Here is a 115343-nt window from a genome sequence, read left to right as displayed (position 1 = left end):
TCATGGCTGTCGTCTCCCTTTTCGGGTTCATAAACATAACCGCAGGAGCGACACTCATACCTATCTAACACTGGAGTTTCAATAGCTTGTTCAGCTTGTTCGCTCATGGCTAAAGCCTCTCAGATGGAAATCTTAAAGATACGTTAAAAATTATGACATAATTGTTAGACTTTTCTATCACTCTCAAAACTGAATCAAATACAAGCAGCACGTCTGTTTCCCAGATTTCAGAAAACCCTAAAAGATATAATGTAAAAGAAACTCACAGCTTTATTTCCACCATCAGCGGTAGATATCCATTGTGTTTGTCCTCAACGGTTACGAATATCTTCTAGGCTTCTTCCTCCTTTGTAGCCTAGTACCAGCCCTGGCGCTTTCCGCGTCCAAACTCCTCAGACCTAGTAGCTTCAGCCCAGAACGGCGCACAACTTATGAATCCGGCATGGAACCCATTGGTGGTGCCTGGATTCAATTCAACATTCGCTACTATATGTTCGCTTTAGTCTTTGTCGTCTTTGACGTTGAGACTGTTTTCTTATACCCGTGGGCGGTAGCTTTCCACCGATTGGGTTTATTGGCGTTTATTGAAGCGTTAATTTTCATTGCGATTCTCGTAGTCGCTTTAGTTTACGCATGGCGTAAAGGAGCATTGGAATGGTCTTGAATTCTAATATAACCACCCAGGACAAAGAGCGAATCATCAACCCGATTGAGCGTCCTACAGTTACTCAAGAACTGTCAGAGAACGTGATTTTAACTACCGTTGATGACCTCTACAACTGGGCGCGGCTTTCTAGCTTGTGGCCGTTGCTATTTGGTACAGCTTGCTGCTTCATTGAATTTGCAGCTTTAATTGGTTCTCGTTTTGACTTTGACCGTTTTGGATTAATTCCTCGTTCTAGCCCCCGTCAAGCTGATTTAATTATCACCGCTGGTACAATTACCATGAAGATGGCTCCTCAATTGGTGCGTCTTTATGAACAAATGCCCGAACCCAAGTATGTAATTGCTATGGGTGCTTGTACAATTACAGGCGGGATGTTCAGTGTTGACTCACCTACAGCTGTGCGCGGAGTTGATAAACTAATTCCGGTGGATGTGTATTTACCTGGTTGCCCTCCCCGTCCAGAAGCGATTATTGATGCAATTATTAAGTTGCGGAAAAAAATTGCTAACGATTCAATGCAAGAACGGGGTCAAATCAAGCAAACCCACCGCTATTACAGTACAACTCACAGCATGAAGCCAGTACCAGAGATTTTAACTGGTAAGTATATGCAGTCAGGAACTCGCTTCAATCCGCCCAAGGAATTGACCGAAGCAATTGGTATGCCTGTACCCCCGGCGTTGCTGACATCCAAGACAAAGGAGGAAGAAAAGCGTGGCTGATGAAGAATCTAAAATAGTTCCAGCGGCTGAAGAGTCTATAGTTCCAGCGGGTCAGGTTTCCCAATGGTTGACAGAAAATGGCTTTGACCATGAATCTTTAGCCCCTGATGCTAATGGGGTAGAGATTATTAAGGTAGACGCAGATTTTTTGCTTCCTACTGCTACAGCTTTGTACGCTTACGGGTTTAATTATCTCCAATTTCAGGGAGGTATTGACTTGGGTCCTGGACAGGAATTGGTCAGTGTCTATCACTTGGTGAAGGTAAGTGATAATGCTGATAAGCCAGAAGAAGTCCGGGTAAAGGTGTTCTTACCTAGAGAAAATCCCACTGTGCCTTCAGTGTACTGGATTTGGAAGACTGCGGACTGGCAAGAGCGTGAGTCTTACGATATGCTCGGTATTATCTATGAAGGTCATCCCAATTTGAAGCGGATTTTGATGCCGGAAGATTGGGTAGGTTGGCCTTTACGCAAGGATTACATCTCGCCTGATTTCTATGAGTTGCAAGATGCTTATTAGGTAGTGCTGATTTTGAATCTGTGATTTACCCCTTTCCGATGGCGGAGAGGGGTATTGTTTTTTCATGATTGTATAATAACAGTATGAGTTGTGTTATGCCTACGGCACGCTGCGCGAACGCGCAAAGATGCGAAGTTTTTGAGATATATTTTGGATTAGATGAGAAAATTTAAACTCTAGGAAAATTATGATGAAGTCTCGTAGCTTTACAGTGATTGTTCATAAAGAAGATGATATGTATATAGCTGAATGCCCAGAAGTTGGGACAGTTGATCAAGGAGAAACGATTGAAGAAGCGATCGCAGGTTTGAAGGAAGCAACACGGCTTTATTTAGAAGAATTTCCTTTACCTGAAACTTCTCCTAGATATGTAACCAGTATTGAGGTTAGTCATGCCTAGATTACCGCGAATCTCAAGTAGAGAAGCGATTCGTGCGCTGGAACGTTTAGGATTTGAGGAAGTTCGACAAACTGGAAGTCATGTTGTTATGAAAAGGGAAACAGCAGATGGTGAAATTGGTTGTGTTGTTCCTCTACATCGTGAGTTGAAGGTTGGTACTTTAAGTGGGATTCTCAAGCAAGCACGAGTCACTGCTGAAGAGTTTATTGGTAATCTATGATAGTCCTGCCAAATATTGCAGGATAAGAAGTAATTTAATCAATCTTTGTTAATTTAGTAGTATGAAAACTTATCAAGAATTAAAAATACAAACACAAAAAATGAGTGATACCGAATTTATTGATGTTATTAAAAATTTCACTCAAAAGGGCAATGATTGGACTTATCTCCAACAAGAATCAGAAGAACATATAAATGAGAGGAGTACGCCTTCATTTATTCTATTTTTAGAAGATGGATATCACCTACCTACATTTCTTATAACTAAAAGAAAGATTGTGAATAAAAATAATCAAAAAGATGATAAATCTTATTATTATATAGGAAATATATTTAACTCTCAACATGGTAATATATAGGCATCCGGTTTGATTCCTGAATTTTCCTATGTAGGAAGGCAAGAGGCAAAAGGCAAGAGGCAAGAGGATTTGAGAATATAAAGGTGTACCGAGTTTTGTATGGCTACGCCACGCAAGCTATCAAAAATCAAATAGGATTCCTATAGAATTGATGTTGGATTAAAAATTTTGGAAGAGCCATAAAAAATTTTATCTGTGCTAAATATTAAGAATCTTTTTCAAAAATATAAATGGTGCGCCAACCTGTCGCTAACGCACCCTACAAATTAAACTTTACATCTTTCCTTTTGCCATGACTTGTTGCAGATGTTGACGAATTTCGTGCGCTTCGTCAATTTCTGACTGACGCAATTTTTGAAATAGTTCTACACAAGGTTGGGAATTTGCTTCTTGTGCATCTTTAATGTAACGTTCATAAGCTTGCACTGCTGCGGCTTTGTTGTGCAGAACGGTGATAAAATCGTACTCTAAATTACTAATTGGCTCTTGAGTTTTTGTTTTGGTAGTGGTCATTATTTTTTTGCTCCTTTAACTGTTTATTTAATTTATACTGATTCTCAAAGTTTGATTCATCTACCTGCTAGTTGACAAAAATATTACCCTCAGACAGAAGTCTACAAGATAGATCCCCAATTTCTTTGAGAAGTCGGGGATCTGGGTATGATTTTTATTTCTACCCATTGGCTTATTGACTATGACATAGGCTGCTTTTGCTCACATTCATCTAAATACTGAAATTCCAACTCATTTTGTCGGTCTCTCCGTTCTTGATGCGCGATAGGACAGTATTTTGTGTTTGCACTCATACAGTATATTAATGCTTTCCGCCTCAGCGTGGTTTGTTATTTAGATTGTTATTTAACTTTTGTGTTTGTATTAACAATTTTTCGGCATTTATCGCCCATTGGGAATTTCCCTGATTTTTATATAAATTTCTAGCATATTCAAATACTTTCATTGCTTCTGTATATTGTTTTAATTGTATAAAGACTAATCCTGCCCCATAATAAGCATCGGCATAGTTAGAATTTGCATCGGCTGATTTCCTAAATGCTGCTAATGCTTCGTTAAATTTGCCCTGATTAAACCAAATTGACCCCAGGTTATAATGAGCCTCTGCATATCTGGGATTTATGGCTATTGCTTTGATAAAGGCTTGTTTTGCTGGTTCTATTTGTCCTTGTTGCAGATAGGAAATGCCTAAATGATAGGCTGGTTCTGGGGAATTAGGACTATATGTTATGGCTTGTTGAAAATATGCGATCGCACTATTCCCATCTTTTTGGATTTCTCTAATCAATCCTAAGTTATAATAAGCAAAACCCAGCTTTGGATCTAGTTGTAACGCTCGTTGTAAATAATCAGTTGCTAACTGTAAATTATTCCCTTCTAATAACGCCCCACCTAAATTTGCAAAGGCTGGTGCAAACTGGGTATCTGCTTGCGTTGCTTGATAAAATGCGTCTGCTGCTGGTTGCAATTGTCCAGCTTGTCGCAGTGCTAGACCCAAATTATAATAGGCTGCGGCTAATGTCGGGTCTAATTGTGCTGCTTGACGAAAAGCGGCGATCGCATCTTGTACCCTACCCTCCTGAATCGCTTGTAAGCCTTTATTTAACCAGTCTAAAGCAATTTGACGGGGAGTCTGGGCTATTAGGGGAAGATGGGGAGATGGGGAGGTAGGGAGATGGGGAGAAGTGGAGAATACTGGTTTAATATTTACACTTATTGCTAGAAAAGTTGAAATTCCAATTATAGAAGATTTTTGTAATGATAAGGTCATAAATTTTCTAGATAAAAACATCTTGAGTTACTTTTTCTAGTTAAAAAATGTGGTTGCAATCTTATTTATTGATAAAAATTCTATATTTAGAATATAACTTAGCATTGCTTAATATTACTTAAACTAAATCTTACGATAAACTACGATTTTTTTAAACTCAGATTAAACGATGGATAATAAAAAATTAAAGAACGCAGGAATAATTCTCCTGTCCGATCAATGAATTACTCCTGAGAATATACATGATGCGGTTGAGGGAATCACCGTAAAGGAGGGTTTATGAACGAAAAAGTAAAATCCGGTTCACGGAATGTGGCAATTGTTGGACCCTATTTGAGTGGAAAAACCACATTACTAGAAAGTTTGTTATTTGTCACCGGAGCGATTTCTCGCAAAGGTAACGTTAAAGATGGTAACACAGTTGGAGATAGTGCCAACGAAGCACGCGATCGCCGCATGAGTGTGGAGATATCCGCAGCTTGTACCGAATATGAAAATACACGCTTCACATTTATAGATTGTCCCGGTTCAGTAGAATTTGCCCAAGAAACATACAATAGTTTAATCGGAGTTGATGCGGCGATTGTTGTTTGCGAACCGATCAAAGATAGAGTTTTAACATTAGCACCATTATTCAAATTTCTCGATGATTGGGAAATTCCTCACATCGTTTTTGTGAATAAAATGGACAGGGCAAATATTCATGTTTTAGAAACATTAAATGCCCTAAAAGCAGTTTCCAGCCGTCCTTTAGTGCTTCACCAATACCCCATTATGCAGGGGGAACAACTGACAGGATTTATTGATATGGTAAGCGAACAAGCTTATCAATATCATGCTGGCGCACCTGCTGATCCTATACCATTTCCTGAAGAATTAAAAGCGGAAGAACATCAAGCCAGAGCAGAAATGTTAGAAGCTTTGGCAAATTTTGATGATCATTTACTTGAAGAACTTTTAGAAGATATTGAACCACCCCAAGAAGAAATTATCAAAGATTTAAAACTAGAATTAGGTGCAGACTTAGTTGTACCAGTTTTCTTTGGTGTGGCAGAACAAGATTTTGGTGTTAGACCTTTATTAGAAGCACTACTGCGGGAAGCACCAGAACCAGAAACGACAATGGAACGGCGTTTACAGACAATCAGTGATACTCCTTTAGCGCAAGTCCTCAAAACTTTCTACACTCCCCAAGGTGGTAAAATTTCCCTGGTGCGAGTATGGCAAGGAACATTAACTGATGGGATTGTTTTAAATGGCGTTCGTGCTGGTGGTCTTTACCGCTTAATGGGACAACAACAACAGCAAGTTAATCAAGCCGTGGCTGGGGAAATTATCGCTGTGAGTAGGTTGGAAGGAATCAAAACTGGGGATACAATTTCTACAAATTCCCATTTAAAAGAATTACCAAAAGCGGAAAATTTAGAACCTGTTTTTGCTTTAGCAATTACACCAGAAAAACGTAATGATGAGGTAAAACTGAGTGCGGCTATTAGCAAATTATTAGAAGAAGATAGTTCCTTAGCTTGGGAACAACACGGTGATACTCATGAAGTGATACTTTGGGGACAAGGGGAAATACATTTGCAAGTTGCGTTAGATAGATTGCGACGCAAATATAATTTACCAATGTCTACTCATCTTCCCCAGGTTCCTTATAAAGAAACTATCCGCAAACCTGTAAATTCTGTTCATGGACGTTATAAACATCAAAGCGGTGGACATGGACAATTTGGGGATGTATTCTTAGATATTCAACCTTTACCCAGAGGGGAAGGTTTCAATTTTAATGAAAAAATTGTTGGTGGTGTTGTTCCCAGACAATATATTCCTGGTGTAGAAATGGGTGTGCGGGAATTTCTCACACATGGGCCTTTAGGATACCCAATGGTGGATGTTGCGGTGACATTAACCAATGGTTCTTATCATACCGTTGATAGTTCGGAACAAGCTTTTAAACAAGCTGCACGTCTAGCAATGCAAACGGGGATACCTCAAGCACAACCAACGCTGTTAGAACCGATTTTAAAGGTAGATGTGAATACTCCCAGTGAGTTTACTTCTAAAGTTTTGCAGCTTTTGAGTGGTAGACGGGGACAGATTTTAGGTTATGAAGGTAGACATGATTGGCCGGGTTGGGATAATGTGGCTGCATATTTACCCCAAGCGGAAATGCAGAATTTTATTGTAGAATTGCGATCGCTCACTTTAGGCGTTGGTTCTTTCCATTGGGAACAAGATCATCTACAAGAAGTACCGGAAAAGCTTGCTGAACGCATTTTAGTTACTAATAGTGGTAACAGCAAGTAGTTTCATCTCATTCTCGTTCCCAGTCTCTGACTGGGAATGCTATCAGGAAGGTTCTACCTTCTGTTTTTGCTCTTACGCAGAAGTTCAGAGAAAGAAACGTCAACTTTATTCTGGTAAATAATCTTGATTTAAAATTTCATCTGTAGTCAAAGGACAGCTTACAGGAAAAGTATCAAGTGATAAGTCTGTTTCTAAGGATGCTAGTTTTCTCGCATCTTGATAACACTCGCTAAATACCTCAGAGAAATATTTTTTTAAACTGGGACTTTCAGTTAATTCTTCTTTCAATCTGCGTCTATGTTCAAACATGGTAGACAACCAACTATTACTGCGTTTTTCAGGTTGATATTTATATTTGAGAAGGTGCATTAATAACACTAATAAATTACTTTTTAATGCTCTTTTTTCACTTCTCCCCATACTTTCGATTTCTTCAATTAAATTAGCTAAATCAATTTCTACAAAGTTACCATTTCTTAATTGTTTTGCTGTAGTTTCTATCCATAGATAAAAGTCTTCATGATAAAGATTTGAATTAGTAAGGTTTGTGGGTTGAGTTGCTGTCATTTTATTTCAACCTCCTCAAAGAAATTGTGAAATTTTTGAGCAGTATCTTTAGGTACAACTAGAATAGTTAATCAATATAATCATTATACTTGAATCCCTCACTTTAGGCGTTGGTTCTTTCCATTGGAAGATCATCTCCAAGAAGTACCAGAAAAACTTGCTGAACGCATTCTCACTACTAATGGTAGTAACGGTAAATAGTTCCATATCGTTCCCAGTCTCTGACTGGGAATGCTATCAGGAAGGTTCTACCTTCCGTTTTTTGTTTCAAATTACCCAAATAAACGAACCACAGAGACACAGAGGAATGAGAGTTTCAGGACTTACGCAAATGGCATATTAGTAGGGTGCGTCAGACTTCATAAATCCTGTAAATAAACAGATATTTGATACCTGATGCACCATAAAATAGATGTTTGGTGTGACATTTGCGTAAGTCCTAAGTTTGAGAGATTCTTTTATTTGGAAGTTCCTTAATAATCATTGTCAGCCACACAAATACCTTTACATTTAATACCATTCGTAGCAGTACGCTGACAGTGAGAACATAGAACTTTTTCGCTTTCAGTTTCTTGATTATTGAACCACCACTGCATGAAAACAGCACGACATTGTAAACAATGAAGATGGTTAAATAAATCATTAACACCAGTGCTATTGATTGGATAAACTGCACCAATATATTCTGGATTAATTTCTATATTAGGTTCTATTTCCGCTACACAACCATAAAGTTTCTGATTCGAGAAAGAACTATTCACTAACCACCCTTGAGTATTCAAAGCTGAAATTTTAGTAATATGATTTTCACTAATTCCCATCTCCCGCAACAGAATAGCTGGAACTGCAACTTCTGGAGATTTGTCATTAGGGACACGACCACCAGGAAAGTCCAAAGTGAAATCCCCTACTCCTGGTCGATAGCTAGGTGGTGGCAAAATTACATAATTATTCTGAATAGGCAAAATTACAACTGAATCAGCTTTTTCAACACGCCAATATTCTAATAGTTGACCTTCATGATCTTGCAGATTTTCACCAATGACTGTTAGCCACTTTGAACGCAATTCCAAAAACCGATTCTGAACTTGCCACTGCTGGGATTGTTTCATAAAGTTTCCTCAAAATTTAGTATTTTCTTAGCCACTGCTAACGATACAGGCATCACAGATAAACGATTTCCTGGTCTGACTAAAAGTAACTCATCAGAACTAAATTTTTCTTTGAGTATTGATAGCAATATTGGGTTAGAGAAAGTTTCAACAAATTCAACTCCTACTGTTTGCCACCGGGGAGATTCAAGACTTGATTTAGGGTCATAATATTTACTTGTTGGCTCAAATTGTGTCGGGTCAGCAATACCAGTTTTTATTATACGCATTAACCCCACAATACCAGGAGAATTAGTATTAGAATGGTAGAAAAAAGCCAAGTCACCTAACTGCATTTGACGTAAAAAATTACGAGCTTGATAATTACGCACACCGTCCCAAATAGTTTCACGCTGTTGTTGCAAGTCAGTAATACTATAAACTTCCGGTTCTGATTTCATCAACCAATAATTTGCAGAATTCATTGAGAATATAAACAATAAGGTAAATATTTATGTCAAAGCGATACCGAGCGAAATTGACAGCCAGATACGGCAAATGAACCTAATACTGTAATAATCTAACATGATTAGGGATAATGGGCATCAAGGACTTAGTTTCTTGCTTTCTTCGTTCCCAATCTCTGACTAGAAATGCTATCAAGAAGCTTCTACCTTGCATTTTTTGTCTCACCCAGAGAGAGGAAAGATAAGAAAAAAATTAAGATTGTTCTGGTAAATTATCTTGGTTTAAACTCTCGTCTGTCGCAAATGGAGAATCTACATGAATTGGTATTTAGATTTACATAAATATATAAGTAATATACTAATGAAATAATACTATTAATATCTGCTGTATAAGAGGCATCTAAGATATTTTGGGATAATTTAGATTGAAAATAAATCATATCATTATTTAGTTTAGCATAACCATCTATTCCTCCATCACTTCCAGGTTTTCCTGGTGTTAATCCCAGATAAGCAGCAAAACGTCTACCTAAATCTTGTTTTGCTGCTTCGTTAGAATAAATAATGCCGTTTACTAATGCATCAATTTCTAAGAAATCCATTTTTATTTTTCCTGATTAACAGTTTTAAATTCTCCAACTAATTGTTTATAAAGTAAATTGATGCCAACAAACAAACAAACATTCGTTGATTCTATCTTTCATGTCCAACTGTTCTATTTTGTTTGATGTTTCAGGCGATAACCTAATTTTCCCTGAAAATCTATCACGGTCTTTTTTAGACATATTCTCTATTGGACTAATTTGTTTTAATTCGGCTTGATAATTTTCTGATTCTTCATCAATTATCTTTTGGATACTTTCTTTATGTTCAGAGAAAAGAAAATGTACATAACTAATTGCTGATTCTAGAAATAGTTCTTTTCCTAATCTTAGGATTGAAGTTAGTTTCCGTATTTTTTCTAACTCAGAGTTAGTATATATTAATTCTATATCTAAATCTAAATTTAAGTTTTGGATTTCTTGTTTTTCTCCCTCTACTTTTTTTATGCGATTTTGAATGGCATTATCGACCAAAAAATCTTTACTGTGAGTAGTTACTTTATCTTCTCTAGACATAATTAATCTCCCCAGATTATCCATCTAATAAATCAACAAAGTAATCGTATAAATGTTCTGAACCTTCATAGTCCCAAATATATTTTCTATCGTGATAAATAGCATTTTGCATTTCCTCTTGACAATCATACATTTGATCCGCATACATTACTATACTATTTTCGTATTTTTCCCAATCTTTTGATTTTTCTGGATTTCGATCAATGTAAAACTGCCAAAAATCTGCCTGATCATCACAATCAACTAGAAGTGTACTATATTGTCTATTAAGAAGAACACCAGCAATATGGACAGCAAGGGTAGTTTTGCCTACACCACCGTCATTATGAGTACATAAAACAATCAATGGAAACAGTCTCCTGAAAATCTGAAATAGGTATTAAGGTATCCAAATAGGATTTGCAGCAATAGCATAAAATAACGATTCATGACCAAACCTTAAAGCCATGATTATACTTGTATGTTAAGTATATACAACATCTTAACAATACAGGAAAATCATAATGGGCTTTATATTCTCCCTCCTCACCAGTCTCATAGCTAGTCTCATATATCTTCAAAGCAGCAAAATTACCAGTGTCAAGACTCAACTTGCAGTCCGTGGAATTACCATATTAATTGGTAGTATTGCCTTACTAGCTTCAATTTCCAGACTGTTGGTGATAGTCCCACCAGGAAATGTGGGTGTTATCAATTTATTCGGTAATGTTTCCGAAAATACCCTTGATTCTGGTGTCCACTTAGTTAACCCCTTTGCTAAGGTGTTGAACTTTTCCACTCGTCTTAAAGATATTAAGGAAAATATTGACACAACTTCTCAAGAAGGTTTGAGTTTAAATCTTGATGTTAGTCTTCAATATAGACTTGATCCCCAGAAAGCAGCGATAGTATATAAAACCATTGGAATTAATGAAAAAGAATTGATTATTTCCAGATTTCGTTCTACAGTCCGTGCTATTACAGCAAACTATCCAGCTAGTGCAATTTACTCTACAAAACGTCAGGAAATAGTCCAAAAAATTGACCAACAATTAACTCAAGAAATACCAACATTAGGCTTCATTATTGATCAGGCACTTTTGAGAAATGTAAAAATGCCGGATACTTTGCAAGCAGCTATTCAGCAAAAGCTCAAAGCAGAACAAGAAAATGAACAGATGAAATTTGTGTTAGAGAAAGAGCGTCAAGAAGCTGAGAGAAAGACAATTGAAGCGAAAGGTATAGCTGATGCTCAAAAAATTATCTCTGGTGGACTTACTAACCAAATTCTGCAATTACGCGCAATTGAAGCTACAGAAAAACTTGCTCAATCTAATAATTCTAAAGTTGTCGTTATCGGTTCGGAAAAGGGGGGAACACCTATTTTAATTCAGTCAGATACAGGAACATCAAAACCTTAAATCTTGTATTCATTATAGGTTGGTTAGAGCTATAGCGATCGCATCTGCTTCCCTGTTTGGCTCAATGTGCAACTTAAGTGTTTAATAGCTGATGAGCGATCGCATTAGGAGTCTTGTATCTTTTTTTCATCATCAATACCAAAAGATACGCAAGGACTATCAACTTCTACCGCTGGAGTGAATGAATTACAAAAAATCACAGTTGCACAATTAACCCCCAACTCATCGGGGTGAGTACATTCTAATTTGACATAAAATGCACAGTCTTCACAGATAATCTTGCATGACACTGGTTGCGATTCGATAGAATCTGACATAATTCAAAATTTTGAAGAGAATATAAAACCCACTACATTGTGTGTGGTGTAGTGGGTGATAGCAGTAACAAACAATGTCTTTCTTATCATCTGTTATTTATGTAACTATTTTAATTCTTTTATGTAATAACTGTATCATTATCTTGCATTTATAGCAATTCATCCACATCAAGAAACTTGAGTCTACTGGAAACCACGCTCTTTTAACAACTCATTCACCCAAATAATATCTGTTTCTTGAATTGGTGGCACAGGTTCACGATTATAATCTATAGCTAAATCAAAACCAGCACGATCAAATAAATCTTGAATCACATTTTGTAAATCTACTAAAGGTTCTATATCTCCTTTCTTCAGAGGTAATAAAAAAGCGGGAATCGGTTCTTGTAAATTAAAAGGATATAATTCTGCTCTAGGACGTAATTGACTACGACTCACTAAAATGCGATAATCTGATTTAATTTTATCATCTAATATTGGCATGGATTCACCACCACGCAATAAATCTATTTCAACTAAATGTGTAGAACTTCCTAATATTTGTTGACGCTTATTTTGATATGCATTTCTCCCTTCTCCCGGACGTTTATTTTTAGGTGAAAGTAGTTCAATTACTGTGACAACTTCTCCTGTCGCAACTTCTCTGACTTCTAAATAACTTTCTCTAATTTCTTCAGGAATGGGAATATTTACTGTTACTGGTTCAACAGGTGGAGAAGCTACAGCAATATGAGAAGATTCTGGATTTGTGGGTTTTGAAGAACGTGCTATAGTGACATCAGGAATACCAATTAAAACAGAATTTCCATCTGTCATTTGATAGACTCTTTTTTCTACAGCTACTCTATATTTGGGTCGTAAATGAGGGAAAATTGCATCTGCGATCGCAATGATTAATCTACTGTGAACTTCTGGCCACAGTTCAGGATGTTCTAAATAGGGATTCATCCCTGGAAATGGTGAAGGCATAGGTAAATTTACACTTCTAAATCCAAGATCAGTTAAAATTAAAACTTTTTAATAATCATCAGTTGGCACTTTTTAATCCTAGCAAATTCATATTTGATTATGGCAAAAACACAAACCTGGTATATTGTCAAGTATAAATCAGAAAAATGTGAAATAGTCCCCAGCGAGAAAGTTGAGGAAAATAACCCAGACATCATTGCAAAATGGGGAACCTTTAATTCACAAGGAGAAGCTATTGCCAGTCGAGTAGGATTAATCAGGGCTGGAAAATGCCAACCCCAATAAATTCAAAATAGTGCTTCCAGCAGATTGCGCCAACACAATTTGTTTAATTCTTGTTTGTAGTCGTACTATTTTTAGCAGCTTGTTTACCCAAAATTTCCACAGCTTTAGCAAATTGTGGATCTTCTAAAGTAGCCAGTTTATCCCGTTCCTTTAACCACAAATCTTGTCTTTGGGCATCAGTCAAATCCACTTTTACATCAGGGTCAATACCATGCTTATTAATATCTTTACCGCTAGGAGTATGATATTTAGCAATAGTCACTGCTAACCCTGAACCATCTTCCAAAGGTCGTACAGATTGCACCAAACCCTTACCAAAGGTTTGAGTACCCACTATGGTTGCACGTTTATTATCCTGCAAAGCACCGGAAAGAATTTCACTAGCACTAGCTGAACCCTTATCCACCAACACCACCAAAGGTTTAGTAGTTAAAGCACGTCCTCTAGCAACTTCCCTTTCCTGTTCACCTTGACGGTCAATAGTAGAGACAATAGTTCCTTTATCTAACCACATTCGGGCAATATCCACACTGGAGAATAATAGCCCACCAGGATTACCCCGCAGATCCAAAATATAACCGGATACGTTTTTAGTTTCTAATTTACTAATTGCATCTTTCATTTCCTTGGCAGCATTAGCACTGAACTGATTCAGCCGAATGTAACCAAGATTACCCGCTGGAGTTTGTTTTTCAGAATACTTAACTGGATGGATTTCAATTCTAGCCCTTGTGATATCAAATTGTTTTTTCTGACCATTCCGCAAAATTTTCAATCTGACCTTAGTTCCCGCTTCACCGCGAATCAAAGATACAGCCTGGTTAGTATCCATGCCTTGGGTGCTTTTGCCATCAATTTCCAGGATCACATCCTTAGCCAGAACTCCCATTTTAAAAGCGGGTGTATCCTCAATCGGGGCAATCACAACTAATTGCTTAGTTTTTTCATCCTGACTGATGGTGATACCAATCCCTGTGAGTTCTCCAGAGGTATCAACCTGCATATTCTTGAATTCCTCTGGGTTCATAAACCGAGTGTAAGGATCTTCAAGCTTTTTAAGCATTTCTCGTATGGACTTATAAGCTTCCTCCTGGTTGGTGTAGGACTTGCTTAAATATTCTTTACGAACAGCTTGCCAATCTACCTGATTAAACGTCCCGTCTACATATTGACGGTAAACAATTTGCCAAACTTCGTCTATCAATTCCTTGGGACTTGCTTTAAATAAAGCCTGACCACGGGAGTGAATGCCAAGACTAGTAACAGCAATTGTAGAAAGCGTCACTGCCGTAGCACCTAGAACAAGTCTACTTTTTGTAATCACCATAATGACAGCTGTGTCAGAGGGAAAATTTATAGTCAGTATGCCCAATCTAACACAGGGTAAACAATTCAAGGTTCAAAATTCAAAATTCAAAATAAAGAAAATTCAGATTAGGCTAGGGGCAATGTGAGGGTGACAGTTGCACTATGAACTGGTTCACCAACGATGTTCAAAAGCCAACTACGTAAATCCACACATTTTTTAACAACGAGTTGAGGCAAAAATCAACAAGAAGTTGTGCGATCGCTTTTCTCGATTGTTTCGTACAGGTTTTTAAGGTCTAAATTCAAACAAATAGTGCGATTGTGTAGCGTACCATTAGACTAAAAACATATCCCGTCAAATCTCTAGACCTCTTGCAAAAGTCCTAATTTTCACATTCAGCAAGAGGTCTACTTGGGTAAGGCTTGGGATTTTACACCTTAAGGGTCTACCCAGCGTCCATCAGCCTTAATCAAATTTATCAACTCTTCTACACCTTGATCCTCTGGAACTTTTTTAATTTCCTCCCGACCCCGATACAAGGAGATAAAACCAGGATTTTTGCCGACATAACCATAGTCAGCATCAGCCATTTCTCCGGGTCCATTAACAATGCAACCCATAACAGCAATATCTAACCCAGTCAAGTGTTTGGTAGCTTCCCGGACTGTGTGCAGCACTTCTTCCAAGTTAAACAAAGTTCTTCCACAGGAAGGACAAGCCACATACTCAACCATAGTTTTCCGCAAACCTAAAGCTTGCAGAATGCTGTAACACACAGGAATTTCCTTTTCTGGTGCTTCTGTCAAAGACACGCGAATTGTATCACCAATGCCATCAGCTAATAATGTGGCGATTCCCGCAGTAGATTTGATTCTGCCATATTCCCCATCACCGGCTTCTGTCACACCCAGATGTAAAGGATAGTCCATTCCTAAATCATCCATGCGCTTGGCCATTAACCGATAAGCAGCCACCATCACAGGAACTCGTGAGGCTTTCATGGAAATAACGATGTTGTAAAAATCCAAAGATTCACAAATGCGGATGAATTCTAAGGCAGATTCTACCATCCCTTCTGGGGTGTCACCGTAGGTAAAGAGCATTCTTTCCGCTAAAGAACCATGATTGACACCTATCCGCATGGCCTTACCTTGGTCACGCAGAGAAATTACCAAGGGTGCTAAGGTTTCCCGGATTTTTTCGCCAATTTCGTCAAATTCCGCTTTTGTATATTCCGTGCGGCTGGTATTTGGTTTTTCAAATACATACAACCCCGGATTAATCCGCACTTTTTCAATATGTTTAGCGACTTCCAGGGCAATTTTCATGCCATTGTGATGGACATCGGCAACAATGGGGACATCGCGGTAAGTTTTGATTAATTTCTGCTTAATTTCCGCCAAAGCTTTAGCGTGTCCTAGACTGGGAACTGTGACGCGGACAATTTCGCAGCCTATTTCATGGAGACGACGAATACCTGCTACAGAACCGTCAATATCTAGAGTATCTTCATTAATCATTGACTGTACCACTACGGGGTAGCCTCCCCCAATGGTGACATCTCCCACCTTTACAGCACGGGTTTTGCGCCGTTTGATGGTGGTGTCAAATACAGGTTGACTAGTGGTGTTGGTGGTTTCAAGGGGTGGTAGGGTTTGCATAACCTCAATAGGTAGATTTTCTGTAGCTAAAATATCAGATTGCAAGGGGTTCTGCTTCTCAGATTGCCACAGTTGAGGCGTTTTTGGGGGATGATGTGGGGAAAAGTTAAGAAATCAGCGATACCTAGTGGTGACAAAATGACACCTTAGTGTTAAAATGAAATTTCATACATATTCAAAATCAGCTATGTCTTCCACCTCTTCTGTCAATGATGCCAGGGTGACAGCAAGGATTTCCTCTCAGGTTAAGGAAACTTTGGAACAAGCCGCTGCTTTATCTGGAGCTACTTTAAATCAATTTTTAGTTCACGCAGCCCTGAAAGAAGCTAACAAGATTCTAGAAGCAGAAAGGGTAATTAATTTATCCCAACAAGATGCTGATATAGTGTTTAGCCTAATTGAAAATCCTCCTGAACCTAATTCAGCCTTAAAAGCTGCTGCTGTTAAACATCAAGAATTTTTCCGTGAAAATCATTGAACTTCTGAATAAGTCTCATAACAGAGAAAACTTTAATTGTGGGAATGAAATACTAAATCAATTTCTGACTCGCACTGCGCGTCAGCATATTCAAAAAGGAATTTCTCGCACTTTTGTTTTGGTAGATACAGAACAACCTCAAACTATTATCGGTTTCTTCACTTTATCAATTTGTGAAGTGAAAGCCGAAAAGTTACCACCACAGCTTGCTAAAAAATACCCTACAACAGTTCCTGGTGTTAAACTTGCGCGGTTGGCTGTAACCCAAGACTGGCAAGGTCAAAGAATAGGCGAAATTCTCATGATTGAAGCAATGAAAAGAGCTTTGGTAATTGCTGAGAATGCAGGAGTAATTGGTCTATTTGTTGATGCTAAAGATGAAAAAGCTCAAATTTATTATCAACGTTATAGTTTTTTTAGTCTTGTAGATGTTCCTTTAGAAATGTTCTTACCTCTGGAAACTATCAAAAAATTATTCTAAAGGTTAAAAACAGTGTTGATTAAAATAAAAATTTAATTCCTTTCAGCTATAAAAACAAAGATTAATATTACATTATGAATACTAACAACTCAAGCCAACTCCCCATTCCCCCGCACTTCAAATCCAATAAAGTCAGTGAAGTATACCGCGTACCTTACCAACAACTTGCATCTGACGCAGAAGCATGGACAAAAAAACATAACATCCCACCAGCATCTACAGATAAAACCCGCATTTGTTTATTATTAATAGATGTCCAAAACACCTTTTGTATTCCCGATTTTGAATTATATGTAGGTGGACAAACCGGAACAGGTGCAGTTGATGATAATCAAAGATTGTGTGAATTCATTTATCGTAATTTGGGAGTAATTACCAAAATTATCCCTACCTTAGATACTCACACAGCCATGCAAATCTTCCATCCTATTTTTTGGATAAATGCAAATGGAGAACACCCGACACCAGCCGCAACCAACATTACACCCGCAGATATAGAAGCAGGTATTTGGCAAGTTAACCCAACAGTTGCTAATAGTGTGACAAATGATGATTATGAATTATTAAAAAAACAAGCTTTTCATTACGTCAAACAACTCAGCCAAGATGGAAAATACCCGCTAACAGTTTGGCCTTATCATTCCATGTTAGGGGGAATTGGTCATGCTTTAGTTTCAGCAGTAGAAGAAGCAATCTTTTTTCATAGTATAGCCCGTCAAAGTCAAACCCAATTTGAATTAAAAGGGGAAAATGCTTTAACCGAAAATTATTCTATTTTACGTCCAGAAGTATTATTAGGATTTGATAATAAGCCAATTGGACAAAAAAACACAAATTTAATTCAACAACTTTTAGAATTTGATGCAGTGATTATTGGCGGACAAGCTAAAAGCCATTGTGTTGCTTGGACAATTGACGATTTATTAACAGAAATTCAACAGGTAGATAGCACCCTCACAAATAAAATCTATCTACTGGAAGATTGCACCTCACCTGTTGTCGTTCCAGGAGTAGTTGACTATACAGAACAAGCTAACGCCACATTTGCCAGATTTGCAGCAGCAGGAATGCACATCATTAAATCAACGGAACATTTGGTGATTGGTGATTGGTGTTGAAATAATTATTCACTGTCACCTGTCACCTGTCACCTGTCACCTAGTTAAATACTCTTTTGGATCTTTTGCAGTCCAACCAAGGGCTTCATTAGCACGAATTTCAAAATGTAGGTGTGGTTCTTTGGAAGTTGGTTGGCCTGTAGCACCGACAGTTCCTAATATTTCACCTTGTTTTACTGCTTGTCCCAGGGTAACTTGAATTGTTTCCAGTTGGGCGTAACGAGTTTGCAGTCCACCTGCGTGGTTAATAATGACTAATTTGCCATAACTAGCCTGGTCTTTAGCAAATACTACAATACCTGGTGCGATCGCTTCCACGGTCGTACCCACTGGTGCTACCAAATCTACACCACTATGAAAAAAAACTTTACCTGATGTTGGTTCAATTTGCCACCCATAAGGTAAGGCTACGGTTGTACTATTTGGTAAAGGATATCCAAATCCAAATATGGTTGCAGATGGTGCGGTTTGTTCAAGGGATGCAGTAATGATGCGATTAGGTGTTCTGGTTACTTCAGGAACAACAGGAACAAAAACAACTCTGGGATTTTGTTGACAACCATTAATTTCAAACAAAGTATCTGGACGTACTTTGTACTTTGTAGCTATTTGTCGCCAATTTTGACCACTAGGTACTGTTACTACAATTCCATCGAAGGGGGGTATTTGCAATTGTGTACCAGCTGCGAGCATTCTGTTATTAACAAATGGATTCATACCAGCAATTGTGGTGGGCTGGAGATTGTAACGCTGGGCTATACTCTCTAAAGTTTCACCACGAACTACTTGATAGCGTTGAATACGGGATAAAGCAGGAGTTGGACAACTTGGTACAGCAGCATTAGCATTTTGGATTGGTGACAATGTGGCTATTAGCCCCAAAACACTCATTAAGCTATATAAAAACAGTGGGCTATAGGAAAAAGTCATGATAAAAAGTTCCCAACTCGCTAATTCTAGATTTTATATGCGGAATCTTAAAGATGGGGTAATTTTTTTGCTTGATTGGATGTGATTCCATGAATAGTAATACTAGTAACTTTGTCAAAAAAGAAAGTGATGAATAGGGTTGGGGAATTTGCCTCTTTCTCTCTTAACCGACAAGTATTGTCATCAATTGTATTCAATTTCTGTAAATTAATCTGTTCACTTATGATTTAGTTGACTACACTTAGAAATTAGTAACTGTCTTTCTGTGAGCGCAATTATTCTTAATTAATTAATATGAAGTTATTTGTGAAGCAACTAGTCGTTTACTTGTTTTTAGTAGCTGTTGGTGGTGGTGCAGGTGTATTTATCAGTCGCTATTTTTTGCCCCAGCATCATTCGTTTCGAGAGTTAAAAAATGTCACAGTGGCTTCACCTCCAGAAGTAGTTATCCCTTATGCTGTTGACGGAGCAAGCAATTCTACTAAGAGTGATAATGTCAATTTTATTGCTACTGCTGTCCAAAAAGTAGGCCCGGCAGTTGTGCGAATTAATGCTACTCGTAAAGTAGCAAATCCAATTTTTGGCGCATTTGATCATCCTATGTTAAAGCGTTTTTTTGGGGAAGATGAAGAACCAATTCCTTCAGAACGAATTGAGCGTGGTACAGGATCAGGGTTTATTTTAAGCGCCGACGGACAATTACTTACAAATGCTCATGTAGTAGATAATACCGAAAATGTGCAGGTTACGCTCAAAGACGGGCGAACTTTTGATGGTAAGGTGGTAGGAATTGATACTATAACCGATGTAGCAGTTGTCAAAATTGCCGCTGACAAATTACCGACGGTGAAATTAGGGAATTCGCAAAACTTAATTCCTGGACAGTGGGCGATCGCAATTGGCAATCCTTTAGGTTTAGATAATACTGTTACTATCGGTATAATCAGCGCCACCGACCGCACTAGCGCCCAAGTTGGTGTTCCTGATAAGCGGGTGAGTTTTATCCAAACCGATGCAGCAATAAATCCAGGTAACTCTGGTGGACCCCTCTTAAACGCCCAAGGAGAAGTTATTGGCGTTAATACTGCCATCCGCACCGACGCTCAAGGACTTGGTTTTGCTATTCCCATTGAAACTGCTGCCCGCATAGCTAATGAGTTATTTACCAAAGGAAAAGCAGAACACCCATTTTCAGGAATTGAAATGGCAGACCTTTCACCCGCCAAAAAACAAGAACTGAATCAAAACAAACAACTCAACATTCAGGTTGATGTCGGTGTTGCCATTAAAGGGATTGTGGCAAATTCCCCAGCACAAAAAGGTGGTTTACTCATAGGCGATGTGATTCAAAAAATCAATGGCAAACCAATTAAAAGTTTAGCCCAAGCACAGAAAATTATTGAGTCTAGTACAGTCGGTGACATTCTGACAATTGAAGTCAACCGCAACGACAAAACTCAAATCTTCAAAATACGCTCAGGAACTTACCCTCACAAATAGTTAAAAGTACAGGCGGGGCTGTTGACGTTTGTACTCCTGACTATTGATTAGATAAATGCTCTAATTGCATCCTTTGTTCCATCTGGCGCAGAAAGTACCCGGTCATCATTGCTGATGCTAACAGCCCAGCTAAGTTATCCCGATCTGTTGTAATTTGGACGTTAAAACTTTCTGCTGGTAGCATTCCCACTAGTCCTTGGACATTCTGGGAAATGATTTGCTTAATTTCTGGGGTGACAGACTGAGCTACACGGGCTAGAACTTCGGGAGACTGGTGCTGTAAATATTTAAGTAGTTGATTCGGGTTTTCCCCAAAGTGTTCGTTCAGAAGCTGATTAGTGTGTTCCTCAGAGTTGTCGTTCAAAAAGTTAGGATCAAACACCATTGGCAATTTTTTTTAGCTTAGTTGCTAATTCTACTCTAAACCATAGTACAAGCCTAGCGCATTTTCCACAGGGATTGGAGAATAGGCAGGGGGCAGGGGAGCAGGGGGGCAGGGGAGCAGGGAGCAGGGGAGCAGGGAGCAGGGGAGCAGGGGAGCAGGGGAGCAGGGGAGCAGGGAGCAGGGGAGCAGGGGAGTAGGGAAATACGGAGTTTTAATTTTTAATTTTTAATTTTCAATTTTTAATTGCTGTGTCACCTCTAAATCTAGTTCTAGCTGTTGTTCTTTTTCATCTGTGGGAAATACTTGAGGGAGTTGATCGATTTGAAAATATTGGTGAAATTTCGGTGTCACTTGTAATGAATATGAACGGGAATCGCTGTCTCGGCGTTTGCGAACAAAACCCAATTCCACCAGTTCGGGAACGTGCTGGTATACTCCTGAACCACGTAAATTAATCAAGTCGCTTTGGAGTATGGGATTATGGAGAGCGATCGCTGCTAATGTCCGCAAAGCTCCTACACCTAATTCCACAGGTATCAAAGTTTGTACCAAGTCATGAAAATCTGACCGTACTTGCAAACTATAACCATTTTCGGTTTCTACGACTTCGAGGGCGCTATCTCGACGGGCATAATTATCCATCAGTTCAATTATGCCTTCTTCCGCTGCCGGGCGATCGCACCCAGCATACTCGGCAATTTCATTCAAAGACAAGGGTTTACCCTTTAAATACAGAATTGCTTCTATTTTGATTGCTACAGCTATATTTTTTTTGGACATATTGAGAAGGCAGGAGGCAGAAGGCAAAAGGCAGGAAGATCATGAAGTAATTTACTGTTCCCTGTTCCCTGTTCCCTGTTCCCTGTGACTAAGAATAAATTCAGCGATCGCTAAATCTTGAGGAGTGGTAACTTTCAAATTAGTTTCCTCTCCCATAACTATACGTACTTCAATCCCGCATCGTTCAAACAAGGCAGCATCATCAGTCACTTCCCAACCTTGACGCACACCTTCAGCATGGCATTGTTTTAACAACTTAACATCAAACCCTTGGGGAGTTTGCGCCGCCCAAAGTTGTTCTCGGTCGGGTGTACTTTGAATTATGCCACTTGCATCCACAACTTTGATGGTATCTTTCACAGGAACAGCAGCAATTAATCCAGGACAATGAAGAATCGCTTCTGCACAAGCATTAAATAAATCAGGCGTAGCTAGACAACGTGCGCCATCATGAATTAATACCTGATTCGCATTAGCTGGTAATGCTTGTAAACCATTATAAACTGACTCTTGCCGGGTAGAACCACCCGAAATAAATTCAATGGGCTTTGATATTTTTAAATTAGCTATAATACCTTTAAAATCTTCCCAGTCATGAGGTTGAGAAATAATCCCAATCCAACTAATAGAACTCGCAGCTTCCGCAGCTAACAAAGTCCAAGCAATCAGGGATTTTGAGTGTACTTGTAATAAAAGTTTATTCCGATCAGCACCCATTCTTTTGCCACTACCCGCGGCAGGAATTAATAAATACACAACATTTCTCCGAAAGTGGGAATTGTGGGATTAGTATTTTATACTTTACTGCTTTTTTTGGCGTTGCATAGTTCTAAAAGGGAAGAGGGAAAGGGCAATAGGGAATAGGGAGATCCCCATAATTAAAATTAGGGTATTTTTTGTATAAGGACGTAATTGTGTAGTCGCGTACCCTACGCAGGCTACATTCTTGACGTTGCGTAAAGCCCTGCGGGTATAGCTGCGCTTACCGCGGTAGAGTGCTGGAGGCATCAGCAATATTATATCCGCCATTGTTTTTTAAACATACACACTAGAATATCTAATCAATAAAACAATATGCAAACATTAATTATTGATAACTATGATTCTTATACCTTCAATTTGTATCAAATGATTGCTGAGGCAAATGGTAATTATCCCTTAGTAATTCGTAATAATGAAGTCACCTGGAATGAATTAAAAAAAATTGCCTTTGACAATATTGTGATTTCTCCCGGTCCAGGTCGCCCAGAAAAGTTGGAAGATTTTGGGGTTTGTCGGCAAATTATTGAAAATAATGTAGATATTCCTTTATTGGGAGTATGTTTGGGACATCAAGGGATGGGCTATTTACATGGTGCTAAAGTCATTCATGCGCCGGAAGTTAGGCATGGGAGACTAAGTCAAATTTATCATCATGAATCTGAATTATTCCAAGGTATTCCTAGTCCATTTTCTGTGGTGCGATACCACTCTTTGTTAGTTGCAGATGAATTACCTGAGTGTTTAGAAAAAATTGCTTGGACTGAAGATGGATTAGTGATGGGATTACGCCATCGGTATCTACCCTTTTGGGGTGTACAGTTTCATCCTGAGTCTATTTGTACAGAATATGGAGCAACATTATTAAATAATTTTAGAGATATTACGCTGCAATTTTCAAAGAAATTATCAATAAGTTCAGAACAAAAATATTATCCAAATTATCCAGGATATCAATCTCTTTATTCATCTGTTGAGGACATCTGCCAGCAGAAAGAAAAGTTTGCACTTTATACCAGAAAATTAGATATTTGCCCAAATACAGAACAAATATTTGTCCACTTATTTGAGGAAGCACCAAATAGCTTTTGGTTAGATAGTAGTCGAGTAGAACCGGGTCTGTCTCGCTTCTCATTTATGGGTGATGGTAACGGGAAAAACAGTTTATTGGTGCGTTATCATACTCAAACTCAAGAACTGATCATCACACAATCAGATAGAGTCACTCGTCGCACCGAAAGTATTTTTGAATTTCTCAAACGAGAAATTGGACTCCGAAGTTGTCAAAGTGATGAGTTACCTTTTGATTTTAACTGCGGATTTGTGGGTTATTTTGGTTATGAACTTAAAGCAGAATGTGGTGGAAAATTGGTACATTCTTCGCAATTACCAGATGCAATTTTTTTATTGGCAGATCGCATGATTGCGATAGATCACCAAGAACAGTGTCTTTATTTGCTGCAATTAGTCAAAACAGGACAAACAGAACAGTTAGAAACTTGGTTTGATCAGACCCAACAACAATTAGAACGTTTGAATCCTCTTCCTCCCCTGGTCGCACAGGGAAATGGTCAACCAATAAAGTTATATTTAAGTCGTTCTTACCAAAATTATATTCATGATATTCACCATTGTTTAGAGGAAATTCATGAAGGAGAAACTTATCAAGTTTGTTTAACTAATCAACTTTACACTGATATCAGACCTGAACCATTGACATTTTACCGCCGATTACGTCAGATTAATCCTGCGCCATACTCTGCGTTTTTGCGGTTTGGAGAGATGGCGATCGCCTGTTCTTCTCCAGAACGATTTATGCAAATTGATCGCCAGGGATGGGTGGAAACCAAGCCCATTAAAGGAACGCTACGACGAGGAGAAACCCCCGAAGAAGATTTTATTTTGCAGGAACGACTGCGAAACAGCGAAAAAGACCGGGCTGAAAATCTGATGATTGTCGATTTGTTACGTAATGATTTAGGACGAGTCTGTGAAGTAGGTAGCGTTCATGTACCAAAATTAATGGATGTAGAAACCTACGCCACAGTGCATCAATTGGTGACAACTATCCGTGGACATTTGCCATCAAACCTCCAAGCCGTAGATTGTATTCATGCAGCATTTCCAGGAGGATCGATGACAGGAGCGCCCAAGATTAGAACTATGCAAATTATAGATCGGCTCGAACAAGAAGCACGGGGAGTATATTCAGGAGCGATCGGCTTTTTGGGATTGAATGGTGCAAGCGATTTGAATATAGTTATTCGCACTGCTATTTTCACTCCTGATGGAACTTCTATTGGTATTGGTGGTGGTATTGTGGCGCTTTCTGACCCAGAAATGGAATTTCAAGAAACACTACTAAAAGCTCAAGCCTTAATCCAGACTATGGTGATGACAATACACGGTAAGTTTGAAGAAGACCTATATAGTGTCTTGGGAGTAGAATCAAAAATTTCAGATAATTCAGATAATTATGAAAAATTAATTGTGTAAATATGGTTTGCTGATAGCGTGGCGTAAGCCATAAAAGTCTTTCCGTTAGGGCTAGGAGTCAGGAGTCAGGAGTCAGAAGGAAGAAGAAAGAAGAAAAAAGAAGGAATTAATCTTTCCCCCTGCTCCCCTGCTCCCCTGCTCCCCCTCTCCCCTTCTCCCTGTTCCCTGTTCCCTTGCTTCTTCTTCAAGAACAGCCTTGTTTGATGTAGCCATTTGAAAGTCAAACGATATTACCTATATTCCCCTAAAATAAGGAGCAATAAGCGTCAATAGATATATTATTTATGCGAGTAGTAGCTTTTGTACCTGGTTCAATTAGTGACCAAATTCTCTTTTTTCCCACTTTGGATGATCTGAAGCGTTATTATCCTGACGCACAGATAGATGTCATTGTGGAACCCCGGTCAAAGGCTGCCTACCGAGTGAGCAAGTCAGTTCATGAGGTATTGACCTTTGATTACAAAGATCGCAACAGTCTAGCAGATTGGGGTAACTTAGTTGGCACGATTCGCGATCGCGAATATGATGTCGCTATAACCGCTGGAGAAAGTTGGTTTATTGGTCTATTTCTCTGGTTGACTGGAATTCCCACACGCATTGGTTACAAAGGCAAAGGAGCAGGTTTTCTCACCAACACCATCACGCCAAATACATCCCAATATGTAGCAGCGATGTATCATGATCTCTTAAAACCCTTGGGTATTAAAACACCTTGTCCAGAGTTAACAGCTAATGTCCCTAAACCTGATATTCAATGGGCGCAACAAGAACAAAAACGTTTAGGTATCCATGAAACAGGTTACATCCTCATCTGTGGTGGTTCTAGCCAGTCGTCCCAAGTTGATAATGCAGATACAAGCTATCCTGTAGCCAGTTGGCAGCAAATTATCCAAGATTGTCAACACAAACAACCGGAGTTACCGATAGTGCTGATTAAAGAAGCTGATGATGAGAATTTTGTGCGATCTCTTCTGGAATCTTGTTCAAACCTCAAAATCACCTCTCCTGATGATCTTGGCAAATTAACCGCCATAATTGGTGGTGCTAGTTTAATGTTGTCTATCGAGAATGCGCCACTACAACTGGCAATAGCTGTACAAACATATACTATCGCTCTACTGGGTTCTACAGATCCAGGCAAGTTATTACCAACAAGTGATAAATTTCTAGCGATTAAATCTCATAGCGGAAAAACAGCAGATATTCCACCTGCAACGGTTTTAGAAAAAATCTGGGGTGGTTGACCACCGCTTTACTTCAATTCAAAATTATGACATGAGTCCTTGGGCATTCGACAGAGGAGAAAATCAATAATTACCAAAAAACTGGGTTTAAAGCCCTGTCCTTCATTGGGTTAGATGATGTTAGACTGGCTAGTCCAGTAATTACTGTTTGACCCCATAATCCCCATCCTTCTAGGATAGGGAGTATGTCAAGAATTACTTTTTTCAATCATTTCAAAGAAAGCATCTTCTAATTCATAACCCAGTATTTGTGCGAGAGACTTGAGCCGAAATTGGGTAGGGATACTTTGCTGTTTTAGCCAATCACTCAAAATAAAAATTTTGTGCATTAAAAAGATTTCTAAGGCTTCAGGGTTGTACTGTATACCTTCTTTAGAACTAAACTGATGAGGTACTAACATGGCAGAGTAACGGGCTAATTCTCCAGCTTTCCAGTCTAGTAAAAATGGCAACCATGGATACTTGGCATCTAAACGCACAAACCACAACCTTACCTCTGGAATTTCTGAAAGCTCCCGTGGATCATTCGCTTCCCGTGCGTAGCTAATTTCAAAGCACAATTGCTGTTCATAGGATGTAATGGATTCCTCATGCAGCAGTGGTTCAATGACCGTTAGTGCAGGTGACAAATCCAGATTGTTGATAGAGTCGTTTTTGAGGTTGATTGTGATTGTCATTGACTGTTGGCTGCTTTCTTGATGGCTCAAAAATAGGATTGACAATACACAGTAGCAGTTTTTAGGACTTGACGCTACTGTCTATTTACTGATGGTGCTGCTCCCTGGATTTTCGATTCATATCCTACACATTTATCTTTGGTGTTAAATTTTTTTGTATTTTGAGACTTTTTACTGACAAAAAAATACACCTGTCCTATCCTGGACATTTGCAGCCTTTTTAAGCTAAAGTTGTAATGACTTTGTTTTAGAATACAACTGTTAATCAACAGCCAAACTTGCTTAAGCCAGTGGTTAATAAGACATCTAAGGACAAATACACAGGCATAAGCACAACAGTTGTATATAACATCGGGGCATAGGCAAAACAACAATCGTCATTGAAGGGGAAAAATAGCCCCATACTTAAAACTGAAATATGCAAAAGCCAGCTATTTCTACAAAAGCAATTCGTTCCTTAGAAGATGCTCTAGATCGGTGTCAAATGCTGGGTATGCGCGTCAGCCGCCAGCGCCGCTTTATTTTAGAATTACTTTGGCAAGCGAATGAACATCTTTCTGCCAGAGAGATATATGATCGCTTAAACCAACAAGGTAAAGAGATTGGTCATACCTCTGTTTATCAAAATTTAGAAGCCTTATCCAGTCAAGGTATTATTGAGTGTATTGAACATTGCGACGGGCGTTTATACGGCAATATTAATGATGCTCACAGCCACGTTAACTGTGTGGATACAAATCAAATCCTGGACGTACATATAGAACTACCAGCAGAGTTAATTCAGCAGGTTGAAGCACAAACAGGAGTAAAGATTACTGGGTACACTATTAATTTTTTTGGACACCGGAATTCATAGAGAACAAGGGTGATAGCTGACTAAATTGTGGGGAGATGAGGGTTAAGAAGCTATTCAACATTCTTTTTTGGATCGGAATGTATTGCGTTCTGCCTTTTGCCTTTTTTCACTAACAACAGATGCTTAAAAAGTCTATATGTATTTGACTTGACTATGAGCGATCGCCCTTTACCCTTAAGATTATTGTTACTCGACCCAGATCCCATCTTTCGTCTAGGATTAAGGGTAGCTCTAGAAACAATCCCCCATCTACAAGTTGTCGCCGATGTACCTACAGATACCGCAGCTTTACAGGTGTTAGCGGAAATTGCAGCTTCAGACATTAACCAAATAAATTTAATAGTTTTAGAGTTAGGGAATGGAAGTTCTACAGACTCTCAACAGTTGGGTTTGCAATTTTGTAGACAACTTAAAGCTTTATATTCTCATATTCCTATTTTGCTGCTGAGTTCTGTTTCTACACCAGAAATGCTGTTAGCGGCACAGAATACAGGTGTAAATGGCTATTGTCCCAAAGGTATATCCATTTCTGAATTAGTTCCCATCATGCAAGAACTAGTAAATGGTGGATATTATTGGTTGGGAACAACAGGAATAGCAAATTCTTCATCATCTCATTTACCTTTTGCCAAACTACGGTATCAGGTTCGTTTATCAGGAATTAACCACATTAATCATACCCTCACCGCAGTCACCGCCCAATTAAAAATACCTGGACTGCCTCTATTAGATAAAGCTATTCTCGCAGGACATCGCCGAGAATTGTTAGCGGCACGATGGTTGGTTAATCACTTATTAGCTGCACCCGAAGAAAGACAACCAACACAAACATCTCAGCCACTACCATTATCTATTCCTCAACCTAACCTAATTGCCAAACCAGAATCACAACAGATACAAACTTTTGTACCGCCATTACTAACTCCCAAAGCACTACAATCTACCCTATTTACATCCTGTATTAATAAACTCCAATTTCCTTTACCAAATCTTACAGATATACCTTTAGAAATTGATATATTACGGGAAGACAAAAAAAGGGAATTACTTTATATCATCTTACAACAAGTATCTCAACAGCTAGATGAACTGCGTAACTCCCAAGTGAAACATCAGCAATTATCTGATTTAAAAAATCAAATATTAAATAATTTATGGCAATCAGCAATTAAAGATTTTTATATTAAATTATCGCACATCAACATAGAAGAAATAAATATAGACATAGCCAATTTTTTATTAAATAATGCAGCAGGTGTAGAAACTGAAATTCTGCATAAAATTCCTTTAGTTGAAGAACTATTTTCTTACTTACTTTGGCAAACAGATTTGTATATTGATAACACATCCTATTCAGCAGGTAGTGAACCAGCAAATTCCCAAGCATCAATGATTTTAGAGAACTTGTTAATTCAGGTTGCAAATGGAGTATTACAACCATTATTAAACTTTTTGGCAGATGTAGAAACTATCAAACAGAATTTGTATGACCGGCACTTAATTTCCACCAGAGAAATTGAACGATTTAGAAATAACTTATCGTGGAAATACCGATTAAATAACTATGTTAACGAACCCCAAGCAATTTTTGAAAGTCGCTACGAACTATTTGTATTTGCCCCTCGTGGCATTGCTAAAATATCCATTTACTCACCTCGTAACCAGGAATTAGCAAAGCTTTCCGGTGTGCCACTAATGGTGACATTACTGCTAGAATTCCGGGATGCGATCGCACCTCGTTTACAATCTCTATTATCTTTTGCAGGAAATGGAATTGTTTTCATCTTAACACAAATAATTGGTAGGGGCTTAGGCTTAATTGGACGTGGCATTCTTCAAGGTATTGGTAGCGTTTCTTTAACAGAAAAAAACCAAAATCGTCAGAAAAAACAAACTAAATAACTCCAAAAAAAACTCTGCGTTCCTCCGCGCTTCCTCCTCATTCCTCTGCGTTCTATATATTCCAATCACGACGAAAATGAAAGAAACTTTGTAAAAATTCTTGCAACCAGTGGTTTTTAGAGAATTTTATTTGACTCCATTCTCGTGCTGCTTGTGCTAATATTTCTGAGAAACTGGGATAAACAGCAGCTAAATCTTCTAGATGGTCAATTTGAAGATTTTGCGACATTACCAAAGCAATTAAATTAATTAACTCTCCTGCGGCTGTACCCAAAATCGAACATCCCAAAATTTGACCATTTTCCAAAACAATTAATTTACATACACCTGTAATATTGTCTTGAATTTGCGCTGCTGCTAATGTTTTAAAATATTGTCTTAAAACAAAAACTTCATGTTTACCATATTGGCGTTTAGCTTGCGGTTCTGTTAACCCCACTTGGGCTACCCTTGGTTGAGAAGATATTAGCCAAGGAATATAATTATAATTAACTGCCAATTTCGGAAAAAATAGAGCATTTTTGATAGCGATTTTAGCTTCATAATTAGCGATATTCGCAATATCATAACCACCTATAACATCACCACAAGCATAAATGCGTTGATTTGTAGTTTGTAGTTTTTCATTAACAACTAAACCGCGTGGATGACATTTTACTCCTACTGCTGTTAAATTCAAATTTTCTATATTTGGTTTTTGTCCAGTTGCAACTAAAATTTCATCAGTTTCAATCGCTTTATCTCCGGCTTGAACCCATTTTTTATCTTCAATTTGTCGCACTTGAGTGACTATTGTTTGATTCAAGACACACACACCATCAGCTTCTAATTGTGCTATCAATAATTGAGCTATTTCAGGGTCAAGATGAGAAAAAACGCTGGGATGATTAAATATCAGAGTGATATTGCAACCTAAACGGGCTAAAGTTTGGGCAATTTCCATACTTTGGGGTAAACCACCCAGAATTACCCAATTTTTTGGCGGGTTTGGCTTTTCTAATGATTGCCAAATATTAGTAAGAGTTAGATAACCAGTGGTTTCCAAACCTGCTATGTCGGGAATTTTGGGAAGCGAACCGCAAGCAAGTAAATAGGTACGGGCGTTTAAAATTCGGTTATTAACTGCAAAACTAAGTTGGGGAGAAGATGAAAATTCACCGTTACCAATGATGACATCAACTCCTTGGGTAGCTAAATTAGCGAGAGAGTTAACTTGGTTGAGATTTGTGGCGATCGCATCAGCATACATGATCGCTTGTTTCCAAGGGTGAATGTAGCTGGCTTGATCTATTAATATTTCTGATTTTTTTGGTAAAATTCCCAGATTTGCCATATCAAGACATTGCTGCGTCAGTTTACCAATTTCACTGAGTGCGTAATGATAATTAAATTCATAGTTGACTTGAGGCTGTACCAAGGCAACTTTGGCGTGTAGTTGGGTTGCAGTTAACGCAGCTTGGTATCCGGCAATACTACCGCCAATAATTAAAATATCGTAATCAATTTTCATTAGTCATAGGAAATAGGGAATTAGGTGACAGGTGACAGGTGACAGGTGACAGAAAGAAGGCAAGAGGCAGAAAGTTATTTATTCTCCCCCTCTCCCCCTCTCCCCTGCTCCCCTGCTTCTTCTTCCTGTCACCTGATAACCGATTTAAGGGCTGTTAGCAAGCGTTGGTTATCAGATTCGGAACGGACAGCAATGCGGAAAAAGCGATCGCCCAATTCTTTAAAGCTAAGACAATCACGAATAAAAATTTGGTGCTGTTGAAGTAATTTTGTTTGTAACTCAGAGGTAGACTGTTGAGACTCTACCAATAGGTAATTAACAGCGCCTTTTAGGGGTCGTAATCCCGGAAGTTCGACTAAACCTTGAAAAAGTTGATTGCGTGCCTCTGGTAGCCATTTCCAGGTGAGTTGTTGAAATTCTGTATCTTGAAGTGCGGCGATCGCTGCGGCTGCGGCTAAGATATTCACTGGCCAAGGATCTCGCCATGATTGCCATTTAGCTAAACGGTCAGGGTGAGCGATCGCATATCCTAGTCTTAATCCTGGTAAACTGTAAAATTTTGTGAGCGATCGTAATATCACCAAATTCTCATATTCCTGCACCAACCCAATCAAGCTTTGTTCCTCATCAGGAGGCAGAAAATCCATAAACGCCTCATCCACCACCACCAAAGCAAAATCTTCCAGGTAGGGCAAAATATCATCTCGTAAAAATAACTTCCCCGTCGGGTTGTGCGGGTTATTTAGCAATAAACCGTATTCTTGACGTGGGGAGCAGGGGAGCAGGGGAGCAGGGGAGCAGGGGAGCAGAGGAGAGGGGGAGATGGGGAGAGGGGGAGATGGGGAGAATAAATAACCTTCTGCCTTCTGCCTTCTGCCTTCTGCCTTCTGCCTTTTGCCTTTTGCCTCCTGCCCTTTGCCTCCTGCCTCCAAATCAACAGGAAACTCCAGCACTTTAGCGTTGTAAGCCGCTAGGGTGCGGTAATAGTCGCCAAAGGCTGGAGTCAGTAAAATTGTTGCTGCTAATTGCGCTAATTCTCTACCGATTAAAGTGAGTAATTCCGCTGAACCATTGCCCGGTAGAATCCACTCACAAGGTAGTTGATGAAAGCGACCCAGAGCTAGTTTTAGTTCACTATAATCTGGGTCTGGATAGTGCTTAAGATTACCAAATTGGGACGCGATCGCAGCAATAACGCTGTTTGGCGGTCCCAACGGGCTGATGCTGGCAGAAAAATCGACAATAGCATCAGGGGGACAGCCAGCTAACGCCGCTGCCCAAACTAAATTTCCCCCGTGTGCTTTTTGCCGCATCAAAAATAGATTTCCTAGAACAGAACCTACTCTTTTGGGGGTGCTACCCTTTCTCTAAATAGTTTCCCAGCAGAGAAGGCAGGCACCTTAGTTGCTGGTATTTCCATTTTCTCGTTTGTTTTTGGGTTGCGACCTTCACGAGCTTTGCGTTCCCGTGATTCAAAAGAACCAAATCCCACCAAAGTGACTTTATCACCAGAGGCAACAGCCTCAATAATAGTTTCTATGGCGGCACTTAAGACGGCATCTGCTTGTTTTTTAGTTACACTAGCCTTTTCAGCCACTGCATCAACTAATTCGCCCTTGTTCATAATCAAACTCCTTGAGGTTTACTTGAGATTTTTTCAAGATGTCATCTGTTACATCTTTACGTAAATCCCTGTTGGCAGAATCACAAAAATCGTCCCTTAAGAGTATTTACACTCAAATCCGCTGTAAATCTGATTGGCTCGACTTTTCAATGAATCATTCTAAGGTGTTGTAGCCAGAAGTGAACAGATGAAAGCATTAATTTATATAGATTTCAGGATTTATTGTGTTTTTTGCTTCATTGTTGCCCTGGAAACACACCATTTTTAGGAATAAATACTTACCGGGTATTGGGGTGGTGGGGTGATAGAAGACTAGTTTTTGTGAGGTTTAATTACCCACGAGGAGGAATTGTTGATCAGATAGCGGCATCAAAAGCCATTTTATAAACTTCTAAATCTCTATGACTTTTAATCCCACCATTACCCATCTGTGTAAGCTGTTGCTCCTATAATTTGCACTTTGTGACTTTTAAACAAAATGCAATAAACTTCCTCCCCATCTCCCCAAACAATCTACCGATTATTAGGAACCTTTAACCCCCGACGCTCAAGGATTTGCCGCACTTGTGGACTAGGATTGTAGTTATAACCATAAGCAGAACGCTCCGAGTCATCCATTACCTGCGGTGTGAGCAACACAATCACCTCTCTACGTTCATTCTGTCTGTTTGTTTTTCTAAACAGTGACCCAAGCAGAGGAATATCACCCAAAATAGGCAGCTTGGAAACAGTTGTTCTGTCTTGGTCTTGAATAATACCACTGAGAATTAATGTTTGACCATCTCGCAAACGCAGTGTACCGGATTGAAGACTTCTAGCTGCTAACAGGGCAATATTGCCATCAGGAGTTGAGGCGCTATTAGCAAATGCAGATACAGTGGGTGCAACAGATAAGGATACAAAACCATTATCATCAATTCTGTCTACTTTAACTGCTAGAGTTAACCCTGCTTCCTTGATGATTGGTTCTCTCAGTGTGTCAGTAATTCTAATACCGCCATATACTTCTGAAGTTAACTTAACGACAGCATCCTGTCCTTCTTGGACAATGAGGGTTGGATCAGTCAAAATCTTGGCATTGCCACTTTGTACCTGAGCCTGCAAACTTGCTAGGAATCGTTTCGGGAATTTGTACAAGGAAGGTAAAGCTGATGTTGCTCTACCAGTAGTACCTTGCACTACGCTTGTAGTCCCATCTGCATTGATAGTGACGATATTATCAGTTGATCGAGTAATCTCTGTAAACCCTGGTTTTAATGGGTCTGAAGATGCTGGTGAAATTGGTAAAAATGTTGTTGCATCAGAGTTTCCTGTGCTGACAATACCCCCTGGAGGCACGGAAACCCCGTTTATAACTCTTGTTGTTGCAGATTGGTTAATGATGACAGTAGCTGGTCCAGCCCCCTTGAGTATAGTAGAATCAGTAGCACTTAAGAATGGCTCTCCTGTAATTGGATTTGTAATTACAGGTGTATCAGTGACACTATTTGCAACCTCAGTGCTTGTAGCAGGTCTTGAACCGCCAAAGTTAAAAGTTGCCGCACCGCCATCACTAGAGAAGTAGTTATCACCAATTCCAAAGGAAAAGCTAGAGTTATAGTCTTGAATACCTAAAAGGTTGACATCAATAATTTTGACGTTAACTACCACTTGACGACGACGGACATCAAGCTGAGTGAGTTGAGATATTGCCATCTCAACTATCTTAGGACTACCAACTAAGGTGACAGAATTTGTCCGTTCGTCTCCTGATGCTTGTAAACCTCTAAGTAAGGGTGTTGAGTCCAGATAGGTAATTCGTTGCGTCTCAATTTTTGTTTCTGTAGTCGTCTGAGTTTGGGTAATTGCGGCATTAGCAGCACCACCTACAGGTACAGCATTAACGCTAGTAACCAGTCTTTCACGGCTAACGGCGCTTTCTGCACCCAAGGCAACTAAAAAGTTTAAAGCAACACCCACTGTTACCTGATTCAGCCGCAAACTCCGCATGACATTATCACGGGTGGAGTTAGGCAATTTAGCCCCGACAAAAATTGTCCTACCACTGCGATTCGCTTCTAAACCACTCAAACGCAAAACGTAGTTAAATACATCTTGCACAGGTTCGTTTTCAATATCCAGAGAAATCGTCTGGCTGCTAGTAGCACCTGGTTGTCCTCCAGGTGGTGCTGTAGGTGCTGCTCCTTCACTACCGATATAAGCTACGTTCATACCAGCGGCACGAGCTAGTAGTGATAAAACTTCTCTAACTGGTGCATCTCGCAATACCAAACGTGGCACTCTTTCCTGAGTTCCTAAATCAATACTGGTAGGAGAAGTATCAATGTTAGATACTGTAATATCTCCTACTGGGGGAGCAACTGCTCTGGGCAAGAAGGGAGGTGCTAGGTTGTAAGGTTGATTGGGACCTGCTGGTTGTGCAGGTTTACCATCAATTGTTACTTCTGGGTTAGGAACTAGCACGTCTATCTTTTTGCCTGGTTCGGCTGGAGTAGCGGCAGGGGTTGTAGGTACTGCTGCTGTAGTATCTGTATTTGGCGCTTTTGATGCTGCGGCTGTGGCATCTGTGCTAGAAGTAAAGCCCAAAGTCAGACTGTTATCTTGACGCATGACGGGTTTACTATTAGGCGCGGTATCATTACCAGTGACTGTTACCCGCACACTATTAGCATTTAATTGATTTACTTCTACTGATGCTATTCCGGGGGCGGGATTTTCTTGGCGGAAATTGTTACCTTGCTGTAAACGCAGTTGGGTATTAATAATATCTGCAACTAAGGCGTTACCGCGCTTGGTAGTAAATACTTGGGGTTTCTCACCAGCAGAGGTCTTTAAAATAACACTAATTCCTCCCTCAGCAGGACTTAGTTGTACTTCAGTAATTTGGGTGGTTTGTGCCAAAGCTGGCTGGGCTGCTAAGAGTACACAAGCAGTTGCACTTGAGATTAAAACATTACTATGAACTTGTTTCACAGTTCATTCCTCACCTTATATAAAAACCAGTATGTATGTTTAGTGTAAGCATTCAGCTATCAGCGGTCAGTATTCAGCTTTTTAACAGTTATGATGCCAAAAATCACTAATTGATAATCTACCGATTGATCAAATATTCTGAATCCTGATTCCTGACTCCTGAATTCTTACTGTTTAGTTGTTAACCAATTAACCAAAAATCAAAAATTAACCGAGTGTGGATTGAATTTACATTTAAGTTACAAGTCAACACTCAGGAATTTTGAGGGTTACTACTTGGCTGGGGGGGCAGCTTTTGCTGCTAATTCTGCGGCTTCTTCTGCTGTCAATGGCATTAATGCTACCAGGTCAAAAGACGTTGACAGTTTCCCTATTCCAGTCCGTACCGCTTTCTTTTTCTCATCTGCTTTGTCTACCTCTGGTGGTACCAATTTTGAATCATAGTTCTGAACAAGTAATAAAGGCTGTAAACGCTCAATATTACGCATTATTGACTGAGTTTGTTCAAAATTGCCTTCTATTTCTACTTTAACAATTCTGCGTTTGAGCTTATTGTTAACTTTTTCGCCTAGACTGTTATCAACAATTATTTCTGCTTTATCTGCTACTGGCACAAACCGTTTGAGTTTGGCTCTGATGGCATTATTAGCACTGATTTGAGCATTGCTAGAATCGACTAAGCGACTGGTATCCATCAATAAGGTATCCAAACTTTTTTCGTTGGCGAATAAGCCTAGAACTTGGATTTGCTGCTTCTTGGCATCAGCTAATTCTGTTTTTACTTTGTCAGCTTGTTTGGCTTGGAGTCTCTTTTGGTCAACTTGCCCTTGCAGTTCGGTGCTTTTTGCTTGCAACTGTTGAAAGTTATCCCAAGCTGGCATGACCATATTCATGATCATGTAAGCAGTTGCCACAACTCCTATCACGCCAACGGCTATACCAATAATCTGTGGTGTGAAAGTGATACCGAAAGCAGATGGATAGGATGGTGCGGCATCATCAAAGTTGGTATTTTGTTGAGAAAAATTTAAATCATCACTCAGTGTCATTTAGCGATCGCTCCTGTTTCTTGGAGGCTACGAATCCTCTTTACTAATCCGACTGTGCCTTTTTGTTCTAATTCACGAATTAATTCCGATGCTGGTACATTACTGAGACTAGCTTTAATAGTGTACTTAACCACTTGTGGTGGTTTGATTTTCACCCCAGATGTATCTTGAGATTTATTTTCAGGTGGAACGGCACCAGTGATAGGTGGTGCATCAATTAACTCTGCTGTACTAATTCCGCTTTCTGCCGCATTCAACAATTTAGATTGTCCCATACTTAATAGAAAGTCGTTCACATCACTAAAAGAGCGTGCGTAACCATTAATTTCTAATAGCCCCGCAGGATTGCTCGGTTTTGGATCTGGAGCAGTTCCAGCGGCAGCCGGTGGTGGAATTACAGGTGGTATTTGCCTGATATTTTCAACTTGTACACTTGCGGGAATGCGATCGCGCAAATCTTGTAACATCGCTGACCAGGGACGGATCTGATCAAACACTGTCACCAAAGCTTGTGTTTGGTCTTGCACACCTGCTGTTTCATCTTTTATTTTCTTAATGTCGGCTATTTTACCGTCTAACTCCTTACCTTCCTGCTCTAGTTGGGCTATTTTTTTGCTCAAACCATCATTTTGGGCGTTTAAAAACCACAACCCGCCTAAAGTCAAAACAGGAAACAATAAACCTACACCCACTCCTATAAAAACTGGCGTTAAATCTCCCAGATTAATTGGTTGTCTGACAGGTTTATTTTCATTGAACTCAATAGGCGCTCTGTCTTTAAGAAAGTTAATATCCAGACTATACATCTTGTTATGCCTCCCGCATTCCTAAACCCAGTATTACCCCCAACCCAGGACGTTGCACGGGGGGATATTTTTCGGCTTCTACTTGCAAAGACAAATCCCTAATTGGATCTATTTGAGTAGTAGGAAAACCTAATCTTTGAGTAAAGAACTCATCTAGCTGTTGGAGTCCTCCTCCAGTGCCGGCTAGTAGAATCTGCGCCACTTCTAAACCTTCACTCTGATTAATGTAAAAGTCTATAGAACGACGTAGTTCATCTGATAATTCTCCTAGTATTTTTAACATAGGTCCCATACCAGGATTAACACCAGTAGTCCCAGTTCTACCTACATCCATAGAAGTTGCAGGAATAGTCATACCCATCAACATATCCAGATCTCGTGATGTGGGTAAATTCATTGCCCTTGATAGAGCTGCTTGCAGTTGATATGTACCTATAGGCACTGTACGGGAAAATTGTGGTACTCCATTGATAATAATGGCAATTTCAGTGCTGTCAAACTCGATATCAACTAATACAGCAGCTTCCTGAGGTCCGAATAGTCTCAACTGGTCTCGAATAGTCCGAATCAGGGCAAAACTGTTAATTTCTAAAACATCAACTTTTAATCCTGCTTCAGCAAAAGTATTAATATAGGTATCTGTTATTTCCTTACGAGTGGCAACCAAAAGCACTTGTACTTTTTCAATACCATCCTCATCCACAAAATACCCCAATTTCTGATAATCTACATCAGCTTCTTCTCGTGGATAGGGTAGATATAGTGCAGCCTCATGGTTAAGCACCATCTCGCGCAACTCTTTATTATCCAACTCGGCTGGAACCGGAATCACACGCACGATCGCATCTCGTCCGGGGATACAAGTGGCAACACGGGAAGCTTTGATTTTACTTTCAGCCATTCCCTGTTGGATAATTTCTGCCATCCGGGGAGGATCGTTAATTTGACCATCAACGACTATCCCCTCTGGAACTGGTATGGTTGTCAATGATTCCAGCTTTATGCCTTGGCGTTGCTTACGTAGCTGAACTATGTTCATTCTTTCTGGTGCAAGCTCAATGCCAACGCCTTTATTAGATTTCCCAAGGAGATTACTGAGATTACCAAGATTGAGATTACTTAAGACGTTTACCACAGTTTTACCTGCTAGATTGCTAAATGGAAAATTTTAAAAATAAGGAGTTCAAGGAGTCAGGAGTTACAGGAGTATGGCTAACGCCACGCTATGCCTACGGCACACTACGTGAACGCTATCAGGAGTCAGGAGTTACAGAAGTCAGTAGGAAGATACTGTTCCCTATTCCCTCTTAACTGTCACCTGTCACTGATTTTCTTACTAAGTAATCTATATAGCCTATAATCTCGACATTTCTGCATAAGTTTTTCACCCCTTTTAATCGTAAAAATATTACCACGATGATTCGATCGCACAAATTCAAAAATCTAACTGTTTGGGTGCTAATTGGTTTACTAGCTAGTTGGGTGGTAAGTTGCAGCACAGGTAATGTGGGAACAACAACAAAACCAGGTGCTTCAGAAACCGCAAACATTGAGTTTTGGACAATGCAACTCCAACCTCAATTTACCAACTACTTCCAAAGCCTGATTACAAGCTTTGAATCCCAAAACCCCAGTATCAAAGTCAGATGGGTGGATGTACCTTGGTCAGCAATGGAGAACAAGATTTTAACAGCTGTCTCCGCAAAAACGCCACCAGATGTTGTTAACCTTAATCCAGATTTTGCTTCCCAACTAGCAGGACGAAATGCCTGGTTAGATTTGGATGCAAAAATCCCAAATGAAGTTCGTTCCTCCTATTTGCCTAATATTTGGCAAGCTAGTACCTTGAATGGCAAGAGTTTTGGTATTCCCTGGTATCTCACCACAAGGTTAACTATTTATAACACTGATTTGTTAAAACAAGCTGGTATCACAAAACCTCCTGCAACTTATACAGAATTAGCGCAAGCGGCACAACAAATTAAAGATAAAACAGATAAATACGCCTTTTTTGCCACTTTTGTACCCCAAGATTCTGGTGAGGTGTTGGAATCATTTGTACAAATGGGTGTCACTTTAGTAAATGCTGAGGGTAAAGCGGCTTTTAATTCACCACAAGGAAAAGCAGCTTTTCAATATTGGGTAGATTTGTATAAGAAAGGATTACTACCTAAAGAATCATTGACACAAGGACACCGCCATGCAATTGATTTATATCAATCAGGTGAAACTGCGTTTTTAGCTTCTGGACCTGAGTTTCTGAAGACCATATCTAATAATGCACCCAAAATTGCTCAAGCTTCTGCGATCGCACCACAAATTACAGGCGATACAGGGAAGAAAAATGTCGCTGTCATGAACATAGTTATTCCCCGTGCCAGCAAACACCCTGATGCAGCAGTGAAATTTGCCTTATTTGTGACTAATGATGAAAATCAATTAGCTTTTGCTAAAGCTGCTAATGTTTTACCTTCAACTGTTAAAGCACTTGCTGATAATTATTTTAAAGAAGTTCCTGCTACTGCTACCACTGCGGAAAAGGGACGTATTATCAGCGCCCAACAAATGCAAACAGCAGAAGTTTTAACTCCGAAAATGAAGGATTTTAAATTGTTACAAAAGGCAATTTATGAAAATCTCCAAGCTGCAATGTTAGGACAAAAAACGGTAGATAAAGCTGTAGAAGATGCAGCGCAACAGTGGGATAATAGGTGATTGAAGGCAGGAGGCAGGAGGCAGGAGGCAGGAGTCAGAAGTTTTGGAATTTTAAATATATCTATTTCCTGTTGCCTTCTTGCCCAATACCTAAATTACTATTCCCTAAAAAATGTCCAATTAAATAAAGAGAACCACATAAAACAACTAGATTATCTGTGGAAGTGAAAGCAGCATCTAAAGCCGAAAATACATCTGGATAGGTGCTGCAAAAACCTAAGTCTGGGCAAGTTTCATTGGCTAATTTTGATAAGTGTTCAAGATCGGCTGAATTATTATCAGGGACTGGTACTAAATATAATTTATCGCCTGTTTTCAATAATGCTTGAAAAATATCAGCATGATCTTTAGTCGCTAACATTCCCATTACCCAGGTTATATTTTGGGTGATGTTTTGAGTATTTAAACTATCTACATAATTTCTTAAAACTTCTGCTGAGGCTGGGTTATGTGCGCCATCAATTAATAGTTGATAATCTTTATTATTATGTTTCCAGATGAACCATTGCATTCTTCCTGGCCATTTGGTTTTTCCCATACCATTAATGATGGCCTGTTCCGAAATTTGCCAACCTTGTTTTTGCAATATTTCTAAAGTTGCTAAAGCCAAAGCAGAATTATGTAATTGAATTTGTCCTTGTAATGGTAGCGGATATTTAATTGTAGATTTGCAATTTTCTATTTTCTCCCCTGCTCCCCATCTTTTATACTCTGCCCATCCTGTATTAATTTCTACAGCAGGTTGAGGGGCAATGATAGGGCATTGTGATTCTAAACTACGGGATATTACAACTTTTTGAGCATCTGCTGGTAATTGTCCCATGACTACAGGACATCCAGCTTTAATAATACCTGCTTTTTCTCCAGCAATATCAGCCACTGTCGGTCCTAATTGTTGCCAATGTTCTCGACTGATGGAAGTAATTACTGTTACTAGAGGCTGAGAACAAACATTAGTAGCATCTAAACGCCCTCCTAATCCCACTTCCACTACTGCCACATCAACTTTTTGATGTGCAAAATATAACCAAGCCGCTGCGGTAATTACCTCAAACTGGGTTGGTGATTCTTCATTTGGGTCAATAGCAGCTTGAACTTGTAGTATTAATTGGGACAAACTTTCTGGATTGATTGGCTGTTCATTTATACAGATACGTTCTGTCCAATCTACCAAATGTGGGGAAGTGTACCGTCCTGTACGATAACCAGCTTCGGTGAGTACGGAGGAAAGATAAGCGCACACAGAACCCTTGCCATTAGTTCCAGCAACATGAATTACAGGAACTTGTTCATGGGGATTGTCAAGATTTGCTAATAATTTGACTATGCGAGATAGTCCCAGATTAACACCAAAGTGTTGAAAGGGTTGGAGTAAGGAGTCGATGTTCACGACCATAGGTGACAGGTGACAGGTGACAGGTGACAGTTAAAAAAGCAGGGGGCAGGGTGTCAGGGGAGAATATTAACTTTTGCCTTTTGCCTTTTGCCTCTTGCCTTCTGTTCCCTGTTCCCTGTTCCCTTAATTAAGCTTCTTTGTTCAAAAAGTTTTGTACTTGTCTAATAGCAGCAGCGCCGATGTTAAAAGCAGCCCAACCGGCAGCGATCGCTAGTGGTGCTAAAACGATGATTACACGGGTATCAATGTCCATATTTAGAAGCCCTCTGTTATGTAGAAATTAAAGTTTTGTCAACAGTTATCAATTTTTATTTTTATCTGAAGTGGGGTATTTTTCCAAGGGGAAGTGTAAAGAATGATGAAGTTGGGCAGGGGTCAGGAGTTCAGGAGTTCAGGAGTTCAGGAGTTCAGGAGTTCAGGAGGAAGAAGAAAAAAGAAGGAATTAATCTTTCCCCCCTGCTCCTCTGCTCCTCTGCTCCTCTGCTCCTCTGCTCCCCTGCTCCCCTGCTCCCCTGCTCCCCTGCTCCCCTGCTCCCCTACTCCCCATCTTCTTCCCTGTCACCTGTCACCTGATGAAAACCAATATCTGTCCCCTTACCGGCGTGAACTAGGGCTAATTTGTGGTATTTTTCGGCGTGTTCTATGAGTTCTGCCGCTTCAGTGTCTGTGAGTTGACGGACGATTTTAGCGGGGATGCCGACTACTAGGGAAAATGGAGGTATGTCTTTGGTTACTACTGCACCTGCGCCAATGATGCTACTATGACCAATTCTGACTCCATTTAAAATGATTGCGCCAATGCCTATTAAACTTCCACGTTCAATATGGGCAGAATGTACCACAGCACGATGCCCTATAGTTACATGATCTTCTAATATTGTTGGCAGACCAGGATCACCATGCAAAATGGCCCCATCCTGAATGTTTGTGCATTCGCCAATTTCAATGCGTTCTACATCTCCTCTAATTACTGCGCCATACCATAAGCTCGCACCTGCTGCGATGTTGACTGAACCGACAACAACGGCGTTGGGTGCGATAAAGGCGGCTTGAGAAAAATCGGGAGATGTCCAGTAGGAAACAGTAGACACGATAGAATATTGATATGGTACCCAGGAACACTGGAAAAACTCCAACCTTCGAGGCTGATTGCACAACCAGGATATCACAGCCGTTTGCCCTGTACGCTAAGGAAGGTGCTACTGAGTATTGCTGTTGCTGCAACTTATTATTTTGCGGTGGTGAGCAACTAACTCAAGGTGGTGGAGCCAAAGTGTTAAATCCAACCTATTGGTGCTGGTAAAGACAAAATTATGCTTGTACGCACTTCATGATGAATCCAGGCTTGCAGTACCCAATATTTGGCCCTGAAATACAGTGTCCTCACTGTCGCCAAACTATTCCCGCGCTAACGCTGACAGATACTTATCTGTGTACTCGTCATGGCGCGTTTGAAGCGAATCCGAAAACTGGGGAGTTGGTACATCTCCAGTCGGGTCGTCATTGGCGCAGGTGGAATAATGAATGGTATCGACAACATACTCATCCTGACGGGATTCGCTTTGAAATTCACGAGGCGTTAGATAAGCTTTATACTCAAGGATATAGAGCTACAAGGGTGATTATTGCCCGACGCTATCAGGAGTTGATGAGTGGGTATTTGGAACGCAGTAGTCCTTGGCGTTCTGGACATCCGGAAGCTACAGCTGCTCGTTTGTACGGTTTACCAGTTGAATTTAGTCCCGAACCTGCTGAGGATTCATGCTGGGATGTGATTAATTTTGATTTAGATAAGGAGCCTGGTGTGCCGGTGCGTTACCCTTATTTCCGCTTGTTTGAATAGATATGGCTATTTTAGATTTTAGGTTGTAGATTTATCCTCAATCTGAAATCTGAAATTTAAAATCCAAAATTCTATGCACCATGCTTCTATTCGGACTGCTAATATTCACCGTGCGATCGCTTTCTATGAACAGTTAGGATTTACTGTTGGCGATCGCTTCACTACAGGTTATACTCTAGCTTGCTGGATGGAAGGTTTGGATAGCCGCATTGAATTGATCCAAATTCCCCAGCCAAAACCAGCCCCTGATGCCTTTGCAGATGAGCATTATGTGGGCTATTATCATCTTTCCTTTGATTTAACTGAAATTACACCAGATCTACACAACTGGTTATCAGATTTAAAGGCGCAAATAGCTGCAATCAGTGATTTGCAACCCCTCACAGTCCTTTTAGAACCAACTCAGCAGCAAATAGGCGATCGCATCCTCGAAGTCGCTTTCATCGCCGACGCTGATGGCTTGCCTTTAGAGTTTATCCGGTTTTTGGACAAGTTAGGGAACAGGTGACAGGTGACAGGTGACAGGTGACAGGTGACAGTAAGAAGGGAGCAGGGGAGGATGAGGGAGATGGGGAGAATAAATAACCTCCTGACTCCTGACTCCTGACTCCTGACTCCTGACTCCTGAACTCCTGACTCCTGCCTCCTGAACTCCTTCTAAAAATTTTCCAGAAAATTTAAACTTCGACTGTATAGGTAAAAAAGATGTAGTCTTATTTACTTATATTCAAAAAATATATGTTTGTTATTTCTGTCTTCCATAGATATCGTGTTCCTCTACTACTATTTATTTTTTCCTTAATTGCAGCGGTTTCGTTAAGGCATACTTCTGCTGTGAGCCAAAATTTAAAGATCGCCAAATGGGAACATTCTCAGCAAATTTTCGTAAACAAAAAAACAAATAATCTTACATTGACAAAAAATGTCCAGAAGACCGTACTGGAAAATGGTTTAACAGTCTTGACAAAAGAGGTACATAATACACCAGTTGTCACGGTGCAGGTATGGTACAAAGTTGGCTCAGGTTATGAAGCATCGGGAGTCAATGGTGTTGCTCACCAGTTGGAACATCTGATGTTTAAAGGTACAAAAAACCGTCCTGTTCAATTTGGACAGTTATTTAGTGCTTTGGGTAGTGACTCCAATGCTTTCACTAGTTATGAGCAAACGGCATATTACAATACTGCTGAAAGTGATAAACTCAAAGCACTGCTGGAATTGGAAGCAGACAGGATGGAAAATTCGCTCATTGATCCTCAGCAATTAGCGAGTGAAAAGCAGGTGGTTATTTCTGAGTTAGAGGGTTATGAAAATAGTCCCAAATACCGCCTTAAGCGTGCTGTATTGAAGTCTATATTTCCCAATCATGCTTATGGTTTACCTACAGGTGGAACTAAAGCGGATGTGGAAAAATTGACTGTTGAGCAGGTGCGGGATTATTATCAAAAATTCTACACTCCTGACAATGCTGTATTGGTAATTGTGGGAGATTTTCAAACTCCACAAACTCTGGAAACAGTTAAAGAGATTTTTGGTAAAATTCCCCAAGGTCAAAAATCTCTCTCGAAACCTACTCCCCCTATTCCTCAATTTCCTTCTTCTCCTATCGTTTTACGAGAACCAGGTGCGGGGAAGCTGTTACAGGTGATTTATCCTCTTCCTGATGTCAATCACCCAGATGTACCGATTTTGGGAGTGATGGATTATATTTTGACGGGAGGAAAGAATTCTTATTTATATCAGGCTTTGGTGAATTCGGGTTTGGCTAATGATGTTTCGGCTCATGTTGCTAGTTTGGGGGCGATCGGTTGGTATGATTTATCGGTGAATGCTTCACCAAATCAAGATTTACGAAAAATTCAGGATTCTATTAAGACTGCAATTACGCAACTTGTTAAAACAGGGGTGACATCTGAACAAGTTGAACGTGCTAAAACTCAATTAGCCGCATCTGTGATTTTAAATAGGCGTGATGTCGCTGGTCAAGGAATGCAATTTGCGAATGATCAACTAATTGCTGGTGACGATCGCTATACAGAACGTTATTTGGAAAACGTCCGTCAGGTAAAATCTGAGGATGTGATAGCTGTAATTAAGAAGTATCTCCAGCCAGAAGCGCAATTAGTGGGGTTTTTTGAACCTGAAGACAATGCTGATGATCGTCGTTTATCAGGGTCTGGGGAGACTGAAGAAAATCTGACTTCTGGTGTGACAGCAACTCCATCTGAGGTAATCAAGTATTTACCAAATTTGGATGATGCTAACAATAAATTAAATCATCCCATACCAGAGAAACTAAGATTAGCTAATGGTTTGCGGGTGTTACTATTACCAGACAAGAGTAGTCCGACTGTGACTTTAAGTGGCTATATTAAAGCGGGTAAGGAATTTGACGACAATGAAAAAGCGGGTTTAGCGTCTTTGGTGGTAGATAATTTGATGAGTGGGACTAAAACTAAGGATGCCTTGACTATTGCGAAAATTCTGGAAGATCGTGGTGCAAGTTTAGATTTTACTGCACAGCGGGAAGGTGTACGTATTCAGGGTAAGTGTTTAAGGGAAGATTTTTCTGTTTTGTTGGACACGATGGCAGATGTTGTAAGAAATTCTACATTTCCCGCGAAGGAATTAAAACTGACTCGTCAACAAGCTTTAAATGCTCTGAATGTTGAATTAGATGATCCTTATGAGGTAGCAAACCGCCAATTTATTCAATCTTTGTATCCGCAAAATCACCCTTCTCATACCTTTGCGACCAAGGAAAGTATACAGAGAATTAAACAAAGGGATGCGATCGCATTTAAACAAAAACATTATCGTCCAGATACTATGGTATTGGCATTGGTGGGTGATTTTGATGTGGAGAAAGTGCGATCGCAAATCGAAAATCAATTTGGTGATTGGTTAGTCAGTGGCAAAGCACCAATGGTAGAATATCCCACTGTGGTGATGACAGATAAGGGAGTGCGGATTAATTCTGTTTTACCCGGTAAATCCCAAGCTGTTACCTACATGGGTTACACAGGTATTAAACGCCAAGACCCCAGATTTTATCAAGCTTTGGTGTTAAATCAAATTTTGGGAGGGGATACTTTATCTAGTAGACTGGGTGCAGAAGTGCGCGATCGCTTGGGTTTAACCTACGAAATTTATAGCAACTTCCAAGGTGGAAAGAATATTGGCACTTTTTTGATTGAAATGCAAACCAGTCCAGAAGATACGAATAAAGCGATCGCCACCACCCGTAAACTATTAAAACAACTACATCAGCAAGGTGTGACAGAACTAGAAGTTGAAACCGCTAAACGCACTTTGATTAGCAACTATAATATTTCTCTGTCCAAACCTGAGCAATTAACAGCCAGAATTCTGATGAATGAGGTTTATGAATTAGACCCAATGGAATTACGCGCTTTTGCTGAAAAACTTCAGAAAGTTACCAAAAAAGAAGTTAATCAAGTTGCCCGTCAGTTACTAGATCCTGATAAATTGGTAGTGGTGACGGCTGGGCCTGCAATCATGGCTGAAGCGATTAACTAGTTCAGCTTCTTCGGTCTATTGGGTAAATCAAGTCGATACTGATAGCATCCGTTTTTACTTCCTTTGCGCTTGCTGTTTTGGTCAGGTTGAACAAATTGGTCATCAACAACCCCGCAATCAGACTATTTTCTTGGCCTAATGCGCGGATGGGTGGGTGTAAAAAATCCCGGTGAGAAAAAAATGGCTGAAGTTCAATCTAGACAAGGTTTTCACGGCTTTTGAGTAGTTCACCCATCCGCGCACCTTACACAGCAAGGGTTTCAGCCATTTTCACTCTTGACACAATTCCTGGAATGGACTATCATAAGACCATCCGCGCAACCGAACCTTGAAAACTACATATATATAGCCTTTCAGCCTCCCGCTGTTGAAATTTCAAATAATCCCTATTAGGGATTGAAACTACTAATATCTAGTTTGTACTTTTTGGTTGTACCCTCCCCCGGTTGAAATTTCAAATAATCCCTATTAGGGATTGAAACGCTGCCGTAAGTACAGAAGATAAACCTTCTGTTTGGGTTGGTTGAAATTTCAAATAATCCCTATTAGGGATTGAAACAAGTTTTATCAGGTCATCTGGGCTGTTTACCCAGGTTGAAATTTCAAATAATCCCTATTAGGGATTGAAACTTGTTCTGCTAATCCTTCAAATCTTGTTTGCGGTGCTTCCGGTTGAAATTTCAAATAATCCCTATTAGGGATTGAAACATCAATATCAATCTCAACGGTTATGCTTTCCATGTTTTTCGGTTGAAATTTCAAATAATCCCTATTAGGGATTGAAACACAGCTACACAACCAACGGAAACAACAATCACACAATTGTTTTATGGTGGTTGAAATTTCAAATAATCCCTATTAGGGATTGAAACAAGAATGTCGCTTAGAGCCTGTAAAACGGACTCCATGTTGAAATTTCAAATAATCCCTATTAGGGATTGAAACAAAAATCCAACTAGCGACGTGGTAGGTTCACCTGTCGTTGAAATTTCAAATAATCCCTATTAGGGATTGAAACCAAGCTTGTATCCCAGGAAGTCAGCATTTGCTAGGTTGAAATTTCAAATAATCCCTATTAGGGATTGAAACAGTAAGTTGAGCGATCGCAACTATAGAACCAAAAGGGTTGAAATTTCAAATAATCCCTATTAGGGATTGAAACGTAAATATTTTTCTGCTTCAGATTCGGAGTCTGCTTCCCCAGTTGAAATTTCAAATAATCCCTATTAGGGATTGAAACCTCAATATTGAACGCTCCAACGCCACCACAGCAGCGAAGGAGGTTGAAATTTCAAATAATCCCTATTAGGGATTGAAACAAAATTCTGGCTTTGGATTCGATATTGTGGTTGATATTTGCCAAAATCATGAAGCGAGAGTATTGACAGCAGCCTCAAAACCTGATATTATAAATCTTGATAAGGAAGAATTATCGTAAAATAAATACGGTAATTCACAAAGAGTTTTAAGAGACTTCTATTTATTCTCCATCTTGTTAACGCTAATTAAGAATATTTATATCGAAATCTAATTATAGTAACCCCTTTGGATTTTACATAAAAATATCAAAAAAAAGTTAATACGTCAATATCAATCGCTGAAAAAACGGAAACTCGTAAAGTTATTGATAATATTCTCAATAATATTGAGAATATGACCAAATTATTGCAAACAGTGAGAATCTGTACAATTTTTCCAAAATAGAGATTAAAAAAACTTATTTGTAGAAACCTATCCTGTGCTGTTTCCTGTTCTGTATTTCCCTTGTTTCTTTAGCAGTGCAAAATAAGTTAACGTATATATAGATATTTTTCTCAATAAATCTCAACAACCTAACACCTAAGCCTTAAAGCGCCGGTAATTACTAAATTTCATGATGAACATTTTTAGCAGCTTGCTTTCTCAACCAGTGCAGCCAAAACCAGCACCAAAACAACGCCGGGGCATTGAAATTAAATCTCCCCGCGAAATTGAAATTATGCGACAATCGGCAAAGATTGTGGCAACTGTTCTCAAAGAAATTTCTGAGCTAGTCAAGCCAGGAATGACGACCGCTGATTTGGATGCTTATGCAGAAAAACGCATCCGGGAAATGGGTGCAACTCCCAGTTTTAAAGGATATCACGGTTTTCCCGCTTCCATTTGTTCTAGTATTAATAATGAAGTTGTACATGGTATTCCCAGTCCGAAAAAGGTGATTCGGGCAGGAGATGTATTAAAAGTTGATACAGGCGCTTATTATCAAGGATTTCACGGTGATTCTTGTATTACAATTGCTGTAGAAAACGTTACTCCCGAAGCTGCTAAATTGATTCGTGTGGCTGAAGAGGCTTTATTTAAAGGGATTGAACAAGTAAAAGCTGGTGTTCATCTTGTAGAAATTGCTGGTGCCATTGAAGACCATGTGAAAGCAAATAATTTTGCTGTGGTTGAACAATTTACAGGTCATGGTGTGGGGAGAAATTTACACGAAGAACCAGCGGTGTTTAACTACCGGACTCGTGATATTCCCAATGTAAAATTGCGTGCTGGTATGACTTTGGCAATTGAACCAATTTTGAATGCTGGTTCTAAAAATACCCGGATTTTAGCTGATAGATGGACGGCTGTCACTGTTGATAATGCTTTGTCTGCTCAGTTTGAGCATACTGTATTAGTTACAGATAGCGGTTATGAGATTTTAACTGATAGATCGGAAGTTTAACCCAAATTAATAGAAATTTGGCGCAGATTCCCGACTTTTTCGATAAGTTGGGGGTCTTTTTTTTTAATCTATTCAAATTTGAATTTTTGTAAAATTAACCACAAAAACATAGCTTGAAAGTTATCTTGTTCTGTTAATAAATTTACCCATTAACAGGGGATAAAAATTTTCATGCTGTGCCAAAAAACTATTAGATTACTGTTAGGTTTACTTACTGCTAGTTTTGGCTTCATATCTACTTCTGTACAACCTGCCCATGCTGGTAGTCTGTTAGGTGAATGGTATTACACCGTTGATTCTTTTAATGATGGTTTGTCACTAGGTGTTGGTAGTAATAATTCTCCTTACGAAATTTATGGAATGGCAATGAAAGAAACTGCTAATGAGATCACTTTTGCCATTAATACCAATTTACCTGCTGAAGGAATTAGCAATATTTATGCTCAGGATTTTCATGTGGCTTGGGGCGATTTATTGCTAAATTTCACGGGAAAATCTCTAGATGTTGCCAATGCTGCTAGTCAATTATTCGGTGTACATTGGGCTGTAAATGCATCAGGTGTACCAGAATTAGGTGTTTATCAAAATGTCACAGCTAAAGCTGTTGCCCAAGAGAATGGTTTGCTATTACAAGATGCAAGCTTACGGGGTTATAACAACAGGGTAATTAGTAAGGGAGGAAACCCATCTCATGGTGATTTAGGGGTAATTAATGATTATTTTAATGAAAATCATTACGTTCAAAATGTGATTGCTGCTGGGACAAAAATTGGTGCTGTGAATGTGTTAAGTGATCTTAGCAATCTGGGTCTAGATTTTGCTCATTTTGGGGCTACAGGTAGTCAAACCTTGGCGTTTAGTTTTGCCAGGAATTTATTACCTGATGGTAATTTCATAGCTCACTTGTCACCAGAATGTGATAATGATTTGATTGCTATGGTAGGCAAGCTGAAAACTAATGAACAGCCTCCCCGATCTGTACCTGAATCTTCTACACTTTTACCCCTTGGTATGATTGCTATGCTGTTTGCGGCATCTCGTCAGCAACGTCGGAGGTAATTTGGGTTGAGAATTGCGATCGCACAGATCAAGATGCTGATAGGGTAAATTGGTATAAACTAGAGGCTATCACACTCATTCACCAGGCGATCGCATTTTGATTTATATTTTTGGAGGATACAAATTTGGATCAAAGCCAGGAGTTGCAGCAAGTTTGTTTCTCTAGACATAGGCATCTGAAAATGATAGCTTGCTAAAAAGTAGAAACAAGATGAAAACGCTGGGTTAATAATTGTGAAATATTGAAAATATATAACTCCCGATAGATGTATGAAAATTATAGTTGCAGAAAACAATAATGAATGAAATTGATTTAGCTTTTACGCCAGCATTAGAGTTAGCGCGATTAGTCCGTTGTCGGGAAGTTTCTCCCCTAGATTTAGTAGAAGTATATTTAGAACGGATTTCTCGCTTAAATCCCCAACTGGGAAGTTATTTTACAGTTACGGCAGATTTGGCTGTTGCTGATGCTAAAGCCAAGACAGAATTACTCACAACCACCTCAGAACTACCACCATTTTTTGGTGTCCCGATTTCTATTAAAGATTTAAATGCGGTAGCAGGAGTTACTTGCACTTACGGAAATCCGGCATTAGTCAATAATATCGCTAACTATGATGATGGCGTAGTTATCAAAATTAAACAAGCCGGTTTTACGATTCTTGGCAAAACTGCCACTTCTGAATTAGGTTCTTATCCTTACAGCGAACCTACGGGATTTCCACCAGCCAGAAACCCGTGGAATTTAGAATATACTCCCGGTGGTTCTAGTGGTGGTGCAGCCTCATCGGTAGCTGCGGGATTGAGTGCGATCGCACAAGGTTCAGACGGTGGTGGTTCAATTCGGGGTCCAGCGGCTTGTTGTGGTGTGGTAGGAATCAAACCAGCCAGAGGAAGAGTCACAAAAGCACCAGTAGGCGATCGTTTGGGAGGAATAGCTGTTAATGGACCCATCGCTAGAACTGTAGCAGATGCAGCAGCAATGTTAGATGTTATATCTGGCTATTTCACTGGTGATCCTTATTGGTTAAGCGATCCACAACCTTCCTTTTTTGCCGCAAGTCAAGTAAAAACCCCTAGTTTAAAAATAGCTTTTAGTACCAATATTCCTCCCTTGGGAGCAGCCGACGAGAATTGTCAACAAGGAGTTTTACAAACAGTTCAACTTCTAGAACAATTGGGACACCAAATAGCAGAAAAATGTCCAGATTTCAGCGGTTTAGTAGAACCATTTCAAATTGTCTGGCAATCTGGAGTAGCTGCGGCAGGAATTCCCCCAGAAGCATTGCAGCCATTGAATAGGTGGTTATTAGCTAGAACTGGTTCTGTAGCTGAATATTTACAAGCATTGGCACAATTGCAAATCGTTTCTCGGTCAATTGTTGCATTTTTTGATACTGTAGATGTGCTGGTTTTACCGGTTTATTTACATTCCCCAATTCGTGTAGGTGAGTGGGAAAATCTCAGTCCAGAAGAAACATTTCAAAATATTATTAACTGGGTCGCCCCTTGCCCTGTAGCAAATGCTACCGGATTACCTGCGATCGCCATTCCCGTCGGTTTTGATAGCAACGGCTTACCCATAAGTGTGCAGTTAGTCGGTAAACCTGCCGCTGAGTCCACCATTATCAGCCTTGCAGCGCAATTGGAAGCAGCTAACCCTTGGATTCAACATCGTCCCGCATTTGCCCTATAATGCAGCTTAACGGGTGACAAGGTGGCTAAACAGCTTGTTTCATAAGGGATAGAGCCTGAAAGCCACGTTGAAAAAAGAGGCGTTTATGAGGCTTGAGATCGATTAAGTTCAGAGCTAAATCAGCCCATAAATCCATGCCATAAATCCAAAGTTGTCCGTAGAGAGAAAAGCTAAAATTACTCTGGCGTGGGTACTTGTCCTGATGTTGTTGAATACGTCCGGCATAAGTTTCTATACCTAGTTTTTTCATCCGTTGACCGTGCATAGTAGCCAAACTATAAGCAATGATAATCAATAATACTAAAGCTAAAAAACGTGTTTCATTGACTTTGGTATCCTCTAGATTATAACCACCAGTTTTACAATCCTTGAAGAATTGCTCAATTCCCCATCGGCATCTATAGAGGCATAAAGTTTGTTTCAAAGTTGGCAAATTCGTTAAAATATACCAAGGTTCTTTTGGTCCTTTATTTCGATATTTTCTCTTCCAATAAACAGCGATATTAAATAAACCTAATTCATCCCCTTTCCCACATTTGACTTTCTCATAAAACTTCGACATTCCTGGCTTAAACCCTTGGTTTTTAAGAACTTGATATTCTTGTTCAGGTTTTTCTTGGAAATGAAGGTCTTTTTTCTGACGTAGAGCAAAATATATTCCTTGCTCATCAAGCCATTTAGCCAGTTTTGGACTATGAAATTCTCTATCTGCTAACACCACAATTCGACATTTTTTTAACAACTTTATTGCCGTCTTTATCAATCGTTTTTGGGTTTGTAAATTACTATTTCCGACATGATTTAATGTTTCCCAATACAGTGGTAAGGCATGAGTACCCCATACCAATGTCACCATAAATATATTTCGTCCTTTCCACTGTGTTCTATCCAGTGCTACCATCCAATAACCATATTTTTGATATTGTTTTTTCTGAAAATAACGACGCTGTTCTCGATTCAGTTGCTTTGGTTTTAACGATTGTCTAATCCAATATTTTATCAACGGAAACCATAATAATTTTACGCAGAGTTTCCCTATTGCTAAAAATCTTTGTAGATTGCGTTTCCTGCTTTCATATTGAATTGGTTGGGGAAATAAACTTGCCAATTTTGACAGTTTTACTTGGCGATGAGCTTGTATCAATAACAACAATATCTCCAATGTCAAATACTGCTGTTCACTCAAATGCTTTCTGAAAATTGTTTGATATGATTGTGGTAACATTTTTTTGTTTTGGGGGCTTCCTTGCCCCTATTTTTTTCCCCCCTTATTTTCTCAAATTATTGCCACATCTCATCTTCAACCCCCTTGTCACCCGTTAAGATAATGCAGGCATCCTTAACACAAATTACCCAGATTAAAGTGTTTGCAGATTTAGAAACCACAGATAAACTAAATCTGCAACCTTATACCGTCGTAAAACATTATGGAAAAGGAGAGATAATTTTTCATGAAAGTGATACCTTACCCGCTAAATTATATGCTGTTGCCAGTGGAGTAATTAAAGTTAGTAAAACAGCAACCACAGGTAAAGAAACAATCCTTCGTAACTTAGGAACTGGAGAAATTTTCGCTGCACCAGCATTATTAGGTAACGGCATTTCTCCAGCTACTGTCACCGCTGAAACTGACTGTGACATTCTCACCCTAGAACGAGATGCCTTATTAACAGCTATTCAAAAAAAGCCGGATATAGCTTTGCGAATGTTAGTAGTTTTCAATAACCGCATACAGCAATTACATGAAACAGTTCACGGTTTAGTTTCAGAAAGAGCAATTATTCGACTAGCTAGATTAATTCAATATTTCGCGACTACATCAGGAACAGAAATCACACCAAAAGGTAAATGTTTAAAAGAAAGCTTATCATATTATCGCATGGCGCGGAGCATAGGTATTACCTATGAAGAATGCGTGCGGTTAATTAAAAGTATGAAATTAATAATCTCCTATCATCGAGGTGGGGAAATCACAATCATTGACATTGATAAATTAAACGATATTGCCGATGGTAAAATTGAGTAGGGTGGGAAATACCCACCAAAAACATTACCCAAATGTAGCAAGGTTTTCTAATTCACAGGCATCAAAAACTATAGTGGTATGCACTTGAATGAGATACATAATAGCCTTGTCGGTTAAAAATCAACTAATGTATAATTGATTTGGCATCAGAAACAACACATACACCCCCGAATTTTTTGAGAATAGGTCTAATCGCTTCCACTACTTGATGTTCTTGTTCTTCACTACAAATAGTCATAATATAACCATTAGTGAGTGCATGACCTTCTAAATCATCAATAACTCGACCTCTATGTCCTTTACCTATCACATCCTCAATAATTGTATATCCAGAAACGCCTGCATTATCTAATATTTTTAAAACCTTTTGTAGTTCTAAAGAATTAGTAATTATTTCAATTTTCTTGACAATTTGCACCTGGTTATACTCCTATAGTCTTGATAATATTGAAATACAAAGGTATACCCACAATAATATTAAACGGAAAAGTGATAGCTAAAGCCATAGAAACATATAAACTTGGGTTGGCTTCAGGAACAGTCATTCGCATTGCTGCTGGTACGGCAATATAAGAAGCACTAGCACAAAGTATGGCAAACAAGAGAGCATTACCTTCAGACATACCAATTAGCTTGCTAATCAGGATGCCGATAATTGCATTAGCTACAGGCATAAAAACGCCAAAACCAATGAGAAAGAAACCTGTACTTCTCAAGTCTTTGATTCTTCTAGCAGCTACCATACCCATATCTAGTAAAAAGAATGATAGCACTCCATAGAAAATATCTTGGGTAAATGGATGTAATTTTTCCCAGCCTTTTTCTCCTGTAAGAATTCCCACTATCACACTACCAATTAGGAGAAATACAGAACCATTTAAGAAAGCTTCTCTGAAAACCTCACCCCAAGAAAATTTTTCGTCTTCTTCGTCTTCTTGATTTTTAGCAAAGAATCTCACTAAAACAATACCCACAATAATAGCTGGAGATTCCATCAGTGCCAAAGCTGCTACCATGTGTCCACCACTAGGAATATTGAGAACTTTGAGAAATGATTGAGCCGTAATGAAAGTAACTGCACTAATAGAACCATAAGTTGCAGCAATAGCCGCTGCATTATAATTATCCAACTTCCATTTCAGAAGAAAAAATGAATAAATAGGTACAACCGAAGCCATAAATATAGCTGCTAAAAGAGTAAGAGCAATTTGAGAATTAATTCCACTTTCTTCAATTTCATATCCACCCTTAAACCCAATTGCTAGTAATAGGTAAAGAGAAAATAATTTAGGTAATGGTTGAGGAATTTCTAAATCAGATTGCAGGAAAATTGCCAGCATTCCTAAAAAAAAGAATAATACTGGCGGATTTAAGATGTTGGACAATATAATGCTAGAATTCATTCTTTATGAAGTGGATTTTTTATTTTTGTTTTTTATACTTCAAACACAATAAATATACCTGTTAATATAGACGTTTGTAAATGAGTATCATAAATAAAATCTCACTGCTCTCTATTCTTGATTTCATAAGCATTCTGACTGCTGACTCCTGAATTCTCACACTTATTTTTGCAACAACGGGAAAAAATGTCCCACAGGTCCTTGTCCCTTCCCAATATCCAAAGAATAAGTAAGCGCAGTTGTCACATATTCCTTCGCTTGTTGTACTGCTGTCCACAAATCTTTACCCAAAGCTAAATTAGCAGTAATCGCAGCTGATAAAGTGCAACCAGTACCGTGAGTATTTTTTGTTTCTATTTGTTGCGTTGTCAAAGTTTCCAACTTTTCACCATCAAACCATACATCTACACCGCGCAAACTTCCAGACATTCCTCCACCCTTGACTAAAACAGCCTTAATTCCTAATTTCTTAAATATGATTTCTGCGGCTGTTTGCATATCTGCCAAAGACACAATTTCTAAACCGCTTAAAATCTGTGCTTCATAACGATTAGGTGTAATTATCGCCGCTTGGGGAATCAGTTCATTACAAAGAGTTTGCACAGCATTATCATCAATCAATTGCGCTCCCGTTCGTGATACCATCACTGGGTCAACTACCAAAGTATCAATTTTTAAAGCTGCTACTTCCTGCGCTACAGCGGAGATAATTTCCTGATTTAGTAACATTCCCGTTTTGGCAGCTTGGACACCAATATCTTCAACCACCGCCCGAATTTGGGCAATTACAGCTTCTTTCGGCATGGCATCAACTCGCATCACACCCATAGTATTTTGGGCTGTAACGCAGGTAATAGCACTTGTACCGTGAACACAGTGGAAAGCAAAGGTTCGTAAATCTGTTTGAATCCCCGCACCTCCACCACTATCAGAACCAGCAATAGTTAAAGCTACAGGTGTTGATTTTGAGTTGGGTTTTATCATGGGAAAATAGGTGACAGGTGACAGGTGACAGTCAAGAGGAAAGGGGGCAGGGGAGCAGAGGAGCGGAGGAGCAGGGGGGAAAGATTAATTCCTTCTTTCTTCTTTCTTCTTTCTTCTTTCTCCTGCCTCCTGACTCCTGACTCCTTCTTCTAACTTACTGCTGATTTTATTGCTTCCTCTTGTCCAACTAAAGATAAATACGGTTCTTGCAAATAGCTGTTGGCTGCTGTCATTGCTAATTTGGAACTGACTTTGTTAATGAGTTCGGGAAATTCATGGTCAAATTCAATTCCTAAACCCAAAATCTCATACCAACCGTATATTTGAGCGATTTGTCCGTTGGTTTGTTTACCTAAAGCATACTGTCCCAGGATTTTATTTTTGGCTGTTTGCAGTTCGTCGGCTGATAGTTCATTACTACATAATAGTTCTACTTCTTGGCGCAGTCCTTCGAGGGCGATACTGGTATTTTCCGGTGCAGTTCCCATATAAACTATAAATGAGGCGGGAAAGAGGCGTGTGGAGAACATAGCAGAGACTTCGTAGGCTAAACCTCTTTTTTCTCGTAATTCTACAAACAAGCGGCTAGAAAGCCCATTTCCTAAGTATGTAGATAATAATTTCAGGGCTGCGTAGCCGGGGGCGCTAACTGATGGACCCATGTAACCCAACATGACAATTGATTGTTGTGTATTTAAGGGTTTGAGGCAGGATTTGGGGGTGACAGAAATTGCTGGTAAATCTAGTATGGGACGTAGTTGGGCTGGTTGTGGCCAATCTCCAAAGACTTCTCCTACTAGGTCTAAGGCTGCTTGTGGTGTAATGCGTCCGGCGATACTAATAACGATGTTATCTGGACGAAAATGGGTTTGGTGAAATTCTACTAAGTCTGCACGAGTGATGCTGCTAATGGTTGTTTCTGTACCTAAGACTGACATTGAGTATGGGTGTTCTTGGTACATGGCTTGTCGCATTTGTTCAAAAGCCAGGTTAAAGGGTTGTTCTTTTTGGGAACGAATATCTTGTAGTGCTAACCGCTTTTCTAGTTCTACTTGGGTTTCGGGAAATGTGGGCGATCGCAATAACAACCCTGACAATGTTAAAATATCTGCAAAATCGGCACTCACTGTTTTTAAGGACAGCAAGAAGTAATCTGTACCAGCATCTGTACTTAAACTTGCTCCTACTGATTCAACTTTTTCCGCAATTTCTAAGCTCGATAAACCATCGCAACCCTTTGTCATTACTGATGATAACAAATGTGCTAAACCAGCTTTTTCCCGGTGTTCATAACAACTACCAGCACGTATAAAAATCCGCCCTGCAATAATATCCGCAGCTTGATTTTCTACCACTAAAACAACAATGCCATTAGGTAATACGGTGCGATGAATAGAGGAGTTAGAATTATCTATATTTTGCATTCTTAATCAAGAGGTGACAGGTGACAGGTGACAGGTGACAGTGAACAGGAGAAAGAAGGCAAGAGGCAAAAAGCAAGAGTTTTTAATTTTTAATTTTCCTCCCCCTACACCCCACACCCTGTTATTAATACGGTTTGAGAATAGTAACTGCGTAATTTTGCGGTGAAATGTATTTTTGTGCTAATTGTTGCAGTTCTTGGGCATCAAAGGACTGAATTTCCTGGGGATAAGTAACTGCTAATTCAGCTTGGGCAATGGTATTGTAGTAACCATATAGGGATGTTAACTGATTTGGTGTTTCCGTTGCAAAGGCATATTCATTACACAATGCTCTCCGGGTACGATTCAGTTCTTGCTCGCTAATACCCGTAGTTTGTAAACTATGTAAATGTTCCTGAATTAAAGACTCTACTCGCTCTAGGTATTCTGGTTCTAACCAGGCGGTTATTGTCAACAAACTCGATTCCCGTTGTAGGGAAAAATTACTACAAATTGCTTGCACCAGTTGTTTTTCTTCCCGTAAATCATGCACCAAGCGGGAAGTCCGTCCTTGTGCTAATAATACTGATAGGAAATCTAAACCATGACCATCTCGGAGTTGTTCTACACCTGGTGCTATCCAAGCCATCATTAACCGCGCTTGCTCTAGCCTTGGTAAAATCACCTCTCGCCGGCAAATACCTGTAATCACTGGTGCTGGTATTTTATCAGATACAGGACAATTAGAGCGATCGCTAAAATCTGCAAAGCTACTATTTACCAATTCCCAAGCAGATTCTTGGCCAATACCACCTACAACCACCACTGTCATATTTTCTGGTTGGTAGTGAGAACGATGAAAACAGCGCATTGCTTCTGGTGATTGCTGCATTAATTCCTGCTCAGTACCCAACACAGAACGTCCATAGGGATGATCTCGATAGACATTTTTCTGTAGAGATTCATATCCTATCCAATCAGGATCATCCGCACAACCGCGAATTTCTTCTAAAACAACATCCCGTTCCCGGATAAATTCATCTTCGGGAATTGCCGCATTCAGCAAAAGTTCGCCTAAATGGGGTAAAGTCTCTGCTAAGTAAGGAGTAGCTGTGGTGAGAGAGTAATGGGCATAATCATGGCTTGTTGCTGCATTGCTCACACCACCCATCTTTTCAATGTTATAATCAAACTCCCCAGGCGGTAAGGTATCTGTACCTTTAAAAATCATGTGTTCTAGAAAATGCGCCATTCCAAACCAAGGTTCTGGTTCTAAGGTTGCTCCAGCACGAACCCAAACATCTGCCACCACTACAGGGGTAGCGGGTATCTCCTGATGAATAAATGTCAAACCATTGTCTAGGTGAAAAACCGAGGCTGGAAACACTGTGTTAATGGGGTATTTGGTCAATTTTTTTGTATCTTCAACTACAATTTAACCTAATCTGCTGATCTTAACTCTGAATTTTCCTGAAAATAGCATCAAACTATACAGATTTTAGTCTTTTAAAGCTTCAAAGCAAGCAGGGTGTGGGGTGCAGAAGAGAAATATGTTCTTCTTCTTATTCTTCTGTACTCCTGACTCCTGACTCCTGTTAACTGACAAAGCTCCCAAGCTGAAACAACCTGGGAGCAAATATTTTTAAGTTCACCACAACGCCGTTTTACCTAAGTTTATGACCTGGTTAAACCAGGTGGGAACGGTAGTTTCTCGTTTAAAGTTTCCGGGTACACGCCCGGTCTACTGCCACAAGAACTGATTTGCTCCCTTTTCTTTAAAGACATAGATCAAAAAACTTGAGGGCAGTCACCAACGTCGCAGTGCAACTAACTCATTATAACTATCAAAAACAATTTGTGTGTTGCATGATGAAAAAAATTTGTCAGGAGTCAGGAGTCAGGAGGCAGGAGGCAGGAGGCAGAAGGCAGGAGGCAGAAGGCAGAAGGCAGAAGGCAGGAGGCAGAAGGAATTAATCTTTCCCCCCTGCTCCTCCGCTCCTCTGCTCCTCCGCCCCTCTGCTCCCCTGCTTCTTCCTGTCACCTAACCGGGATACCAGATTGATTCTACAGTCTGAATGATAGACTCGATCACGTCTCGGTTTTGCTGTTCTAGTAAGACGGTAATATGTCCGAGTTTACGTCCGGGACGAGATTCTGTTTTTCCGTACCAGTGCAAATAAGCTTGGGGTATATCTGTTAATTTTTGCCGTTGCTTTGAATAATCGCTATGTGAGTTTTCATACCCTAGAAGATTGACCATCACTGCACTGGGGCAATGTAAGGATGTATTGTTCAAAGGTAAACCAGAAACGGCTCTTAGATGTTGTTCAAATTGGGAAGTTTCACAAGCATCTAAGGAAAAATGCCCAGAATTATGAGTTCGTGGTGCTATTTCGTTGATCAGTATTTTACCTTCAGCGGTAATAAATAGCTCAATGCCAAAAATGCCTACTACTTGCAGATTGTTTAATATTGTATGAGCGATCGCATTAATTTCTGCTGCTTGTTCGGGTGTAATATCCGCTGGTGCAATTACTCTCCGACAAACTTGTTGTTCTTGTTGGGTTTCTACCACTGGATAAGTGACAATTTCCCCATTCACAGAACGCGCCGCAATTATAGCTAATTCTCTGGTAAAAGGAACAAATTCTTCTACTAAAAGCTGTGCATTACTTTTATTGACTACAGTTGACAAAGTTCCTAAATCATGAATTATAAAAGTTCCCTGTCCATCATATCCATGTCGTCTAGCTTTGAGAACAATGGGAAAACCTAAATATTCTATTTTCGATTCAATATTTGCATCTGCTGATTTTTCCAGAGCGAAGAACTGAGGAACAGGTAATCCTAAATCCCGTAAATAGCAACGTTGATGATATTTATCTAATAGCGGAGATAAAGCTGCTAATCTGGGACGAAAACAAACACCTTCTTGCTCTAATAAAGATAAAGCATCTAGATTAACAAATTCATTTTCAAAGGTGATGACATCGCATTTTTTAGATAAAAATTCCGTTGCTGCTGCATCATCAACTGCGGCCAAAACGGTATCTTGCGCGATAGCTACAGCGGGATCATTTTTGCTAGGAGTTTGTACTATTAATTCTACTCCTAGTTTTTTGGCAGCATCCCCCATCATCCAGGCCAGTTGTCCACCACCAATTATACCAATACGCTTTATCGACATCCTAACGACTCACGAGTTTCTACACCAGTTTGAGAATTTACACCACTGGCTTTTTGACATAGCTCTTTTATTTGCGCTCGATCTAAAATAGCATCACTAAAGTCTGCACCTTCGATGTTGACATCAGTAAAGATAGAACGCAACAACAGAGCTTCTAACAAAATAGCATCACTTAAATCAGCCCCGTTCAATTTTACTTCATTAACCATTGCATTGGTTAAATTTGCTCCATGTAAATTAGCTTTTGTCATCACTGAAGCACTAAAAACGGCTCCCCGCAAGTCAGCACCAGTAAAATTAGCCATTTCCAAGTTAGCGTTGGAAAACTCCGCAGCTTGTAAACTTTCTCCTGAAAAATCGTGTCTTCCCAACTCTGCATTACTAAATGATAGGGGATGAGTCCAGGAAACTGCTAGTGCGGGAGATGTGACACACCAGATGATAATTGCGAGAAGTAAAGCTAACCCTTGGCGTAAATAGATCATTTTTTAACCAATTGTCATGTTTCATATATTTTACTTGACGGGGCAACAGACAAGTTGGTAAATGCTGATGGTTGGTTGCCAACTTTGGCAGAAAAAGCTGAAAATGAACGTCAACGGGCAGATAAATTAGCGGAATATTTGCGATCGCTCGGCGTAGATCCTGATACTGTCATTAATTAGCTAGTTCAATAGCACCTGTTTTCTCAAAAAGTAAAGCTAACTGCTTGTAAATACATCATTTCTTAACCAATTGTAATGTAATATTTTATATATTTCCCTTTACACGATGATCATGAACTTCATCTCAATATTGCTTAATACTCTGTAATAAAATTCTACTTTTCTATAGCAAAAATTCTTTGTTCCTCTATAACAAAATTGATAAATTCATTATTCCTCAAGAGTTTAGCGATTACTCACTATTCTATTTACATTTATTGATATTCATCATTTCAAGTAAAGTTTATTGTATTTTTTGGCTGGCTATCTTTATTCCCTGTTATTCTTTTGATTAAGGACAGCAATATAAACTGCTGAACTTAATTTGCTGATTATTTCATTCATAATTATGGAATTAGCGTTAATCTTATAAGCATTTATTACTTTGTCAAGAATCTCCGATAAATCTATATTCATTATTTACTCAAACTGAAAACTGGAATTGGTATCCTCATGATGAATCATTACTCTATTGAATGGATCGAAGCTTGGTGTATGGAAAACGGCTGGACAGATTTATTTGTAGAACGCCGTGGTAACTATTGGGCATTTCCTCCAGGGGGAGTAATGCCGGAGCCAATTCCGGTTCATGTTTTGAGAGTAATTAAAGAACAGAATGGATTAACTAATCAGGAACTATTCTGGTCAATGGCAGCTGTAGTTATTACCATCTTATCTGTTATTTATACCTTTGCATTCAAGTGTCCGATGCCGTTGGTTTTTGCTTTTGCGTTTAATGCAGTGACAGTGGCACAGCTTGAACCAGAAGATGTCTAGATTATTGATTTTGACAATTTTGGTAATTGAGAAAAACTGCTTTCTTCAAGCATAAAAAAGAGAGCAGTTTTGATTTTATTAAATTTCTAATATTTTTGCTAGAACTCTGATTAAAACTTCTAAATCATTAGCTAGTGAATAAATAGTGATATCTTCAGTTATTTGCTTTCTGTTTGAGATTCAGACTTATACAAGATTTAACTAAAAACCTTATGTTTGCGTAGAGGTAATTCATGAATTACCTTTATTTTCGTTGTGTTCGCGTAAGTCCTGGAGATAATAATCAAATCTTTCTCTTAGTTGTTCAATGGTTAAATTTTGAGTCCAATATTCTATTAAAGCATGGCCAAATGCCCAAGCGTTAGTATCTGGTTTAGCAGTATTTTCTAACAACAAAGGCCAAAGAGATAATAAATCAAAATTGCGGGATTTAGAACTGTCTGTATTTAATAGTGGAAACAGTTCATAAGCCATCTGCAATTTACCAATAACTATGGGTAATTGTTCCACAGGAATTTGTTCTGCTAGAAGATAAGCGAGGGTAGGAGAACCTGTTGATAAAGTGGAAATAAATTGTAAAACAGGACTTTTTAGAAGAGCAGTAAGTCCTTGGGTAGTTGCCATTTGAAATGTATAACGGTCAATAATTTTAGCGGATTCATTAATGCGGGTTTCTAGGTTACGTAAAAAGCGGGTGAGACGTAATTGTTTAGCCGGATTTATGGCTGATAATAATCCTAAAGATAACTCATCTAAATTCCAAGCATTACGTCCAGTTTTTACGTCGGTGGTGACAATGGGTACAACTAAATTAGAGTAATTTCCTAACAATTTATGCCGATATTCTGTTGCTTCTCGAATAGAGATTTCTTTGGGTTTATTTCCTATTTTCCAATTATAAGGAGGTTGCCATTCACGGATAGGACGTAATTTATCTACTTGGGTGACTATGGTAATAATGGGTAAATCTGCAACTTCTGCTTTAATATCTTCGAGAAAGTCTACATCCATTTGTAAAGCGGGATCTAATGCGGGAGTAACTAATAACAATAAATCGGCTTTTGTGGCATAATCAATAACTAAATCTCGCAAATCATCACGGTTGACTTGTTCATAACCGGGAGTATCGCAAAGATTGAGAGTTTCTCCAGTGTCTGTTGTCCAATGATAATTTTTAATTTTATCAGTGCTGGGTAAAACATCCACAACAGCAAGTTCACTTTGAAAAATAGTATTAATTAAACTACTTTTACCTGCACTTGTACGTCCGACAAGGAGAATATTAACTGGCTTTTGTTCTACTTTTTCTGGAGGTTCTGCTTGGGTAAGAATGTCACGCAGGGTTTGGGTTTTAGGCTGGGATAGGGTGGGGGTAGGTAATTCAATTTTAGTCCCTGTATAGAGTGCGATCGCTTGTTGGCATAAGTTCCGCAAAGCTGCTTCTCTTAATAATTGACTCAAATTTATGAGTAATTCTTGAGAAGCACGATTACTGACACCTTGACTAGCTTTTTTTGCTACCGCAGCCACAGGATTTAATAACCATTGCGCCCAATTCCAAACACGCCAAAATTTGCGAGCAGATGGTTCTAATTTGCGGTAAACTTCGTAAGCTTGATACGCTTGTCCGACGGTGACTTGATTGAGAACTGGTGATAATTTTTGCATCCATTTATCCATATCATCGACTGTTCCGCGAATCAGTCCATAGACTTGGGGAATGTAAATGTTAAGTAGAGGATATTTTACTTCTGGATTATAAATTTGTGCGATCGCAACTACTAAATCTTGACATCTTTGCCAAAAAGCTTGTAAATCTTCCCAAACTGGACGATCATTTTGCGAATCAGTCAGAACTTTTTGTAATGCGGCTTCTATTTGATGGGTTTTGTCTTTTCCCGTTGATACATTGAGATTATTGTCGCTGCTAGATTCCAATTCTTCCTGCACTTGTGCAAATACAGCTTCAATTTGATTTACCGCAGGTTTAGTCCAGCGTACCAGCAACCAACGCCAACCCACCAAAATAAGAGTAAATACAGCCCAAATCCAACTTAATCCCCAAGCGTGAATTTGTGTTCCTGCGGCTATAAGTAGGAAACCGATAATTATCGCTATGGGTGAAACTAGGATAATCCATTGCCAGGGTTTTAAACGTACCATTAGTTTGATACCTGTTTTTTGTATTTTGTCTATTTCTATTGTGGATGCTGAGTTACTGCTTTATCATTCATGTTACCAGGGATATAACATCCTGTGATAGTGTTATTATCATCACATGATAAATACGCAAGATGATTTCAACTATGACGATGACAATCTGATCAAGGAAAGGTTGATGTTATAGAGCAATTTAAGGATAAGTTTAAGAATATAAATGTAAAAGTATTCTGGGACTACCCCGATGTACCAAAAGTAAAATGGTAATACTGTTATAAAAATAACTCTAGTTAATTAAATAATGCAGAAAAAGGAGACTTATATGATAATACAATCAGTTCAAAATATAAATTATAAACAAGAAATATCAAATAATATTCTTCCAAATGAATTTCAATTGTTATTTGATAAAATCAAGCTAGAACATTATGAAGAGTTATATGAACCAGAAGCTGATGGAACGGACTCACTCCAAGATACCTTAAAAAAAGTCTTAGAATTGATTCGTCACGATGATGAAAAATTGGCTTATTGTCGTTATCTCTGGATGACACTTATCTTAACTCTAGCTGTAGAACCTACTCTAGAATACTATGATTCTAAAAATTTATTACCAAAACAGGTTATCAAGTTCATCTCATCAGTCTTGATAAAGAATATTAATAATAAAACTACTACTAAGATGATCGATAATCATATACTTGATAATTTAATAACTGAAATATTTAAATCTCATGAATCTTATTTTCAGCATAAAGAAGCAAATTTTCAAGAAATAAATGAAGCATTAGATGTTTTTTATAATGCGATTAAAGTTATCAAATATGACCAATCACTAGAAGCAATTTTAGAAATATTAGAAGATTGCTTAGAAGGTGATGCCATTTTTCCAGGTTCAAAAGGCAGACGTGAGTTATTTAACTGGTGGTTAGAGGATGTTGTACCTGCTAGTTATAAGTTATCACCTCCTGAAATATTCTATGTAGTAGAGGGAGTAAAAAATAAAGAAGAAATTAGATCGCGTCAAACTCGGTTGTTAGAAGAAATCAGCGAAAAATTAGGTCTGCTCTACAAGAGCTAGAATCAAAGAAACACAATAATTACATCTTTCCCACTCCAGGAAAAATAAGTATTATATCATTTAAAAATGGTGGTAAAATACCATATCAATCCAAAATTCCTCAATTAACTTAAATTCTTGATAGGGAGTTAAATAATAATTATTATGAGTGAAAAAAAAGACAATAACCAAGACTTAATAGGTGCATTGGTGCAATCTCTCCAAACCAGAAACTTTGAAGAAGAAGACGACGAAGAAATTGCTACAGAAAAAGAAAGTTATGGAGAAGAATACATAACTCAATTACAGACTGCTTGCAATAATTTCCTTAAAAAAGATTCCTTTCAAGTGGGACAACTGGTGAAATGGAAAACAAACCTCAAAAATAGGAAAATCCCTTATAAAAATCAGCCAGCTATTGTGGTCGAAATACTGGATAAACCTATTATTAGTAATGACGATGAATCTGGTAGTCCATATTTTCGAGAAAACCTAGATATCATTTTAGGAATATTGGTTGATAATAATATATTCCTAACCTTTTACCACGATAGTAGAAGATTTGAGGCTTACTGAATCTTGCATTCCATAAACTACTCCATGTCAATCAAGCTTTGTATTTTGGTATTAACCTAGCTCAAAAAAATTGGAGTAACTCCAGAAAACCCAGAATTACGATACATTTAATATTTCATCTATAAAATACGGAGAAAATTAAGTGTTAGTAACTTATCTTTTATCAAGCAAATCTATATCTAAAAGCCAATTTTCATCAACCAATTCCATATTTTCATTATAGATAAGAACTAGCTCACCTATATTTTGAATAGTTGGAGGTGGGAATGGGGAATATTTATCATCATGTCCTAATGCAGCATACATAGAAGCCGCCAAAGAATGATGACTAATTCCTGTAAGAGAAAATTTGAGTTTTAGAAAGCGTGTACCTTGGGTAACACCTACAACAGTGCTGACTAATTTTGCTTCTATAGTGCGAGGTAAACTAATTGATTCATAATATTCATCCTGTTCATCCCAATAACCATTGATTGTATAACAGCATTTTTCAAGATGTTTTTGAACAAGAGAATTAGTATCTAGATTTTCTAATATCTCAGTTAAATCTTGCCAGACTTGGTGATTTTTCAATTGAAGTGTAGTCATAATCTCTTCTGGATTAATGTTGTGTTACAAAACCAGGAAAATGTAATATACCATTAATATATTTGGCGTGAAACCGTCTATCGCCACCGTTACCTAATACTTTAGATTTTAAATCATATCCTTTTTCTTCAGAATCAACAAGCCCACTACTACCCTCTGGATGTACCTGCCCTTTTGCAATTGCTTTTAAATGCTTTCCTTTACTATCATATCTTATACCTAATTTTATTTGTTTGTCGCTAAATGAAACTTGCAAATCATAAGTTGAAGCATATACAAGGTCAGGTTGAATATTTTGCCAATTATTGGGTAATGGTAAGACTTCCATGATATCTAAAGGTTTACGGCTTTACTGAGCCTTTTATGGAATCGAATAATGTATCAAACAATCGTATCATGCCAGTTTGTAGAGAAATGGGATGAGATAAAAAAAATGGGTAACTCCAGAAAATCCAGAATTACCCCAATCTTAAATTTAAAATTCCTACTACTAGCTATTAAGCAAAAGCAGCAGTTTTAACATCGTTATTCGCTAGAATTTCTTGCAATTCATCAGCGTCAACGGTTTCTTTATCAATCAGCATTTGGGCGATTTCATCTAAGATGTGGCGGTTATTTACCAACACTTCTTTCGCACGGATGTAAGCTACATCTACTAATTTACGAACTTCTTCATCAATTGCAGCGGCTGTTTCTTCGGAGAAGTCACGTTCAGACATGATATCTCGACCCAGGAACATATTACCTTGTTGACGACCCAAAGCCACAGGACCTAAGCGATCGCTCATCCCAAACCGAGTTATCATTTGTCTAGCAACTCTGGCTACTTGTTGCAAGTCGTTGGAAGCACCGGTGGTCACTTCTTCTTCACCAAAGATGATTTCTTCAGCTAAACGACCACCCAAAGCTACAGCCATCTGATTTTCCAGATAAGCACGGCTATATAAACCTGTATCCATGCGGTCTTCGCTAGGAGTAAACCAAGTCAAACCACCAGCACGACCACGGGGAATAATGCTAATCTTTTGTACAGGGTCATAGTCAGGCATCAATGCACCAACTAAAGCGTGACCAGCTTCGTGATAAGCAACCAAGGTTTTACGCTTTTCGCTCATTACTCGGTCTTTCTTCTCTGGGCCAGCTAATACCCGGTCAATTGCATCATTAATTTCATCCATCGAAATTTCAGTTAAATTCCGACGTGCTGCTAAAATTGCGGCTTCGTTCAACAGGTTGGATAAATCTGCACCTGTGAAACCAGGAGTACGACGAGCGATTTTATCCAAGTCCACATCTTTAGATAAGGTTTTACCCCGTGCGTGAACTTTGAGGATTTCGCTGCGTCCAGCGTAGTCAGGACGGTCTACAACCACTTGACGGTCAAAACGACCGGGACGCAATAAAGCTGCGTCTAGTACGTCAGGACGGTTGGTAGCAGCAATGATGATGATACCAGTGTTACCTTCAAAACCATCCATTTCGGTGAGTAATTGGTTAAGGGTTTGTTCCCGTTCGTCATTACCACCACCTAAACCTGCACCCCGTTGACGACCTACTGCGTCAATTTCATCAATGAAGACGATACAGGGAGCGTTGGTTTTTGCTTGTTCAAATAAATCGCGGACGCGGGAAGCACCCACACCAACGAACATTTCTACAAATTCAGAACCGGATATTGAGAAGAAGGGTACACCAGCTTCTCCAGCTACCGCACGTGCGAGGAGGGTTTTACCGGTACCAGGAGGACCAACTAACAATACACCTTTAGGAATTTTTGCACCAACGGCGGTAAAGCGATCGGCGTTTTTCAAAAAGTCTACTACTTCGTTTAATTCCAGTTTGGCTTGGTCAATACCCGCAACGTCGCCAAATGTTACTTGGGTTTGGGGTTCCATTTGCACTCTGGCTTTAGATTTACCAAAGTTCATGGCTTGGCTACCGGGTCCACTTTGAGCGCGACGCAATAAGAAAAATAAACCAACTAGAAGTAATACAGGGAAAAATAAACTGCTGAGTGCTTTAAACCAAAATCCTTCGTCAGTTTGGGGTGATACCGCAATATCAACACCTTTAGTAGTCAGTGTATTGATTAAGTCTGGATCGTTAACTAAGGTGACGCGCTTTTTATTAGGGTCATATTTAGGCGTAACCATTGCTGTAGAACGGTCTGAACTGAGACTGACCTTTTCTACTCTACCGCTTTCAACTTCTTGAATAAATTGACTGTAACGCCATGTTTCTACTTGTGGGGGTTGGTTGTCAAAAAACGCAGTCCCTAAAGCAATTACAACTATAAACAACAGCGCGTATAGCCCTGTATTTCTCCATCTTTTATTCACTGAGGTCTATCCTCCTGTATCTTTTGTGCGTTAGTGTAAATTCTCTAAAATAAGAGAGGGCATTATGAGAATTATGTTAACTTATCTTAAGATATACCAAAATGGCGTTCTTGTCATGGTAGAAATAATCCTTTGAGTTGTGAATAACAAGGATGGTAAGGATTATATTCTAACGATCCTGTTGGCTGTTGTACGGTATGGATGGGAATTATCTCTACGACACTATTAGTGTAGGCGATCGCATCAAATTTTTTGACTAGTTCTGGTGTCCAAAGTTCCTGCTGGATGGTGATTTCACGTTTTTTTAGCTGATTGATGATGTGCGATCGCTCAATTCCAGGTAAAATTCCTACTGTTAATGGTGGTGTCCACCAACTATCTTCTTTCCATCCCCAAAGATTTCCTGTGCTGGTTTCTAGCCATTTTCCCTCACCATCTATTAAAATCGCTTCTTCGGCTTTGGAAGACTGCACAATATTTCTTGCTAACCAAGCACTCAAGTAATTGCCGGTTTTATGACTGGGGAGAGAGCGGGCAAATTCTGCCTTGGTAAGGGCAGCTATTATACCATTATTTTGCTTTTGGGTCAGGTTTTCTGGTAATAATCTGCCTGTGATCCATTCTCGACCATCGGGAAAAATAGTAATTTTCAGAACGGGAAAGAGTTGTAAAAGAATTTCTGCACCTTGACGCACAAAATCCCAATCTGGTTCTGTCCAATCGAAGGTTTGTAAACTAAATTGCAGACGGTAACAATGTGCCTGCCAATTAGTTAAACTATGATCAAGGGAATGATTATAAACTCTCAAGGTTGTAAAAACTGTAGCCCCATAAATCAAACCTGGATCATTAATATCTAATTCCAGTTTTTGTGATTCTATTAATTTGCCACAATACCAATACATAATAGGGAGCAGGGGGAGTTTATTAAACGATTGTCAATTTCAATTATCAATTGATAAAGTCTAATCTTTCTCAGGTAAAGTTACAGCAGGTACACCATCAGAGTTAATCACTACTTTACCTCCAAGGTTTTCAATTTCTTTGATTGCCCGTTTGCGAGTTTTATCATCTACATTATTCTGTAAAACCATTGTCCAAGTTGCAATTCTGGCAAACTTACTATCAGGGTTGTTTTGGAGAAACTGTGCTGTTTTTCGGGATATAAAAATTAAATTTTTACTCTCTTGATCATCATATTTACTAGCCCATTCTGCTGCTTTCAAAAAAGATTTTCTTGCCGCTTGGGAATCACCTAAAAATAATAACTCATCTGTACCTTTATAACGCCAGATATAATAAGATTTTGCTGGCAAAGTAGGAGACATTGATTTTAAGCCGTTGTCCATGATAGCAATCGTTCTTTCTGGCATACCTGCATATAAAGAAGTGCTGACAGAAAGACCAAGATAAGCTTGTAAAAATTTAGGGTCACGTTTGAGGATAACTTCAAAAAATTCTGGGCTTAAACTATAACCTATTTTATCTCTGACTTCATTATCACCAAAGTATTGTAAAAAATCTATATATGCCCAATTAGCAATGATGTTATCGTAACCCAAAGTGGGTATTTCTTGGAGTAAACTCAGACGCAAACCTTCTTTTTCCTGGTCTTTTTCTAAAGCTTCTATAGACATAGATTGTTTGCTATTTAACAATTTTTGTAGCCTGGGGTATTGACTGAGGCTAATTCCTAAAATGCAGAAACAAGCTACCAAAGGGGTAATAATAAATTCACGAGAGAAGAACATATTCAAATATTGAAAATGATATTTTTTATTGTTGTAATAACTGCCAACATTGTTGAGCGATTGCCCAATCTTCTTGAGTGTGTATAACTAATATTCGCACATTTGCATCATCTGTAGCAATATCTACATCAACTGGCTGTTGTTGATTTTTTTGAGGGTCTATTTTCATTCCTAAAAATTCCCAAGCTTCACAAGCTGCTTGGCGAATTCCTGCGGATTTTTCACCTACACCAGCGGTGAATACTAACGCATCCAATCCCCCCAAACTAGCCAGCATAGAACCGATACCAGCCTGCAAACGATGCACGTATATATCATAAGCCAGTTGAGCGCGATCGCTACCTTGGTTAATGGCTGTCATAATTTCTCGGAAATCGCCAGATATACCCGAAATTCCCTTTAATCCTGAAGCTTTATTTAACACATAATCTAACTCTTCAACTGAGTAATCAGATTGACGTAGCAAGTGTATGAGAATTCCTGGATCAATTGAACCAGAACGACTACCCATCATTAAACCATCTAAGGGTGTAAAACCCATTGTTGTATCAATACTTTTACCGTTTTTAATCGCAGCTAAAGAACAACCATTACCCAAATGGCAGGTTATTAACCGCAATGATGTTAAATCTCGGTTGAGAATTTGCGCTGCACGGTTAGCACAGTATTGGTGACTGATACCATGAAAGCCGTAGCGACGGATACCTTGTTCTACCCATTCATAGAGTCCGGGATAGATGGCAGCTGCATCGGGTAAAGTGCTGTGAAAACTAGTATCAAATACTGCTACTTGGGTGATAGTTCCTAAACTTTTTTCCATGGCTTCTATGCCTTCCAAAGCGTGTGGATTATGTGCTGGTGCTAGAGTAGAAAGATGTGCGATCGCTTTTTTGACATCTTCAGTAATTATTACACTATGACGGTAGTCTAGCCCACCATGTACCACGCGATGTCCCACCACATCAATTTCCGATAATTGACCAATTACTTTGGTAGCACCATCAGTCAAAGTATTAAGCATATAAGCCACGTGCGCTTTACGGGAATCACTATGAATGGATTCCTTTAGTACAGCACCTGTTGCTGTTTTTACCTCAATTTCTGCCTCACTCCGTTCTTGATTCCAATCAATTTTTCCCTCCCAAAGAGGTTGCAGAACTTTGTTAGGTAGATTTGCATCAGGAATTTCATATAAACAACTTTTTTGGCTGCTTGAACCAGCATTTAGAACAAGTATTTTCATAAAACCATAGAAAACATAACCTGTTTGATGATGTCACGCTATGCTATCAAAATCCCCAACTTTTTACAAAAATTGGAGATATTGTAGAGATGAGCATAGACAATTTTACAATTTCAACTTCTCTCCACGAATAGAATAATCTAACAACTCCATCGGGTGCATTACTGAAATAGTCTTACCTTGTAAATATTTACTAATTTGCAAAGTACAACCAGGATTTGCAGAAGCAATTAAATCAGCACCTGTATTTAATAAATTCTGCGCTTTTTGTTTACCTAATTCCTCCGCAACTTCCGGCTGCAACATATTATAAACACCCGCACTACCACAACACAAAGCCGCATCTATAGGTTCTCGTAAATTCACACCCGGAATTTTTCTTAATAACTGACGTGGTTGGACACTAATCTTCTGACCATGTAATAAATGACAAGCATCTTGATAAACTAAAGTTAAAGGTTTATCTGTTAATTGTGAAAGTTTAGCAGTTAAACCAACATTCGCTAAAAACTCCTGTGCATCTTTAACTTTTGCTGCAAAAGCTTTAGCTTTCTCTGCATACTCTTGGTCATCGGCTAAAATATGACCATATTCTTTTAAAGTATGACCACAACCAGCAGCATTAATAATTATAAAATCCACATTTGTATCAGCAAAACTATCAATCATTTGTCTTGCTAAAGCTTGCGCTTGTTCCGTTTGTCCTTGATGTTCAGGAAGTGCAGCACAACAACCTTGAGATTTAGGAATTACCACTTCACAACCATTAGCAGTTAAAACCCGCACCGTTGCTTCATTCACAGAAGAGAAAAACAACCGTTGCACACATCCCAAAATCACCCCAACACGATATCTTTTTTCACCTTTAGCAGGAATTACATCCGGTAAATTATCTTGAAAAGATTTGAGAGTAATTTCCGGTAAAATAGACTCCATTGCAGCTAACCGGGGAGAAATAGCTTTAATTAAACCCGTAGCTTGCAATAACTTAGAAACTCCCAACTTTTGATAAACCAATAAGGGAAAAAGTAAAATTCTTAACAGATCAGGATTAGGAAACAAAGAAAAAATCAATTGTCGCACTAACTTATCAGGTAAACTGCGATTATAATTCCTTTCCACCTGATGTCTAGTTGCCGAAATCAACTTATCATACTGCACACCAGAAGGACAAGTAGACACACAAGCAAGACAACCCAAACAAGAATCAAAATGTTCAACAGTTGCCGTATTTAAAGCAATTTCCCCCTCATTAATAGCATCCATTAAATAGATACGTCCCCTGGGTGAATCCATCTCCTTACCTAACACCCGATAACTAGGACAAGTAGACAAACAAAAACCACAATGAACACAACTATCAATCAACTTTGGATCAGGAGGATGACTTTCATCAAACCCCTTTAAATTCTTAATACTAGCAACATTATTAACAGCACCATCTGAAACTTCTTGCATTTCTCTTTCCCCTCTTAACTTCGCGTTCTTTGCGTCTTCGCGGTTCATTCTCTTAAAACTTAAATCCCACCCACAAACCGACCAGGACTTAAAATATAATTACCATCAAACCGTTCCTTAATACCCCGCATAATATGTAAAGCATTACCAGTATACCCCCACACATCCAATCTTTTTTTGATTTCCACTGGTGCAGCCAAAACACTTAAAAAACCATAATTAGATTGACATAAATTACGCAAAATCAAAACTTGACTTTCATTTTCCAAACTTACTAAACCCAAACCACTACTCAGGTGAATTAAACCCGTACTTATCTGATTAATAACCTCCACTGCTGTAGTAGGCATTACTCCTATTTTGCAAGTAATCAGAGAAGATGTAACATCAAAATGTATTTGTTCTGGTAATCGTTGCCATAGAGCAGCTTCATTTTCTGCTGAATAAATTGCGCCATCTAAACCCAATTGTTGACCAATTGATAAAAGTCGGTTTGACTGTTCCTTCACACTTTCGCTAATACTTTGGAAACGGGTAATTAACCCAATTCCTGTACCTAAGCCTAAACGAGAAACTAATTGATTTGATATTAAATCTGCTTGAGTTGGTGTTAACTCAGAACCTTGGAGAATTGTTACAGCTTGGGATATGGCTTCAACCTTACCAGTTAACACCACTGTACCCGATGTTTCTGGTAGCGGATAAACTCGAAAAGTGACTTGGCTGATAATTCCTAATGTACCGTATGAACCGGTAAACAACTTCATCAAATCGTAACCAGCAACATTTTTTACTACCCTTCCCCCCGCTTTGGCTATTTGTCCATCAGCACGGATAAAAGTTATACCTAGAAGTTGGTCACGCACACCACCATAACGTTGACGCAGAGAACCTGTATCAGCAGTAGCGACAATACCACCGATAGTTGCAGACTCATGAAATGCGGGGTCAAGGGCTAAAGTTTGCCGAGATTTGGCTAAAATTTCTTGAAGTTCTCCAAATTTCATTCCTGCTTCGACTGTGACAGTTAAATCACCAACCGCGTGTTCTATGAGTTGGTTAATACGTTCTGTACTGACAACAATATCAATATTCTTACTTATTCCACCCCAATGGAGTTTACTGGTACTACCACAGGGAAGAACAAGCCATTTATTGCGGTTAGCGGTGGCTATAACGGCAGCTAGTTCTGCTTGGGTGTGGGGATACACGATACAACTGGGATGGCTTTGAGAGTCAATTGCCGAGTGTATGCGTTGTTTTTGACTAGGTTCGAGATTTTCCCAAGGTAAGACAGCGTTTTCTGTGTTGATAATAGATGCTATGGTAGAGGCGTAGACACTTTGTGTCTTTTCGTTAGACATCGCATTCATTGATTTATAGTTTTTTTCCTATCCTCCTTATTAATGTACTGGTTATTGTGAACAAATATGTGAAGCAGAGCCTTTAAATGACATTCCCAACCGGAGATTGGGAAAGAGGGATAATACACACATAAAGAGGAAAGTAGGTAAATTAATCTAAGTCAGGTTCAACACCAAGCGCACGCAGTTGGGCAATTAATCTTTCTGTTTTTTGTTTTTCTTGTTCTAACTTTTGTCTTTCTTCTTCTGCGGGAGTTAACACCCAATTACCGTTTTTATCATACCAACTTAACCAAAGATACAACTTTTATCTCTATTATGTAGCAAGATGATTTAGTATTTGAAGATTGATCTAAATTTTCAGAAATTGTCTTTTGTCAGAATCAGGATAACCAGGATTATTAGGATGAACAGGATGATTTTTGAAGATTGATCTAAGTTTTCAGACAAAAAACAAAAAAAATTCAAGTCCGATTCCTAGATTACCAATCAACTTTCACAGAATATTGATTAAAAACAGAATCACAACTAATTAAAATCGCATCTTCAAGATTTGCTTGTGAAATTAATAATCTATCAAATGGATCTTTATGATGTAACGGTAAATTATCTAATCCTAATATATGTTCAGATGTGATTGATAAAATCACAATATTATGATTATGTATTTGTTCATTGATAATATCTCTTAACGGAAGTTGCAAAGATAACTTACCTAATTGATATTTAATTTGCATTTCCCAAATACTAACTATACTGAGAAATTTGATATTAGAACTATTAGATAATAAAGCTAAACTTTTAGCAGATAATTTATGAGGTTGACTATCCCACCAAATAAAAGTATGAGTATCAAACAGTAATTTCATGATTCTCCTAACCAAAATTCATCAGGTAAGGGTTCATCAAAATCATCACTGGTTGATATTGCACCTAAATGTAACCCTGGTTGATCTTGTTTTTGCTGATGATGTATGGGAACAACAGCTAATTTTAGCAGATTGTGATCATTTCTTTCTAAAGTGGAAATTAAAACTTCCACCTCATCACCTTCTTGAAAAGAGTCTGGTAATTCTTCTAGTAAAATAACTGTCTTTCCTTTGATATAACCTTTCATTATTTTTTGAGGATTGATGTAATTTAAGTTATATTAGTCTATTTTAACATAAAAGTTTCACAGTTGTCATAATTGTGATATGCCAGAAGTCCGGTATCTGGGGAGAATATTAAATCACATCCTGTAAGTCCTATCATCCTGAACATTATCTCGATTTCGCTCGATAACCACCTGATTCAGACAAAAACATTTACAGTAGAGGCAGAGATTCTCAAACTGCAACGACTGTTTTGAATATTCGGTTTTGTAGGGTAGAAAGTCTTGTTTACTGAGAATGTAGAAAAATCAAATTTTCCTAATCATGAATTGATCCATCTGGCATTGTAGCGCCTGTGAGTATCGCTCCTGTGAGGTCAGCTTCTGTGAGCAAAACTTTTGTTATCAAGTCCGGTTCAAAGCGGTAGGCTCCTGTGAGGTTGGCTTTAAGGAGGGCGGCTCCTGTGAAGTTGGCTTCAAAAAGGAGGGCTTTTATGAGCTTGGCTTTTATGAGCTTGGCTCCTGTGAGGTTGGCTTTAAGGAGGGCGGCTCCTGTGAGGTTGGCTTCAAAGAGGTTGGCTTCAAAGAGGTTGGCTCCTTCGAGCGTGGCTCCTGTGAGGACGGCTTCTGTAAGGTTGGCTCCTGTGAGGACGGCTTCTCTGAGGTGGGCTTTTTCGAGCTTGGCTTTTATGAGGTAGGCTCCTTCGAGCTTGGCTTTTATGAGGTAGGCTCCTTCGAGCTTGGCTTCTGTGAGGTTGGCTCCTTCGAGCTTGGCTACAAGGAGTTTGGCTTCTGTGAGGTTAGCTTCTGTGAGGTTGGCTTTTACGAGGTTGGCTCCTTCGAGCTTGGCTTCTGTGAGGTTGGCTCCTTCAAGGTTAGCTCCTTCAAGTTTAGCCTCTCGAAGATTGGCCTTACTAATATTAACATTACTTAAATCAAGACTCTTATTTTCTGGATCTGGGTGTTCACGTCGTCCAATTACAGTGAGACATTCTTGAATATCAAGCCGAAGTTTTGGTACTTCCTCTCTCTCTTTTTCCTTTTGAACATTATTTAGCCATTCATACACTAAAGGTTTTTTATTTTGTGGCTTCTCTTCTTTTTTTATAGGTGCATTCTCACGCACAAAGGCTGTAAGAAGTTCCATAATTGTCCACTGGTCTTGTTTTGAATCTCTGGCAATTCTTTCTAAGGTATAAATTGCACCTAATCTAACTTCTATCTTATCACTAGCAAGCTGTTCTATTGCCTTAGCAAAGCGTTCTGTAATTTGCTTATCTTCTGATATTTTTAAGTTTTTACGTGCAATTTTAGCATTTTTATTAGCGGCTTTAGCACTTTCATTAGCAGCCTTAGCAGTTTCTTCCATAGCATAAGCTCGCTTGGCGGCAAAGAAAGCATTGATAAATACTGCAATTCCACCAAAAACTGTACCAATAGCTGTTAATGCTTTAGTTCCATATTCATACTTTTCTTTTAATGTCCAACATTCAATATTTAAAATTCCTAAAAATATGCCACCTACAAATAAAATAAATATAACCCCTATCGCTAATAACCAATTTCCTAGTGTGTCTATATTATTATCGTTAGACATAGTATTAATTTTATTCCCTAAATACACAATTCCTAGTTTCCTCGTTCCCAGTCTCTGACTGGGAATGCAATGATGAGGCTCTGCCTCAATATCTCAAAAATCAATCAACGCCACTTCTAATAAACTCGGTAATCCCATATAATTACGATAACTAGAATAACGCCAATGAGCCGGATCATCAACATAACCACGGCTCACAGGATTATTGTGCATATACTCTAATTTCTGCCTCAACATTTCCTCATTTAAAATCGCCTGGGGATGAAAACCTTCTTGCCACAGTTGATACTCTTGTTTTATCTTGTGTTTTAATTTATAAAATTCCAATTGACCAAGTATATATTCAGCTTTATTTTTATGAAGTAAATCAATAATCGAACGAGCAGTAAATGATTTAAAATTACCTATTTCTTTGGATAAGTTTGCAGCCGCAGCGATAAGATGAAGATGATTTTCCATGATGACGTAACCATACAATGTCAAACGCTGCTGTCGTTGCAGAAAGTTGAGGGAATCTATGATAATTTGCACAAGTTCAGTTTGTCCAAATAATGGCATCCAATTAACTATTGTGCTGGTGATAAAATGGGGTTGAGTTCCTAGTACATGATAGCGGCTGCGTCCCATTGTTTCATGTAATTTGGTAGATGTGGTGATTTGATTTTAATATGGGAGGCAAAAGTTATACATCGTATAATTAACGATAATTAGGAAATAGGAGATACATGAATTGATTTCGAGTTATTGTGAGGCAGAGCCTCTTGATGGCATTCCCAGTCGGAGACTGGGAACGAAGGACTCTACAAAACTACACATTTAATGGTTGTCTGGTTTTCACCGTTGGATAATGTCCATTACTTTCAATTGGTACAGGTGCAATAGTTTCTTTTCCTGTAATTAATCTCGCGCCACGATTGCGGGTAAAATAACTCCACAACCATTGAATCATGACAACTAATTTGTTATCAAATTCAATCAGGAAGTAGATGTGAACAAATAACCAGAAGAACCAAGCAAAGAATCCTTTAAGTTTGATGAAACCTAAGTCAACAACAGCTGAGTGTTGCCCAACCATTGCTAAACTACCTCTATCTACATAGTTAAATTGTGGTAGGGTTTCACCTTTGAGGCGTTTCTGTACGAGTTTGGCTACATATTCCCCTTCTTGCATGGCTACTGGTGCAACACCAGGTAAGGGTTTACCGTTTTGATGGGCAAAATTTGCTAAGTCACCAACTACAAATATGTTGGGATGTCCTTTAATACTTAGGTCTGGTTCAACGATAACACGACCTGCCCGATCGCTCTCCACTCCAGTCCGTTCTATTAACACTTTCCCCATGGCTGATGCTTTCACACCCGCAGCCCATAATACTGTTTTAGAAGCAATTGTTTTAACTTCTTCACCTTGCTTAATCGTAACAATATCATTCTCAATGTTTGTTACCAAGGTTTTGGTTTGTACATCCACACCCAAACTCTCTAAGGATGCTTGCGCTTCTTGGGATAATTCTGGTGCGAAGGGGGGGAGAATTCGATCTAAACCTTCTAGTAATAAAACCCTTGCTTCCGAAGTGTCGATGTTGCGGAAATCTTCTTTCAGGGTTTTGGTTGCTAATTCTGCGATCGCACCCGCTAATTCTACCCCAGTTGGTCCACCACCAACAATTACAAAAGTTAACAAAGCCCGACGTTTAGCCGCATCAGTTTCTTTTTCAGCCGCTTCAAATGCCATAAAAATTCGCCGACGCATTTCAATGGCATCCTCAACAGTTTTTAAACCCGGTGCAAAGGTTTCCCAGCTATCCTTACCAAAATAGGAATGCTTTGCACCTGTAGCTACAATTAAGGTATCATAAGGTACGGACTGATTACCAACCATCACCTTTTGGGTTGTGGGGTCAATATCATTCACTTCACCCAACAACACTTTAGTATTTTTACTCTTACTCAAAACAGAACGCAACGGAGAAGAAATATCCGCTGGAGACAAAGCACCTGTAGCTACTTGGTACAGAAGAGGTTGAAACAGGTGAAAATTGCGTTTATCTATCAGCGTTACATTGACGTTAGCCTTAGCCAGTGCTTTAGCTGCATAGAGTCCACCAAAACCACCTCCAACGATAACTACCTGATGTGGTGGGTTATTGTCATGTAAATCAACCATAAGAAATGTTTCCTTGTATTACAGGTGCTGTAACTATTCTTAACAAATTTGTATCAAAGTTATCATAAATTTTTCTGTTTATTTTGAACTTATGAAAAAAAAATTAAAGTAGCCATTGATATATAAAAAAGTAAAATTTCTTTTCAATTACTGTCTTAATTAATTGCATTAACATATATTGAAGCTAGTCAAAACCCAAATATACGCGAATTGGTGAATATTACGGAAGTAGTTTCCTCATTCCCATAAGTGATGTTACTGAATAAAAAATATAAAATTTTCCATGTTTTCTTTGATGGCATTTATAGATAATTAAGGAGAAAATAGAAGTTATGAGAGGAAATGACTTTAACTATCAGGCCATCTTTTGACTGTTAATTATGTCTCTCTAAGTAATTGTAGAGTCACAGCAACAAAAGGCTAATTTTATGAAAAAAGTTTTAGTAATTGAAGATGAAGCGCAGATTCGCTCAAACATTGTGCAAATTCTTAACTTTTTAGACTATGATACCATCTCTGCGGATAATGGTTTAAAGGGCTTAGAACTAGCCAGAGAAAAACTACCAGATTTAATTATTTGTGATATCATGATGCCCCAACTGGATGGTTATGCGGTAGTTTATTCCTTAAGACAAGAAGAAGAAACAGCAAAAATTCCTTTTATATTTTTAACTGCTAAAAACGAATACACAGATGTGCGTCAAGGCATGGAATTAGGCGCTGATGATTATTTAATCAAACCTTTTTCCGCTGATGAATTAATGCGGGCTATAAACAGACAAATGGAAAAAATGGCTGTATTTGAGAAATACACCCAGTCAAAATTAGATACCTTAAGTAATAATATTTCTATGTCGATGCCCCAGGAAATGAATTCGTCATTGAATGGGATTCTAGGCGTTTCTCAAATGTTGATGCAAGGTCATAATCTCCTCAATAACATTGAAGCAATAGAAATGGTCGAATGTATTTACAATTCAGCTTTGAGATTAAATAGATTAGTCCAGAATTGCCTATATTATACAGAATTAGAATTAACAGCTACAGACCCCGACAGAATTAGAGAAACAAGATTAAATATCCCTAAAAGCTTTACCAAAGACATCATTAATCAAGTAGCTTGGGAGAAAGCTAATCAAGTTGAACGGCTAGAAGATTTAGATATACAAATAGAAAATACACTTGTACAAATTCCTTCTGATAAACTGCAAAAAATTGTTGAAGAAATAATTGATAATGCCTTTAAATTTTCCGAAAAAGATATAAAGGTCAAGGTAATTGGAAGTGCCAGTGAAAATCACTTTAATTTGTTTGTAATTGACGGTGGTAGAGGAATTACCAAAGAAGAAATTGAGAATGTAGGAGCATATATGCAATTTTCGCGCAAATTTTATGAACAACAAGGTTCTGGTTTAGGCTTGATAATTGCTAAAAGACTGGTAGAATTATATGGTGGTCAATTTAATATAGAAAGCATCCCTGGCAAACAAACAATCGTACATATTATGTTACCTCAAGTAACAGTTAGAAGTGTCGAATTGGATCTTCCATGGCAAACAATTCCAGTATCTTAAGTCAGTGGGGGCTACTTAATTAGTGTTAAAATTCTAGACTGAGAACACCTGTCTGTATTTATATCTGCGGTTAATTAGCAAAATTCTGGCCATCACCAATAATTTATCAACAACTTTATTCCCCGTCCCCAATTTACGGTAAAATCATAAATCTGCCAATTTCATAACAACCTTTGCGGACAGGAGATGCTTCTATGGCGCGTATGTACTATGATGAAGATGCTAATTTAGACCTTTTAACAGGAAAAACCGTTGCTATTATTGGTTATGGTTCTCAAGGTCATGCCCACGCGCTGAATTTAAAAGACAGTGGTGTTAACGTCATTGTGGGATTATATCCTGGTAGCAAATCCACAGCCAAAGCTGAAGCTGCTGGTTTGACAGTAAAAAATGTAGCTGATGCTGCTAAAGCTGCTGATTTAATTATGATTTTGTTACCTGACGAGGTACAAAAGACCATTTACAAAAATGAAATTGAACCAAATCTAGAAGCGGGTAACGTTTTAGCCTTTGCACATGGTTTTAACATTCACTTTGGGCAAGTTGTCCCTCCTGCGGATGTTGATGTAATCATGGTAGCACCTAAGGGACCCGGACATTTAGTCCGTCGTACCTACGAACAAGGACAAGGTGTACCTGCGTTATTTGCCGTATATCAAGATGCTACAGGTAAAGCACGCGATCGCGCCATGGCTTATGCTAAAGGTATCGGTGGTACTCGTGCAGGAGTCTTAGAAACCACCTTCCGGGAAGAAACCGAAACCGACTTATTTGGAGAACAAGCAGTATTGTGTGGTGGTTTGAGTGCCTTAATCAAAGCAGGTTTTGAAACCTTAATAGAAGCAGGATATCAACCAGAACTAGCTTATTTTGAATGTCTGCACGAAGTTAAACTCATCGTTGACTTAGTAGTTGAAGGTGGTTTAGCAACCATGCGCGATAGTATTTCTAATACTGCGGAATATGGTGATTACACACGGGGTCCTCGTGTTGTCACAGCCCAAACCAAAGCAGAAATGAAGAAAATCCTCAGCGAAATTCAATCTGGACAATTTGCGCGGGAATTCGTCTTAGAAAACCAAGCAGGTAAACCAGGTTTTACCGCTATGCGTCGTCAAGAAGCAGAACATCCTATTGAAGAAGTAGGTAAAGATTTACGTGCTATGTTTAGCTGGTTAAAGAAAGCGTAATTCTTGGTAATTGGTAATTGGTAATTGGTAATTGGTAATGGATAATTACCAAATTTTAAGCATTACCTTTTACCAAATTACAGCTAATTGGTAACTATAGCTTTTTCTAGGTTACTAAGGTAAAAATTTATCTGTGTTCATCTTCTTCTATCTGCGGTTAATTTTTTATTCCTCTACCTCACTAGAATGGTAATCGCTATATGTAAATAAAATTTATTTAGTGTTTTTAATCAAATTGTTGACAGTAGAAGCCGTTTGTTCGGGTTTTCCAGATGCCGGAAAAACTAAAACACTCTTAACTTCTGAGTTATCTAATAATGCTTTTAAACGATGAAATTGTGGTTCACTAATAGCAATACCATCATAATTTTTGACATAATTTAATTCCTCTTGGAAATTAGCATCATTATAAACCTGAATAAAGACTCTATCCACATTCCATTTTTCCCAATCAGCCGCAAAATATCTTTTAGCCCAATAGGGATTATGATGACAAATATCAAAACTAACGTTCGGATTAGCCTTTTTCATGCCAGTAATCATTTGCTGTACAAAAGCAGTTAACTTAGCAGTACGGTCTACCTTTCCTGGTAATTCCGCATGATATCCCAAATAATCATCCCACTGCACAGCATCAATTTGTGGATACCTTTGTACAAACTCTACTAAAATATTTTTAAAGAAATTCGCAACTTCAGGAATTTCTACATCTAACACATAATGTTCTATAGCCGGATAGGTTTTATCTACACCAGGAACAACCCATTTTTTCTCAATAGCTAAATCAAAAATAGGGCTATTTTTATCTATTTTAATTCCTTTCTCAAAATAGGCGTGAACCTGCATCCCCTGTTTATGTGCTTCATCAATTAACCAATCTAACCATTGGTCTTGAAACTGATTGGGACAACTTTTATAACCAAGAGTTTGCTGCATCACTTTACTATTATACATAGTACAACCATTGCCCCAAACACCGTGAATAATAGTATTAAATCCTTGAGAGCGATAATAACGCACTCTTTCACGAATCATTTTCTCACTAGCGTTATTAGTAACTTGGTAGCGACTTAAATAAATGCCTCTAATGGCTTTTTTCTCCCAAGGATTTACAGGTAATGGTGCTGTTTTTGGTATGGCTGTTTTAATGGCAGTTGGTTGATTACTTGGAGTATTTTTAGGAATGATTGATGCAGCAAAAGAAGGAGTTATTTGAGGAATTGTTTCAGGTGTTGGTGTAATAATTGGTGTAGAATTGAAGATAGGATTTATAATTTGTTGAGCTTGAGATAACAGGTTGCTAATACCCAAATTGTCTTTTTGGGTAAATAACCAATAACCACCAGCTAAAATAAATATAATTACAGACAATGGAATATTAGCACACCCACATCCACTTGGTTCTTTTTTCTTGTTCGACATAATTATGGTGATTGGTTGGTAATCTTACTCTATAGAAAATTTTTAACCTATGAGAATAAGATACAACGGAGATTATGTAGTTTACGGTTAAGAGTCCCAAAATTTTAATTTCTCTTCCTTGAGCTACCTCAAAGACAACATGATAAAATTCTGGCAGATTGGGGATAGAACAGATACAGAGGGTCAAACAAATGACCAACACTATCCTCAACTTCTCAACTGCTTCAGGACACCAAGTTTTAGCAGCAGCAGGTAAAAAATATCTCCGTCCTGGTGGACGTATAGCCACAGAAAAATTATGCCAATGGGCTAATTTTCAACCTGGTGATAGAGTTTTAGAATTAGCTTCTAGCTTTGGTTATAGTGCCATTTCTCTGGTTGAACGCTACCATGTAAAGGTAGTAGGAATAGAAAAAAATCCCGAAAGTGTTGCTAGTGCGCGTGTTAATGTCCGCTTTGCTGGCTTAGAAAATGAAATTGAAATTATTGAAGGTGACATTTTCCACCTGGATAAAATACCAGGAAAGTTTGATTATGTTTTAGCAGAAGCGATTCTGACAATGCAATCTCCACCAGGGAAAGCCAAGCTGTTAACAGAAATTCACAACAAACTGAAACCGGGAGGTAAATTTCTCTCCCATGAATTATTAGCTAATGACCAAGAAGCAGAAATTAGTGCAGATTTAGCCAAAGTCATTAAAGTTAATTCTACACCTCTTTCAACCAGTAATTGGATTCAGGCTTTTACTCAAGCAGGGTTACAAGTACAGAAACAGGAAACTGGTGCTATGAGTTTACTAAATTGGTGGCGAATGTTGCAAGATGAAGGCATTTTCAACACCATGCGGATTTTGTGGAATATCTTAACACAGCCAGCTATCCAAAAACGGGTTTTGGAAATGCGTCAAGTTTTCCATAAATATGAGCAAGAACTAGGCTACATCATTATCTGTGCCGGTACTGAATAATATCTTCACACTTTGGAAATTGGCATTTTTTATGATTACTACTGTTACCCAACTACAAGAACAAATTGAATATCCCCGTGAGGGAGTTTTCAGCAAAGTGCTGGCTAAAGATACAACTTGTCAATATACCCTCTTTTGTTTAGCAGCCAACACGGAAATATCTGAACATACCTCTACACGCAATGCTACTGTCAATGTCCTAGAAGGTAGAGGTTTACTAACTTTATCAGGGGAAAAAATCAAACTAGAACCGGGAGTTTTTATTGTTATGCCTGCTAATGCTCCTCATGCTTTACAGGCTGAATCTAATCTATCATTTCTGCTCACACTTTCTGAAAAATCAGCAGATATTAATTAATTATTTTTGGAGATTGGCAAAATGTCGTCATCTGTAATTTCTACCTTTACTCAGCATTTAGATTTTTCTGAATCAGAAATAGAAGCAATACTTTCTACACCTTTAAATCAGGTGCTTAATTCACCAGAATTAAAACAAGAATTGGAAAGTTTAGATATTAACTTGCTGCGAGAAACTTTACCTACCGCAGGACAAGTATTAGCTGAAAATTTACCGCCTTTTTATAATTGGCTAAAACATGAATTAGGAGTGAAGCGTGTTCCTGATAGTCCAGATCATACAACAAAATGGGTAATTGGTTTTCTCAATAATCAAGAAAGTATCAATCATCTAGTTGAGTTACATCGTCCAGTTCCACACGCAGCTTTAGAACAAGCTGTTCCCCGCTTGGTTGGTTTGTTTGATGGTGTGGAAGATATTAAAGTTCGTCAGGAATGGGAAAAGGCTGTTGCGGCACTTTGTCTAGTTTTAGTTGTTGATGCCCGCGAACAAGAAAAAATTGCTACAGTAGGTTAATTGTTGTGGTGGGCAATGCCCACCCTACTCAATTTTTTTATCTACAATGCTATAAAATTTATCCTATGTGATACTACCGTAAATTGGACTAGCAATTGGATGAAATTGAAGAAAGTGGAATTAATCCTCAAATTGCTCTTACTCTTTTACCAGCTATTTTTATGGCTTCGGTTGTACCTATTTATTCATTTTTTCTCCTGAAATGGAAGTTGGATAATTATATAGCTATCGTCATGAATGAGAATACTTTCTCCCAAGCCACAGATATCGACTACTTTATGATCAATGTTTCTGGAGCAGTTGTCACTCCAGAATGGATAGTTAACACCTATTTTCAACGAAATTGGGTAGGGGTTTTTTATTGAGAAGCTTAATTTTTGTCTAATTCCCGCTAATTAAAACCGGAATGTGGTGCGAATGACTCCGGTATAAATCGTGTTGTTATTGCTGTTATGTTCTGGATTAAAGATTACAATTAACCCAGGTGTAATGGAAAGATTACTATTAACTTGATAACGATATAGTGCTTCTAGATGGTAGGAAGTATCGCTATCTAAACGAAGATTTCCGGTAGAACTAGGTCCAAAGTCATTGCTTGTAACTTTAGGTGGTTGACCAAAAATTATTCCACCTAAATTACCTTTTTTACCTAAATCTGGTAAAGCTAAGGTAACAGCCCAATTCCAAATGTCTGCTTTATCTCCTCTGTTAACATTTGTGGCGCTGTTTTCAGCGGTTGCTTGAGTATATCCAACCCAAGCACCAAGTGTAAATTGTGAGTTGAAACGGTAGCTAGTTTGTAGTCCATAATTATTAGTTGAAGTGCTGATAGTAGAGCCGAATGGAGTATTAGCAAAGGCGCTACCATAGCCGCCTGAAACTGTTACATCACTAGCAGCACCGCTTAAATAAGAGTGTGCATAGGTCAAACCGATAGTTAAATCTTTATTAGGCTGAAATGCTAATTGGGCTAATGCACCATAACTACCGTCAAATAAGCCTTTTCCATCACTGGGATCACTTCCTCTTCTAGCAAGATAACCTCCTGAGAAGGTAATTTTGTCATTCAATTTGAAAACAGCACTGACTCCTGAACCTGTGTTACTGGCAGAACTGGTATTACTGGTGCGGTATATGGGAGAGAAGCGCCCAAACCGGGAAATAGCACCTACTGGAGTTGAAGATAACAAGGGGTTAATGGTGTTGAAGTTGTCGTAAAATTCACCTCCAATAGCATCGACGATGACGTTTATTTTCTCTCCCACTGGAAACCGATAATACAGTTTACCTAGTTGTACGCTGTTGGTAGTATCGTTGGTGGAGTCCCAAGATGTACGAGTCATGTTCGTACCTGTGACTGGTGCGTTAAAGGCACTGCTGTTACTAGCTTCTAAGCGAGCAAATAACTGGTCTTTTCCTGTGAAGCTACTAACGAAATTGAGACGAATGCGATCGCTCAAAATAGTATTATCTTGTAAACGACGACCTCCTGTAGCTGTATATTGAGAGGCTTTTACTGTTTCTCTCGTTGCTGGTGAAGCATTATTAATTATTCTCCACTGGTCAGAATTTAACGCTCTATCCTCACCAAAAACACCTCCAAGGGCAAAAATTACCTCTGCATTTAATTTGGTTGTAGTCGAAAATTGTTCACTTTCTAAAACAGCAGTCCGACTTTCTAACCCATCTATCCTTCCCCGCAATTCTACTAACCCATCTGCATATTCTTGTTGTAATTTTTGCAGGGTTTCTAAATCTTCTTTTTTAACAATATCAGCGGTATTCGTGGCAATTAATTCTTGAACTCTATTCAAACAAGCATTTAAACCAGCCGCAAATTCATAACGAGTCATGGCTCGATTACCCCGAAAGCTGTTGTTAGGGTATCCAGCAATACAATCATATCTCTCCACTAAAGATTGCAAAGCTTGAAAAGCCCAATCTGTGGGTTGCACATCTGACAGTTGGGAAACAGATGTTACTTGTTCGACGCTATCTTCTGTCTCTGGAGTTTCTGGAACAGCAGTTTGGGCGATGGTGGAACGCTCACCAGAGGCGATCGCACCCATTGTACTCCCTACAACCAATAGCGGAGCTATCCAAAAAGAATTCTGTACAAAACTAGACATACACCTCACACCTCAAACAAAAATTTTTTACCCATTTGGTTGGTAGAAACTATATACCAACTCAAATACTATTTAACACTTATTTTTGTAATCTACATCGTGGTTTTTACATACTAAAAACTGTCCTCATAATGTGGCTTTTACATAGTAAAGACTGTCCTTATAATTATGATTGTGAATAATTTAACCATAATCATAGCCATATAATTTGAAGTTAAATTAACTCATTTATCTGCTCAAAAGCACAGTATTTTTAAATATCAAGATACTTCTTAGAAAGTTTTAGCTGCTTCCAAAGTCCTTTAATCTGAATGTAAGCATCCTCCGGAGACAGCTTACCATTAGTTTGTAAATTACATATATAGCTGACTCTCTGGGAAAATTCCTGTAAATTGGCATTAAAAGTTATATACTCCGGTTTGAACTGACCGTAATATTTATTATGAGGATAAAGAAAATTATATAAAGTAACTAAAAAGTCTCTATCTTGTGCCATATAAATTACGTTTGTTTGCGTCAATGGAAAACTTATAAAAGTGGCAGTATTTGCAGATATTATTTTTTACCAACTTTGTTGGACAAGCATACTTTATACCAACCTCAAACAGGAAAATGTAGCTTAAGATACATTTTTATAAATAAAATCATGACAATATTTACCAACTTACATGGTAAAAATTTTGTAATCTGCCTAAAACATATTGGGTATCAATTGTTATGAAAAGAACTTTTTCAACACCCAGAAGACGGTTAATGGTATTAGTTGCTACAGCATTAACTACGATGCTCATCGCAATTGGTTTACCAACCCTAACTCCAACTGCTGTAGAAGCGCAGTCAAATACCAACTTACTGATCTCTGCTGCGGCCAGTCTGAAAGATGTATTAGAAGAAATTAAGCCTCTCTACCAACAAAGTCAGCCAAACGTCAAAATTAGTTATAACTTTGGTGCTTCTGGTGCTTTGCAACAACAAATTGAACAAGGTGCGCCAGCGGATATTTTCATATCTGCGGCAAAAAAACAAGTTGATGCTTTAGAACAAAAAAATCTTTTAGTTCCCGGTACTCGTACTGTCATCGCTAAAAATCGCTTGGTTTTGATTGTACCAAGTAATGTTTCTGGTGTGAGTAGTTTTTATAATCTCAAAGATGCAAAAGTCAAAAAAATTGCTATTGGTGAACCGAGAAGCGTACCTGCTGGCCAATATGCACAACAAGTTCTGGAAAAATTAAAAATATGGGAATCTGTCAAACCGAAACTGGTTTATGCTAATAATGTGCGTCAAGTTTTAGCATCTGTAGAAAGTGGAAATGCTGACGCAGGATTAGTTTATGTTACTGATGCCAAAATTGCCAAAAATGCAAAAGTTGTAGTTGCGGCTGACGAAAAATATCATTCTGCTATTATTTATCCGTTAGCAGTTGTTAAACGCAGTAAAAACCCTGATGTAGCTAAGAATTTTTCTCAATTTTTATCTAGTAATCAAGCTAAGAATATATTCAAGAAATATGGGTTTATCCTCCCTTGATTTTGTCGGTTTGGGTAAGATGCAAAAACATCTGTGCTTGACATTGATTTTCGCATCCATGATGTGAATAATCTCTATGTTGTTGATGGTTGTTTGTTCTCTTCTAATTCGGTTGTAAGTCCGGCTTTAACTGGTTTAACTATAATTGCTAATGCTTTGCGAGTTGGAAATCATCTGATTCAACGATCGCATTAATATCATCTTGGTAGTGGGAGGCTACTTGATAGCCTTTTCCACAAACCAACCAGTCCTTATCAGTTCGGAAACCTCAACCATCAAAATCCGTCAACTCTATATAATAGCTGTTAGTAGTGTTAAATATATTGTGAGTAAATTCTTATGACTTCTGAAGATACTAATCTCAAACAAGGTAACGGCGCTAAATTTATCTACCGATTTCTTGGGGGTGCTGCACTTGGTGCTTTTGTTGTGTCCATTCCTATCTTCTATGAGTCTTCCATAGATTTAAACTTAGTTCAATTAGGTATTGCATCATTACTGATTATATCATGTGGGTTACTATCAAGCTTGTGGGGTGAAAAATTTATTGAGGCGGTGACAGGGGTGTTAAATTCTTTTGGTTTTTAAGCCACAGCACTTATACCAGTTTGAAAAATGAATGATTGTTACCGAAGAAAGGCAGAGGGCAGGAGGCAGAAGAAAGAAAATACAATTTTTGTCCTCTGCAATTCGGTTTAAAGCCCCTAAATTTATTTATGCAAAAAATAAAAATATTTTTTCCGAGACACGCAGCGCAAGGAAAAATACGTCCTGATTAAATCCCCTAAATTTATTTATGGGTATTACCTCCTGCCTCTTTAAAAATGTAGAAACGTTGCCTGGAACGTCTCTACAAGGGTTTTTAATGGTTAATTACCAAACAAATCTAAGTCTGTAACGGCACCAACACTACTAGAAGCTACCAATTTGGCGTATTTTGCCAACACACCTTTTGTATAACGTGGTGGACGTGGTTGCCAGTTAGCACGACGACTAGCTAATTCTGCATCCGATATATTTACTTGCAATAATCGAGAATTAGCATCAATGGTGATACTGTCACCTTCTTCTACCAAGGCGATATTACCGCCAACTGCGGCTTCTGGGGCGACGTGACCAACTACCATGCCATAAGTACCGCCAGAAAAGCGTCCATCGGTAATTAAGCCGACAGAATCACCTAGTCCCGCACCAATAATTGCTGAAGTGGGCGCTAACATTTCCCGCATCCCTGGCCCTCCTTTGGGCCCTTCGTAACGGATAATGATGACATCACCGGCTTTTATTTTTCCTGCCAAAATTGCATCTAAGCAAGATTCTTCTGATTCAAATACTCTCGCTGGCCCAGTAATTACTGGTTTTTTCACGCCTGTAATTTTAGCTACTGCACCTTCGGAAGCTAAGTTACCTTTGAGAATAGCTAAATGTCCTTGTGCATACATGGGATTATCCCAAGGACGAATTACATCTTGGGTGGGTGATGGTTCTGCTGGTATGTCTGCTAAGACTTCGGCTACTGTTTGTCCTGAGATGGTCAGACAGTCACCATGTAGTAAATCATGAGCTAATAGCATTTTCATGACTTGGGGAATACCACCAGCTTTATGTAAGTCTGTGGCTACATATCTACCGCTGGGTTTTAAATCGCACAAAACTGGGACACGACCACGAATAGTTTCAAAGTCATCTAAAGTTAGTTCTACACCAGCTGCACGTGCGATCGCTAAAAAATGTAAAACTGCATTGGTAGAACCACCAACGGCCATAATTACAGAAATAGCATTTTCGATGGATTTGCGGGTAATAATTTGCCGGGGTAATATCTGCTTACGAATGGCTTCGACTAAAACAAAGGCGGATTTTTCGGTGCTGTCGGCTTTTTCGGCATCTTCTGCGGCCATGGTTGAGGAATAAGGTAAACTCATTCCCATTGCTTCAAAGGCTGAAGACATGGTATTAGCTGTGAACATTCCCCCACAGGAACCAGCACCAGGACAAGCACTGCGTTCAACTGCTAAAAGTTCATTTTCGTCAATCTTGCCGGCGCTGTATTGACCAACTGCTTCAAAGGAACTAACTACAGTTAAATCTTTACCATCGTAGTGTCCGGGTTTGATTGTACCACCATAAACAAAGATAGCAGGAATGTTCATGCGAGCGATCGCTAACATTGCACCGGGCATATTTTTATCACAACCACCAATAGCCAGTACACCATCCATACTTTGGCCAGTACAGGCAGTTTCAATGGAATCAGCGATTACTTCCCGTGATACCAGAGAGTATTTCATCCCCTCAGTTCCCATAGAAATCCCATCACTGATGGTAATTGTCCCGAAGATTTGGGGCATTGCACCAGCATTTTTGACGCTAATTTCTGCCCTTTGTGCTAGTTGGTTAATGCCCATATTACAGGGGGTGATGGTGCTGTAACCATTAGCAATACCGACTATAGCTTTGTTGAAGTCTGCATCTTGAAAACCAACAGCCCTCAGCATAGCCCGGTTAGGCGATCGCTGTACCCCTTGTGTGATAACTTTACTCTTTAAGTTTTCTGGCATTGTTTTTTCACTCATTTTTGTCACCTTGATCAAATCTCTGTAAAAGTTATGATATGTATACTTTTTTGAGATGTCCAATATATATTTATTGGCAATTGAGACTTATAAAGTATCATAAATATGGAACTACGACACCTGCGCTACTTTATTGCAGTAGCTGAGGAACTACATTTCAGCAAAGCCGCAGAAAAATTACACATAGCTCAACCGCCTCTAAGTCAGCAAATTCAACAGTTAGAAGCAGAACTAGGAGTAAAACTTTTTCATCGCAAAACCAAGCGACAAGTACAGCTAACAGAAGCTGGCAAAGTCTTCTTACAAGAAGCTTATCAACTACTGGTGCAACTAGAAACCGCAGTAGCACTAACTCAAAGAACTGGCAGAGGAGAAACAGGTAAACTTCGCATAGGATTTACCAGTTTAGTAATTTACGACTTATTACCCTTAATTTTGCGAAGATTTCGTGAGCAATTTCTAGAAGTAGAAATAGAGTTACTGGAATTAACTACAAGTCAACAAGAGCAAGCACTGAGAGATGGCTTAATTCATGTAGGTTTTGCCCATCCTCCTTTGGAAGATGACACATTATCCTATGAGTGTATTCATAGAGAGACTTTAGTGGTGGCTATGTCTTCAACTAATTCATTAGCTCAAACAGAATATATATCAGTGCGATCGCTCCTCAGTCAACCTTTAATCATGTTTCCCCGCTATCTAGCACCAGGACTTTATGATCGCATAATGAGCCTTTTTCAACAGACAAATTTCAGTCCTAACATTACTCAAGAGGCCATTCAAATGCAAACAATTATTGGTCTAGTATCGGCTGGAATGGGTGTGGCGATTACACCATCTTCTTTACAGAACCTTCAGAGGTCTGGTGTAATTTATCGTCCCATACTAGAAGAAGTACCTTTAATAGAAACTGCTGTCATCTGGCAACAAGGCAGTTTAACGCCTATTGTAGAGAATTTTTTAAAATGTATTCAGGAGTTTATTTAGGGCTTGCGGAGAAAGTCTTTCTGTTAGGTCTAGGAGTCAGGAGTCAGGAGTCAGGAGTCAGGAGGAAGAATTAGAAGAAGATAAGAATAAGAGGTTGTTTGAAAAGTCATGATTGATGTATCAAATATTTTTACCCCTCCCTGACCCTCTGTAAAGAATATAGACATTCTTGTTTTCAATCAATACAGTAGATTGCAGATCAATGAGGTACAGCATCAAAATTGAACCCTATACACAAAGCCAGTTTCATTTCTGCCTCCTGCCTTCTGCCTCCTGCCTCCTGCCTCCTGCCTTCTGCCTCCTGCCTCCTGCCTCCTGCCTCCTGCCTCCTGCCTTCTGCCTCCTGCCTCCTAAAAAGGCAAAAATTGCAGCAATACAGAACCCAAACTACCAACAAAATCCATAAAACTGGGTTTACCACTAGTTACTTTTTCACCATAGGGTGTTTTCAGTTCCAGAATAAAAGCTTGTGCTGTTTGTATTCCTTCAGCATTTTTTTGTTCTGCAAACAGTTTTGCGGCCATTTGGGCATCTTCCAAGGCGCTTTTTCTGTCTAAGTTTTGGTAACTAGCTACACCACGGGACAAATATGCACCTGCATAGTCTGGTTTAAGTGCGATCGCTTGACTAAAATAATCAATAGCTGGTAAAAGGCTACCTTTATCAGCCGCTGCTACACCCCAAGCATAAAATTCCTCTGGTTTAGCAATTTGCAAAGGTATACCCACTGCACCTTGAAAGTTAGTACCATTGAGATTAGCGTTAGTCAATTCTACATTCATTAAATAAGTATTTCTCAAATCAGCACCCGTAAGATTTGCTTCATTGAGTTTAGCCTTATTTAAATTAACTCCAAATAAACTAGCACCAGCCAAGTTTGCACCCCGCAAATCAGCACCTGTCAAATTCGCACGGCTGAGGTTAGCACCTTCAAGGTTAGCACCTCTCAAATCAGCCCCTGATAAGTCAGCCATAGCTAAACCAGCATTAATCAGTTGACAGTTTTGACATTTTTTAGTAGCTAACAACTGTCTGATCTGGTCATCATTTGCAGCTTGCGCGACTACAGGCAAACTAATAGTCAGCAAAAAGGCTGCTGTAGAAATAATTAGGGTTTTCATATTTGATATTGCAATATATCTTCATCAGGACTAAATCTTAGCTGAAACTAGATTTACATTGAGTAGTTGATATGAGTAATTTGCGCCAATCTAGCACAGTATTTGTCTCTATAGCAATCTTAACTTAACCGAAAAAAACTATTAGAATAAGACGTAAAAATTAGCACTCAAAATAATGCCATGACCGCAGCAGGAGAACCAGAACCACCCCGTAATCTAAGAACACCTATCACCAAGGTAGCGCCTTGAGGCGGTAGTTGTTCTAAATTGGTGAGGTTTTCTAAGACAATACGTGGTTTTGCCAAGACTAAACGATTAGTAGTCAGATTATGATCCTGTCCAGAATCTACACCGTGTGTATCAATTCCCACTCCAGCAATTTCTCTTTCAGTAATTAAAAATTCGGTGGCATCACTGCCAAACCCTGGAAAATGCATATTTCCATCAGCATCCTGGTTTAAAAATGCGTTTTTATCCAGCCATTTAGCTTGCCAACCCGTATAAAGTAGCACGATATTTCCCGCAGGAATAGTCCCAAATTTTGCTTCCCATGTCAAAATATCAGCCACAGTTAAAAGATAATCAGGATTTGCTGCTGATTGTTGACAAATATCTATGACTACCGCAGGTAATACCAGAGAATCGGCTGAGTATTCGTCAATGCTGATACTGTTACTGTGAAAACTATTGGGGGCATTGATATGAGTAGCACTATGTTCACCTAAAGAAAAGCGTCGCAAATAATAGCCATCATCTTGGAGTTCGGCAACAGTAGTAAATTTTACAGCCGGATCACCAGGCCATTGTGGTATACCTGTGTCAATCAGATGACTCAGGTGGATAACACGGGAGTAGGAGATATTATTTGGGTGCTGGGGATGTATAATAGCTTTCCTCACTTGATAGCCTACGTTATATCATAGATGCGGGTTGGGGGTTATGTCCAGGAGGTAAATTAGCCATACATTCCAGAGAAAATAGACAAATTGGATATGATTATATTCTTATTCAAAAATTCACTTGATCTTTAATAGCCAATCGAATAACCTAAATGGTCAGATATATTTTTTTAGGAAGTTTATGAACAAAAAGCTCATACTTAATTTAATTGCCAGTTCATCAATTTTTACATCGTTGATGTCTACACTGGGTGTTATTAATCCTGCCCATGCTAGTGTGAATCTGACCCAGCGATTAATTCATACTAATGACGGTCGTACTTGTATCACTAATCCGCATGGGTTAAAGGACTTTATCTGTATTCGAGATTCCGAGAGAGATCCAAAAGCATCTCCTGCACCCAAATCTACGGTAGTATCATCTTTGCCATCTGATAACACAATTGCAGAACTTAATTTTACAGACGAAGAAAGCGAGGCCGCAATTAGGATATTTAAGTGCGATTGTCCTTTTTGTATCAATTCTTTACGGCAGTTACGCGGTACTGGCAACCTAGTTTACTAAATTGTTCAAGCAGAAGTATTGAAGGTCAATTTAACTTCGATAAAATAGCCAAAAATCTCTTGAATTTTGGATTGAAGTTCAAAATACATTTGATTAATATTCTGGTCTGTTAATCCAGTGTTAGCCTTGATTCACGTTATCAGTGTGCGTATTTTCTATTTTATAGTGCAAGAAAACTGGAAACATTTTACACCAGAAATGGTAGAACAATATCTTGAAAGTGCGATCGCTCTCACTTTACTCTCATTTTAGGTGGTTTGTTGGTTAAGTAGAGAACTGTCAGCATCAGGATTTCCAGGATTTAAGGATACACAGGATGAAAACTGGGATTTTATCAATGGAAAATTGATAGATAGAAGAAGGAAATTTTTAAGAAATTATAAGTAAGGTTGAAAATCCAGGTCAGATAAGTTACTTTACTAAAAGTGGTAGAAGTTTTTCGACACCACAAGCCCGAACCTTGAAAACCGCATAATTTCGTTGACTGGTGTCGATAGCTTACAGGATCAGCGTTTCCGGTTTTACGAAGCCTGATTTATTGAGAATTTTTGGTACTTATTGAGAATAAAAAACGTGGTGTCGAAATGGGGGTCTGAAACCCTTGCTCTGTAAGGCTTCTAGAGGTGAACTCTTTACAAACCAACTTCCCCGCAAGGGGATGGAAACACTAAACTCCTCTGGAGTATAATATATCGTTATTACTTTACAAACCAACTTCCCCGCAAGGGGATGGAAACAGATGATTGGCTCGCTTAGATTGAATTTCTCAGACTTTACAAACCAACTTCCCCGCAAGGGGATGGAAACTCTTCAGGAGTACGATCCCGACCTTTTGGAAAGCTCTAAAACTTTACAAACCAACTTCCCCGCAAGGGGATGGAAACCGCCTTTTTGCAGTTGCTCAAGATAAAATATATATAAATTAAATTTAAATCCCTGTTTTCATCCTGTAAATCCTGAAATCCTGGACATCCTGATTCAGACAGTTTCCCTAACCAGCAACTTACCTCCTACCCCTGCTTTCTCCCTCTGTCACCTGTCACCTGTCACCTGTCACCTCTCCCGTATTCTTCAATTCTTCTTCTGTCAATACATCCCTCCCTCTGTCACCTGTCACCTGTCACCTGTCACCTCTCCCGTTGTTGCATCAAAAGTGGAGGTTTTCATTTTTTGTGCTATAACCCACACAGAAAATGAACTTAGGCAGAAACGACTCTATGGAACCAGATAAACTAGCCAGGTTTAAAGAGTACAGTGAGTTTATCCTCCGTAAAATTGACTCTGTACCCCAACATCCTTCCCAACAAGAAGATTGGGTTCCCACCAGCCTTGATGATTGTCTCATGGGCTTGAGAGAGGCTGCACAGAAGACTTTAGAACTGGCTACTTCACCCGTAAAAATTGGTGTGATGGGTGAATTTAGTAGCGGTAAGAGTTTGCTACTGGGTAGTTTAATTGGTTATGCAGATGCTTTACCCGTCAGTGAAAATCCGACAACGGGAAATGTCACCGCCATTCATATTAAACCACAAGATGGTTTTGTTACCACTCATATAGATAATTATACAGTAGAGTATTTATCTCATGAAGGGGTGAATGAGTGTTTACACTTCATGTTAGGAGAAGCAAATCGTCGCGCTACAGCAGCCGGACTACCATCTTTACAAGTATCTAAAATCAAAACTGGGAAAGATATTTCTAACTGGTGTGAAGAAGCATGGAAAAGCTCAAATAATTTAGAATTACGCTATTTGTTGCGGGAGTTGCTGTTATTTTTGCGGGCTTATCAAGCTTATGGTGAGGCTTTGTGTAGTAAGCATTATCACATTGATGCGACTACAGCCCATGAAGGGTTACAACTCACTGAAATGCCCATGGCGATTCAAACTCTGAGATTTGAGGATATACCACCGGCACATATTCGCTTACCCAGTGCGCCCCAAATCCTGCAAACTCAATTATTACAAAATAGTTTTCCCTTGATTCGTCGAGTTGATATTGAAGTCAAAATATCTAGGGAGATTTGGGATTTAACTGGTGCAGAAGAATTTGTATTGTTAGATTTTCCTGGGTTGGGTGCAGCTAATTCTGGCGCAAGAGATACTTTTCTATCATTGCGAGAATTGGCACAAGTACAGACAATACTGGTATTGCTCAATGGTAAGTCACCGGGGAGCGATCGCGCTAACAAAATTTTCACCATGATGCAACAGCAACGACCAGGACAAGATTTAAAAGATTTAATTCTGGTTGGTGTCGGACGCTTTGATCAATTACCTTTAGAAAGTGAAGGTGGAGAAAGAATTCTTGATTTTTTAATTGAAGACCATCCAAATGCCCAACCTTTACAAACAGATGTAGTTTTTCAAAAGTTGAAAGTTCTGCAAACCATTATTGATGGTGCAGATGCTTTTACAACCCAAAAAGATCGTATCGTTTTATTATCTCCATTATTAGGATTAGCTGAATTAGCCAAACGTTCGACGAAAATTAAAGCAGGTTCTGAACAATTCCTCGCTAACCTAGATTATCCTGATTACCTGGATCGTTCCAAACGACTACAACAAAAATGGGGTAAATTAAGCGAACGTTTATTAACAACAGAACCGCGTAATCCACTGGGTAGACAATTAAATTATTTTGCTCAAGATGGCGGTATTAATAAACTACGTGAATTAATTCAAAATCATGTTGCTACTCATGGTTTAAAGCAATTATATGAAGATACCCGGAGGTCGGCTGATGTTATTCGTCAACAACAGGAACAACTAAAAGATATCATAGCGGAAATTCATGAACAAGGCGTACCGACAGCAGATAATCCAGCCTTAATTGAATTGCGTTTAGCAATTGAAAGCTTAGATAAAACCTACAGAAGCTTTCAAAAAGATTTGGGTAAAGAACCACTCAAAGATAGACGGGGAGTAGTTGTCAGTGATGTCATTAAAGACGAACTAACTTTTAGAATTCTCAATTGGAGTCAGTGGACTTTATTATTTAATAAAGCTCAAAATGGTACAATTGCCATAGCAGAATCCAAAGGTGCAGCCGGAAAATTATTTGACCGAGGGAATAGAGTTAATAACTCTCTACCAACCAAGAGTGATGACTTTTATCCAGAGTTTGCCAAGACCGTTAAAGAACTAGAAGAATTTGCGCGCGATCGCATTCGTCAAGCCGTGGTAGACTTGTTAAATAAATTGGCACATCAAGTAGTTCTAGAACGGGAAAAATTACAGGCGATTCTCAATCCAGAAATGGAAGAAGTTATTGAAAATAAATTTGGTGTAGAAGCAGCAGACTTATTTTATAAACTCCTGTTAGGATGTGACCCCAACCAATGGAAAGAAGCGATTATCTTAGAAATCAACAACCAAGATAAATCAATTTCTCCAGAAATCATGTTTCCCCTGGCACGACAAGACGAAAAACACAGCATTGGGCAAATATTTGATTGGTCTCCTGAGAGAAATCAAATCTCATCTCGTACCGCTAATCATCAACTTTTTGTCTTGCGTTTGCGAGATGAAATAACAGCTAGTGCTAGTCTTCACCTTGTCCAATATGTCAGCGAAGTTAATCAACAAGTAAATGCCGAACTAGAAGGAATTTTAGACCAAATAATTCCTAATTTACAAAACCTCTCTAAAAAAGAAGAACTACTCAGATACATTGCTGCTGGAGACGCACCCCCAGAGTTAGCAATTCCCACTTGGTTAGAGATTCTTGCTGATATCACCACAATTAACGAAAGTGATATTTATGAGTATTTTTAGCAGGTTAGTCATTCGTCATTAGTAGGTGGTAAGTTTCTTTCCTGTCACCTGTCACCTGTTCACTGTCACCTATCACCATTATGCCTGTGGAAATTCGTCTTCCACCACGCTATCAACTGCGGGTTAAAGAAAATAAATGTTTGGATTTACCTGCTATCCAAATTGTTGCTACTAACAGCAATATTCCCCATATTTCTCGCATTACTTGTAGTGTCAAAGGAACACCCACAGAACTAGCAGCAGAAATTCAACAAACATATAAACACTTTAACTCCACCACACCCCAAAAAATCTCTAACTTATGTCAACTAGGGCAATATATTTGTCAGTTAGAGAAACCCTTAACCGAAACAGTCAACTGTCATTTACAGGTGATTGTTGAATATTTTGATTCTGATATCACAGGAAAACCCATATTATCAATTCGTAAAAATATGGGAGTCTCTTGTAATCTTTGGTTTTCACCGAATTTGCCAACAATCACAACGGATACACAAATGAACCCCTTTGAATTAGATACATATTTAAATAAATTAAGTCAGCAATTGAGTGAAAAACTCAATGAAAAACCAAAAAAAAGATTTCCTGGTTGGTTTGCTTTAGATTTTGGAACTTCTAATTCCACCGTTACACTTTTTGACCCCATTGAAGTACCAATTGCGGAAATTTTACCCAGAGAACAAGAATTAAGATTACGTCAGAGATTAGCAGAATGGTTAAATTCTCCAGCTACCTCTGCTTTACCAGATATTGGTGTGAGTGAGTGGGAAAAGTTTATCGCTAATATTAGCAAAAACTTAGAAATTGAACCAGAAAAATTAATTGATGTTTTTGAAAGTGATAACAAAGAGCAATTTTTAGAAGCAATTCGCCAAATTGAATTATGCTTAGGAAATAGTGATAGATTTCGCCGTGCTGTTAGCAAAAAACTTTATCAGATATATCACGAAGTTTTCCGTGTCCCCACCTTAGAATCACAGAATTTAATTCCTGTAGTGTTGGATATTGACAGACGAGATACAGAAATTCCCAGTGAAATGGAAATTGACCAAGTAGAACCATTAAAACTACAGATGGGTAGAGAAGCCAGAGACAATCGCAAAAAAGCGATCGCTCAAGGTACAATTAGTTCAGTCAAGGATATTATCAGCAGATTTCATCACTCACCCAAACGTTATTTTGGTCAAAATCGGACGTTTCCAGTGATCTTAGGTGGGGAAGAACAAAACATTGAAGTCAACCAATTAATTCAAGCAGCATGGGCGCATTTAATTGAGTTAACTGAAGATTATCGCCAACGGGCTAGAAGAAGATTTTCAGAAGGTGATTTATTAACAGCAGTTGTCACATATCCTACAGTTGCACCTCCAGTAGTGAGAAAAGAAATTAAAGCTTTAGTCGAAGAATTAGGTGTGGATGATGTGCAGACTGCTTATGATGAAGCTGTTTCTGTAGCCATATTCTTTTTATGGCGAGAATTTGGCGGTAATTTAAATATTGGTATTGAATCGTTTAAAACTCGCTGTCGCCAAGAAAAAAATAAATGGTCACAAAATGTTTTAGTTTTAGATATCGGTGGTGGGACTACAGACCTAGCCTTAATTGAACTGACCTTAGAAGATAAAACTCCCTTCTTTGCAGATAATGAAGATAGGGGTTTAGGAGGACGTTATTATAAACTTACCCCCAAATTATTAGGGTCTTCAGGACATTTACAATTGGGTGGTGAGTTAATCACTTTGCGAATATTCCGACTTTTAAAAATTGCAATAGCCGATTTTCTATTAACAGCAATTACCACAGGTGATATCGAAAGTGACAAACTAGAAGACCTCATCAACTCCGAATTAAACGAACGCTTTCTAGAAGACGGAAAATTTAAAAGTGGCAGTTTATTAAAATGTGTAGATAAAGAAAATCCCGAAGGTGATGTTGCTTTTAAAGATGCCCTAGATACAGCCGAAAAGGTACTACCAACCCGTTGGCAACAAGCACCCCAACGCCTCCAAACATTTTACACCCTTTGGGATCATGCCGAAGCTGCTAAACTCAAATTGGGACAAAAATCACCAGCAGACGGTTCTTTATTAACCTTCACCCTTTCCGAACAACAAATTAGCGAACTACTCGCCCAAAGCGGAGTTAAATTCCAAATAATCATTCCTGATGCTATCTCCCTCACATTAGACAGTCAGCAATTTGAACGCACAGCAATTTCCGCAATCAAAGAAGCCATTGGTATTGCTAAAGGACTAATGGAAAGCCGTTTAGATTCCGAAAATAAACAAAAAGTAGATTGGTTAATTCTCTCCGGAAAAACTTGCAATCTTGACCTCGTACAAAAACAAATTTATCAAGAATTTAGCAAATCTCCCTACTTTGTTTGGAATCCAGAACGCATTACATTTGTTTTAGAATTTACCAAACTTGCGACCTCAGCCGGTGCTTGTTACGCCGAAAAACTACGCCGATTAAGATTTGACCCCGAAGAATCTAAAAGCTTACTGCGTAAAGGTGCAAACCAGCTAGAAATAGATGTCAAAAACCTCTTTTATTATCTACCTTGCAACTTCAAACGCAAAACCCAAAGCAACGAACTCCTGTCCATATTTAACGCCGGACAAGAACTTTATCAACTAGCACCTTGGGAAAGTGTTGCCAAAGTACGTACTAATTGGCAAGGTATCCAATTAACAAACATCATTTATCGTCAAGACTACGAAGATGGAGATTTACGCCTGTGGGGAAGCTACGACGGTAAAACATTAATGGAGAAACTAAACATGGAAGAACCAGAGTTTCTCAAAAAAATAAAAGTCCAATTTGAAATTGACCAAACCCTGCAATTTAGCGTTTTACTTTGCCAAGGAAATCCCCATTATTTAATAGATGTTCATGGCATTGATTTGAATGATGTCATCTCAGTAAACTCAGAAACAGACGATTTATTTACTGATGGTAAATTGAAGTGGAATATCGCTGTTGAACAACCCCATAAAGACTTAACTGATGGTGATATTGCCATCAATGTATTAGAATCAGCAACAGTTGATCAACCAGATGCTTATCATTTAGTATTTGCAGTTGATCATCATGAAAATACACCACTGCAAACATTTCATTATGTACAAGATGGTATCAATGAAGCAGGAAAAGGATTAATTAGTAATCCCTTACCCCCCTTCCCACAAAACGGTCAACACACCTTCTATATCTATCAAACAGATAGCGAAACCAACACCAAAAAATGGATTCGTATTGGCGGACTTAGCAAACCAGACATCACCACAGATTACCCCTGTCAATATCATGTCACACTCGACAACAAAGGTATACTACGAATGCACGCCGGCGAAGTACCTTATTGGACATCACATCATCAAGAGTGCCTGAAACAAGAAGGATGCGTTTATCGTGCCGAATTAGAATTACAACCCAACGAAATTGATAAAGAACGCGATCCCTTTTGCGGCATACATTAATATTTTCTCACCCAAAAATACAGAGGAATAAAGGGTAAAATAACTCTGTGTTCCTCTGCATTTACCTCAGCGTGACTCCGCGTTTAAAATCCTCTCTTTCCTCTCCCCATCATGCAGCATTTACAAAAACTATTAGCAACAGAAAACTCCCAACTATCTCAAATATTACGATTTAGTTTGTACGGACTAGAAGCAACATTAAATCAAGCTCAAATAGAATACCCACAAGACCCAGGAAACCAGTTATGTGAACAGGTACTGGAAGAACTTAACACACTTTTAAATCATACACCAGTTACATCAATTGATATTGATGATGAACCTAAATTAATTCAATTACGTGATACGTTTAATTCTGATTTAGAATTAAATTTTTATTTAGGAGATACACCTCTTCAAAGTCAAAATGATAATGATTTATGGAATGAAATTCACCGTAAATTGTTGCGTGTTCCTGAAGATTTAGCAACATCTTGGCGAAAACGGGCTTTAGACATGGTGCAAAAAGTTGGTGCAACTGAAGATTATGTTAATCTTTATCACTTGCCATTTATCCGTGATGAAATCATCTACCCTGGACTAAATGGTGCTGTCCAAGCTAGAGGTTTATGTTTATCCAAAAAAGCCTTTTTAAAATCAGATATTGCTCAGATATATAATTCGGAATATGTGCATTTACTAGCAGGTTTTATGCTTTTATATATCAAACTAATTGAAATAGAACCTGATTTACATCATGCCTTAAAGAGTGTGTTTAGCTTTGATGTGGTTTCGTTAGATTCCCAGCCGGAACAGTGCCATCTCTATATTGAAGCATTGAGCGATCGCTTGCAACGAATTCAAAAATATGAAGAAAACACTGACCCCATCTTAAATCTACGTGCTTGGATTGACATGGATGAAGCCATACATTCCCTAGTATTTGTTCCCCCAGCCGAACGTTATTCCTGGTGGGGAAAACTACAACAAGAATCACGACGTATACTCAAAAAAGTAGCTGATAAAGCTATTCAAGCAGGACATGACGTAAAAATTAGACAACTATCAGGACTCTATGCTGATATTTGCGCTTATTCAAAAGATGACCTCCAACTAGACTGCGGAGGGACACCAGGAGAAGTTTTAACTTGTTTGCGATTATACACGAAAATTAATCAAGAACAAAGTCCAGGAAGAGTGATATTTCGATCTTTACGGTAAACAAGGAAGACGTTCCCAAATTACCGCCTTCCTTATCTTTAATATTTTACCTATTTAATACCCATTTACTGCATACGGGGACTGCTTGGACTTTGAGTAGGTTTAGGTTTAGGTGGAGAATTTTGTTGAGCTAATTGTTGAGATAATAAAGTTTGGGGTGCGTTAATAGCTAGAGAATCCTTGGGGATTGTAAAAATAGCAGCAGTACCCAAAAATGCAGCTAAACTAACGAGTGCTAAATTCCTCATATTTTTATCCTTTTCAAGACCGATACCACCCTATTTTGATCAATCCTCAAATTCTGGATATCTTGCTATAGTTAGTCTTACTTATGTCACTCTAGGTAGAAAAACTCATCTACAAAAACTGCAAAATCTGTTGTTTAAGTAAGATGTAAAAATGAAGATTTGCGATATTACAATATCTATTTTTACCCTATTTCTGAGGATTATTCACCAGAAAAAAACAATGGTAAAACAAATGCAGCTATCACACCACCCAATACAACTACCTCAATAATTTTTAAGATTAAACTACCCTGGACAAACTGATTAATTCCCACCTGCAAATGATTGGGAAAATTACTAAACCAACCACGCAAACGACTAAACCAATTTATAGGACTATCTTCATGGCGAAATTTCCATGACAACATTGATAATAACAACGGCGCACCACCCACCTTAGCAGACATCAAAATATGAACTGCTAAACAGCAAATCATAATCACCCAAGCTGTCAGGTGAAAATAATACCAAACATGATCCAGTTCACCTATCGGTAGCCATTCTTCCTTCATCATTCTGCCAGATATCACCGCCAAAACCGCAGCGATAAGCATCAAAGTATTTGCTAAACGTTGCAAACTTACCCACCAAATTGGTTTTCCAACTTGTGAGAGTTTTTGTAAAGAATCTGGTTGTAATAAACGCTTTTCACCAGCATGAAAACTATAAAGAGCAAAAGCTGGTAATAATAGTAAAAAGAATAGCCCTACAGTACCGTGAATATCCTGAATCGGATCAATTTTAGGAATTGGAATTTTGCCAAATCTTTTATCAAAAGTGTTGTAAACTAAGAAACCGCTAATAATTGCCGCAATTACTAAAATTCCACTGACACCATGTAGAATTCGCAATAACAAAGGTTGATAGGGTGCTGAACGATTCATAAAAAGTTTTGGTTGTTTAGTGATAGTTTCGGAAATTTAAAAAGGATCAAGAAAATCTAAAACTTTGCTGATTCATCTTTATCTGGATTTAATGCTAAGGATTGAAAATACACAATTACAGAAGATTCGAGAGAAGTACAAATATGAATAATGAAAATATTGTAGTGCGGACATTTTGCCCTCTAGGGGTGTATCTCATTCAAATAACATACGTTATATCTTTACTCTATTATTATGATTTGTTGTTCCACCAATCATTGGTATAATTTCTCCATTTCTATATTCATTTTTACCATCAGCTTTTTCTTCAAGTTCTAAATATTCTTCTGGGGTATAGTAGGCTGTAACTGTTTTGATTGCTTGGATAGTAGTTTGTAGTTTCATATGTTTATATGTCTCAATCACAATTTATACTTGCTTCGATAGGTAATAGAGAATGATTACTCTTTCTAAACCGTATTTAGCACTTGCAATATCTAGAATCTTTTAGGTGTTATCTTTAACGATAACATATTATAAATAAACGGCAATTTCAATCTATAATTCTTATGATTAAAAGCCCTCTCCGTTATCCTGGTGGTAAATCAAGAGCCATTAAAAAAATCTCTGCATATTTACCAGAAAGCTTTACAGAATTTAGAGAACCTTTTGTTGGTGGTGGTTCTGTCTTTATTTACTTAAAACAAAAATTTCCTCAATTAAACATTTGGATTAACGATTTAAACCGGGAATTATTTCTGTTTTGGTATTTCGCTCAATCTGATTTATCTAAATTAGTGTCTGAAGTTCGTCATATCAAAGAAAATTATAAAGACGGCAGATTACTATTTTCCGAGCTAACAAGTGTCGATGTCAATACTTTATCCGATTTAGAAAGAGCAGTCCGCTTTTTTGTTCTCAATAGAATCACTTTTTCAGGAACTGTAGAATCAGGTGGATTTTCTCTAGAAGCTTTTCATCAACGCTTCACTCATTCATCAATAGACCGATTAGAAAAATTAGAAAATATTTTAACACCAGATATCAAAATTACCAATTTAGATTATAGTCAACTCTTAAATGGAAATGAAGAAAATGTATTCATATTTTTAGATCCTCCCTATGTTAAAGCTGAAAAATCTAAATTATATGGAAAAAGAGGAGATTTACATACTGGGTTTGATCATATAAAATTAGCCGAAGCTTTGAAGAAATGCTCTCATAAATGGTTAATTACTTATGATGATTCACCACAGAATCACGAAAATTTTACATGGACAAATATTAACGAATGGGAATTACAGTATGGAATGAATAACTATAAACAAAAAAAAGCTGATATTGGTAAAGAATTATTTATTAGTAATTATCAAGTTAGCTTGAATCAAGAAAATAGAGTTTAATTTTTTATCTTACTCATCAGGCTTTACAGTTACCTGAACGCAAGCAGTCTTCTGTTTGGTCATCTCTGGCGCAGATACGTTTCAAATCTGGCAAAAAATTAGCATTATTTACCAAGGTACTATGAGTAATTATCATAGGGAATGTATACTGTGATGCCAACAAAATACTAATAATTAGACCTAAAGTGGAATTAGAAATATACACTGGTAATATTATTAATCCCATATAAATTTTCTTATTCATAAATCCTCTGTTTCGATTAATAATAGTGTTGTCAGAAACATCATTTTTAAATGTGATGATTTGTTAGCATTAGTTATTAAAATACTAACTAGTTACTAACCCCCAGACGTGATTGAAAAACCAATAGTTCCGTACTGGTGTATAATATTCTTCTGACAGGAGTTGGCAAAGAAGGAAAGGGATAAGGGACTAAAATTTTCAGTTAGCTTTTTCTCAACTCCGATAAAAGTTATTTTGATGACAACTTTAATCAGTATTAATCCCAACATCGCTTCTTACTTACTTATGCAGACGCAGCGCCACACAACCGGAAAAATCCCCCAAACTGGAAAAACCTCTATTGCTAGTCGCGCTCCCAGATAAAATAGTTAAGGAATGTAGCCTATTAATTGACTCATGACCCCTTCACCAGACTTAGATACTATCAATTCTCCTGATACGGACATGAATGCATACAGTAATTCTGAGGCTAATCCTCTAGATGAATTACCAGATGAGGTGGAAATGTCATTTTTTGACCATCTGGAAGAATTGCGGCGACGGATTTTTTATTCTCTAATTGCTGTTGCTTTGGGTGTAGTTGGCTGTTTTATCGTTGTTAAACCCTTGGTACAGCTACTGGAAATCCCTGCCCATGGTATCAAATTTCTACAACTTGCACCCGGAGAATATTTCTTCGTCTCTATCAAAGTTGCTGGTTACAGTGGTTTGGTGCTTGCTAGTCCCTTCATTCTTTACCAAATTATCCAGTTCGTGCTTCCTGGACTAACACGCCGTGAACGTCGTTTGTTAGGGCCTGTGGTTTTGGGATCGAGTGTATTATTTGTGGGTGGATTAGTTTTTGCTTATTCTCTACTTATTCCCGCAGCTTTGCAATTTTTCATCAGTTACGGTGCAGATGTCGTAGAACAATTATGGTCAATTGAAAAATATTTTGAATTTGTGTTATTGCTGTTATTTACAACAGGATTAGCATTTCAAATTCCGATTATCCAATTATTGCTAGGTAATTTAGGTATTGTTTCTTCTACACAAATGCTGGCTGGTTGGCGGTTTGTAATTATGTCCGCAGTTGTGTTGGGAGCTATACTTACACCTTCTACTGATCCTCTTACTCAAAGTCTTTTAGCTGGAGCAGTTTTAGGTCTTTATTTTGGTGGTATTGGTTTAGTTAAACTCACGGGAAAATAAAAAAACCGCGAACCATTAGGTTTCACGGCTTTCGGTATGGTGTGAGGAGCTTAACTAACTATCATCATAGACTAACTATTTTGACCTTGACGACTTGTATCAGTTTTGGTAACAAAATTTTTAAGAATTAGCATCGAGGAGTAAAACTTGCTTAATACTTGATAGCACTGTGTGGCGTAAGCCATTTTTTGATTTTTATGACTAATAAAAAAATAAAAACCGTGGAGATTTCAATCAATCCACGGCCTTTGGTGTGGTGTGAGGAGACTTAACTAACTGACTATCATCATAAGGCATATAACTATTGATGACTCAATTGCCACAACTTTCGTTACATCATTTTTGTTTGATGACATACAGCCGGGAAGAGGTATGGCTTTGTTTTTAAGTTTTGTACCTCATTTATCACAAGAAAATCGCCGAAAGGCACGGAAGCCACTTGGCTTTAGAGAGTGGAGTAAGTGCCAACCTATATCAACTTTAGAAAAGTTACACCAAGGCACCACCACAGCTAGAACCACATCCAGCGGTACAACCATAGCAATAGTCTGCGGTTTGGACTTGATTGATTATATCCAGACTTCCAGCATCTAATAATTTCCTGATTTTCAAGTTATTACCACGATGATCTTTTGCAGGTAAATTCATCATTTGGTTAAAGTCACAATCATAGATATTTCCTAAATAGTCTACTGAAAGTTGATTAAGACACATTAAGTTTTCAACAGTATCAGGATTGAATTGCAATTCTAAAAATTGCACATAGCTGGAGTAAAGCTGTTTCCGTTCTAAATGTAATTTTGTTCTGCCGATAGGTAGGTTAGTAATGGTGAATAGGTTATTAAACACAATGTCAAAATGTTCTCGTAAGAACATTTTATAAGCTAGTTCTAAGTTTGTCTGTTCGGGAGTTAAAGAAAAATTTTCACTGTTGGGTAGTTGGGGATTGTAAACCAAATCTAAAATTAAATTGGGATTTTTCCCATAACCAACTTGATTTAGCCATTGTAAGGCTTTAATCGAATCATCAAATACTCCATTACCCCGCATTTTATCTACATTATCTGCTAGGTAACAGGGTAGAGAGGCTACAATTCTGATTTGGTTTTGAGCAAAAAATTCTGGTAAATCACCAAATCCTTCCACAAAATAAATGGTTAAGTTTGTCCTGATAATTACTTCTTTACCTGCTCCTTTTGCGGCTTCTACCAATGGCTTAAACCCAAAGTTCATTTCTGGTGCGCCACCTGTTAAATCGACGATTTTAATTTCTGGGAATTTATAGATTAGTTCAATTAATTCTAGACAAGTTGCTAGGGAAAGTTCTTCTGTCCTTTTAGGACTTGCTTCTACATGACAATGATTACAAGCTAGGTTACAACGTTTACCTAGATTAATTTGTAAAACATTTATTTCTTTTTTGGTTAACGGTGAGGTTAGTTTAGTTTGAAAAGGTGTAATTCCTGTTGGCACGATAATTTATACCTTAATCAACTTGATTCGGTTGGTATTTTTGATTTTTAACCAATTTTGGGGGTTTAAGAGGATGCTTTAAATGTCTATAAAAGGTATAGTTTGTCATTTTGAAAGTCACGAATTGCTGTTAAGAATCTCGATTTTGTGTTAAATTTTGAGATGCTTAACTATGCGATCGCTCTATTCTGCTCCTCTAACTCCCCCTGTAACTCACAAGCAGCAAGTTCTATGGCGGGTTTTTCACGTCCGTTATAAAACTTAATGATGATAGTGTAGCGTGTGCTAGGCACAATTGCTAATGATTCTAACAGCACCCACCACCGTCATAATACCAAGTGGAATCTGTCACCATGATTTCTGTAGGTTTTAAAGCTGCTAGTTTCGCTGCTGTTTTATCACATACGGCTGCTGGTATACCACGTTGTAAAATATGTCCTGCTGCGTCATCAAAAAATGGTTGTGTCCCTGCATAAATAGCTGTTTTGCCTGTGAAAATACAAGCTCCATCTTCGGGAATATCAACTTTGAAAGAAACGGAATCAAGACTTTCTAACAGTATATTTTCTTCCAGGTTATAAGTTTGTTTATCTAATAATCTATAAGGGCGACGGGCGCGAATTTCAATTTGTCCAAAGCCAGCATTTATAATTAATTGGGTATATTCTTGATAAGTAAGTGCGCCTGATAAACATAAGGCGCGTAGTCTTTCATCTTGTTGTAAATGTTTGGGAATAGAACGAGTAGTAATGGGGTCACTCATTTGCAATCTTCCACCTGGTTTTAATACTCGATATGCTTCTTTTAAGGCACGAGTTAAATCTGCTGGTTCAAAAATGTTGAACAGACAATTTTGTGCTAATACATCTACTGAGGCATCTGTAACAGGTAAGTTAAATGCATCTCCTGCACAAATTTTGACAAAACTAGTGTCAAACCAAGGATTTTCTTGAGCAGCAATTTCTAAGTTACGTGCAGCGGCTTCGCGCATTGCTTCCACTGGTTCAATAGCAATTACAGCACCAGGACGACGAGAAAAATAAGCAAATTGTAATGCTTCTAAACCACCGCCAACACCAACATATAAAACAGTGGGTTGATTTGCTAGTTCGTTAGTATGAACCGTTGTCCCACAACCATAATTCATTTCCTGCATTGGTAAGGGAATTTTTAATCCTGGTAATTGCAGGGGTGTACTTTGGACACAACATAGTCCTATTTCTGGTGTTTGGGCAACTTCGCTGTAAAATTGGGCTACGGTTTCTAAATAAGTCATTGCTGCTATTTGGTATTAACTGTGTATAGATCAATTGTGCATATTAGTATAGTTAAGTATGGATTGAATGAGTTTTTCCTGAGAATTTCTTAAACTTAATCACGCAATACGTAACCAACACCACGGACGGTTTGGAGGAGACGCTTTTCATTGTTGGCTTCGAGTTTTAGGCGTAAGTAACGAATGTAAACTTCTATAACGTTGGAATCACCCATGAAGTCGTAACCCCAGACTTCTTCTAAAATGCGATCGCGTGTAATTACCTGTCGCGGATGGGTGAGTAAATAGTCCAGTAAATCAAATTCCTTAGCAGTCAACTCAACTAAACGCTCTCCTCGGTAGACTTCCCGCGTACTCCGATTTAAACTCAAATCATCAAAGATTAAGATATCTGCGCTATCGGTTTCTTTACTTCTGCGTAAATGAGCGCGGACTCTGGCTAATAATTCTTCCACACTGAATGGTTTAACTACGTAATCATCAGCACCAGCATCTAAACCAGCGACGCGATCGCTCACTTCATCTTTAGCAGTTAGTAAAATTATCGGTACTTTATCACCCGTAGTTCGCAAGCGACGACAAATTTCTAAACCTGAAACACCCGGTAGCATCCAATCTAAGATAATTAAATCTAGATTTAACTCCCGTGCTGCTGTCAGTGCAGTCAGTCCATCATAAGCTACGCTAACTTGATAGCCTTCATAACTCAATTCTAATTCTATAAATCGAGCCAATTTGACTTCATCTTCAACCAGTAAGATGTGTGTCATAAAAATATTTAGGATTTTAGCAGAGGATGGCCATATTAATACAAAAACAGACAAATTTTCGACACCAGTGCAGCATGGCGAAAACAACTATAGGAACCAGTTTGATTCCTGTCTCCCTTACGGGATGCGATCGCAGTAGCGTGTCGGAGGTAATCGGTTTACAGATTAACAGATAATGGTGATGCCGGTAAACTAATTGTAAATATACTTCCTTCCCCCAACCTAGAGCGTACACTCACATGACCACCCATACTTTCGACAAAAGTCTTAACAATTGACAATCCCAAACCACAACCACCAGTAGAAGAAGTACGTGCTTCATCTACACGGTAAAATCGCTCAAAAATTCGTGCTTGATGTTGCAAAGGAATACCATAACCTTGATCACAAACTTGAATAATCGCCTCTTCGCCTTGCAAATTTAACTTAATAAGTATAGGCGTATCTGCTGGGGAATACTTAACAGCATTATCAATCAAATTTATTAAAATCTGTTTTAAACGATTATAATCTATTCTCACCTCAATTCCCTGATTAATTGACTCAAGTTTTATTATTCTCTGGCTATACTTTTCAGCCATACCTACAACCTCTGCTACTAACTCATTTAGTAAACAGACATCCCATCGCAAATGTAAATAACCACTATCAGCCCTAGCCAAATCCAGTAAATCTTGTAAAAGTCTAATAGTCCTTTCCGTTTCCATAGACGCAGTTTCTAAAGCTTCTAGTTGCGCTGAATTTAAATTATTCTGTCTTCTCAAAACACTTTGCAAATAACCATTCACAATCGTCAAAGGTGTACGTAATTCGTGAGATACATTACTCACAAATTGTCGTTCCTGTTCCCAAGACTGGGACAGACGAGATAACATCATATTGAAAGTATTTGCTAATTCCTTAACTTCACTAGGTGCATTTTCTAGATATAATTCTGCCTCTCCTAAATCTGCTAGAGAAATAACAGCAGTCATTTGATTTAACTGACGTAATGGTTGCAGAGAAGCCTGGATATAGAATGCGATCGCCACACAAATAACTATAATAACCAAAACACTAGCAATCATCAAACTTCTCACCATCGCCATAAACATTATCTGTTCATTAGTCACTTCCTGCGCCACAAATAATTTATCCAAAACCTTACCTTTTACAGGTATAGCACCACCACATAAAACAAAATACCGTTCACGAATTTGTACTAATTCAGGTTTAACAGACATCTCAGTTAAAGACATCAACTCACTTACTGTTACATCTGATAGCAAATTCCAATTATTAGATTTAGCTATAATCTGATTATCACCATCTTTTACCCAAAGAAAAGTATCCGCATTTGTCAAATTATTAATTGCTTTATTCAAACTTATTTCTTCTGCCATCATTTCCTGATAAAGTTGCACATCACGCGGCAAACGTTCAGCAATTTGGCTAATATTATACTTATGACTATTAATTAAAATTTGCTGCATATTCCAACTTGTCAAACTAGCCAATCCACCTAATCCCAAAGCTGAAACCACAGCAATACCCATAATTAGGCGTAACCGTAAAGAAAAAAAATCAAATTTCTGCCAAATTTTGTGGATTTGTTTCACTTTAGTATTAAGAAGTTTGTGATTATAAAATTTCCGCAAAAAAATTCATAAACTTATAGTTACTGGCGAATTTTTGTAATTTCATGGGAATGAAAATCTAAAGATTCTTATTCCCACTCCAATGAGAGCCTATTTATAAATTAAATATTAACTAGGGTGTGTTAAAGCTATATAAGGATTTGGAAATTTGAGAGAGTGAGTATTAGCCGTAACGCACCCTACAATTTAATATTTACCTGATCAACCATCAAATGGCTTTTACTCCTAACTCCTGCAACTATTTAGGCAACTCCGCATAACCAAAACTAACATTAAATCGGCGACACCAGACAGCTACAGAACCAAAATTCGCCAACTTCACATTATTAGGTAAAGCATAACGTTGAGAACCACTAATCTTTTGTAAAGGAGCAATACGTACATAATCTTTCTCCTTAATACCATATTTTGGTGGTACATTACCACGATAGAGAATGACAAATAAATCAGGACCATTATCAGTTTTGAAACTTTTGTCAAACTCTAAATAGCTAATTCCATTTTCAGTAATAAAACTAACTTTCCCCTGAGTCCTGTGTTCCAAAGTCTTAAAGCTTTCAGATGCTGCTGCTGAACTAGCCACATTTGTTACCGACTGAGGCTGATTATTTATAGGAGTTGAGTTTACTTCCTTTGTACAGCCTAAGCTGAAAAAAGTCACCATACCAACAATAGCTAAAAGCTGGAATTTCATACTGGAACTACCTTAAAATTATCCTTAATGACAATTTAAAGTATAATTCCATCATTTAAATTAAATTAGCCTGAGAATTTGTTTAGAATTCGTTGAATATTTATTGATAAAAACAGAAATTAGCATCCTTAATGTGACAAAAACTAACAGATAAATGCAGCACAAAACATACTAAAAAGGTCACAAACTAAAGGATTGTTACTGCTCACCGATAAATTCTGAATTATTATCACTCGCATAATAGACTTTTGCAAAGTCAGCAATATTCGATAAAATTAAAAAATCAATAGTTTTAAACTGTCTGTCAATAGCTGGCAAACTACATATTTTAGCTCCAATACTCAAATAAGCTTGTAAAATCTTCGGAATTTCCACATTATATATATTAGGACAATCTTGATCAATTTCTACAGAGTATTCTGAATTTGGCTCAACTAAAATACTTGGATGCATCAAACCATGATGTTTAAAATAATGATAAGCACAAGTAGCTTGAACAGGACATTGTGTTAGTAATGATGCACAACCAAAAAAATATTGTTTTCCACTCCAAATCAAATAATTAGCTAATCCTTCCCAAAGTAACAAAAATGTATGAAGATTCCGATATTCTTTAGCTATACACGCACGTCCAACTTCTACAGATG

The 115343-nt window shown here is 38.4% G+C and carries 109 protein-coding genes, 1 other RNA gene, 4 pseudogenes and 1 CRISPR repeat array (2 of these 115 cut by a window edge); of the genes and pseudogenes, 47 read left to right on the top strand and 67 right to left on the bottom strand.

Going from position 1 to position 115343, the window contains the following annotated elements:
• Nucleotides 1-107, bottom strand: the 5' end (the start) of a protein-coding gene (locus tag ACLLO5_RS23285; RefSeq protein WP_413172871.1) for a rubredoxin. The gene continues 238 nt to the left of window position 1, outside the view; only the first 107 of its 345 coding nucleotides appear in the window; its start codon is at nucleotides 105-107; its stop codon lies off the left edge, out of view.
• A gap of 194 nt (nucleotides 108-301) precedes the next feature.
• Here ACLLO5_RS23285 and ndhC point away from each other — a divergent pair, with 194 nt between their 5' ends.
• The 6 genes from ndhC to ACLLO5_RS23255 all read left to right on the top strand — a co-directional run bounded on the left by ndhC (nucleotide 302) and on the right by ACLLO5_RS23255 (nucleotide 2887).
• Nucleotides 302-664 (top strand): photosynthetic/respiratory NAD(P)H-quinone oxidoreductase subunit C, encoded by a 363-nt coding sequence (ndhC, locus tag ACLLO5_RS23280; RefSeq protein ID WP_413172870.1) that lies wholly within the window; start codon nucleotides 302-304, stop codon nucleotides 662-664.
• Nucleotides 655-1389: a photosynthetic/respiratory NAD(P)H-quinone oxidoreductase subunit K gene (gene ndhK / locus ACLLO5_RS23275; RefSeq protein ID WP_413172869.1), complete on the top strand. Its 735-nt coding sequence runs from the start codon at nucleotides 655-657 to the stop codon at nucleotides 1387-1389. The genes ndhC and ndhK overlap by 10 nt, the downstream gene beginning before the upstream one ends.
• Nucleotides 1382-1909, top strand: coding sequence for an NAD(P)H-quinone oxidoreductase subunit J (locus tag ACLLO5_RS23270; protein ID WP_413172868.1), 528 nt, complete (start codon nucleotides 1382-1384; stop codon nucleotides 1907-1909). Before ndhK ends, ACLLO5_RS23270 begins: the two co-directional genes overlap by 8 nt.
• A gap of 187 nt (nucleotides 1910-2096) precedes the next feature.
• Nucleotides 2097-2309: a type II toxin-antitoxin system HicB family antitoxin gene (locus tag ACLLO5_RS23265; RefSeq protein WP_413172867.1), complete on the top strand. Its 213-nt coding sequence runs from the start codon at nucleotides 2097-2099 to the stop codon at nucleotides 2307-2309.
• Nucleotides 2302-2529 (top strand): type II toxin-antitoxin system HicA family toxin, encoded by a 228-nt coding sequence (locus ACLLO5_RS23260; RefSeq protein ID WP_413172866.1) that lies wholly within the window; start codon nucleotides 2302-2304, stop codon nucleotides 2527-2529. The genes ACLLO5_RS23265 and ACLLO5_RS23260 overlap by 8 nt, the downstream gene beginning before the upstream one ends.
• A 61-nt stretch (nucleotides 2530-2590) precedes the next feature.
• Nucleotides 2591-2887, top strand: coding sequence for a hypothetical protein (locus ACLLO5_RS23255; RefSeq protein WP_413172865.1), 297 nt, complete (start codon nucleotides 2591-2593; stop codon nucleotides 2885-2887).
• Nucleotides 2888-3160: 273 nt separating this feature from the next.
• On the opposite strand, the gene ACLLO5_RS23250 is transcribed toward ACLLO5_RS23255, so the two are convergent.
• Together ACLLO5_RS23250 and ACLLO5_RS23245 are read right to left on the bottom strand one after the other, a co-directional pair.
• Nucleotides 3161-3400 (bottom strand): hypothetical protein, encoded by a 240-nt coding sequence (locus tag ACLLO5_RS23250; RefSeq protein WP_413172864.1) that lies wholly within the window; start codon nucleotides 3398-3400, stop codon nucleotides 3161-3163.
• Nucleotides 3401-3716: 316 nt separating this feature from the next.
• Entirely contained in the window at nucleotides 3717-4670 is a 954-nt protein-coding gene (locus ACLLO5_RS23245; RefSeq protein ID WP_413172863.1) for a tetratricopeptide repeat protein, read from the bottom strand.
• A 279-nt stretch (nucleotides 4671-4949) separates the two neighbouring features.
• Between ACLLO5_RS23245 and ACLLO5_RS23240 the strand changes: the two genes are divergently transcribed.
• Nucleotides 4950-6980 carry an elongation factor G gene (locus ACLLO5_RS23240; RefSeq protein ID WP_413172862.1) on the top strand — a complete coding sequence of 677 codons (2031 nt, stop codon included), beginning with the start codon at nucleotides 4950-4952 and terminating at the stop codon, nucleotides 6978-6980.
• Nucleotides 6981-7085: 105 nt separating this feature from the next.
• Here ACLLO5_RS23240 and ACLLO5_RS23235 read toward each other — a convergent pair whose 3' ends face one another.
• The 6 genes from ACLLO5_RS23235 to ACLLO5_RS23210 all read right to left on the bottom strand — a co-directional run bounded on the left by ACLLO5_RS23235 (nucleotide 7086) and on the right by ACLLO5_RS23210 (nucleotide 10569).
• Nucleotides 7086-7547: a DUF29 domain-containing protein gene (locus tag ACLLO5_RS23235; RefSeq protein ID WP_413172861.1), complete on the bottom strand. Its 462-nt coding sequence runs from the start codon at nucleotides 7545-7547 to the stop codon at nucleotides 7086-7088.
• A 473-nt stretch (nucleotides 7548-8020) separates the two neighbouring features.
• The gene (locus tag ACLLO5_RS23230; RefSeq protein WP_413176217.1) at nucleotides 8021-8659 is read right to left on the bottom strand and encodes an NUDIX hydrolase; all 639 of its coding nucleotides are present in this window, start codon (nucleotides 8657-8659) and stop codon (nucleotides 8021-8023) included.
• On the bottom strand, nucleotides 8656-9123 hold the full coding sequence (locus ACLLO5_RS23225; RefSeq protein WP_413172860.1) for an EVE domain-containing protein: 468 nt from the start codon (nucleotides 9121-9123) through the stop codon (nucleotides 8656-8658). The genes ACLLO5_RS23230 and ACLLO5_RS23225 overlap by 4 nt, the downstream gene beginning before the upstream one ends.
• A gap of 254 nt (nucleotides 9124-9377) precedes the next feature.
• A complete protein-coding gene (locus ACLLO5_RS23220) occupies nucleotides 9378-9707 on the bottom strand; it encodes a hypothetical protein (RefSeq protein WP_413172859.1) in 330 nt (109 codons plus the stop codon).
• A 45-nt stretch (nucleotides 9708-9752) separates the two neighbouring features.
• Complete coding sequence (locus tag ACLLO5_RS23215) at nucleotides 9753-10223, bottom strand: hypothetical protein (protein WP_413172858.1); 471 nt, start codon at nucleotides 10221-10223, stop codon at nucleotides 9753-9755.
• 16 nt (nucleotides 10224-10239) lie between these two features.
• Nucleotides 10240-10569 carry an AAA family ATPase gene (locus ACLLO5_RS23210; RefSeq protein ID WP_413172857.1) on the bottom strand — a complete coding sequence of 110 codons (330 nt, stop codon included), beginning with the start codon at nucleotides 10567-10569 and terminating at the stop codon, nucleotides 10240-10242.
• Between the two features lie 157 nt (nucleotides 10570-10726).
• Between ACLLO5_RS23210 and ACLLO5_RS23205 the strand changes: the two genes are divergently transcribed.
• Complete coding sequence (locus ACLLO5_RS23205) at nucleotides 10727-11623, top strand: prohibitin family protein (RefSeq protein ID WP_413172856.1); 897 nt, start codon at nucleotides 10727-10729, stop codon at nucleotides 11621-11623.
• 500 nt (nucleotides 11624-12123) lie between these two features.
• On the opposite strand, the gene ACLLO5_RS23200 is transcribed toward ACLLO5_RS23205, so the two are convergent.
• Nucleotides 12124-12909: a DUF4058 family protein gene (locus ACLLO5_RS23200; RefSeq protein WP_413172855.1), complete on the bottom strand. Its 786-nt coding sequence runs from the start codon at nucleotides 12907-12909 to the stop codon at nucleotides 12124-12126.
• Between the two features lie 99 nt (nucleotides 12910-13008).
• Here ACLLO5_RS23200 and ACLLO5_RS23195 point away from each other — a divergent pair, with 99 nt between their 5' ends.
• Complete coding sequence (locus ACLLO5_RS23195; RefSeq protein WP_413172854.1) at nucleotides 13009-13194, top strand: DDE transposase family protein; 186 nt, start codon at nucleotides 13009-13011, stop codon at nucleotides 13192-13194.
• Nucleotides 13195-13237: 43 nt separating this feature from the next.
• On the opposite strand, the gene ctpC is transcribed toward ACLLO5_RS23195, so the two are convergent.
• Both ctpC and ispG read right to left on the bottom strand, forming a co-directional pair.
• On the bottom strand, nucleotides 13238-14521 hold the full coding sequence (gene ctpC / locus ACLLO5_RS23190; protein ID WP_413172853.1) for a carboxyl-terminal processing protease CtpC: 1284 nt from the start codon (nucleotides 14519-14521) through the stop codon (nucleotides 13238-13240).
• Between the two features lie 419 nt (nucleotides 14522-14940).
• Nucleotides 14941-16164 carry a (E)-4-hydroxy-3-methylbut-2-enyl-diphosphate synthase gene (ispG, locus tag ACLLO5_RS23185; protein ID WP_413176168.1) on the bottom strand — a complete coding sequence of 408 codons (1224 nt, stop codon included), beginning with the start codon at nucleotides 16162-16164 and terminating at the stop codon, nucleotides 14941-14943.
• Between the two features lie 187 nt (nucleotides 16165-16351).
• On the opposite strand from ispG, the gene ACLLO5_RS23180 reads away from it, so the two are divergent.
• The 3 genes from ACLLO5_RS23180 (at nucleotide 16352) to ACLLO5_RS23170 (ending at nucleotide 18241) form a co-directional block, all read left to right on the top strand.
• A complete protein-coding gene (locus ACLLO5_RS23180; RefSeq protein ID WP_413172852.1) occupies nucleotides 16352-16642 on the top strand; it encodes a DUF1778 domain-containing protein in 291 nt (96 codons plus the stop codon).
• Nucleotides 16629-17123 carry a GNAT family N-acetyltransferase gene (locus ACLLO5_RS23175; protein ID WP_413172851.1) on the top strand — a complete coding sequence of 165 codons (495 nt, stop codon included), beginning with the start codon at nucleotides 16629-16631 and terminating at the stop codon, nucleotides 17121-17123. The genes ACLLO5_RS23180 and ACLLO5_RS23175 overlap by 14 nt, the downstream gene beginning before the upstream one ends.
• A 74-nt stretch (nucleotides 17124-17197) precedes the next feature.
• On the top strand, nucleotides 17198-18241 hold the full coding sequence (locus ACLLO5_RS23170) for an isochorismatase (RefSeq protein WP_413172850.1): 1044 nt from the start codon (nucleotides 17198-17200) through the stop codon (nucleotides 18239-18241).
• Nucleotides 18242-18277: 36 nt separating this feature from the next.
• Here the strand turns inward: ACLLO5_RS23170 and ACLLO5_RS23165 are convergent, their stop codons facing one another.
• Entirely contained in the window at nucleotides 18278-19171 is an 894-nt protein-coding gene (locus tag ACLLO5_RS23165) for a LysM peptidoglycan-binding domain-containing M23 family metallopeptidase (RefSeq protein ID WP_413172849.1), read from the bottom strand.
• A gap of 294 nt (nucleotides 19172-19465) precedes the next feature.
• On the opposite strand from ACLLO5_RS23165, the gene ACLLO5_RS23160 reads away from it, so the two are divergent.
• Nucleotides 19466-20671, top strand: a complete 1206-nt coding sequence (locus ACLLO5_RS23160; RefSeq protein WP_413172848.1) for an HhoA/HhoB/HtrA family serine endopeptidase — start codon at nucleotides 19466-19468, stop codon at nucleotides 20669-20671.
• 40 nt (nucleotides 20672-20711) lie between these two features.
• Here ACLLO5_RS23160 and ACLLO5_RS23155 read toward each other — a convergent pair whose 3' ends face one another.
• The 3 genes from ACLLO5_RS23155 to ispD all read right to left on the bottom strand — a co-directional run bounded on the left by ACLLO5_RS23155 (nucleotide 20712) and on the right by ispD (nucleotide 22592).
• On the bottom strand, nucleotides 20712-21056 hold the full coding sequence (locus ACLLO5_RS23155) for a DUF760 domain-containing protein (protein ID WP_413172847.1): 345 nt from the start codon (nucleotides 21054-21056) through the stop codon (nucleotides 20712-20714).
• Nucleotides 21057-21281: 225 nt separating this feature from the next.
• The gene (gene scpB / locus ACLLO5_RS23150) at nucleotides 21282-21836 is read right to left on the bottom strand and encodes an SMC-Scp complex subunit ScpB (RefSeq protein WP_413172846.1); all 555 of its coding nucleotides are present in this window, start codon (nucleotides 21834-21836) and stop codon (nucleotides 21282-21284) included.
• A gap of 51 nt (nucleotides 21837-21887) precedes the next feature.
• Entirely contained in the window at nucleotides 21888-22592 is a 705-nt protein-coding gene (ispD, locus tag ACLLO5_RS23145) for a 2-C-methyl-D-erythritol 4-phosphate cytidylyltransferase (RefSeq protein WP_413172845.1), read from the bottom strand.
• Between the two features lie 318 nt (nucleotides 22593-22910).
• On the opposite strand from ispD, the gene pabB reads away from it, so the two are divergent.
• Nucleotides 22911-25091: an aminodeoxychorismate synthase component I gene (gene pabB / locus ACLLO5_RS23140; RefSeq protein WP_413172844.1), complete on the top strand. Its 2181-nt coding sequence runs from the start codon at nucleotides 22911-22913 to the stop codon at nucleotides 25089-25091.
• 284 nt (nucleotides 25092-25375) lie between these two features.
• Nucleotides 25376-26335 carry a glycosyltransferase family 9 protein gene (locus tag ACLLO5_RS23135; protein WP_413172843.1) on the top strand — a complete coding sequence of 320 codons (960 nt, stop codon included), beginning with the start codon at nucleotides 25376-25378 and terminating at the stop codon, nucleotides 26333-26335.
• Between the two features lie 188 nt (nucleotides 26336-26523).
• Here the strand turns inward: ACLLO5_RS23135 and ACLLO5_RS23130 are convergent, their stop codons facing one another.
• Complete coding sequence (locus ACLLO5_RS23130) at nucleotides 26524-27012, bottom strand: CRR6 family NdhI maturation factor (protein ID WP_413172842.1); 489 nt, start codon at nucleotides 27010-27012, stop codon at nucleotides 26524-26526.
• A gap of 418 nt (nucleotides 27013-27430) precedes the next feature.
• On the opposite strand from ACLLO5_RS23130, the gene ACLLO5_RS23125 reads away from it, so the two are divergent.
• Nucleotides 27431-27868, top strand: a complete 438-nt coding sequence (locus ACLLO5_RS23125; protein WP_413172841.1) for a Fur family transcriptional regulator — start codon at nucleotides 27431-27433, stop codon at nucleotides 27866-27868.
• A gap of 153 nt (nucleotides 27869-28021) precedes the next feature.
• Complete coding sequence (locus tag ACLLO5_RS23120) at nucleotides 28022-29770, top strand: DUF3685 domain-containing protein (RefSeq protein ID WP_413172840.1); 1749 nt, start codon at nucleotides 28022-28024, stop codon at nucleotides 29768-29770.
• Between the two features lie 52 nt (nucleotides 29771-29822).
• On the opposite strand, the gene ACLLO5_RS23115 is transcribed toward ACLLO5_RS23120, so the two are convergent.
• The 7 genes from ACLLO5_RS23115 to pilM all read right to left on the bottom strand — a co-directional run bounded on the left by ACLLO5_RS23115 (nucleotide 29823) and on the right by pilM (nucleotide 38867).
• Nucleotides 29823-31280 (bottom strand): dihydrolipoyl dehydrogenase family protein, encoded by a 1458-nt coding sequence (locus ACLLO5_RS23115; RefSeq protein WP_413172839.1) that lies wholly within the window; start codon nucleotides 31278-31280, stop codon nucleotides 29823-29825.
• Between the two features lie 128 nt (nucleotides 31281-31408).
• Nucleotides 31409-32593, bottom strand: a complete 1185-nt coding sequence (gene cobD, locus ACLLO5_RS23110; RefSeq protein WP_413172838.1) for a threonine-phosphate decarboxylase CobD — start codon at nucleotides 32591-32593, stop codon at nucleotides 31409-31411.
• A gap of 26 nt (nucleotides 32594-32619) precedes the next feature.
• On the bottom strand, nucleotides 32620-32904 hold the full coding sequence (locus ACLLO5_RS23105) for an HU family DNA-binding protein (protein WP_013189921.1): 285 nt from the start codon (nucleotides 32902-32904) through the stop codon (nucleotides 32620-32622).
• 513 nt (nucleotides 32905-33417) lie between these two features.
• Nucleotides 33418-35877, bottom strand: a complete 2460-nt coding sequence (locus tag ACLLO5_RS23100; RefSeq protein ID WP_413172837.1) for an AMIN domain-containing protein — start codon at nucleotides 35875-35877, stop codon at nucleotides 33418-33420.
• A 272-nt stretch (nucleotides 35878-36149) separates the two neighbouring features.
• Nucleotides 36150-36926: a pilus assembly protein PilO gene (locus ACLLO5_RS23095; protein ID WP_413172836.1), complete on the bottom strand. Its 777-nt coding sequence runs from the start codon at nucleotides 36924-36926 to the stop codon at nucleotides 36150-36152.
• Nucleotides 36923-37732: a PilN domain-containing protein gene (locus ACLLO5_RS23090; RefSeq protein ID WP_413172835.1), complete on the bottom strand. Its 810-nt coding sequence runs from the start codon at nucleotides 37730-37732 to the stop codon at nucleotides 36923-36925. Before ACLLO5_RS23090 ends, ACLLO5_RS23095 begins: the two co-directional genes overlap by 4 nt.
• 4 nt (nucleotides 37733-37736) lie before the next feature.
• On the bottom strand, nucleotides 37737-38867 hold the full coding sequence (gene pilM, locus ACLLO5_RS23085; RefSeq protein ID WP_413172834.1) for a type IV pilus assembly protein PilM: 1131 nt from the start codon (nucleotides 38865-38867) through the stop codon (nucleotides 37737-37739).
• A gap of 281 nt (nucleotides 38868-39148) precedes the next feature.
• On the opposite strand from pilM, the gene ACLLO5_RS23080 reads away from it, so the two are divergent.
• Entirely contained in the window at nucleotides 39149-40447 is a 1299-nt protein-coding gene (locus tag ACLLO5_RS23080; protein ID WP_413172832.1) for an ABC transporter substrate-binding protein, read from the top strand.
• Between the two features lie 61 nt (nucleotides 40448-40508).
• Here ACLLO5_RS23080 and ACLLO5_RS23075 read toward each other — a convergent pair whose 3' ends face one another.
• The 3 genes from ACLLO5_RS23075 to ACLLO5_RS23065 form a co-directional block, all read right to left on the bottom strand.
• On the bottom strand, nucleotides 40509-41837 hold the full coding sequence (locus ACLLO5_RS23075) for a bifunctional folylpolyglutamate synthase/dihydrofolate synthase (RefSeq protein WP_413172831.1): 1329 nt from the start codon (nucleotides 41835-41837) through the stop codon (nucleotides 40509-40511).
• Nucleotides 41838-41970: 133 nt separating this feature from the next.
• Complete coding sequence (locus ACLLO5_RS23070) at nucleotides 41971-42096, bottom strand: photosystem II protein Y (protein WP_013189929.1); 126 nt, start codon at nucleotides 42094-42096, stop codon at nucleotides 41971-41973.
• 283 nt (nucleotides 42097-42379) lie between these two features.
• The gene (locus ACLLO5_RS23065) at nucleotides 42380-42934 is read right to left on the bottom strand and encodes a gamma carbonic anhydrase family protein (protein ID WP_413172830.1); all 555 of its coding nucleotides are present in this window, start codon (nucleotides 42932-42934) and stop codon (nucleotides 42380-42382) included.
• A gap of 239 nt (nucleotides 42935-43173) precedes the next feature.
• On the opposite strand from ACLLO5_RS23065, the gene ACLLO5_RS23060 reads away from it, so the two are divergent.
• From ACLLO5_RS23060 to ACLLO5_RS23030, 7 genes and pseudogenes are all read left to right on the top strand, one after another.
• The gene (locus ACLLO5_RS23060) at nucleotides 43174-43686 is read left to right on the top strand and encodes a TIGR02652 family protein (protein WP_413172829.1); all 513 of its coding nucleotides are present in this window, start codon (nucleotides 43174-43176) and stop codon (nucleotides 43684-43686) included.
• Nucleotides 43687-43759: 73 nt separating this feature from the next.
• Entirely contained in the window at nucleotides 43760-44194 is a 435-nt protein-coding gene (locus ACLLO5_RS23055; RefSeq protein WP_413172827.1) for a VOC family protein, read from the top strand.
• 230 nt (nucleotides 44195-44424) lie between these two features.
• Entirely contained in the window at nucleotides 44425-47226 is a 2802-nt protein-coding gene (locus ACLLO5_RS23050) for a M16 family metallopeptidase (RefSeq protein WP_413172826.1), read from the top strand.
• Nucleotides 47227-47260: 34 nt separating this feature from the next.
• Nucleotides 47261-47365: pseudogene (locus ACLLO5_RS23045) on the top strand (CRISPR-associated endonuclease Cas2); the annotation flags it as partial.
• 227 nt (nucleotides 47366-47592) lie between these two features.
• Nucleotides 47593-48545: direct repeats of the CRISPR family, unit length 37 nt; unit sequence GTTGAAATTTCAAATAATCCCTATTAGGGATTGAAAC.
• A 557-nt stretch (nucleotides 48546-49102) separates the two neighbouring features.
• On the top strand, nucleotides 49103-49930 hold the full coding sequence (gene map / locus ACLLO5_RS23040; RefSeq protein WP_413176167.1) for a type I methionyl aminopeptidase: 828 nt from the start codon (nucleotides 49103-49105) through the stop codon (nucleotides 49928-49930).
• Nucleotides 49931-50101: 171 nt separating this feature from the next.
• The gene (locus ACLLO5_RS23035; protein WP_413172825.1) at nucleotides 50102-50989 is read left to right on the top strand and encodes an XDD3 family exosortase-dependent surface protein; all 888 of its coding nucleotides are present in this window, start codon (nucleotides 50102-50104) and stop codon (nucleotides 50987-50989) included.
• A 298-nt stretch (nucleotides 50990-51287) separates the two neighbouring features.
• Nucleotides 51288-52685: an amidase gene (locus ACLLO5_RS23030; protein WP_413172824.1), complete on the top strand. Its 1398-nt coding sequence runs from the start codon at nucleotides 51288-51290 to the stop codon at nucleotides 52683-52685.
• A gap of 25 nt (nucleotides 52686-52710) precedes the next feature.
• On the opposite strand, the gene ACLLO5_RS23025 is transcribed toward ACLLO5_RS23030, so the two are convergent.
• A complete protein-coding gene (locus ACLLO5_RS23025) occupies nucleotides 52711-53910 on the bottom strand; it encodes an IS4 family transposase (protein ID WP_413172823.1) in 1200 nt (399 codons plus the stop codon).
• 102 nt (nucleotides 53911-54012) lie between these two features.
• Here ACLLO5_RS23025 and ACLLO5_RS23020 point away from each other — a divergent pair, with 102 nt between their 5' ends.
• Nucleotides 54013-54711 (top strand): Crp/Fnr family transcriptional regulator, encoded by a 699-nt coding sequence (locus ACLLO5_RS23020; RefSeq protein ID WP_413172822.1) that lies wholly within the window; start codon nucleotides 54013-54015, stop codon nucleotides 54709-54711.
• A gap of 124 nt (nucleotides 54712-54835) precedes the next feature.
• On the opposite strand, the gene ACLLO5_RS23015 is transcribed toward ACLLO5_RS23020, so the two are convergent.
• The 8 genes from ACLLO5_RS23015 to ACLLO5_RS22980 form a co-directional block, all read right to left on the bottom strand.
• Complete coding sequence (locus ACLLO5_RS23015) at nucleotides 54836-55129, bottom strand: P-II family nitrogen regulator (protein ID WP_413172821.1); 294 nt, start codon at nucleotides 55127-55129, stop codon at nucleotides 54836-54838.
• A gap of 4 nt (nucleotides 55130-55133) precedes the next feature.
• Nucleotides 55134-56114 (bottom strand): sodium-dependent bicarbonate transport family permease, encoded by a 981-nt coding sequence (locus tag ACLLO5_RS23010; protein ID WP_413172820.1) that lies wholly within the window; start codon nucleotides 56112-56114, stop codon nucleotides 55134-55136.
• A 162-nt stretch (nucleotides 56115-56276) separates the two neighbouring features.
• A complete protein-coding gene (thiD, locus tag ACLLO5_RS23005; RefSeq protein WP_413172819.1) occupies nucleotides 56277-57098 on the bottom strand; it encodes a bifunctional hydroxymethylpyrimidine kinase/phosphomethylpyrimidine kinase in 822 nt (273 codons plus the stop codon).
• Nucleotides 57099-57247: 149 nt separating this feature from the next.
• The gene (locus ACLLO5_RS23000; RefSeq protein ID WP_413172818.1) at nucleotides 57248-58522 is read right to left on the bottom strand and encodes a M16 family metallopeptidase; all 1275 of its coding nucleotides are present in this window, start codon (nucleotides 58520-58522) and stop codon (nucleotides 57248-57250) included.
• Nucleotides 58523-58646: 124 nt separating this feature from the next.
• The gene (locus ACLLO5_RS22995; RefSeq protein ID WP_413176166.1) at nucleotides 58647-59888 is read right to left on the bottom strand and encodes a M16 family metallopeptidase; all 1242 of its coding nucleotides are present in this window, start codon (nucleotides 59886-59888) and stop codon (nucleotides 58647-58649) included.
• A 257-nt stretch (nucleotides 59889-60145) separates the two neighbouring features.
• A non-coding RNA gene (ssrS, locus tag ACLLO5_RS22990) (6S RNA) lies at nucleotides 60146-60329 on the bottom strand.
• Between the two features lie 213 nt (nucleotides 60330-60542).
• Nucleotides 60543-61688, bottom strand: coding sequence for a 5-(carboxyamino)imidazole ribonucleotide synthase (locus tag ACLLO5_RS22985; RefSeq protein ID WP_413172817.1), 1146 nt, complete (start codon nucleotides 61686-61688; stop codon nucleotides 60543-60545).
• Complete coding sequence (locus tag ACLLO5_RS22980; RefSeq protein ID WP_413172816.1) at nucleotides 61679-62173, bottom strand: pentapeptide repeat-containing protein; 495 nt, start codon at nucleotides 62171-62173, stop codon at nucleotides 61679-61681. Before ACLLO5_RS22980 ends, ACLLO5_RS22985 begins: the two co-directional genes overlap by 10 nt.
• Nucleotides 62174-62227: 54 nt before the next feature.
• Here ACLLO5_RS22980 and ACLLO5_RS22975 point away from each other — a divergent pair, with 54 nt between their 5' ends.
• Both ACLLO5_RS22975 and ACLLO5_RS22970 read left to right on the top strand, forming a co-directional pair.
• Nucleotides 62228-62353, top strand: coding sequence for a hypothetical protein (locus tag ACLLO5_RS22975; RefSeq protein WP_413172815.1), 126 nt, complete (start codon nucleotides 62228-62230; stop codon nucleotides 62351-62353).
• 492 nt (nucleotides 62354-62845) lie between these two features.
• A complete protein-coding gene (locus tag ACLLO5_RS22970; protein ID WP_413172814.1) occupies nucleotides 62846-63169 on the top strand; it encodes a hypothetical protein in 324 nt (107 codons plus the stop codon).
• 231 nt (nucleotides 63170-63400) lie between these two features.
• Here ACLLO5_RS22970 and ACLLO5_RS22965 read toward each other — a convergent pair whose 3' ends face one another.
• Nucleotides 63401-65332, bottom strand: a complete 1932-nt coding sequence (locus ACLLO5_RS22965; protein WP_413172813.1) for a GTPase family protein — start codon at nucleotides 65330-65332, stop codon at nucleotides 63401-63403.
• A 319-nt stretch (nucleotides 65333-65651) separates the two neighbouring features.
• Between ACLLO5_RS22965 and ACLLO5_RS22960 the strand changes: the two genes are divergently transcribed.
• Together ACLLO5_RS22960 and ACLLO5_RS22955 are read left to right on the top strand one after the other, a co-directional pair.
• Nucleotides 65652-66410, top strand: a complete 759-nt coding sequence (locus tag ACLLO5_RS22960) for a hypothetical protein (RefSeq protein WP_413172812.1) — start codon at nucleotides 65652-65654, stop codon at nucleotides 66408-66410.
• 144 nt (nucleotides 66411-66554) lie between these two features.
• Nucleotides 66555-66965 (top strand): hypothetical protein, encoded by a 411-nt coding sequence (locus ACLLO5_RS22955; protein WP_413172811.1) that lies wholly within the window; start codon nucleotides 66555-66557, stop codon nucleotides 66963-66965.
• 153 nt (nucleotides 66966-67118) lie between these two features.
• Here ACLLO5_RS22955 and ACLLO5_RS22950 read toward each other — a convergent pair whose 3' ends face one another.
• The 14 genes from ACLLO5_RS22950 to ACLLO5_RS22885 form a co-directional block, all read right to left on the bottom strand.
• The gene (locus ACLLO5_RS22950; protein WP_413172810.1) at nucleotides 67119-67553 is read right to left on the bottom strand and encodes a hypothetical protein; all 435 of its coding nucleotides are present in this window, start codon (nucleotides 67551-67553) and stop codon (nucleotides 67119-67121) included.
• A gap of 13 nt (nucleotides 67554-67566) precedes the next feature.
• Entirely contained in the window at nucleotides 67567-67881 is a 315-nt protein-coding gene (locus tag ACLLO5_RS22945) for a hypothetical protein (protein WP_413172809.1), read from the bottom strand.
• 169 nt (nucleotides 67882-68050) lie between these two features.
• Nucleotides 68051-69892 carry an ATP-dependent zinc metalloprotease FtsH3 gene (gene ftsH3 / locus ACLLO5_RS22940; RefSeq protein ID WP_413172808.1) on the bottom strand — a complete coding sequence of 614 codons (1842 nt, stop codon included), beginning with the start codon at nucleotides 69890-69892 and terminating at the stop codon, nucleotides 68051-68053.
• A 113-nt stretch (nucleotides 69893-70005) separates the two neighbouring features.
• A complete protein-coding gene (locus ACLLO5_RS22935) occupies nucleotides 70006-70797 on the bottom strand; it encodes an aminotransferase class IV (protein WP_413172807.1) in 792 nt (263 codons plus the stop codon).
• Between the two features lie 60 nt (nucleotides 70798-70857).
• Entirely contained in the window at nucleotides 70858-71643 is a 786-nt protein-coding gene (locus ACLLO5_RS22930) for a hypothetical protein (protein WP_413172805.1), read from the bottom strand.
• Nucleotides 71644-71668: 25 nt separating this feature from the next.
• Nucleotides 71669-72886, bottom strand: coding sequence for an acetate kinase (locus ACLLO5_RS22925; protein WP_413172803.1), 1218 nt, complete (start codon nucleotides 72884-72886; stop codon nucleotides 71669-71671).
• Nucleotides 72887-72991: 105 nt separating this feature from the next.
• Nucleotides 72992-74344 carry a (Fe-S)-binding protein gene (locus ACLLO5_RS22920; protein WP_413172802.1) on the bottom strand — a complete coding sequence of 451 codons (1353 nt, stop codon included), beginning with the start codon at nucleotides 74342-74344 and terminating at the stop codon, nucleotides 72992-72994.
• A 59-nt stretch (nucleotides 74345-74403) separates the two neighbouring features.
• Complete coding sequence (locus ACLLO5_RS22915; RefSeq protein ID WP_413172801.1) at nucleotides 74404-75717, bottom strand: FAD-binding oxidoreductase; 1314 nt, start codon at nucleotides 75715-75717, stop codon at nucleotides 74404-74406.
• A gap of 142 nt (nucleotides 75718-75859) precedes the next feature.
• Nucleotides 75860-76012, bottom strand: coding sequence for a hypothetical protein (locus tag ACLLO5_RS22910; protein WP_413176216.1), 153 nt, complete (start codon nucleotides 76010-76012; stop codon nucleotides 75860-75862).
• A 178-nt stretch (nucleotides 76013-76190) separates the two neighbouring features.
• Nucleotides 76191-76577 (bottom strand): type II toxin-antitoxin system VapC family toxin, encoded by a 387-nt coding sequence (locus ACLLO5_RS22905; RefSeq protein WP_323361746.1) that lies wholly within the window; start codon nucleotides 76575-76577, stop codon nucleotides 76191-76193.
• A complete protein-coding gene (locus ACLLO5_RS22900; protein ID WP_323361747.1) occupies nucleotides 76574-76825 on the bottom strand; it encodes a hypothetical protein in 252 nt (83 codons plus the stop codon). Before ACLLO5_RS22900 ends, ACLLO5_RS22905 begins: the two co-directional genes overlap by 4 nt.
• A gap of 295 nt (nucleotides 76826-77120) precedes the next feature.
• Entirely contained in the window at nucleotides 77121-78398 is a 1278-nt protein-coding gene (locus tag ACLLO5_RS22895; RefSeq protein WP_413172800.1) for a pentapeptide repeat-containing protein, read from the bottom strand.
• Nucleotides 78399-78491: 93 nt separating this feature from the next.
• Nucleotides 78492-79025 (bottom strand): REP-associated tyrosine transposase, encoded by a 534-nt coding sequence (locus ACLLO5_RS22890; RefSeq protein ID WP_413172799.1) that lies wholly within the window; start codon nucleotides 79023-79025, stop codon nucleotides 78492-78494.
• Nucleotides 79026-79206: 181 nt separating this feature from the next.
• A complete protein-coding gene (locus ACLLO5_RS22885) occupies nucleotides 79207-80565 on the bottom strand; it encodes an NAD(P)/FAD-dependent oxidoreductase (RefSeq protein WP_413172798.1) in 1359 nt (452 codons plus the stop codon).
• Between the two features lie 428 nt (nucleotides 80566-80993).
• On the opposite strand from ACLLO5_RS22885, the gene ACLLO5_RS22880 reads away from it, so the two are divergent.
• Together ACLLO5_RS22880 and ilvC are read left to right on the top strand one after the other, a co-directional pair.
• Nucleotides 80994-82139, top strand: coding sequence for a response regulator (locus tag ACLLO5_RS22880; RefSeq protein ID WP_413172797.1), 1146 nt, complete (start codon nucleotides 80994-80996; stop codon nucleotides 82137-82139).
• 194 nt (nucleotides 82140-82333) lie between these two features.
• The gene (ilvC, locus tag ACLLO5_RS22875) at nucleotides 82334-83329 is read left to right on the top strand and encodes a ketol-acid reductoisomerase (RefSeq protein ID WP_413172796.1); all 996 of its coding nucleotides are present in this window, start codon (nucleotides 82334-82336) and stop codon (nucleotides 83327-83329) included.
• A gap of 213 nt (nucleotides 83330-83542) precedes the next feature.
• On the opposite strand, the gene ACLLO5_RS22870 is transcribed toward ilvC, so the two are convergent.
• Nucleotides 83543-84751, bottom strand: a complete 1209-nt coding sequence (locus ACLLO5_RS22870; protein WP_413172794.1) for a family 10 glycosylhydrolase — start codon at nucleotides 84749-84751, stop codon at nucleotides 83543-83545.
• Nucleotides 84752-84942: 191 nt separating this feature from the next.
• On the opposite strand from ACLLO5_RS22870, the gene ACLLO5_RS22865 reads away from it, so the two are divergent.
• From ACLLO5_RS22865 to ACLLO5_RS22850, 4 genes and pseudogenes are all read left to right on the top strand, one after another.
• The gene (locus ACLLO5_RS22865; protein WP_413172793.1) at nucleotides 84943-85719 is read left to right on the top strand and encodes an SAM-dependent methyltransferase; all 777 of its coding nucleotides are present in this window, start codon (nucleotides 84943-84945) and stop codon (nucleotides 85717-85719) included.
• Between the two features lie 31 nt (nucleotides 85720-85750).
• On the top strand, nucleotides 85751-86077 hold the full coding sequence (locus ACLLO5_RS22860; RefSeq protein ID WP_413172792.1) for a cupin domain-containing protein: 327 nt from the start codon (nucleotides 85751-85753) through the stop codon (nucleotides 86075-86077).
• Between the two features lie 21 nt (nucleotides 86078-86098).
• Nucleotides 86099-86593, top strand: coding sequence for a hypothetical protein (locus tag ACLLO5_RS22855; RefSeq protein ID WP_413172791.1), 495 nt, complete (start codon nucleotides 86099-86101; stop codon nucleotides 86591-86593).
• 221 nt (nucleotides 86594-86814) lie between these two features.
• A pseudogene (locus tag ACLLO5_RS22850) lies at nucleotides 86815-86955 on the top strand (IS701 family transposase); the annotation flags it as partial.
• Between the two features lie 33 nt (nucleotides 86956-86988).
• Here the strand turns inward: ACLLO5_RS22850 and ACLLO5_RS22845 are convergent.
• Both ACLLO5_RS22845 and ACLLO5_RS22840 read right to left on the bottom strand, forming a co-directional pair.
• The gene (locus ACLLO5_RS22845) at nucleotides 86989-88722 is read right to left on the bottom strand and encodes an iron uptake porin (protein WP_413172790.1); all 1734 of its coding nucleotides are present in this window, start codon (nucleotides 88720-88722) and stop codon (nucleotides 86989-86991) included.
• A 253-nt stretch (nucleotides 88723-88975) separates the two neighbouring features.
• On the bottom strand, nucleotides 88976-89218 hold the full coding sequence (locus ACLLO5_RS22840; protein ID WP_413172789.1) for a hypothetical protein: 243 nt from the start codon (nucleotides 89216-89218) through the stop codon (nucleotides 88976-88978).
• A gap of 257 nt (nucleotides 89219-89475) precedes the next feature.
• Between ACLLO5_RS22840 and modA the strand changes: the two genes are divergently transcribed.
• The 3 genes and pseudogenes from modA to ACLLO5_RS22825 all read left to right on the top strand — a co-directional run bounded on the left by modA (nucleotide 89476) and on the right by ACLLO5_RS22825 (nucleotide 90840).
• Nucleotides 89476-90252, top strand: coding sequence for a molybdate ABC transporter substrate-binding protein (gene modA, locus ACLLO5_RS22835; RefSeq protein ID WP_413176165.1), 777 nt, complete (start codon nucleotides 89476-89478; stop codon nucleotides 90250-90252).
• A gap of 3 nt (nucleotides 90253-90255) precedes the next feature.
• A pseudogene (locus ACLLO5_RS22830) lies at nucleotides 90256-90447 on the top strand (GMC oxidoreductase); the annotation flags it as partial.
• Between the two features lie 144 nt (nucleotides 90448-90591).
• On the top strand, nucleotides 90592-90840 hold the full coding sequence (locus tag ACLLO5_RS22825) for a hypothetical protein (RefSeq protein ID WP_413172788.1): 249 nt from the start codon (nucleotides 90592-90594) through the stop codon (nucleotides 90838-90840).
• 281 nt (nucleotides 90841-91121) lie between these two features.
• Here ACLLO5_RS22825 and ilvD read toward each other — a convergent pair whose 3' ends face one another.
• A complete protein-coding gene (ilvD, locus tag ACLLO5_RS22820; protein WP_413176164.1) occupies nucleotides 91122-92813 on the bottom strand; it encodes a dihydroxy-acid dehydratase in 1692 nt (563 codons plus the stop codon).
• Nucleotides 92814-92933: 120 nt separating this feature from the next.
• Between ilvD and ACLLO5_RS22815 the strand changes: the two genes are divergently transcribed.
• Nucleotides 92934-93815, top strand: coding sequence for a LysR family transcriptional regulator (locus tag ACLLO5_RS22815; protein ID WP_413172787.1), 882 nt, complete (start codon nucleotides 92934-92936; stop codon nucleotides 93813-93815).
• Between the two features lie 350 nt (nucleotides 93816-94165).
• Here ACLLO5_RS22815 and ACLLO5_RS22810 read toward each other — a convergent pair whose 3' ends face one another.
• Nucleotides 94166-94936: a pentapeptide repeat-containing protein gene (locus ACLLO5_RS22810; RefSeq protein WP_413172786.1), complete on the bottom strand. Its 771-nt coding sequence runs from the start codon at nucleotides 94934-94936 to the stop codon at nucleotides 94166-94168.
• A gap of 167 nt (nucleotides 94937-95103) precedes the next feature.
• The gene (locus ACLLO5_RS22805; RefSeq protein ID WP_413172785.1) at nucleotides 95104-95835 is read right to left on the bottom strand and encodes a cyclase family protein; all 732 of its coding nucleotides are present in this window, start codon (nucleotides 95833-95835) and stop codon (nucleotides 95104-95106) included.
• A 181-nt stretch (nucleotides 95836-96016) separates the two neighbouring features.
• Between ACLLO5_RS22805 and ACLLO5_RS22800 the strand changes: the two genes are divergently transcribed.
• The 4 genes from ACLLO5_RS22800 to ACLLO5_RS22785 all read left to right on the top strand — a co-directional run bounded on the left by ACLLO5_RS22800 (nucleotide 96017) and on the right by ACLLO5_RS22785 (nucleotide 104858).
• The gene (locus ACLLO5_RS22800) at nucleotides 96017-96400 is read left to right on the top strand and encodes a hypothetical protein (protein WP_413172784.1); all 384 of its coding nucleotides are present in this window, start codon (nucleotides 96017-96019) and stop codon (nucleotides 96398-96400) included.
• A gap of 1217 nt (nucleotides 96401-97617) precedes the next feature.
• Nucleotides 97618-100176 (top strand): dynamin family protein, encoded by a 2559-nt coding sequence (locus ACLLO5_RS22795; protein WP_413172783.1) that lies wholly within the window; start codon nucleotides 97618-97620, stop codon nucleotides 100174-100176.
• 80 nt (nucleotides 100177-100256) lie between these two features.
• Nucleotides 100257-103658 (top strand): molecular chaperone, encoded by a 3402-nt coding sequence (locus tag ACLLO5_RS22790; protein WP_413172782.1) that lies wholly within the window; start codon nucleotides 100257-100259, stop codon nucleotides 103656-103658.
• A gap of 111 nt (nucleotides 103659-103769) precedes the next feature.
• Nucleotides 103770-104858, top strand: coding sequence for a hypothetical protein (locus tag ACLLO5_RS22785; RefSeq protein ID WP_413172781.1), 1089 nt, complete (start codon nucleotides 103770-103772; stop codon nucleotides 104856-104858).
• Between the two features lie 65 nt (nucleotides 104859-104923).
• On the opposite strand, the gene ACLLO5_RS22780 is transcribed toward ACLLO5_RS22785, so the two are convergent.
• The 3 genes and pseudogenes from ACLLO5_RS22780 to ACLLO5_RS22770 form a co-directional block, all read right to left on the bottom strand.
• On the bottom strand, nucleotides 104924-105106 hold the full coding sequence (locus ACLLO5_RS22780) for a hypothetical protein (protein ID WP_413172780.1): 183 nt from the start codon (nucleotides 105104-105106) through the stop codon (nucleotides 104924-104926).
• 200 nt (nucleotides 105107-105306) lie between these two features.
• Nucleotides 105307-106029 carry a cytochrome b/b6 domain-containing protein gene (locus tag ACLLO5_RS22775; RefSeq protein WP_413172779.1) on the bottom strand — a complete coding sequence of 241 codons (723 nt, stop codon included), beginning with the start codon at nucleotides 106027-106029 and terminating at the stop codon, nucleotides 105307-105309.
• A 231-nt stretch (nucleotides 106030-106260) separates the two neighbouring features.
• Nucleotides 106261-106413: pseudogene (locus ACLLO5_RS22770) on the bottom strand (Uma2 family endonuclease); the annotation flags it as partial.
• 164 nt (nucleotides 106414-106577) lie between these two features.
• On the opposite strand from ACLLO5_RS22770, the gene ACLLO5_RS22765 reads away from it, so the two are divergent.
• The 3 genes from ACLLO5_RS22765 to tatC all read left to right on the top strand — a co-directional run bounded on the left by ACLLO5_RS22765 (nucleotide 106578) and on the right by tatC (nucleotide 108846).
• A complete protein-coding gene (locus tag ACLLO5_RS22765) occupies nucleotides 106578-107411 on the top strand; it encodes a DNA adenine methylase (protein WP_413172778.1) in 834 nt (277 codons plus the stop codon).
• 481 nt (nucleotides 107412-107892) lie between these two features.
• Nucleotides 107893-108018 (top strand): hypothetical protein, encoded by a 126-nt coding sequence (locus ACLLO5_RS22760; protein ID WP_413172777.1) that lies wholly within the window; start codon nucleotides 107893-107895, stop codon nucleotides 108016-108018.
• Nucleotides 108019-108051: 33 nt separating this feature from the next.
• Nucleotides 108052-108846 (top strand): twin-arginine translocase subunit TatC, encoded by a 795-nt coding sequence (gene tatC, locus ACLLO5_RS22755; RefSeq protein WP_413172776.1) that lies wholly within the window; start codon nucleotides 108052-108054, stop codon nucleotides 108844-108846.
• 489 nt (nucleotides 108847-109335) lie between these two features.
• Here tatC and arsS read toward each other — a convergent pair whose 3' ends face one another.
• From arsS to ACLLO5_RS22720, 7 genes are all read right to left on the bottom strand, one after another.
• Entirely contained in the window at nucleotides 109336-110322 is a 987-nt protein-coding gene (gene arsS / locus ACLLO5_RS22750) for an arsenosugar biosynthesis radical SAM (seleno)protein ArsS (RefSeq protein ID WP_413176162.1), read from the bottom strand.
• A 167-nt stretch (nucleotides 110323-110489) separates the two neighbouring features.
• Nucleotides 110490-110636, bottom strand: coding sequence for a hypothetical protein (locus tag ACLLO5_RS22745; protein WP_413172775.1), 147 nt, complete (start codon nucleotides 110634-110636; stop codon nucleotides 110490-110492).
• Entirely contained in the window at nucleotides 110627-111595 is a 969-nt protein-coding gene (arsM, locus tag ACLLO5_RS22740) for an arsenosugar biosynthesis arsenite methyltransferase ArsM (RefSeq protein ID WP_413172774.1), read from the bottom strand. The genes ACLLO5_RS22745 and arsM overlap by 10 nt, the downstream gene beginning before the upstream one ends.
• Before the next feature lie 95 nt (nucleotides 111596-111690).
• Nucleotides 111691-112365: a response regulator transcription factor gene (locus ACLLO5_RS22735; protein ID WP_413172773.1), complete on the bottom strand. Its 675-nt coding sequence runs from the start codon at nucleotides 112363-112365 to the stop codon at nucleotides 111691-111693.
• 158 nt (nucleotides 112366-112523) lie between these two features.
• Nucleotides 112524-113963, bottom strand: a complete 1440-nt coding sequence (locus ACLLO5_RS22730; RefSeq protein WP_413172772.1) for a sensor histidine kinase — start codon at nucleotides 113961-113963, stop codon at nucleotides 112524-112526.
• A gap of 277 nt (nucleotides 113964-114240) precedes the next feature.
• A complete protein-coding gene (locus ACLLO5_RS22725) occupies nucleotides 114241-114696 on the bottom strand; it encodes a DM13 domain-containing protein (protein ID WP_413172771.1) in 456 nt (151 codons plus the stop codon).
• A 198-nt stretch (nucleotides 114697-114894) separates the two neighbouring features.
• Nucleotides 114895-115343, bottom strand: partial view of a GNAT family N-acetyltransferase gene (locus ACLLO5_RS22720; RefSeq protein ID WP_413172770.1) — the 3' portion only. 355 nt of this gene lie beyond the right edge of the window; the window shows 449 of its 804 coding nt (coding positions 356-804); its start codon lies off the right edge, out of view — the gene reads right to left on this strand; its stop codon occupies nucleotides 114895-114897.

Source organism: Anabaena azotica SJ-1 (assembly GCF_047275885.1).
Taxonomy (GTDB): Bacteria; Cyanobacteriota; Cyanobacteriia; order Cyanobacteriales; family Nostocaceae; genus Trichormus_B; species Trichormus_B azotica_A.
This window is presented reverse-complemented; position numbering and strand designations above follow the sequence as displayed.

Bases quoted from the DNA above. Each gene is read 5' to 3' on its own strand.
- ACLLO5_RS22985 (WP_413172817.1), bottom strand. From the start codon at position 61,688: ATGTCGATAAAGCGTATTGGTATAATTGGTGGTGGACAACTGGCCTGG.
- ACLLO5_RS23060 (WP_413172829.1), top strand. From the start codon at position 43,174: ATGATGAATCCAGGCTTGCAGTACCCAATATTTGGCCCTGAAATACAG.
- ACLLO5_RS22735 (WP_413172773.1), bottom strand. From the start codon at position 112,365: ATGACACACATCTTACTGGTTGAAGATGAAGTCAAATTGGCTCGATTT.
- scpB (WP_413172846.1), bottom strand. From the start codon at position 21,836: ATGTCCAAAAAAAATATAGCTGTAGCAATCAAAATAGAAGCAATTCTG.
- ACLLO5_RS23245 (WP_413172863.1), bottom strand. From the start codon at position 4,670: ATGACCTTATCATTACAAAAATCTTCTATAATTGGAATTTCAACTTTT.
- ACLLO5_RS22790 (WP_413172782.1), top strand. From the start codon at position 100,257: ATGCCTGTGGAAATTCGTCTTCCACCACGCTATCAACTGCGGGTTAAA.
- ACLLO5_RS22965 (WP_413172813.1), bottom strand. From the start codon at position 65,332: ATGGTACGTTTAAAACCCTGGCAATGGATTATCCTAGTTTCACCCATA.
- ACLLO5_RS22780 (WP_413172780.1), bottom strand. From the start codon at position 105,106: ATGAGGAATTTAGCACTCGTTAGTTTAGCTGCATTTTTGGGTACTGCT.
- ACLLO5_RS22765 (WP_413172778.1), top strand. From the start codon at position 106,578: ATGATTAAAAGCCCTCTCCGTTATCCTGGTGGTAAATCAAGAGCCATT.
- arsM (WP_413172774.1), bottom strand. From the start codon at position 111,595: ATGACTTATTTAGAAACCGTAGCCCAATTTTACAGCGAAGTTGCCCAA.
- ACLLO5_RS22840 (WP_413172789.1), bottom strand. From the start codon at position 89,218: ATGGCACAAGATAGAGACTTTTTAGTTACTTTATATAATTTTCTTTAT.
- ACLLO5_RS23200 (WP_413172855.1), bottom strand. From the start codon at position 12,909: ATGCCTTCACCATTTCCAGGGATGAATCCCTATTTAGAACATCCTGAA.
- ACLLO5_RS23025 (WP_413172823.1), bottom strand. From the start codon at position 53,910: ATGTTACCACAATCATATCAAACAATTTTCAGAAAGCATTTGAGTGAA.
- ACLLO5_RS22920 (WP_413172802.1), bottom strand. From the start codon at position 74,344: ATGCAAGAAGTTTCAGATGGTGCTGTTAATAATGTTGCTAGTATTAAG.
- ACLLO5_RS22925 (WP_413172803.1), bottom strand. From the start codon at position 72,886: ATGAAAATACTTGTTCTAAATGCTGGTTCAAGCAGCCAAAAAAGTTGT.
- ACLLO5_RS22980 (WP_413172816.1), bottom strand. From the start codon at position 62,173: ATGATCTATTTACGCCAAGGGTTAGCTTTACTTCTCGCAATTATCATC.
- ndhK (WP_413172869.1), top strand. From the start codon at position 655: ATGGTCTTGAATTCTAATATAACCACCCAGGACAAAGAGCGAATCATC.
- ACLLO5_RS22935 (WP_413172807.1), bottom strand. From the start codon at position 70,797: ATGTATTGGTATTGTGGCAAATTAATAGAATCACAAAAACTGGAATTA.
- modA (WP_413176165.1), top strand. From the start codon at position 89,476: ATGGTATTAGTTGCTACAGCATTAACTACGATGCTCATCGCAATTGGT.
- ACLLO5_RS23115 (WP_413172839.1), bottom strand. From the start codon at position 31,280: ATGAAAATTGATTACGATATTTTAATTATTGGCGGTAGTATTGCCGGA.
- ACLLO5_RS23195 (WP_413172854.1), top strand. From the start codon at position 13,009: ATGGCAAAAACACAAACCTGGTATATTGTCAAGTATAAATCAGAAAAA.
- ACLLO5_RS23130 (WP_413172842.1), bottom strand. From the start codon at position 27,012: ATGACAATCACAATCAACCTCAAAAACGACTCTATCAACAATCTGGAT.
- ACLLO5_RS22865 (WP_413172793.1), top strand. From the start codon at position 84,943: ATGACCAACACTATCCTCAACTTCTCAACTGCTTCAGGACACCAAGTT.
- ACLLO5_RS22970 (WP_413172814.1), top strand. From the start codon at position 62,846: ATGATGAATCATTACTCTATTGAATGGATCGAAGCTTGGTGTATGGAA.
- ACLLO5_RS22775 (WP_413172779.1), bottom strand. From the start codon at position 106,029: ATGAATCGTTCAGCACCCTATCAACCTTTGTTATTGCGAATTCTACAT.
- ACLLO5_RS22855 (WP_413172791.1), top strand. From the start codon at position 86,099: ATGTCGTCATCTGTAATTTCTACCTTTACTCAGCATTTAGATTTTTCT.
- ACLLO5_RS23050 (WP_413172826.1), top strand. From the start codon at position 44,425: ATGTTTGTTATTTCTGTCTTCCATAGATATCGTGTTCCTCTACTACTA.
- ACLLO5_RS23030 (WP_413172824.1), top strand. From the start codon at position 51,288: ATGAATGAAATTGATTTAGCTTTTACGCCAGCATTAGAGTTAGCGCGA.
- ACLLO5_RS22895 (WP_413172800.1), bottom strand. From the start codon at position 78,398: ATGTCTAACGATAATAATATAGACACACTAGGAAATTGGTTATTAGCG.
- ACLLO5_RS23180 (WP_413172852.1), top strand. From the start codon at position 16,352: ATGTCTTCCACCTCTTCTGTCAATGATGCCAGGGTGACAGCAAGGATT.
- ACLLO5_RS23010 (WP_413172820.1), bottom strand. From the start codon at position 56,114: ATGAATTCTAGCATTATATTGTCCAACATCTTAAATCCGCCAGTATTA.
- ACLLO5_RS22845 (WP_413172790.1), bottom strand. From the start codon at position 88,722: ATGTCTAGTTTTGTACAGAATTCTTTTTGGATAGCTCCGCTATTGGTT.
- ACLLO5_RS23035 (WP_413172825.1), top strand. From the start codon at position 50,102: ATGCTGTGCCAAAAAACTATTAGATTACTGTTAGGTTTACTTACTGCT.
- ACLLO5_RS23155 (WP_413172847.1), bottom strand. From the start codon at position 21,056: ATGGTGTTTGATCCTAACTTTTTGAACGACAACTCTGAGGAACACACT.
- ACLLO5_RS22795 (WP_413172783.1), top strand. From the start codon at position 97,618: ATGGAACCAGATAAACTAGCCAGGTTTAAAGAGTACAGTGAGTTTATC.
- ACLLO5_RS22900 (WP_323361747.1), bottom strand. From the start codon at position 76,825: ATGAAAGGTTATATCAAAGGAAAGACAGTTATTTTACTAGAAGAATTA.
- ACLLO5_RS23125 (WP_413172841.1), top strand. From the start codon at position 27,431: ATGCAAAAGCCAGCTATTTCTACAAAAGCAATTCGTTCCTTAGAAGAT.
- ACLLO5_RS23080 (WP_413172832.1), top strand. From the start codon at position 39,149: ATGATTCGATCGCACAAATTCAAAAATCTAACTGTTTGGGTGCTAATT.
- ACLLO5_RS23215 (WP_413172858.1), bottom strand. From the start codon at position 10,223: ATGTCTAGAGAAGATAAAGTAACTACTCACAGTAAAGATTTTTTGGTC.
- ACLLO5_RS23095 (WP_413172836.1), bottom strand. From the start codon at position 36,926: ATGACACTGAGTGATGATTTAAATTTTTCTCAACAAAATACCAACTTT.
- ACLLO5_RS22785 (WP_413172781.1), top strand. From the start codon at position 103,770: ATGCAGCATTTACAAAAACTATTAGCAACAGAAAACTCCCAACTATCT.
- ACLLO5_RS23055 (WP_413172827.1), top strand. From the start codon at position 43,760: ATGCACCATGCTTCTATTCGGACTGCTAATATTCACCGTGCGATCGCT.
- ACLLO5_RS22890 (WP_413172799.1), bottom strand. From the start codon at position 79,025: ATGGGACGCAGCCGCTATCATGTACTAGGAACTCAACCCCATTTTATC.
- ACLLO5_RS23070 (WP_013189929.1), bottom strand. From the start codon at position 42,096: ATGGACATTGATACCCGTGTAATCATCGTTTTAGCACCACTAGCGATC.
- ACLLO5_RS23135 (WP_413172843.1), top strand. From the start codon at position 25,376: ATGCGAGTAGTAGCTTTTGTACCTGGTTCAATTAGTGACCAAATTCTC.
- ACLLO5_RS22955 (WP_413172811.1), top strand. From the start codon at position 66,555: ATGAGTGAAAAAAAAGACAATAACCAAGACTTAATAGGTGCATTGGTG.
- ACLLO5_RS22815 (WP_413172787.1), top strand. From the start codon at position 92,934: ATGGAACTACGACACCTGCGCTACTTTATTGCAGTAGCTGAGGAACTA.
- ACLLO5_RS22825 (WP_413172788.1), top strand. From the start codon at position 90,592: ATGACTTCTGAAGATACTAATCTCAAACAAGGTAACGGCGCTAAATTT.
- ACLLO5_RS23090 (WP_413172835.1), bottom strand. From the start codon at position 37,732: ATGTATAGTCTGGATATTAACTTTCTTAAAGACAGAGCGCCTATTGAG.
- thiD (WP_413172819.1), bottom strand. From the start codon at position 57,098: ATGATAAAACCCAACTCAAAATCAACACCTGTAGCTTTAACTATTGCT.
- ACLLO5_RS22810 (WP_413172786.1), bottom strand. From the start codon at position 94,936: ATGAAAACCCTAATTATTTCTACAGCAGCCTTTTTGCTGACTATTAGT.
- ACLLO5_RS23205 (WP_413172856.1), top strand. From the start codon at position 10,727: ATGGGCTTTATATTCTCCCTCCTCACCAGTCTCATAGCTAGTCTCATA.
- ACLLO5_RS23235 (WP_413172861.1), bottom strand. From the start codon at position 7,547: ATGACAGCAACTCAACCCACAAACCTTACTAATTCAAATCTTTATCAT.
- ACLLO5_RS22950 (WP_413172810.1), bottom strand. From the start codon at position 67,553: ATGACTACACTTCAATTGAAAAATCACCAAGTCTGGCAAGATTTAACT.
- cobD (WP_413172838.1), bottom strand. From the start codon at position 32,593: ATGCGGCAAAAAGCACACGGGGGAAATTTAGTTTGGGCAGCGGCGTTA.
- tatC (WP_413172776.1), top strand. From the start codon at position 108,052: ATGACCCCTTCACCAGACTTAGATACTATCAATTCTCCTGATACGGAC.
- ACLLO5_RS22880 (WP_413172797.1), top strand. From the start codon at position 80,994: ATGAAAAAAGTTTTAGTAATTGAAGATGAAGCGCAGATTCGCTCAAAC.
- ACLLO5_RS23230 (WP_413176217.1), bottom strand. From the start codon at position 8,659: ATGAAACAATCCCAGCAGTGGCAAGTTCAGAATCGGTTTTTGGAATTG.
- ACLLO5_RS23165 (WP_413172849.1), bottom strand. From the start codon at position 19,171: ATGACTTTTTCCTATAGCCCACTGTTTTTATATAGCTTAATGAGTGTT.
- ACLLO5_RS22870 (WP_413172794.1), bottom strand. From the start codon at position 84,751: ATGTCGAACAAGAAAAAAGAACCAAGTGGATGTGGGTGTGCTAATATT.
- ACLLO5_RS23000 (WP_413172818.1), bottom strand. From the start codon at position 58,522: ATGCAAAATATAGATAATTCTAACTCCTCTATTCATCGCACCGTATTA.
- ACLLO5_RS23020 (WP_413172822.1), top strand. From the start codon at position 54,013: ATGCAGGCATCCTTAACACAAATTACCCAGATTAAAGTGTTTGCAGAT.
- map (WP_413176167.1), top strand. From the start codon at position 49,103: ATGAACATTTTTAGCAGCTTGCTTTCTCAACCAGTGCAGCCAAAACCA.
- pabB (WP_413172844.1), top strand. From the start codon at position 22,911: ATGCAAACATTAATTATTGATAACTATGATTCTTATACCTTCAATTTG.
- ACLLO5_RS22960 (WP_413172812.1), top strand. From the start codon at position 65,652: ATGATAATACAATCAGTTCAAAATATAAATTATAAACAAGAAATATCA.
- ACLLO5_RS22930 (WP_413172805.1), bottom strand. From the start codon at position 71,643: ATGTTCTTCTCTCGTGAATTTATTATTACCCCTTTGGTAGCTTGTTTC.
- ctpC (WP_413172853.1), bottom strand. From the start codon at position 14,521: ATGGTGATTACAAAAAGTAGACTTGTTCTAGGTGCTACGGCAGTGACG.
- ACLLO5_RS23220 (WP_413172859.1), bottom strand. From the start codon at position 9,707: ATGGATTTCTTAGAAATTGATGCATTAGTAAACGGCATTATTTATTCT.
- ACLLO5_RS22800 (WP_413172784.1), top strand. From the start codon at position 96,017: ATGAACAAAAAGCTCATACTTAATTTAATTGCCAGTTCATCAATTTTT.
- ACLLO5_RS22905 (WP_323361746.1), bottom strand. From the start codon at position 76,577: ATGAAATTACTGTTTGATACTCATACTTTTATTTGGTGGGATAGTCAA.
- ACLLO5_RS22860 (WP_413172792.1), top strand. From the start codon at position 85,751: ATGATTACTACTGTTACCCAACTACAAGAACAAATTGAATATCCCCGT.
- ilvC (WP_413172796.1), top strand. From the start codon at position 82,334: ATGGCGCGTATGTACTATGATGAAGATGCTAATTTAGACCTTTTAACA.
- ACLLO5_RS23265 (WP_413172867.1), top strand. From the start codon at position 2,097: ATGATGAAGTCTCGTAGCTTTACAGTGATTGTTCATAAAGAAGATGAT.
- ilvD (WP_413176164.1), bottom strand. From the start codon at position 92,813: ATGCCAGAAAACTTAAAGAGTAAAGTTATCACACAAGGGGTACAGCGA.
- ispG (WP_413176168.1), bottom strand. From the start codon at position 16,164: ATGCAAACCCTACCACCCCTTGAAACCACCAACACCACTAGTCAACCT.
- ACLLO5_RS23260 (WP_413172866.1), top strand. From the start codon at position 2,302: ATGCCTAGATTACCGCGAATCTCAAGTAGAGAAGCGATTCGTGCGCTG.
- ACLLO5_RS23170 (WP_413172850.1), top strand. From the start codon at position 17,198: ATGAATACTAACAACTCAAGCCAACTCCCCATTCCCCCGCACTTCAAA.
- ACLLO5_RS22885 (WP_413172798.1), bottom strand. From the start codon at position 80,565: ATGGTTGATTTACATGACAATAACCCACCACATCAGGTAGTTATCGTT.
- ACLLO5_RS23105 (WP_013189921.1), bottom strand. From the start codon at position 32,904: ATGAACAAGGGCGAATTAGTTGATGCAGTGGCTGAAAAGGCTAGTGTA.
- ACLLO5_RS23240 (WP_413172862.1), top strand. From the start codon at position 4,950: ATGAACGAAAAAGTAAAATCCGGTTCACGGAATGTGGCAATTGTTGGA.
- ACLLO5_RS23255 (WP_413172865.1), top strand. From the start codon at position 2,591: ATGAAAACTTATCAAGAATTAAAAATACAAACACAAAAAATGAGTGAT.
- ACLLO5_RS22945 (WP_413172809.1), bottom strand. From the start codon at position 67,881: ATGGAAGTCTTACCATTACCCAATAATTGGCAAAATATTCAACCTGAC.
- ACLLO5_RS22760 (WP_413172777.1), top strand. From the start codon at position 107,893: ATGACAACTTTAATCAGTATTAATCCCAACATCGCTTCTTACTTACTT.
- ACLLO5_RS23160 (WP_413172848.1), top strand. From the start codon at position 19,466: ATGAAGTTATTTGTGAAGCAACTAGTCGTTTACTTGTTTTTAGTAGCT.
- ACLLO5_RS22915 (WP_413172801.1), bottom strand. From the start codon at position 75,717: ATGAATGCGATGTCTAACGAAAAGACACAAAGTGTCTACGCCTCTACC.
- ACLLO5_RS23250 (WP_413172864.1), bottom strand. From the start codon at position 3,400: ATGACCACTACCAAAACAAAAACTCAAGAGCCAATTAGTAATTTAGAG.
- ACLLO5_RS22725 (WP_413172771.1), bottom strand. From the start codon at position 114,696: ATGAAATTCCAGCTTTTAGCTATTGTTGGTATGGTGACTTTTTTCAGC.
- ACLLO5_RS23225 (WP_413172860.1), bottom strand. From the start codon at position 9,123: ATGAATTCTGCAAATTATTGGTTGATGAAATCAGAACCGGAAGTTTAT.
- ACLLO5_RS23120 (WP_413172840.1), top strand. From the start codon at position 28,022: ATGAGCGATCGCCCTTTACCCTTAAGATTATTGTTACTCGACCCAGAT.